The 110356-nt window shown below is 64.0% G+C and carries 123 protein-coding genes, 1 tRNA gene, 5 pseudogenes and 1 riboswitch (1 of these 130 only partly in view); of the genes and pseudogenes, 81 read left to right on the forward strand and 48 right to left on the reverse strand.

What is annotated here, in order from left to right:
• The first annotated feature begins 189 nt into the window (after positions 1–189).
• Positions 190–897, forward strand: a complete 708-nt coding sequence (locus MESAU_RS15385; RefSeq protein WP_015316959.1) for a glutathione S-transferase family protein — start codon at positions 190–192, stop codon at positions 895–897.
• Positions 898–1235: 338 nt separating this feature from the next.
• Complete coding sequence (locus MESAU_RS15390) at positions 1236–2738, forward strand: helicase HerA domain-containing protein (protein ID WP_015316960.1); 1503 nt, start codon at positions 1236–1238, stop codon at positions 2736–2738.
• Positions 2739–3032: 294 nt separating this feature from the next.
• Here MESAU_RS15390 and MESAU_RS15395 read toward each other — a convergent pair whose 3' ends face one another.
• Positions 3033–3311: an usg protein gene (locus MESAU_RS15395; RefSeq protein WP_015316961.1), complete on the reverse strand. Its 279-nt coding sequence runs from the start codon at positions 3309–3311 to the stop codon at positions 3033–3035.
• Positions 3312–3702: 391 nt separating this feature from the next.
• Here MESAU_RS15395 and MESAU_RS15405 point away from each other — a divergent pair, with 391 nt between their 5' ends.
• The 7 genes and pseudogenes from MESAU_RS15405 to MESAU_RS15435 all read left to right on the forward strand — a co-directional run bounded on the left by MESAU_RS15405 (position 3703) and on the right by MESAU_RS15435 (position 8503).
• Complete coding sequence (locus MESAU_RS15405) at positions 3703–4017, forward strand: co-chaperone GroES (protein ID WP_015316962.1); 315 nt, start codon at positions 3703–3705, stop codon at positions 4015–4017.
• Between the two features lie 59 nt (positions 4018–4076).
• A complete protein-coding gene (groL, locus tag MESAU_RS15410; protein WP_015316963.1) occupies positions 4077–5708 on the forward strand; it encodes a chaperonin GroEL in 1632 nt (543 codons plus the stop codon).
• A gap of 61 nt (positions 5709–5769) precedes the next feature.
• On the forward strand, positions 5770–5994 hold the full coding sequence (locus tag MESAU_RS15415) for a hypothetical protein (protein WP_015316964.1): 225 nt from the start codon (positions 5770–5772) through the stop codon (positions 5992–5994).
• A 117-nt stretch (positions 5995–6111) separates the two neighbouring features.
• Entirely contained in the window at positions 6112–6420 is a 309-nt protein-coding gene (locus tag MESAU_RS15420; RefSeq protein WP_015316965.1) for a DUF982 domain-containing protein, read from the forward strand.
• 105 nt (positions 6421–6525) lie between these two features.
• Positions 6526–7127 (forward strand): annotated as a pseudogene (locus tag MESAU_RS15425) (cupin domain-containing protein).
• Positions 7128–7900: 773 nt separating this feature from the next.
• Positions 7901–8125, forward strand: a complete 225-nt coding sequence (locus tag MESAU_RS30235; RefSeq protein WP_015316967.1) for a hypothetical protein — start codon at positions 7901–7903, stop codon at positions 8123–8125.
• A 69-nt stretch (positions 8126–8194) separates the two neighbouring features.
• Entirely contained in the window at positions 8195–8503 is a 309-nt protein-coding gene (locus tag MESAU_RS15435; RefSeq protein ID WP_015316968.1) for a DUF1236 domain-containing protein, read from the forward strand.
• Positions 8504–8619: 116 nt separating this feature from the next.
• Here the strand turns inward: MESAU_RS15435 and MESAU_RS32230 are convergent, their stop codons facing one another.
• From MESAU_RS32230 to MESAU_RS15480, 10 genes are all read right to left on the reverse strand, one after another.
• The gene (locus MESAU_RS32230; RefSeq protein ID WP_280739561.1) at positions 8620–8985 is read right to left on the reverse strand and encodes a nucleoside hydrolase; all 366 of its coding nucleotides are present in this window, start codon (positions 8983–8985) and stop codon (positions 8620–8622) included.
• Positions 8928–9593 carry a nucleoside hydrolase gene (locus tag MESAU_RS15440; protein WP_280739562.1) on the reverse strand — a complete coding sequence of 222 codons (666 nt, stop codon included), beginning with the start codon at positions 9591–9593 and terminating at the stop codon, positions 8928–8930. The genes MESAU_RS32230 and MESAU_RS15440 overlap by 58 nt, the downstream gene beginning before the upstream one ends.
• A 58-nt stretch (positions 9594–9651) precedes the next feature.
• Positions 9652–10650, reverse strand: coding sequence for an ABC transporter permease (locus MESAU_RS15445; protein ID WP_015316969.1), 999 nt, complete (start codon positions 10648–10650; stop codon positions 9652–9654).
• Positions 10651–10726: 76 nt separating this feature from the next.
• Positions 10727–11701: an ABC transporter permease gene (locus tag MESAU_RS15450; RefSeq protein WP_015316970.1), complete on the reverse strand. Its 975-nt coding sequence runs from the start codon at positions 11699–11701 to the stop codon at positions 10727–10729.
• Entirely contained in the window at positions 11698–13245 is a 1548-nt protein-coding gene (locus tag MESAU_RS15455) for a sugar ABC transporter ATP-binding protein (protein WP_015316971.1), read from the reverse strand. The genes MESAU_RS15450 and MESAU_RS15455 overlap by 4 nt, the downstream gene beginning before the upstream one ends.
• Before the next feature lie 210 nt (positions 13246–13455).
• Complete coding sequence (locus MESAU_RS15460) at positions 13456–14490, reverse strand: ABC transporter substrate-binding protein (protein WP_015316972.1); 1035 nt, start codon at positions 14488–14490, stop codon at positions 13456–13458.
• 89 nt (positions 14491–14579) lie between these two features.
• On the reverse strand, positions 14580–15494 hold the full coding sequence (locus MESAU_RS15465; RefSeq protein WP_015316973.1) for a sugar phosphate isomerase/epimerase family protein: 915 nt from the start codon (positions 15492–15494) through the stop codon (positions 14580–14582).
• 35 nt (positions 15495–15529) lie between these two features.
• Positions 15530–17062: a mannitol dehydrogenase family protein gene (locus MESAU_RS15470; RefSeq protein ID WP_015316974.1), complete on the reverse strand. Its 1533-nt coding sequence runs from the start codon at positions 17060–17062 to the stop codon at positions 15530–15532.
• Entirely contained in the window at positions 17059–17841 is a 783-nt protein-coding gene (locus tag MESAU_RS15475; RefSeq protein ID WP_015316975.1) for an SDR family oxidoreductase, read from the reverse strand. Before MESAU_RS15475 ends, MESAU_RS15470 begins: the two co-directional genes overlap by 4 nt.
• A gap of 78 nt (positions 17842–17919) precedes the next feature.
• Positions 17920–18813, reverse strand: a complete 894-nt coding sequence (locus tag MESAU_RS15480) for a MurR/RpiR family transcriptional regulator (protein WP_015316976.1) — start codon at positions 18811–18813, stop codon at positions 17920–17922.
• 197 nt (positions 18814–19010) lie between these two features.
• Between MESAU_RS15480 and MESAU_RS15485 the strand changes: the two genes are divergently transcribed.
• Positions 19011–20198 carry a Gfo/Idh/MocA family protein gene (locus MESAU_RS15485; protein WP_015316977.1) on the forward strand — a complete coding sequence of 396 codons (1188 nt, stop codon included), beginning with the start codon at positions 19011–19013 and terminating at the stop codon, positions 20196–20198.
• Positions 20199–20243: 45 nt separating this feature from the next.
• Here MESAU_RS15485 and MESAU_RS15490 read toward each other — a convergent pair whose 3' ends face one another.
• A complete protein-coding gene (locus MESAU_RS15490; protein WP_015316978.1) occupies positions 20244–20708 on the reverse strand; it encodes an NUDIX hydrolase in 465 nt (154 codons plus the stop codon).
• A 182-nt stretch (positions 20709–20890) separates the two neighbouring features.
• Here MESAU_RS15490 and MESAU_RS15495 point away from each other — a divergent pair, with 182 nt between their 5' ends.
• Complete coding sequence (locus MESAU_RS15495; RefSeq protein ID WP_015316979.1) at positions 20891–21424, forward strand: sterol desaturase family protein; 534 nt, start codon at positions 20891–20893, stop codon at positions 21422–21424.
• Between the two features lie 80 nt (positions 21425–21504).
• Here the strand turns inward: MESAU_RS15495 and MESAU_RS15500 are convergent, their stop codons facing one another.
• From MESAU_RS15500 to MESAU_RS15510, 3 genes are all read right to left on the reverse strand, one after another.
• Entirely contained in the window at positions 21505–21888 is a 384-nt protein-coding gene (locus MESAU_RS15500) for a YkvA family protein (protein WP_015316980.1), read from the reverse strand.
• Positions 21889–21985: 97 nt separating this feature from the next.
• A complete protein-coding gene (gene dinB / locus MESAU_RS15505) occupies positions 21986–23233 on the reverse strand; it encodes a DNA polymerase IV (RefSeq protein WP_015316981.1) in 1248 nt (415 codons plus the stop codon).
• Between the two features lie 158 nt (positions 23234–23391).
• Positions 23392–23808, reverse strand: coding sequence for a winged helix-turn-helix transcriptional regulator (locus MESAU_RS15510; protein WP_015316982.1), 417 nt, complete (start codon positions 23806–23808; stop codon positions 23392–23394).
• 110 nt (positions 23809–23918) lie between these two features.
• Between MESAU_RS15510 and MESAU_RS15515 the strand changes: the two genes are divergently transcribed.
• The 6 genes from MESAU_RS15515 (at position 23919) to MESAU_RS15540 (ending at position 28998) form a co-directional block, all read left to right on the forward strand.
• Entirely contained in the window at positions 23919–24797 is an 879-nt protein-coding gene (locus MESAU_RS15515; protein WP_015316983.1) for an NmrA family NAD(P)-binding protein, read from the forward strand.
• A gap of 37 nt (positions 24798–24834) precedes the next feature.
• Complete coding sequence (locus tag MESAU_RS15520) at positions 24835–25422, forward strand: dihydrofolate reductase family protein (protein WP_015316984.1); 588 nt, start codon at positions 24835–24837, stop codon at positions 25420–25422.
• 123 nt (positions 25423–25545) lie between these two features.
• Positions 25546–26427 carry an SDR family oxidoreductase gene (locus tag MESAU_RS15525; RefSeq protein ID WP_015316985.1) on the forward strand — a complete coding sequence of 294 codons (882 nt, stop codon included), beginning with the start codon at positions 25546–25548 and terminating at the stop codon, positions 26425–26427.
• A gap of 104 nt (positions 26428–26531) precedes the next feature.
• Positions 26532–27470 (forward strand): alpha/beta hydrolase, encoded by a 939-nt coding sequence (locus MESAU_RS15530; protein ID WP_015316986.1) that lies wholly within the window; start codon positions 26532–26534, stop codon positions 27468–27470.
• A 2-nt stretch (positions 27471–27472) separates the two neighbouring features.
• On the forward strand, positions 27473–28003 hold the full coding sequence (locus MESAU_RS15535) for a dihydrofolate reductase family protein (protein ID WP_015316987.1): 531 nt from the start codon (positions 27473–27475) through the stop codon (positions 28001–28003).
• Positions 28000–28998 (forward strand): sigma-70 family RNA polymerase sigma factor, encoded by a 999-nt coding sequence (locus MESAU_RS15540; RefSeq protein WP_015316988.1) that lies wholly within the window; start codon positions 28000–28002, stop codon positions 28996–28998. Before MESAU_RS15535 ends, MESAU_RS15540 begins: the two co-directional genes overlap by 4 nt.
• Here MESAU_RS15540 and MESAU_RS15545 read toward each other — a convergent pair.
• Both MESAU_RS15545 and MESAU_RS15550 read right to left on the reverse strand, forming a co-directional pair.
• The gene (locus MESAU_RS15545; RefSeq protein WP_015316989.1) at positions 28967–29728 is read right to left on the reverse strand and encodes an alpha/beta fold hydrolase; all 762 of its coding nucleotides are present in this window, start codon (positions 29726–29728) and stop codon (positions 28967–28969) included. The genes MESAU_RS15540 and MESAU_RS15545 overlap by 32 nt on opposite strands.
• A 116-nt stretch (positions 29729–29844) precedes the next feature.
• Positions 29845–30759 (reverse strand): alpha/beta fold hydrolase, encoded by a 915-nt coding sequence (locus MESAU_RS15550; protein WP_015316990.1) that lies wholly within the window; start codon positions 30757–30759, stop codon positions 29845–29847.
• Positions 30760–30879: 120 nt separating this feature from the next.
• Between MESAU_RS15550 and MESAU_RS15555 the strand changes: the two genes are divergently transcribed.
• Positions 30880–31812, forward strand: coding sequence for a LysR family transcriptional regulator (locus MESAU_RS15555; protein WP_015316991.1), 933 nt, complete (start codon positions 30880–30882; stop codon positions 31810–31812).
• Here the strand turns inward: MESAU_RS15555 and MESAU_RS15560 are convergent.
• From MESAU_RS15560 to MESAU_RS15580, 5 genes are all read right to left on the reverse strand, one after another.
• The gene (locus tag MESAU_RS15560; RefSeq protein ID WP_015316992.1) at positions 31790–32533 is read right to left on the reverse strand and encodes a 2OG-Fe(II) oxygenase; all 744 of its coding nucleotides are present in this window, start codon (positions 32531–32533) and stop codon (positions 31790–31792) included. The two genes, MESAU_RS15555 and MESAU_RS15560, sit on opposite strands and share 23 nt — an antisense overlap.
• On the reverse strand, positions 32530–33078 hold the full coding sequence (locus MESAU_RS15565; RefSeq protein WP_015316993.1) for a methylated-DNA--[protein]-cysteine S-methyltransferase: 549 nt from the start codon (positions 33076–33078) through the stop codon (positions 32530–32532). The genes MESAU_RS15560 and MESAU_RS15565 overlap by 4 nt, the downstream gene beginning before the upstream one ends.
• 122 nt (positions 33079–33200) lie before the next feature.
• Positions 33201–33419 (reverse strand): hypothetical protein, encoded by a 219-nt coding sequence (locus tag MESAU_RS15570; RefSeq protein ID WP_224526894.1) that lies wholly within the window; start codon positions 33417–33419, stop codon positions 33201–33203.
• A 14-nt stretch (positions 33420–33433) separates the two neighbouring features.
• Positions 33434–34549, reverse strand: coding sequence for a bifunctional DNA-binding transcriptional regulator/O6-methylguanine-DNA methyltransferase Ada (gene ada / locus MESAU_RS15575; protein WP_041163407.1), 1116 nt, complete (start codon positions 34547–34549; stop codon positions 33434–33436).
• 133 nt (positions 34550–34682) lie between these two features.
• Positions 34683–35375 (reverse strand): winged helix-turn-helix transcriptional regulator, encoded by a 693-nt coding sequence (locus MESAU_RS15580; protein ID WP_015316996.1) that lies wholly within the window; start codon positions 35373–35375, stop codon positions 34683–34685.
• 176 nt (positions 35376–35551) lie between these two features.
• Here MESAU_RS15580 and MESAU_RS15585 point away from each other — a divergent pair, with 176 nt between their 5' ends.
• Positions 35552–35878 (forward strand): DUF1330 domain-containing protein, encoded by a 327-nt coding sequence (locus tag MESAU_RS15585; RefSeq protein ID WP_015316997.1) that lies wholly within the window; start codon positions 35552–35554, stop codon positions 35876–35878.
• A gap of 127 nt (positions 35879–36005) precedes the next feature.
• On the forward strand, positions 36006–36536 hold the full coding sequence (locus MESAU_RS15590; protein WP_015316998.1) for a hypothetical protein: 531 nt from the start codon (positions 36006–36008) through the stop codon (positions 36534–36536).
• A 61-nt stretch (positions 36537–36597) separates the two neighbouring features.
• Here MESAU_RS15590 and MESAU_RS15595 read toward each other — a convergent pair whose 3' ends face one another.
• A complete protein-coding gene (locus MESAU_RS15595; protein ID WP_015316999.1) occupies positions 36598–37047 on the reverse strand; it encodes an ester cyclase in 450 nt (149 codons plus the stop codon).
• Between the two features lie 229 nt (positions 37048–37276).
• On the opposite strand from MESAU_RS15595, the gene MESAU_RS15600 reads away from it, so the two are divergent.
• A complete protein-coding gene (locus tag MESAU_RS15600; protein ID WP_015317000.1) occupies positions 37277–39382 on the forward strand; it encodes an EAL domain-containing protein in 2106 nt (701 codons plus the stop codon).
• Between the two features lie 96 nt (positions 39383–39478).
• Here the strand turns inward: MESAU_RS15600 and MESAU_RS15605 are convergent, their stop codons facing one another.
• Positions 39479–39673: a hypothetical protein gene (locus tag MESAU_RS15605; RefSeq protein WP_023774040.1), complete on the reverse strand. Its 195-nt coding sequence runs from the start codon at positions 39671–39673 to the stop codon at positions 39479–39481.
• Positions 39674–39874: 201 nt separating this feature from the next.
• On the opposite strand from MESAU_RS15605, the gene MESAU_RS15610 reads away from it, so the two are divergent.
• The 3 genes from MESAU_RS15610 (at position 39875) to MESAU_RS15620 (ending at position 42643) form a co-directional block, all read left to right on the forward strand.
• Positions 39875–40600, forward strand: a complete 726-nt coding sequence (locus tag MESAU_RS15610; protein WP_015317001.1) for a 3-keto-5-aminohexanoate cleavage protein — start codon at positions 39875–39877, stop codon at positions 40598–40600.
• 126 nt (positions 40601–40726) lie between these two features.
• On the forward strand, positions 40727–41290 hold the full coding sequence (locus MESAU_RS15615) for a cytochrome b (RefSeq protein ID WP_015317002.1): 564 nt from the start codon (positions 40727–40729) through the stop codon (positions 41288–41290).
• A 204-nt stretch (positions 41291–41494) separates the two neighbouring features.
• The gene (locus MESAU_RS15620) at positions 41495–42643 is read left to right on the forward strand and encodes a Fic family protein (protein WP_015317003.1); all 1149 of its coding nucleotides are present in this window, start codon (positions 41495–41497) and stop codon (positions 42641–42643) included.
• A gap of 66 nt (positions 42644–42709) precedes the next feature.
• On the opposite strand, the gene MESAU_RS15625 is transcribed toward MESAU_RS15620, so the two are convergent.
• The 3 genes from MESAU_RS15625 to MESAU_RS15635 all read right to left on the reverse strand — a co-directional run bounded on the left by MESAU_RS15625 (position 42710) and on the right by MESAU_RS15635 (position 46706).
• Positions 42710–43813, reverse strand: coding sequence for a serine hydrolase domain-containing protein (locus tag MESAU_RS15625; protein WP_015317004.1), 1104 nt, complete (start codon positions 43811–43813; stop codon positions 42710–42712).
• Between the two features lie 87 nt (positions 43814–43900).
• Complete coding sequence (locus MESAU_RS15630; RefSeq protein ID WP_015317005.1) at positions 43901–45529, reverse strand: ABC transporter substrate-binding protein; 1629 nt, start codon at positions 45527–45529, stop codon at positions 43901–43903.
• Positions 45530–45572: 43 nt separating this feature from the next.
• Positions 45573–46706, reverse strand: coding sequence for an NAD(P)/FAD-dependent oxidoreductase (locus MESAU_RS15635; protein ID WP_015317006.1), 1134 nt, complete (start codon positions 46704–46706; stop codon positions 45573–45575).
• A gap of 131 nt (positions 46707–46837) precedes the next feature.
• On the opposite strand from MESAU_RS15635, the gene MESAU_RS15640 reads away from it, so the two are divergent.
• The 3 genes and pseudogenes from MESAU_RS15640 to MESAU_RS15650 all read left to right on the forward strand — a co-directional run.
• On the forward strand, positions 46838–47455 hold the full coding sequence (locus tag MESAU_RS15640; protein ID WP_015317007.1) for a helix-turn-helix domain-containing protein: 618 nt from the start codon (positions 46838–46840) through the stop codon (positions 47453–47455).
• A 122-nt stretch (positions 47456–47577) separates the two neighbouring features.
• A complete protein-coding gene (locus MESAU_RS15645) occupies positions 47578–48282 on the forward strand; it encodes an SDR family oxidoreductase (protein WP_015317008.1) in 705 nt (234 codons plus the stop codon).
• 184 nt (positions 48283–48466) lie between these two features.
• Positions 48467–48751 (forward strand): annotated as a pseudogene (locus tag MESAU_RS15650) (GIY-YIG nuclease family protein); the annotation flags it as partial.
• Positions 48752–48942: 191 nt separating this feature from the next.
• Here MESAU_RS15650 and MESAU_RS15655 read toward each other — a convergent pair.
• The gene (locus tag MESAU_RS15655; protein WP_015317010.1) at positions 48943–50211 is read right to left on the reverse strand and encodes a cytochrome-c peroxidase; all 1269 of its coding nucleotides are present in this window, start codon (positions 50209–50211) and stop codon (positions 48943–48945) included.
• 223 nt (positions 50212–50434) lie between these two features.
• Between MESAU_RS15655 and MESAU_RS15660 the strand changes: the two genes are divergently transcribed.
• Positions 50435–51970, forward strand: a complete 1536-nt coding sequence (locus MESAU_RS15660) for an acid phosphatase (RefSeq protein ID WP_015317011.1) — start codon at positions 50435–50437, stop codon at positions 51968–51970.
• A 52-nt stretch (positions 51971–52022) separates the two neighbouring features.
• On the opposite strand, the gene MESAU_RS15665 is transcribed toward MESAU_RS15660, so the two are convergent.
• The gene (locus MESAU_RS15665) at positions 52023–52619 is read right to left on the reverse strand and encodes a DUF922 domain-containing Zn-dependent protease (RefSeq protein WP_041163408.1); all 597 of its coding nucleotides are present in this window, start codon (positions 52617–52619) and stop codon (positions 52023–52025) included.
• 106 nt (positions 52620–52725) lie between these two features.
• On the opposite strand from MESAU_RS15665, the gene MESAU_RS15670 reads away from it, so the two are divergent.
• The 3 genes from MESAU_RS15670 (at position 52726) to MESAU_RS15680 (ending at position 55124) form a co-directional block, all read left to right on the forward strand.
• Positions 52726–53220 (forward strand): hypothetical protein, encoded by a 495-nt coding sequence (locus tag MESAU_RS15670; protein ID WP_015317013.1) that lies wholly within the window; start codon positions 52726–52728, stop codon positions 53218–53220.
• 98 nt (positions 53221–53318) lie between these two features.
• Positions 53319–53777 (forward strand): GNAT family N-acetyltransferase, encoded by a 459-nt coding sequence (locus MESAU_RS15675; protein WP_015317014.1) that lies wholly within the window; start codon positions 53319–53321, stop codon positions 53775–53777.
• 177 nt (positions 53778–53954) lie between these two features.
• The gene (locus MESAU_RS15680) at positions 53955–55124 is read left to right on the forward strand and encodes an aminotransferase-like domain-containing protein (RefSeq protein WP_174361995.1); all 1170 of its coding nucleotides are present in this window, start codon (positions 53955–53957) and stop codon (positions 55122–55124) included.
• A 92-nt stretch (positions 55125–55216) separates the two neighbouring features.
• On the opposite strand, the gene MESAU_RS15685 is transcribed toward MESAU_RS15680, so the two are convergent.
• Positions 55217–55471 carry a hypothetical protein gene (locus tag MESAU_RS15685; protein ID WP_224683893.1) on the reverse strand — a complete coding sequence of 85 codons (255 nt, stop codon included), beginning with the start codon at positions 55469–55471 and terminating at the stop codon, positions 55217–55219.
• A 155-nt stretch (positions 55472–55626) separates the two neighbouring features.
• Between MESAU_RS15685 and MESAU_RS15690 the strand changes: the two genes are divergently transcribed.
• From MESAU_RS15690 to MESAU_RS15730, 9 genes and pseudogenes are all read left to right on the forward strand, one after another.
• Complete coding sequence (locus MESAU_RS15690) at positions 55627–56055, forward strand: VOC family protein (RefSeq protein ID WP_015317017.1); 429 nt, start codon at positions 55627–55629, stop codon at positions 56053–56055.
• A 226-nt stretch (positions 56056–56281) separates the two neighbouring features.
• The gene (locus tag MESAU_RS15695; protein WP_041163409.1) at positions 56282–57241 is read left to right on the forward strand and encodes an AraC family transcriptional regulator; all 960 of its coding nucleotides are present in this window, start codon (positions 56282–56284) and stop codon (positions 57239–57241) included.
• 349 nt (positions 57242–57590) lie between these two features.
• Complete coding sequence (locus MESAU_RS15700) at positions 57591–58238, forward strand: outer membrane protein (protein ID WP_157163655.1); 648 nt, start codon at positions 57591–57593, stop codon at positions 58236–58238.
• A gap of 228 nt (positions 58239–58466) precedes the next feature.
• Positions 58467–59183: an outer membrane protein gene (locus tag MESAU_RS15705; protein WP_015317020.1), complete on the forward strand. Its 717-nt coding sequence runs from the start codon at positions 58467–58469 to the stop codon at positions 59181–59183.
• A 47-nt stretch (positions 59184–59230) separates the two neighbouring features.
• Entirely contained in the window at positions 59231–60055 is an 825-nt protein-coding gene (locus tag MESAU_RS15710; RefSeq protein ID WP_015317021.1) for an outer membrane beta-barrel protein, read from the forward strand.
• A gap of 509 nt (positions 60056–60564) precedes the next feature.
• A complete protein-coding gene (locus MESAU_RS15715) occupies positions 60565–61023 on the forward strand; it encodes a hypothetical protein (RefSeq protein ID WP_224642243.1) in 459 nt (152 codons plus the stop codon).
• Positions 61024–61105: 82 nt separating this feature from the next.
• Positions 61106–61722: pseudogene (locus tag MESAU_RS15720) on the forward strand (C39 family peptidase).
• 22 nt (positions 61723–61744) lie between these two features.
• Complete coding sequence (locus MESAU_RS15725) at positions 61745–62824, forward strand: D-alanine--D-alanine ligase family protein (protein ID WP_015317023.1); 1080 nt, start codon at positions 61745–61747, stop codon at positions 62822–62824.
• 122 nt (positions 62825–62946) lie between these two features.
• A complete protein-coding gene (locus MESAU_RS15730; protein ID WP_015317024.1) occupies positions 62947–64929 on the forward strand; it encodes an AI-2E family transporter in 1983 nt (660 codons plus the stop codon).
• 320 nt (positions 64930–65249) lie between these two features.
• On the opposite strand, the gene MESAU_RS15735 is transcribed toward MESAU_RS15730, so the two are convergent.
• Complete coding sequence (locus MESAU_RS15735; RefSeq protein ID WP_015317025.1) at positions 65250–65558, reverse strand: hypothetical protein; 309 nt, start codon at positions 65556–65558, stop codon at positions 65250–65252.
• Between the two features lie 265 nt (positions 65559–65823).
• Here MESAU_RS15735 and MESAU_RS15740 point away from each other — a divergent pair, with 265 nt between their 5' ends.
• A complete protein-coding gene (locus tag MESAU_RS15740) occupies positions 65824–66066 on the forward strand; it encodes a hypothetical protein (protein WP_015317026.1) in 243 nt (80 codons plus the stop codon).
• Positions 66067–66159: 93 nt separating this feature from the next.
• Positions 66160–67236, forward strand: a complete 1077-nt coding sequence (locus MESAU_RS15745) for a sensor histidine kinase (protein WP_041163410.1) — start codon at positions 66160–66162, stop codon at positions 67234–67236.
• Between the two features lie 27 nt (positions 67237–67263).
• On the opposite strand, the gene MESAU_RS15750 is transcribed toward MESAU_RS15745, so the two are convergent.
• The 7 genes from MESAU_RS15750 to MESAU_RS15785 all read right to left on the reverse strand — a co-directional run bounded on the left by MESAU_RS15750 (position 67264) and on the right by MESAU_RS15785 (position 70636).
• On the reverse strand, positions 67264–67530 hold the full coding sequence (locus MESAU_RS15750; RefSeq protein WP_015317028.1) for a DUF982 domain-containing protein: 267 nt from the start codon (positions 67528–67530) through the stop codon (positions 67264–67266).
• A gap of 109 nt (positions 67531–67639) precedes the next feature.
• Positions 67640–67846, reverse strand: a complete 207-nt coding sequence (locus MESAU_RS15755) for a hypothetical protein (RefSeq protein WP_015317029.1) — start codon at positions 67844–67846, stop codon at positions 67640–67642.
• A gap of 142 nt (positions 67847–67988) precedes the next feature.
• Positions 67989–68279: a hypothetical protein gene (locus tag MESAU_RS15760; RefSeq protein WP_015317030.1), complete on the reverse strand. Its 291-nt coding sequence runs from the start codon at positions 68277–68279 to the stop codon at positions 67989–67991.
• A 208-nt stretch (positions 68280–68487) separates the two neighbouring features.
• Positions 68488–68733 carry a hypothetical protein gene (locus MESAU_RS31240; RefSeq protein WP_015317031.1) on the reverse strand — a complete coding sequence of 82 codons (246 nt, stop codon included), beginning with the start codon at positions 68731–68733 and terminating at the stop codon, positions 68488–68490.
• A 204-nt stretch (positions 68734–68937) separates the two neighbouring features.
• Positions 68938–69011: transfer RNA gene (locus MESAU_RS15770), tRNA-Gln, on the reverse strand.
• Between the two features lie 35 nt (positions 69012–69046).
• On the reverse strand, positions 69047–69343 hold the full coding sequence (locus MESAU_RS15775; protein WP_015317032.1) for a hypothetical protein: 297 nt from the start codon (positions 69341–69343) through the stop codon (positions 69047–69049).
• 384 nt (positions 69344–69727) lie between these two features.
• Positions 69728–70636, reverse strand: a complete 909-nt coding sequence (locus MESAU_RS15785) for an alpha/beta fold hydrolase (RefSeq protein ID WP_015317033.1) — start codon at positions 70634–70636, stop codon at positions 69728–69730.
• 271 nt (positions 70637–70907) lie between these two features.
• Between MESAU_RS15785 and MESAU_RS15790 the strand changes: the two genes are divergently transcribed.
• Positions 70908–71204 carry a hypothetical protein gene (locus MESAU_RS15790; protein WP_015317034.1) on the forward strand — a complete coding sequence of 99 codons (297 nt, stop codon included), beginning with the start codon at positions 70908–70910 and terminating at the stop codon, positions 71202–71204.
• A gap of 92 nt (positions 71205–71296) precedes the next feature.
• Positions 71297–71431, forward strand: coding sequence for a hypothetical protein (locus MESAU_RS32235; RefSeq protein ID WP_015317035.1), 135 nt, complete (start codon positions 71297–71299; stop codon positions 71429–71431).
• 67 nt (positions 71432–71498) lie between these two features.
• Here MESAU_RS32235 and MESAU_RS15795 read toward each other — a convergent pair whose 3' ends face one another.
• The 4 genes from MESAU_RS15795 to MESAU_RS15810 form a co-directional block, all read right to left on the reverse strand.
• The gene (locus MESAU_RS15795; protein ID WP_015317036.1) at positions 71499–71744 is read right to left on the reverse strand and encodes a DUF982 domain-containing protein; all 246 of its coding nucleotides are present in this window, start codon (positions 71742–71744) and stop codon (positions 71499–71501) included.
• 23 nt (positions 71745–71767) lie between these two features.
• Positions 71768–72040 carry a DUF982 domain-containing protein gene (locus MESAU_RS15800; protein WP_245262876.1) on the reverse strand — a complete coding sequence of 91 codons (273 nt, stop codon included), beginning with the start codon at positions 72038–72040 and terminating at the stop codon, positions 71768–71770.
• A gap of 74 nt (positions 72041–72114) precedes the next feature.
• Positions 72115–72558: a GFA family protein gene (locus MESAU_RS15805; RefSeq protein WP_015317038.1), complete on the reverse strand. Its 444-nt coding sequence runs from the start codon at positions 72556–72558 to the stop codon at positions 72115–72117.
• A 247-nt stretch (positions 72559–72805) separates the two neighbouring features.
• The gene (locus tag MESAU_RS15810) at positions 72806–72985 is read right to left on the reverse strand and encodes a DUF3606 domain-containing protein (RefSeq protein ID WP_015317039.1); all 180 of its coding nucleotides are present in this window, start codon (positions 72983–72985) and stop codon (positions 72806–72808) included.
• Between the two features lie 605 nt (positions 72986–73590).
• Here MESAU_RS15810 and MESAU_RS15815 point away from each other — a divergent pair.
• Entirely contained in the window at positions 73591–74019 is a 429-nt protein-coding gene (locus tag MESAU_RS15815; RefSeq protein ID WP_015317040.1) for a DoxX family protein, read from the forward strand.
• A gap of 48 nt (positions 74020–74067) precedes the next feature.
• Here the strand turns inward: MESAU_RS15815 and MESAU_RS15820 are convergent, their stop codons facing one another.
• The gene (locus MESAU_RS15820) at positions 74068–74373 is read right to left on the reverse strand and encodes a hypothetical protein (protein ID WP_015317041.1); all 306 of its coding nucleotides are present in this window, start codon (positions 74371–74373) and stop codon (positions 74068–74070) included.
• Positions 74374–74471: 98 nt separating this feature from the next.
• Positions 74472–74741, reverse strand: a complete 270-nt coding sequence (locus MESAU_RS15825) for a hypothetical protein (RefSeq protein WP_015317042.1) — start codon at positions 74739–74741, stop codon at positions 74472–74474.
• 307 nt (positions 74742–75048) lie between these two features.
• Between MESAU_RS15825 and MESAU_RS15830 the strand changes: the two genes are divergently transcribed.
• Positions 75049–75423 (forward strand): hypothetical protein, encoded by a 375-nt coding sequence (locus tag MESAU_RS15830; protein ID WP_015317043.1) that lies wholly within the window; start codon positions 75049–75051, stop codon positions 75421–75423.
• A complete protein-coding gene (locus tag MESAU_RS15835; RefSeq protein ID WP_051041295.1) occupies positions 75416–75745 on the forward strand; it encodes a hypothetical protein in 330 nt (109 codons plus the stop codon). The genes MESAU_RS15830 and MESAU_RS15835 overlap by 8 nt, the downstream gene beginning before the upstream one ends.
• A gap of 158 nt (positions 75746–75903) precedes the next feature.
• Here the strand turns inward: MESAU_RS15835 and MESAU_RS15840 are convergent, their stop codons facing one another.
• On the reverse strand, positions 75904–76611 hold the full coding sequence (locus MESAU_RS15840) for a hypothetical protein (protein ID WP_015317045.1): 708 nt from the start codon (positions 76609–76611) through the stop codon (positions 75904–75906).
• Positions 76612–76809: 198 nt separating this feature from the next.
• Between MESAU_RS15840 and MESAU_RS15845 the strand changes: the two genes are divergently transcribed.
• The 3 genes from MESAU_RS15845 (at position 76810) to MESAU_RS15855 (ending at position 80436) form a co-directional block, all read left to right on the forward strand.
• Entirely contained in the window at positions 76810–78357 is a 1548-nt protein-coding gene (locus tag MESAU_RS15845; protein ID WP_015317046.1) for a glycosyltransferase family 39 protein, read from the forward strand.
• Positions 78358–78524: 167 nt separating this feature from the next.
• Positions 78525–79043: a peptide-methionine (S)-S-oxide reductase MsrA gene (msrA, locus tag MESAU_RS15850; protein WP_015317047.1), complete on the forward strand. Its 519-nt coding sequence runs from the start codon at positions 78525–78527 to the stop codon at positions 79041–79043.
• 340 nt (positions 79044–79383) lie between these two features.
• Positions 79384–80436, forward strand: a complete 1053-nt coding sequence (locus MESAU_RS15855; RefSeq protein ID WP_041163414.1) for a formyltransferase family protein — start codon at positions 79384–79386, stop codon at positions 80434–80436.
• Between the two features lie 58 nt (positions 80437–80494).
• On the opposite strand, the gene MESAU_RS15860 is transcribed toward MESAU_RS15855, so the two are convergent.
• Positions 80495–80803 (reverse strand): hypothetical protein, encoded by a 309-nt coding sequence (locus tag MESAU_RS15860; protein ID WP_015317049.1) that lies wholly within the window; start codon positions 80801–80803, stop codon positions 80495–80497.
• 275 nt (positions 80804–81078) lie between these two features.
• Positions 81079–81192, forward strand: a riboswitch (TPP riboswitch).
• On the opposite strand from MESAU_RS15860, the gene MESAU_RS15865 reads away from it, so the two are divergent.
• The 17 genes and pseudogenes from MESAU_RS15865 (at position 81183) to MESAU_RS15935 (ending at position 94707) form a co-directional block, all read left to right on the forward strand.
• Complete coding sequence (locus MESAU_RS15865) at positions 81183–81791, forward strand: YkoF family thiamine/hydroxymethylpyrimidine-binding protein (RefSeq protein WP_015317050.1); 609 nt, start codon at positions 81183–81185, stop codon at positions 81789–81791. It overlaps the preceding riboswitch by 10 nt.
• Positions 81792–81918: 127 nt before the next feature.
• Positions 81919–82617, forward strand: coding sequence for an ABC transporter permease (locus MESAU_RS15870; RefSeq protein ID WP_411961396.1), 699 nt, complete (start codon positions 81919–81921; stop codon positions 82615–82617).
• Positions 82614–83381: an ABC transporter ATP-binding protein gene (locus MESAU_RS15875; protein ID WP_015317052.1), complete on the forward strand. Its 768-nt coding sequence runs from the start codon at positions 82614–82616 to the stop codon at positions 83379–83381. The genes MESAU_RS15870 and MESAU_RS15875 overlap by 4 nt, the downstream gene beginning before the upstream one ends.
• Positions 83374–84390: an ABC transporter substrate-binding protein gene (locus MESAU_RS15880; RefSeq protein WP_015317053.1), complete on the forward strand. Its 1017-nt coding sequence runs from the start codon at positions 83374–83376 to the stop codon at positions 84388–84390. Before MESAU_RS15875 ends, MESAU_RS15880 begins: the two co-directional genes overlap by 8 nt.
• Before the next feature lie 252 nt (positions 84391–84642).
• Positions 84643–85281, forward strand: a complete 639-nt coding sequence (locus MESAU_RS15885; RefSeq protein ID WP_224587972.1) for a methyltransferase family protein — start codon at positions 84643–84645, stop codon at positions 85279–85281.
• 405 nt (positions 85282–85686) lie between these two features.
• Positions 85687–86331, forward strand: coding sequence for a hypothetical protein (locus MESAU_RS15890; RefSeq protein ID WP_015317055.1), 645 nt, complete (start codon positions 85687–85689; stop codon positions 86329–86331).
• 230 nt (positions 86332–86561) lie between these two features.
• Positions 86562–86726, forward strand: a complete 165-nt coding sequence (locus MESAU_RS30245) for a DUF3309 family protein (RefSeq protein WP_023769518.1) — start codon at positions 86562–86564, stop codon at positions 86724–86726.
• Between the two features lie 231 nt (positions 86727–86957).
• Positions 86958–87132: pseudogene (locus MESAU_RS32300) on the forward strand (ABC transporter permease); the annotation flags it as partial.
• A 57-nt stretch (positions 87133–87189) separates the two neighbouring features.
• Positions 87190–87306 (forward strand): annotated as a pseudogene (locus tag MESAU_RS32305) (spermidine/putrescine ABC transporter ATP-binding protein); the annotation flags it as partial.
• Positions 87307–87383: 77 nt separating this feature from the next.
• Positions 87384–88634: an aconitase X gene (locus tag MESAU_RS15900; RefSeq protein WP_015317058.1), complete on the forward strand. Its 1251-nt coding sequence runs from the start codon at positions 87384–87386 to the stop codon at positions 88632–88634.
• The gene (locus MESAU_RS15905) at positions 88631–89071 is read left to right on the forward strand and encodes an aconitase X swivel domain-containing protein (RefSeq protein ID WP_015317059.1); all 441 of its coding nucleotides are present in this window, start codon (positions 88631–88633) and stop codon (positions 89069–89071) included. The genes MESAU_RS15900 and MESAU_RS15905 overlap by 4 nt, the downstream gene beginning before the upstream one ends.
• Before the next feature lie 246 nt (positions 89072–89317).
• Entirely contained in the window at positions 89318–89914 is a 597-nt protein-coding gene (locus tag MESAU_RS15910; protein WP_015317060.1) for a thioredoxin family protein, read from the forward strand.
• Between the two features lie 34 nt (positions 89915–89948).
• On the forward strand, positions 89949–91574 hold the full coding sequence (locus MESAU_RS15915; protein WP_015317061.1) for an FAD-dependent oxidoreductase: 1626 nt from the start codon (positions 89949–89951) through the stop codon (positions 91572–91574).
• On the forward strand, positions 91571–91897 hold the full coding sequence (locus MESAU_RS15920) for a 4Fe-4S dicluster domain-containing protein (protein ID WP_015317062.1): 327 nt from the start codon (positions 91571–91573) through the stop codon (positions 91895–91897). Before MESAU_RS15915 ends, MESAU_RS15920 begins: the two co-directional genes overlap by 4 nt.
• A gap of 13 nt (positions 91898–91910) precedes the next feature.
• Positions 91911–92747 carry an ABC transporter ATP-binding protein gene (locus MESAU_RS15925; RefSeq protein ID WP_015317063.1) on the forward strand — a complete coding sequence of 279 codons (837 nt, stop codon included), beginning with the start codon at positions 91911–91913 and terminating at the stop codon, positions 92745–92747.
• A gap of 12 nt (positions 92748–92759) precedes the next feature.
• The gene (locus MESAU_RS15930) at positions 92760–93656 is read left to right on the forward strand and encodes an ABC transporter permease (RefSeq protein WP_015317064.1); all 897 of its coding nucleotides are present in this window, start codon (positions 92760–92762) and stop codon (positions 93654–93656) included.
• A 31-nt stretch (positions 93657–93687) separates the two neighbouring features.
• Positions 93688–94707: an aliphatic sulfonate ABC transporter substrate-binding protein gene (locus MESAU_RS15935; RefSeq protein WP_015317065.1), complete on the forward strand. Its 1020-nt coding sequence runs from the start codon at positions 93688–93690 to the stop codon at positions 94705–94707.
• 56 nt (positions 94708–94763) lie between these two features.
• Here the strand turns inward: MESAU_RS15935 and MESAU_RS15940 are convergent, their stop codons facing one another.
• On the reverse strand, positions 94764–95792 hold the full coding sequence (locus tag MESAU_RS15940) for a LacI family DNA-binding transcriptional regulator (RefSeq protein ID WP_015317066.1): 1029 nt from the start codon (positions 95790–95792) through the stop codon (positions 94764–94766).
• Positions 95793–96147: 355 nt separating this feature from the next.
• Between MESAU_RS15940 and MESAU_RS15945 the strand changes: the two genes are divergently transcribed.
• From MESAU_RS15945 to MESAU_RS16010, 14 genes are all read left to right on the forward strand, one after another.
• Positions 96148–97761, forward strand: coding sequence for an extracellular solute-binding protein (locus MESAU_RS15945; protein WP_015317067.1), 1614 nt, complete (start codon positions 96148–96150; stop codon positions 97759–97761).
• A 73-nt stretch (positions 97762–97834) separates the two neighbouring features.
• Positions 97835–98695, forward strand: coding sequence for a carbohydrate ABC transporter permease (locus MESAU_RS15950; protein ID WP_015317068.1), 861 nt, complete (start codon positions 97835–97837; stop codon positions 98693–98695).
• Positions 98692–99651 (forward strand): carbohydrate ABC transporter permease, encoded by a 960-nt coding sequence (locus MESAU_RS15955; RefSeq protein ID WP_015317069.1) that lies wholly within the window; start codon positions 98692–98694, stop codon positions 99649–99651. The genes MESAU_RS15950 and MESAU_RS15955 overlap by 4 nt, the downstream gene beginning before the upstream one ends.
• Complete coding sequence (locus tag MESAU_RS15960; RefSeq protein WP_015317070.1) at positions 99648–100739, forward strand: ABC transporter ATP-binding protein; 1092 nt, start codon at positions 99648–99650, stop codon at positions 100737–100739. The genes MESAU_RS15955 and MESAU_RS15960 overlap by 4 nt, the downstream gene beginning before the upstream one ends.
• A gap of 3 nt (positions 100740–100742) precedes the next feature.
• The gene (locus tag MESAU_RS15965; protein ID WP_015317071.1) at positions 100743–101825 is read left to right on the forward strand and encodes an ABC transporter ATP-binding protein; all 1083 of its coding nucleotides are present in this window, start codon (positions 100743–100745) and stop codon (positions 101823–101825) included.
• Positions 101826–101860: 35 nt separating this feature from the next.
• Positions 101861–102958, forward strand: coding sequence for a Gfo/Idh/MocA family protein (locus MESAU_RS15970; RefSeq protein WP_015317072.1), 1098 nt, complete (start codon positions 101861–101863; stop codon positions 102956–102958).
• A gap of 43 nt (positions 102959–103001) precedes the next feature.
• On the forward strand, positions 103002–103916 hold the full coding sequence (locus MESAU_RS15975) for a sugar phosphate isomerase/epimerase family protein (RefSeq protein WP_015317073.1): 915 nt from the start codon (positions 103002–103004) through the stop codon (positions 103914–103916).
• A gap of 55 nt (positions 103917–103971) precedes the next feature.
• Positions 103972–104916, forward strand: coding sequence for a sugar ABC transporter substrate-binding protein (locus MESAU_RS15980; RefSeq protein WP_015317074.1), 945 nt, complete (start codon positions 103972–103974; stop codon positions 104914–104916).
• A 44-nt stretch (positions 104917–104960) separates the two neighbouring features.
• Entirely contained in the window at positions 104961–105980 is a 1020-nt protein-coding gene (locus MESAU_RS15985) for an ABC transporter permease (protein WP_083883213.1), read from the forward strand.
• Positions 105981–105982: 2 nt separating this feature from the next.
• Positions 105983–106765: an ATP-binding cassette domain-containing protein gene (locus MESAU_RS15990; protein WP_015317076.1), complete on the forward strand. Its 783-nt coding sequence runs from the start codon at positions 105983–105985 to the stop codon at positions 106763–106765.
• A 10-nt stretch (positions 106766–106775) separates the two neighbouring features.
• Positions 106776–107957 carry an aldose 1-epimerase family protein gene (locus MESAU_RS15995; RefSeq protein WP_015317077.1) on the forward strand — a complete coding sequence of 394 codons (1182 nt, stop codon included), beginning with the start codon at positions 106776–106778 and terminating at the stop codon, positions 107955–107957.
• Positions 107958–108042: 85 nt separating this feature from the next.
• Positions 108043–109125, forward strand: coding sequence for a fatty acid desaturase family protein (locus MESAU_RS16000; RefSeq protein ID WP_041163800.1), 1083 nt, complete (start codon positions 108043–108045; stop codon positions 109123–109125).
• A 28-nt stretch (positions 109126–109153) separates the two neighbouring features.
• Entirely contained in the window at positions 109154–109465 is a 312-nt protein-coding gene (locus MESAU_RS16005) for a MocE family 2Fe-2S type ferredoxin (RefSeq protein ID WP_015317079.1), read from the forward strand.
• 60 nt (positions 109466–109525) lie between these two features.
• Positions 109526–110326 carry a 3-methyl-2-oxobutanoate hydroxymethyltransferase gene (locus MESAU_RS16010; RefSeq protein ID WP_015317080.1) on the forward strand — a complete coding sequence of 267 codons (801 nt, stop codon included), beginning with the start codon at positions 109526–109528 and terminating at the stop codon, positions 110324–110326.
• On the opposite strand, the gene MESAU_RS16015 is transcribed toward MESAU_RS16010, so the two are convergent.
• Positions 110291–110356 carry the 3' portion of an HAL/PAL/TAL family ammonia-lyase gene (locus MESAU_RS16015; RefSeq protein ID WP_015317081.1) on the reverse strand. The gene runs 1452 nt beyond the window's last position, so only the last 66 of its 1518 coding nucleotides appear in the window; the start codon falls outside the window, past its right edge — the gene reads right to left on this strand; its stop codon occupies positions 110291–110293. The genes MESAU_RS16010 and MESAU_RS16015 overlap by 36 nt on opposite strands.

Here is a 110356-nt window from a genome sequence, read left to right on the forward strand (position 1 = left end):
TCCTGCCTTGCTGTGGGATGAAGTGTCGCCTCGTCGTCGGAGACCGTCAACCCAAACTTTGCGCAACCCATCCTGTTTCGATAGGCTGCTCGTTCCGCCCGGCGCACGGGGAGTGGATGATTTGTCGGATTGCACCAGCCGCATCCGTCCTTGATCTGGCGACGGTCGCCGAGACAAGGAGAGGCATTCATGAGTGACGAAGTCGAGCCGATGCCGGCTGGGGTGGAAACAAAACTGTACTTCAGCCGCAACCCCAATCCGCGCCTGGGGGTCGCGGTGGCGCGTCATCTCGGGGCGAGGGTGACCTTCGAATTCGCGTCGCCGTTCGCGCCGGGGCAAGCGGAGCGATTCCGGCCCCTCAACCCCAACCTTTCCCTGCCCATACTGGTCTGGCTCGGCGGAAGCTTGTGGGAGGCCGACGCCATAGCCTGCCGGTTGTCGCGCGACATGGGGTCCGATTTCTGGCGCAGCGGCGACGATGAGCCCGAGATGATCCGCTGGCTGAGTTGGGGCAAGGAGAATTTCATGCGGGCCTGCGACATGGTGCATTTCGAGCGCGGCACCAAGCAGCGTTATCACATCGGGCCGATCGATCACCAACTGGTCGAGGATGGGCTGAAACTGTTTCACACGACGGCGGCGATCCTGGAGACCGCGCTTGCGGGCCGGCAATGGCTGGTCGGAGACGAAGTTTCTTATGCCGACTTCCGCATGGCGACCTTCCTGCCTTTCAACGATGTCGCGGGCCTGCCGCTCGGCGACTATCGACTGGTCGATCGCTGGTATCGGCGGCTTGAAGCGATCAACGCCTGGCGTGATCCCTTCGAGGGTCTGGACGCGCCGCGATTGCCGCCAGTCCCAGGACAGGTCGAGCCGCATGAGGCGCCGAGGCTGTAGTCGAAAGGGGTGGCGACCGGCGTATACGTTTGGAGAGAAACTTGAAAACGCCGGCCGCCATTTGGGGGCGTTGGGGTGCATCGCTTTGGGGGGCGATGCAGAGGCCAGGCTAAGCGGCTGGCCGGCCGCCGCAATCGAAACGCCGGCCCATGGTGAACAGGTGGTTACTATCCACAGGTCAGGGCCGCAATCCGGCAGGCCCGCCGGATTGCGGCCGTCCATCGCGGCCAGATCTTCATTGTCTCGGCTGTGCGCAACGCGAATCGCCGGCCATGCCACGCTCGACGGGCCGCGATCGGATTGCTAAGCCCGTCCGCGAAGGAGCTGATGAGTCTGGCATGACCGTTGCGATCGAGATGGGACACACGACAGCGGGCGCGCCGGCGAAACTCGATCTCGAGGAGTTGCTGGCGACCCGCCTTCTGGTGCAGGGCAATTCGGGGTCCGGCAAGTCGCACCTCTTGCGGCGCCTCTTGGAACAGAGCGCGCCTTGGGTGCAGCAGACCATCATTGATCCGGAAGGCGACTTCGTATCTCTGGGCGAACGCTACGGCCATCTGGTGATCGATGCCGAGGAGCATACCGAGCGCGGCCTGCAGGCGGCCGGCGAGCGGGCGCGCATCCACCGCGTCTCGACCGTGCTCAACCTCGAAGGCCTCGATGCCGAGAACCAGATGCGGCGCGCCGCCGCTTTCCTCGGCGGGCTGTTCGAGGTCGCGCGCGACCACTGGTACCCGATGCTGGTGGTGGTCGACGAAGCTCAGCTTTTCGCGCCGGCGGTGGCCGGCGAGGTGTCGGACGAGGCGCGCAAGCTTTCGCTCGGCGCCATGACCAACCTGATGTGCCGGGGCCGCAAGCGCGGGCTTGCCGGCATCATCGCCACGCAGCGGCTGGCCAAGCTCGCCAAGAACGTCGCGGCGGAAGCCTCCAATTTCCTGATGGGCCGCACCTTCCTCGATATCGATATGGCGCGCGCGGCCGATCTCCTGGGCATGGAGCGGCGGCAGGCGGAGGCCTTCCGCGATCTGGAGCGCGGCCAGTTCATGGCGCTGGGGCCGGCACTGTCGCGCCGGCCGCTCGGCCTGCGCATCGGCCCGACCGACACCAGCCCGCGCAACGGCACGCCCAAGCTGATGCCGCTGCCGGAGGCGGCGCTCGAGGATGCCCGCGCCATCATCCTGGCCGCCCCGCCGCCCGAGACGATGCGCGCGCCGCGCCGGGTGGCGTCGCCGGACCTGCTCGACCAGTTGATGGCAGCGAAGTCGGCTGCGCTGGAAATCCGCCCCGAACCGGCGGAGCCGCAAGTCAGCGCCGAGGATCTGGCGGAGCGGCGCGAGCGGGTGGACCGCGTGCTGCGCGCCATTCTTGCACAACCCGACGCGGGCTTCCGCGTGATCGGGGTGCTCTACCAGGAGTTTGTCGTGCGCTGCCGCATCGAGGGGCTCGCCTCGGTCGTGCCTGATCTGCCCGCCTTCCGCCGCATGTTGACGCGCGCCCGTGCCGGGCTGGGGGCCGAAGCCAGCGAGGACGATGTGTGGCGTGACGTCTCGGTGCGCGCTTCGCTGCTGCCCGAGGACATGCAAGGCGTGTTCATGATGATCGCGCGCGCGGCGAAGGAGGGCTGGCCGTGCCCGAGCGATGGCGCGATCGCCCGCGCCTACGGCTCGCATTCCATGCGCCGCGCCCGGCGGCTGCTCACCTATATCGAGGAGCAGGGCCTCATCGTCTGCCAGGTCGACGGCACGGGGAAGCGCACCGTGACGCTGGTCGAACTCGCCTGGGCAACGGCGCCCGGCGATCCCAATGCCGAGGGGGCGGAGCAGGGAAGCCTGGCTTTGTGAGGGCATCCAACGTGGCCGTGGCGGCACTGCGATCTCATCGACGAACGCTGATCCGCTGGTTCTCGATGGCGGACCTGGCGGCGGCCGGCATCGCCTCACTGGCCCTTGCGCGGTCCCCGGCAAGCGGCGCAAGGTAGCTGGTGCCGGGAACCCGCGGCTCGATCCTTGCCGGGCTCGGCGTGGCGCTGGTCAATCATCGTATCTGAAGCTTGCTCGCAGACGGCGGGTGCGAAGGCGATGGTGAGGTCGCTGGTCGGCTTCTGGTAAGGTCAGCACCGCGCGATGACGCCGCCCTTACTGGACCGTGATGACACCGTCGACCGCCCGCCATTCCGATGGGGTGATGAGCCGGTGGTGGGCGATGTGGACGGAGTGAAGCGGCCCGTCCAATTCGCGCTCCCAATAGGAGAGAAAGCCCTTGAGTTCGGGGAACTCCGGCGCCAGGTCGTAGTCCTGCCAGACATAAAGCTGCAGCAGGCTCCGATGGTCAGGCAGACGGTAATGGATTTGTGCGGTGGTCAGGCCATAGCCTTCCATCTGGAGGCGGAACTCCTTGCTGACGCTTGCGATCATTCGTGTCTCCTTTCGGCGGCAGCGGTGGCCGCAACGGCGAAAAAGTCTCTCGGCCCATCAATGTGCGCCGTCGGTAAACAACTCCTTCAGAGGGTGAGCGGTTCCGGCGCCGGCGATGGTACCGGCTCGGATAATTTTGCCGGATCTAGGCGTAAATTCAAGGGGCGGCTCCCGACGCAGAGCGAATAAGACCGCTATAACAGTGAGTTGGCACTCCGACGGCGTGAGTGCTAAAATTTTCTGGCCGGCCTCTTGAAACCGAAAAAAGGGAAAACTAGCTCGATATGCGCGCGCGATGCCTGACAAAGGGTCGCCGCATTCCGCATCGGCCCGAATTGCCGGTCCGGTGTGGAGGAAGCTGAAAACCTGTTTGTCCCAAGAGGAGAACGACATGGCGTTCCGTCCATTGCATGACCGTATCTTGGTCCGCCGCATCGAGGCCGAGGAAAAGACCTCCGGCGGCATCATCATTCCCGATACCGCCAAGGAAAAACCGCAGGAAGGCGAAGTCATCGCCGTCGGTCCCGGCGCGCGCGACGACAGCGGCAAACTGACCGAGCTGGATGTCAGGGTGGGTGACCGTATCCTTTTCGGCAAATGGTCCGGCACCGAGATCAAGCTCAATGGCGAGGATCTGCTCATCATGAAGGAAAGTGACGTGATGGGCGTGATCGAACAGACCGCGCAAGTGAAGAAGGCCGCCTGACGGCTTCTTAGAAAATCCACCAGTCAACGAATGCTGCCTAGAGATAGAGGAGTGATCCAATGGCTGCCAAAGAGGTAAAATTCCATACCGAAGCGCGCGAGAAGATGCTGCGCGGCGTCGATATCCTGGCCAATGCGGTGAAGGTGACGCTCGGTCCCAAGGGCCGCAACGTCGTCATCGACAAGTCGTTCGGTGCGCCGCGCATTACCAAGGATGGCGTCACCGTCGCCAAGGAAATCGAGCTTGAGGACAAGTTCGAGAACATGGGCGCGCAGATGGTGCGCGAAGTCGCCTCCAAGACCAATGACCTTGCTGGCGACGGCACCACCACCGCGACCGTGCTGGCCCAGGCCATCGTCAAGGAGGGCGCCAAGGCCGTTGCCTCGGGCATGAACCCGATGGACCTGAAGCGCGGCATCGACAAGGCGGTGGACGCCGTCGTCGCCGAGCTGAAGGCCAACGCCCGCAAGGTGACCCGCAACGACGAGATCGCGCAGGTCGGTACCATCTCCGCCAATGGCGACGCCGAGATCGGCCGCTTCCTCGCCGAAGCGATGGAGAAGGTCGGCAATGAAGGCGTCATTACGGTGGAGGAAGCCAAGACAGCCGAGACCGAGTTGGAAGTCGTCGAAGGCATGCAGTTCGACCGTGGCTATCTCTCGCCCTATTTCGTCACCAACCAGGACAAGATGCGCGTCGAACTTGACGAGCCCTACGTGCTGATCCACGAAAAGAAGCTCGCCAACCTGCAGGCGCTGCTTCCGGTGCTGGAAGCGGTGGTCCAGTCGGGCAAGCCGCTGCTGATCATCGCCGAGGATGTCGAGGGCGAGGCGCTGGCGACGCTGGTCGTCAACAAGCTGCGCGGCGGCCTCAAGGTCGCGGCCGTCAAGGCGCCGGGCTTCGGCGACCGCCGCAAGGCCATGCTGGAAGACATCGCGATCCTCACCGGCGGCACCGCGATCTCCGAGGATCTCGGCATCAAGCTCGAGAATGTGACGCTGGAGATGCTGGGCCGCGCCAAGAAGGTGGTGATCGAAAAGGAAAACACCACCATCGTCGACGGCGTCGGGCGCAAGGAAGAAATCCAGGGCCGCGTCGCGCAGATCAAGGCCCAGATCGAGGAGACCACCTCCGACTATGACCGCGAGAAGCTGCAGGAGCGGCTGGCCAAGCTTGCCGGTGGTGTCGCGGTGATCCGCGTCGGCGGCTCGACCGAGGTTGAGGTCAAGGAGCGCAAGGACCGCGTCGACGATGCCTTGCACGCGACCCGCGCGGCTGTCGAGGAAGGCGTGCTGCCCGGCGGCGGCGTCGCGCTGCTTCGGGCCGCCAAGGCGCTCGATGCTGTCCAGACGGACAATGCCGACCAGAAGACCGGTGTCGAGATCGTGCGCCGCGCCATCGAGACGCCGGTCCGCCAGATCGCGGAAAATGCCGGTGCTGAAGGCTCGATCATCGTCGGCAAGCTGCGCGAGAAGGGCGAATTCGGCTGGGGCTGGAACGCTCAGACCAACGAGTTCGGCGATCTCTATGGCCAGGGCGTGATCGACCCCGCCAAGGTGGTGCGCACCGCGCTGCAGGATGCCGCGTCGGTCGCCGGCCTGCTGGTGACCACCGAGGCAATGGTGGCCGAGAAGCCGAAGAAGGAAGCCGCCAGCCCGGCAATGCCGGCCGGCGCCGGCATGGACTTCTGAGGTCCGACCAGTCCGCCCGCTCCCTCGACAGGGAGCGGGCATCGGTTGAAGGGAGAGAGATATGGATGCGCTTGCTGACCTTGGGCCCGTGCCCGCGCCGACACATCAGGCAAAGGAGTTCCTGGCCTATGAAAGCGAATGCCGCGGTGCGTTGAAGCCGCTGCTGGCGGAACTGCTCGACAGGGCCGAAGCCGCCGGCTGGAAGCGGCGGACCGTTGCCGCGACGCTGATGTTCCTGGCCGCGCAACAGGTGTCGGAGGCGTCCGAGGCCTCGGCCGGCGGCTGAGCGCTGACATTCAGTCCCCTGAACCTTACGGGCAGTCCCATGAACCTTACGCGGCGGGCCGCGCCTTCCGGTGTTCGGCCCGCCGCGGGTCCGCACAATCGAGAGGAGGCACAAGCCATGAATCGCTGGCAGTTTGAAGAACCGGTGACCATTCTGGTCGGAATGGGCTTTCCGAGGAAGATCGAAAGCGTGATGGAAGCCTACGCGCTGTTGCAGGACTGGCCGGCCGCCAGCCGCAACGGCGCCCATGCCGTCGCCCTCAATGCCTGCAAGGCGGGCATCGCCGGTGAGATCGACCCGGAGACGGTGCGCGCGACGCTGGTCACCTTCGCACGCCGCAACGACATATTGCTGCCGGATATGGTTTCGCCGGCCGCTGCGATGGACAATGCGCTGCAGGCAGGGCGAGGCGGCAGGTCCGCCTGATCTTCAGCGATCCGCCTCGCGGCGGTGGCGGGCGCGAGCCCGCGGGGAACCAAGCGATGGCCATCGGGTTGAATCAGCGTTGGTTCCCCGAGGCGAGGCGACGTCATGAGCATCCTGCAAAGCATCAAGAAAGTGGCCGAACAGGTGACCGGTGCCGCAAGACCGGACAGCCGTCATGCGGCCGACCTTGTCAGGCCGCGCAAAGCGAACGAGTTCAGGTTTGGCGATGATGGCCTGGTGCCCAATCATCCGTCCTGGCCGCTGGTCGTCTATCGCGGCGCAGTGAGATTGCCGGAAGACTTCGATCCCGCGGCCGTGTTAGAGGCGCTTTTCTCGGCCAATGGCTGGGGAGACAGCTGGGCAACGGCATCTACGATTATGTTCACTACCATTCGCGCATCCACGAAGTGCTCGGCGTGGCGCGTGGCACGGCGAAGGTCCGGTTTGGCGGCAAGAAGGGCCGAACGCTGGCGCTGAAGGCCGGCGATGTCGCGGTTCTTCCGGCCGGCACGGGGCACCAGCGCATCTCCGCTTCGGACGACTTTCTCGTCGTTGGCGCCTATCCGCCGGCCGGTACCTATGACGAATGCACGACCACCGCCGACCACGCCAAGGCGGTGGTGACGATCCCCAAGGTCGGCCGTCCGCGCAAGGATCCCGTCTATGGAAGCAAGGGCCCGCTGCTGGCGGCGTGGAAGAAAGATTGAGTTCGCCGAAGGCGAAAGAGAGCAGGCCCTGCCTCGGAACGATCGACGGGCAGATCGAAGCATAGTTCATCACTCCGGTGGAACGCTCTCGGGCATTGGAGGTTGATAGCCGTCGAATGCTTTATCAACGGACTGGAAAACGGAGAGAGCCCGCCTTCGGTTGACGCCGGGGCGGGTTCTTTTTTGTCTGAGATTCTCGGGATTGATGGCGCGCGGGAACATGTCCGGCATGCCAGGCGCAATGGGAGCAAGCCTGGAGAAAGCAGGTGGTGAAGAGATTGCGCCTGCCTCGGAGCGGACAGACGACTGATATACCGTCTACATTCCGTAGGTGAGGGCAACATAGATCGCCGGGATAAGCGTCAGGCAGATCGCCATTCCCACGACAACGGCGATGGCCAAGCGCTCGGTTCGCCTGACAAGATCGACCATGTTGGCGTCCTCACTCAGACAGACGGGCGGGCCCGACGGGATTTCCGGGGCCTGAACATCATTGTCATTTGCGGGGCGATTGTCGTCGTGGATGCTCGGTCTCTGGGCTGATGTCACTGCTTGCCTCGCTCTCAGAATATCCGGCGGTCGAGCTGGATTCCGCGATGATGGATGATTGGCTGCGTTGCTCCGGCGCGAAACCCAACGTATCGGCAAGACATGGGTTGCCGCATACGACTTCAGTCTTGCCAATTCTTAGACCTAAGCCTTGCCCGGGAACGCAATGCAGCGGGAGCCGTTGGTGACCGGTGACAACTCAAAGAATAGGAGAGGAGAAAGTCATGGCTGACGGTCCAACTGTTGTTAATTCTGGAGGTGGTGGCGGCACTGCGGTCGCTATTGTTCTTGCGGTAATCGCTATCGTTGTCCTGCTGATATTTACCGGTGTCATCAACATCGGTGGCGGCGGCGGGAAGGACATCAACGTGAAGGTTGAGGCGCCAAAGGTGGAAGCTCCGGCCACTTCAGCGCCCGCGAAGCCCGCGGCACCTGCCAATGGTGGCTGATTGGCTGCGGCAGAGGCCAGAATAATTCTGGCCTCTGAAAATGTTTCTTGGTTCACAAAAGGACTTGTCATGAAAAGATATCTTGTCGGCGCTGTCGCGGCCCTCGCGCTTATGGCTGGAATTGGTGCTTCCTTCGCGGGAGACGTCGTAATTCTCAAGCCCGAGCAGCAGACGGTCGTCCGCGAATACATCCACAAGCAAAAACTCGCATCAGTCAGCCTGCTCGGCGTCGAACTCAACGTCGGCTCCGCTCTCCCTGACACTGTCGAGCTTCATACAATCGACGTCCCCGACGTCAGATACAAATACACTGTTGTCGGCGATCATGCGGTTCTGGTTGACCCCGATACACGCAGGGTCGTGCAGATCATCGAGTGATGCCGGTAGTTCGTCCCTGGCCAACGGGAGCGGCCCGCCGTGCCGCAAAAATGGCGCGGCGGGCTTTCTATACGGAGCCACTTAATCCCTGTGAACATCGCCGAAACCTTCACCCGTCAGGCCTTGGCGTGGGTTAACCGCTCGAGCGCATCGACGATCAGGCCGCAGAATTTCGGATGGTCGAGTTTCATCGCCACGGTATGGCGGAAGTCGACCTGCTCGCTCGCCGTGCCGCCAAAATGGTGCATCCCGCCCATCTTCTCGAAATTGCAGACCGTCATGCCCTTGGTCCACCGCCCGGCGATTTCGACGCGGATATCGGCCTTCTCGGTGGTGAAGACGGTCGGGTCGATCATGGCCGCGACGCAGCACGCGTCGTGGACGGCTGGATACTCGATCTGCAGGAGGCCGCCATGCGTGGTCGCTATGAACTCCCAGATATCGAGGATGAACTTGGCGATCGGGCCGCCGACGGCGCGCACCCTGTTTTGCAGGTCCGGAGTGGCAGCGCCTGGTGCGTGAGGTCGAGGCCCACCATGGTGACATCCCAATCGGCGCGGAACACGACGTCGGCGGCCTCCGGGTCGCCATAGACATTGAACTCCGCCGCTGGCGTGATGTTGCCGCGCGTGTAGGCTCCGCCCATCGCGACGACGCCCTTCACCCGCCCGATGATGCGTGGGTCCTTGCGAATGGCGAGCGCGATGTTGGTGTAGGGACCGACCGGCACCAGCGTGATGGTTTTCGGCTCGTGCGCCATGACCGTGTCGATGATGAAGTCGACGGCATGCCGCTTGTCGAGTTCGAACGAGGCGGGCGGCAGGACGGGGCCGTCGAGCCCGGTATCGCCATGGATTTCGACGGCCAGCACCTGCTCGCCGATGAGCGGGCCGGGTGAGCCCTTCGCCACCGGCACCTTGATGCCGTAGGCCGTGCATACGGCCAGAGCATTGCGCGTGGTGTTCTCGACATTGTGGTTTCCCGAAACCGTCGTGATGCCGAGAAGGTCGATATTCGGGTTTCCCGCCGCAAGCAGGATGGCGATGGCGTCGTCGTGCCCCGGATCGCAGTCCAGGATGATCTTTTCCATGACTTCGTCTCCCTTGTCGGCGGGGCGGCTGCCCCGTGCCAATAGTCCCGGCCCGCGCCTACTTGTCCTCGACAATGCGCAGATAGGCCGCGGTCACGAACAGGACGATCAACCCGAACAGGATGCGCCTTGCTCCCTCCGGCATCTGCAAAATCGTCAGCAGCGTCGTCAGCACCGTCAGGATCAGCGCGCCGATGATGGTGCCGGTGTAGCCGCCGCGGCCGCCGAAGATGGAAGTGCCGCCGATGACGGCGGCGGCGACCGATGGCAGCACCAGCGGTTCGGCGAGCGACAGCGATGGCGCCTTGATCAGGCCGATGTAGAGCAAGCCGGTGATGCCGGCGAGCACGCTGGAGGTGACGTAGAGCGCCGTGATGACCTGCCAGTATTGCACGCCCGACAGGCGCGTCGCGCGCTCATTATCGCCGACGGCGTAGAGCAGGCGGCCGAAGCCGGTGCGGGCGAGCGTGAAGACGATGAGAGCCGCCAACGGAACGAACAGCAGCAGCGCGTTGGGGAAGGCAAAGCCGAGTACGGGGGTGACGCCGGTCCCCAGCCAGGCGAGAAAGTCGGGGATCTTGGCACCGGACGCGATCACCGTGCGCTGGTAGACCTGCAGGCAGCCGGTGCCGATCAGGCTGGTGCCCAGCGTCATGATCAGCGGATGGACGCGGAAGACACCGACGCCGATGCCATTGACGAGGCCGATCAGCACCGCCGGCATCATCGCCAGGAGGAAGGCCACAGCCGGGTCCTGGCTGACGATCTGCGTTGCCATGATGAAGGCGCTCATCGTCGCCACCGTGCCGACCGAAAGGTCGATGCCGCCGGTCAGCATGGTCATGGTCTGGCAGCCGGCGAGGATCGCCAGCGGAATGGCAAATTTGATGGTGTTGGCGATCCAGCGCTCGTTGACGATGCCGGGGCGCAGGATCTGCAGGATCACCACCAGGATGACCAGCAGGATGATCAGCGGGATGAGGGGCCGGTCGGCCATGAAGCGTTTTATGCGGCGGCCGAAGGGGACCGGCCCGGGCGTGATCGCGGTGGTGCTCATGGGTTGGCTCCTGCTCGCGAGGAGGTGGGCTTGGTGGTGGCGTTCTGGAAGGATGGTGCTCTACGGCGAGTGAATTTCATGATTGCCGCCCTCGCATCGTGATGAAGGCGCCGAACATCACCACGGCGACCATGATCAGGCCTTCGATGATGGCGGTGACGTTGGGGTCGATGGCGAGCAAGGTGAGATCCGTGCGCACCAGCCGCAGCACGAAGACGGCGACGATGGGGCCGAGCAGGCCGCCCTTGCCGCCGCCGAGCGCCACGCCGCCCAGCACGACCGCGGCGACGCTGGCCAGCAGATAGGGGCCGGGGATCGGCGCGCCGATGCCCGTGCTCATGGTCAGCGCCAACCCGCCCATGGCCGCGAACAGGCCTGACAGCGCGTAGGCGATGACCCTGGTGCGGGCGACAGGCACGCCGCTGCGGAACGCCGCCAGTTCGCTGGAGCCGATGGCGTAGATGGAAAGGCCGAGGCGCGACCGTCGAAGCGGTATCCAGACGATGCAGAGGCAGACGATCAGCACCAGCAGCGCCTTGGGCAGCCACGCGTCGACGGCGTCGGGCAGGCCCGGGATCGGCACGGTGCCCGAGATCAGCGCCTTCAGCCATTCGGCCGCCGCGCCGCCCGGGGCGCCGAGCACCAGAAGGGCCGCGCCTTGCAGCACGAACAGCATGGCCAGCGTGACGACGATGTCCGGCACGCGGGTAACGACGATGAGCATCCCGTTGACGGCGCCCAGCACGAACCCCATGGCGAGCACGAAAGGCACCACGAACAGCGCGTATTCCTCGCTCGCGCCCGCCATCATCGAGGCGGCGGTGACGCTGGTCAACGCCATCATGGCGGCGACCGAGAGATCGATGCCGCCGGCGATGACGACGACCGTCTGCGCGGCGACGGCAAAGGCGTAGGGCAGTACGGCCCGCGCCAGCGAGCCGAAATCGCCGCTGCCATAGCCGGGCTGGATGATCTTGGTGGCGATGAACAGGATGACGAGGAGGGCGAACAGGCCTGTTACCCAGCCTTGCCGGCGCAGGAAATGGCTCATGGCGTTGCCTCCGGCGCATCGGAAGCATTCGCCGTGGGTGCGGCCAAAATACCGATATCCGCCTTGACGCCGCGCGGCAGGCCGTAGGCGGCGCGCATCAGCGTCGGCTCGTCGGCCTCCTCGACAGGGAAAATATCGACCAGGCGGCCGCCGAAGATGACGATGACGCGGTCGCAGACGCGCTGCACTTCTTCCAGTTCCGAGGTGTAGAACAGAACCGACTTGCCGTTGCCGGCGAGCTCGCGCAGCAGACGATAGATCTCCTGCTTGGTGCCGACATCGATGCCGCGCGTCGGGTCGAAACACAGGATGGTGCGCGCGTCGGCCGCGATCCAGCGGGCTATGGTGACCTTTTGCTGGTTGCCGCCGGACAGGCGCTGCACCTCGCCTTGCGCGCGGGTGTCGATCTGCAGGCGTTGGATGGCGCTCGCCACGGTGGCGCGCTCCTTGCGCATACGAATAGGCCCCCAGTTGCGCAGGGCGGCGCTGAAGGGGAGCGCAATGTTCTCGCGCACCGAGCGCTGCATGGCGAGCGCCTCGGAACGGTCGCCCGGCACATAGGCGATCCCCGATCGGATGGCGTCGATCGGGTGGGCGAATTTCACCGGGCTGCCGTCGACCTCGATCGTGCCGCCCGATGGTTTGATCGAGCCGGCAAGGGCGGCGAACAGTTCGTCCTGGCCCTGGCCTTCCAGCGCCACGACGCCGGCCACCTCGCCATCGCGGAGATCGAAGGAGACGTCGCTGAGCTTGGTCCCGACGCGCAGGTTTCGCACGGCGATGCGCGGGCGGGCAGGGGGGCGGGCCTCTTCGCTGGCGCCGCGGGCGGCGACATGGGTCTTGACGATGCGAGTGCCGAGCATCAGCTCGACGATCTTTTCCTCGACGCCCGGCACGATGTCGACGACGCCGACGGTCGCGCCGTCGCGCAGCACCGTGGCGCGGTCGCAAAGGGCCGAGATTTCGACGAAGCGGTGGGAGATGAAGATCACGGCGCGGCCGGCGTCGCCCTGCCGGCGCACCACTTCCAGCACCTTTTCGGCAAGGTTGGCGGGGAGTGCGGCCGTCATCTCGTCGAGCAGCAGCACGTCGGGCTCGACGGCCAGCGCGCGGGCCAGGTCGAGCACGCGCAGGATGGCGAGCGGGATGTCGCGCGCGGTGTCGCGCAGGTCGAGGTCAGGTATGCCGAGTTCGCGTACCCAGGCGCGGAACGGCTCGACCGGCGTGCCGGTCAGCCGCAGATTGGACAGCACATCGAGATCGGGGATCAGCGACGGCTCCTGGTAGACAGGCAGCAGCCCGGCCCGGCGCGCGGCGGCCGGCGAGCGTATGTCGCGCGCCTCGCCACGGATCAGGATGCGTCCGGCATTGGCTGATATCGCGCCGGTCAGGATCTTCACCAGCGTCGACTTGCCGGCGCCATTGGCACCCATCAGCGCATGCACCTCGCCCGGCAGCACGGAGAGCGACGCATCGCGGAGAGCCGCGACCGCGCCGTAGTTCTTGGCGACGCCTGACGCGTCGAGGAGGGGACTGGTGGTCAAATGATTTGGGTCTCGATTTGAAGCTCAAACAGTTTGCAGCGTCGGCGCCGCCCCTCACCTGCCTGCCGGCATCCTCTCCCCGTATAGAGACGGGGAGAGGGGGCTTGCCTTCCGGCGTTGCGGCCAGCTCCTCTCTCCCCGTTTTTACGGGGAGAGATGTCCGGCAGGACAGTGAGGGGCGGCGCCGACCATGGTCAGCAAAGCCGCTGCTTACTCGCCCGGGCCCTTGCAGGCCACGATCTGGTCCTTGGTATACGTCGTCCAGTCGGGGATCATGATCGAGACCGGCCATTCAGGGCTCAGCGACGGGTCGGCGGCGGCTTTCAGCTTGGCCTTGCCTTCCTCGGTGGCATTCTCCCACAGCTGCGGGTCGACCAGCACGGTCTGCTGGGCCGGCTTCTTGCCGTCGAGGATCTGCAGCGCCAGCGTCACGCCGGCACCACCGATCGAGCCGGGGTTGGTGACGGCGGCACCCACGAGGCCCTTGACCGAGCTCAGCTGGCCGACGAAGCCGGCATTGTCGGCGCCGACCACGGGCACCAGCGGCGCCTGCGATTCGACCAGCGCGTCGACGATGACGTTATCGATGCCCGACGTCCACACGCCGTTGAACGGCGTGCCGGTGGCCAGGAAAGACAGCATCTGCTGCTTGGCCTGGTCCTGCTGCCAGCCGGTGAAGACCTCCTGCGCCACCTTCACGTCGGGGAATTCGGCCAGTGCCTTCTTGAAGCCTTTGTCGCGATCGCTATCGGCCGAAGCGCCCGCCGCGCCGCGCATGTAAAACACCTCGCCCTTGCCGCCCATCTGCTGGAACAGCCATTTGGCGCCGAGATACGCATACTGCTCCTGATTGTTGGAAATGATGTAGGCCGACGGCTCGGTGACCGCCTGGTCGACGGCGACGACGACGATGCCGGCCTTGGTGGCTTCTTCCAGGCCGGCCTTGATGCCGGCCGGGTCGGCGGGGTTGACGACGATGGCGTCGACCTTGGCGCTGATCAGGTTGCGGATGTCTTCCAGCTGGCCGGCGGCATCGGTGTTGCGGTGGGCGATGTTGAGCTTGGTCACTTCGCCGGAGGCGAGCGCCTGCGCCTTCATGGCGCAAACCATTTCCTCGCGCCAGCCATTGCCCTGCACGGTGTTGGAAATGCCGATCGTGTATTTGCCGGCAGCGGACGACACGCCCACCGAGGCCAGCAGCGCCGCGCTGGCAAGCAGCGGGACCATGGTCAGATAGTTCTTCATTTCAGTCTTCCTCCACATTGTTTTTCAGTTCAGTTTTAACCTGTTGGGCCGCGCCACTCACAATCAGAGTCAAGTGGCTCGCTTTGCCGTTACTTGACGAAGGGACGCAGCACGTCGCGGGCGAGCAGAAAGCCCCGCTTCACCTGCTCGTCGCTGCCTTCAAATCGCCTGTCCTCGTGTTCGATGATGACCGATCCGTCATAACCGGCGCGGTAGAGGCCCGAGAAGAAGCCGCTCCAGTCGACATCGCCGAGCCCCGGCATGCGCGGCACCTGCCAGCCTATGCCCGCCGATAGAATTCCGCGCTCGTACAAACCATCATGATCAATCATCAGGTCCTTGGCGTGGACATGCAGCATATAGGGGCCGAATTCCCGGATGAAGCGGGCCTGGTCGATCATCTGCCAGACCAGATGCGAGGGGTCGAAATTCATGCCGACATCGCCGCCCCAGGCTTCGAGAATGCGACGCCAGACCTGCGGCGAATAGGCGATGTTGTGCCCGCCCGGCCATTCGTCATGGCTGAAGATCATCGGGCAGTTTTCGAAGGCGAGTTTTACCCCGTGGTCGCGCGCATGGGCAACGATTTCCGGCCAGACTTTCAGCGCGTCCTGCCAGTTGACGTCGACTGTCTTGGAGGCATCGCCGCCGCAGAAGGTGTTGACCAGGGGAACGCCCATGTTGGCGGCCAGGACGATGACCTTCTTCAGGTGGCCGATGACCGCGTCGCGATGGGCGGCATCCGGGTGCAGCGGGTTGGGGTAATAACCGAGGCCGGAGACCGTGAGGTTCTTTTCCGCCAGCGATGCAACGATTTCTTTCGCCCGCGAGGCCGAAGTGCCATCAGCATCGATATGGTTGGTGCCGGCATAGCGGCGGGTCGCGCCGGAGGTTTTCGGCCAGCAGGCGATTTCCAGTGCCTCGAAGCCGACAGAGCTTGCCCAGCCGGCGACCTCGCCAAGCGGCGTGTCCGCGAACGGTGCGGTGAGCAGTCCAAGTTTCATCATGCCTCCCCTGGCCGCGAACCCGCGATCGATGCCTATAATGCCGATTGTTTGGATCGCTTCAACCTCGCGACCTCATCTTGTTCGAGACTGTGACGGACTGCCGCCATCGGATCGCCCGAAAGCAGTTCGCCAAGCGCTGACGTGACGGCCTGCCGGAACGTCTCGTCCGCGGCAAGGCCCGGGTCGAATATCGTGTCGATGGCCAGGATGGCGGAAGCCAGCGCCCGCGCATCGTGGCCGGTTTCGTCCGCAATCGCGGCGACCTTGCCGGCATAGGGATCCGACACCGGCCAGCGCTTGCCGAAGCGCGCCGAGGCCAGGATCAGATAAGCCATCCAGCCGGCGACCGGCACCGACAGCAGGCCGATGCTGGCCCCCAGGTTCAGGCGGTCGCGGATCGGGTTGAGCAGGCGCTGCACGATTTTTTGCGAGCCGTCGGTGGCGATCTGGTGGTTGCGATGGCGGATCGCGGTGTTCTTCAACCGGCCAAGGCTCTGCTCGACATAAGCAGATGGATTCATACCAGCCACCGGCATCAGTGTCGGCAGGGTTTGCTCGACCAGCATGCGCCTGACAAAGACCGAAAGCAGCGGGTCGGCGATGGCATCCGACGTGTGTTCGAGGCCGGCCAGTACGCCGAGCGTGGCGAGTGTCGTCTGGGCGCCGTTGAGCACCCGCATCTTGAGATGCTCGAACGGGGTGACGTCGTCGACAAAGGTCGCGCCGGCCAGGTCCCAGCGCGGCATGCGGCCGGCGAACTTTTTCTCGATCACCCATTGCCGGAAGGGTTCGCCGACGGCGACGGCGGCGTCGCGATAGCCGAACCGTCGCTTGACGCTGTCGAGATCGTCCTGTGTCACCGCCGGAGCGATGCGGTCGACCATGGCCGAGGGAAAGGCGGCATTGGCCGCGATCCAGTCGGCCAGGCCATTGCCGCGCCGTTCGGCAAAGCTCCGCACGACATTTTCCAGGATGACGCCGTTGGTCGGAATGTTGTCGCAGGAGAGCAGCGTCAGCTTCGGGCCATGCGTGGCCCTACGTTGCTCCAGCGCCCGCGTGAGGATACCGGGCACGCTGCGGGGAGCTTCTGGGTTGGCGAGGTCGTGGACGATGTCGGGATGATCGAGGTCGAGCGCGCCAGTCGAGGGGACATGGCAATAGCCTTTTTCGGTCACCGTCATCGTCACCAGTTCGATATCGGCGGAGACGAGCACCTCGAGCGCCGGTGCGGCGCTGTCCTGGCTGTCGACCACCTTCACGATGCTGCCGATGACGCGTGCCTCGACATCATCGTTCTCGCGGATCAGCCTTGTGTAGAGGCCGTCTTGCCGGCCAAGTGTCTCGGCCAGGGCGGGCGGGCGAATGTTGATGCCGACGATGCCCCAGCGGTCGAACCGTCGCGAAAGCAGGTCGTCGGTGTATTCGGCCTGGTGACAGCGATGGAAGGCGCCGACGCCCAGATGCGCCATGCCTGGTGAGAGCACCGCGCGGTCGTATGACGGCTTTTGCACGGCTGCGGGGAGCCGCTCCAGCAGTCTGGGCCCGAGCCTTTCGATGGCGTTCACCGGTTCGCCCCGATCACCGACTGTTCCTGGTCGATCACCGCGCCGGTCATCGGCCCGGCCGCGTCGGAAAGCAGGAACACGGCGAGATTGGCGATATCGTCCGGCTTGAGCAGCCGACCGAAGGGCTGCGCGGCATTGGCGGCGTCGAGCCATCCCGGGCCATTGCCCAGCGTCTGCGCCTGCATGATGCGTTCGGCCGGCGTGTCGGTCCAGCCGACATTGATGCCGTTGACGCGGATGCGGTCGAAGCGGTGGGCGTTGGCGGCATTCTTGGTCAGCGTCGCCAGCGCGCCCTTGGTGGCGGAATAGACGGCGAGTTCCGGCGAGCCGCAATGGGCGTTTATCGAGAGGATGTTGACGATGGCGCCGCCGTGGCCACGCTTCTTCATGTCGGCGACCGCGGCCTGCATCAGGAAGAAGGGCGCACGCGCGTTGACGGCAAACAGCGCCGACCAGTCGTCCGGTGTCGCGTCGAGGAAGGAGGCGCGGTCGGTCAGGCCGGCGGCGTTGACCAGGCCGTCGATGCGGCCGAAGCGCTCGATGCAGGCCTGCGCCAAAAGGGCGGGAGTTTCCGTGTCTCCAAGGTCGGCGGCGACGAAGAGCGTCGGCGTACCCAGGGCCGACAGTTCCGCTGCCACGGCCTCGCCGCGCTTGCTGTCGCGCCCGGTGATCAGCAGGCCGGCAGCGCCGGAGCGCGCCAGCGTCTCGGCAATGGCACGGCCGATGCCTTGCGTCGACCCGGTGACCAGCGCCACCTTGCCTTCGAGCCTGATCTCCATTCCTCCTCCCGGAACAAAGTTTCTATTTATTGAAATATGGAATGTTGATTCCCGATAGTCAATTGTACCAGCGGCGCCTCATGTGCCGCGGCGCGCCGCGACGCCTTGGACCAGCGCCATGCCCACCGCCAGCGACGCCGCCAGCGAGCGGAAGCCGGCGAAGTCGGATTCCACCACTTCCAGCCAGCTGTCCGACAGCCGGATCAGCGGCGAGAAGGTGCTGTCGGTGATGGTGACGATGCGCGCCTTGCGCTCATGCGCGACGGCCACCAGGTCCGGCGTGATCGAATTGTAGGGGCTGAAGGACACCGCCAGCACGGCGTCGCGTGCGCCAATGCAGCCGACCTGATCGAGCGCGGTCGAGCCGACATTGTCGACCAGCACATTGCGCACGCCTTGCTGCGAAAGCGTCAGCGACAGATAGGTGGTGACGGGAAAGGCGCGCTTGGAGCCGATGACGTAGATCAGGTCCGCCTTGGCCAGTGTTGCCACCATCTTCTCGAAGCTTTCGATATCGAAGCCGCTTTCGATGCGGCCGAGCGAGGCCTGCGAGGCGCCAACCATGCCGCGCAGGAAATGCGTGGCGGCATTGGGCTCGGCCTCGGCGCGCTGCTCGCCGCGGCCTTCCGGCCACGATCCCTTGACGTGGTCCTTGAACAGGCCCTGGAAATCGGAAAAGCCGGAATAGCCGAAGATCTGGGCGAAGCGCACCAGCGTCGAGGGCTGCACGCCGGCCTGTGCCGCCACTTGGGCAATGGTGCCGAGCGCCACCTCGCTCGGGTGCTGCCACAGGAAGATCGCCACCTGGCGCAGGCGCTTGGGAAAATGCACGGTGCCGGAAGACAGCACCGCGCGCAACTCCTCATAGGTTCGCGGCTGTATATAGCCGAGTGCCGCCAGCGAACGGCCGCGTTTGCGCGTCGCTGCCTCGTCGGCACTGGATCGTCCGGATGGTTTTCTCTCCCCGCTCATGAATTCAGGCTAGCGCGATACGATCGTTTTACAATATGGATTTTGGAAATGGTGTTCGATGAGGATAGGGCGAGGCTCGGCGATTTCGTCATCCCAGGGCGAAGCAGCCGCGCAGATCCTGGGTCTACGCGCGTCGCTTCGCTCCTTGCTACGCCCTGGGATGACGACCCCGCTAGTGATCAGCCCGAGGAGAAAACATGGTCTACGCAACATCGGATGGATCGACGCGCCAGCGTCTGCGGGTCGGCATGGTCGGCGGCGGCCGCAATGCCTTCATCGGCGCCGTGCATCGGCTGGCCATGCGCCTCGACGACCAGATCGCGCTGGTTGCCGGCGCGCTGTCGTCCGACCCGGACAATGCCGCCGCCTCGGCCGCCGAGATCGGCATCGCGCCGGAGCGCAGCTATGCCGAGTACCGCGCCATGGCCAAAGCGGAGGCCGCGCGGCCGGATGGCATAGAGGCGGTCGTCATCGTCACGCCCAACCATCTGCACGCGCCGATCGCCACCGCCTTCCTCGAGGCCGGCATCGACGTGATCTGCGACAAACCGCTGTCGACGACGCTGGCGGACGCCGAGGCACTGGTTGCACTCGCGAAGGCGAAAAACCGCCGCTTCGTCGTCACGCTCAACAACACCGGCTACGCGATGGTGCGCCAGGCGCGCGAGATGGTGATGGCGGGCGAGCTTGGCCGGGTCGTGTCTGTGCATGGCGCCTACATCCAGGACTGGCTGACCAAGCCGATCGATGCCGACGGCCAGAAGCAGGCGGAATGGCGCACCGATCCGGCGAGGGCGGGGCAGTCGGCGGTGCTGGCCGATATCGGCGTGCATGCCTTCAACCTGGCAGGCTTCATTTCGGGCCGCGAGGCCGAGACGGTGTCGGCCGACCTGTTCACCGCGGTGCCCGGACGCCGGCTCGACGACAATGCCCATGTGCTGGTGCGCTGGACCGATGGCGCACGCGGCACGATCCTGGCCAGCCAGACGTCGCCCGGCCACTACAACGACCTCTCCGTGCGCATTTATGGCGACAGGGCCGGGCTCGAATGGTCGGGCGGCCGGCCGGAGGAACTGCGCTTTTCCAGATATGGCGAGGAAACCCGCACGCTGGTGCGCGGCGGCCATGGCTCGACGGAGGAATCCCGCCGCGTGTCGCGCATGCCGGCGGCGCATCCCGAAGGCTATATCGAGGCCTTCGCCAATTTCTACCGCGACGCCGCCGACATCATCCGAGCCCACCGCTCGGGCGGCGCGGTGGATCCCGCCCGCGCGGCGCGGGTGCCAGACGTGATCGACGGCGCGCGCGGCGTGAAGTTCGTCGCCGCCGCGGTGGAGTCGAACGCGGCTGGCGGGGCTTGGACCGCGGCCAGGTTTGCGGGATGAACAGCCGACCTCCGAGGGGAGATCGGCGGCTTTTGCCGTCGGCAACTATTCGATACCCAACTGTTCTGCCAAATCCGACAGCATAGGGCGCTGACCCTGCAGAATCTTCACCCCGGCCTCGGCCAAGGTGAACCAGCCGGCCCTGTCGACCTCCGGGAATTCCTTCATCGATCCCGACCGCGGCGGCCATTCCATGGTGAAGGTGTTGCTCTTGATGGCGGTCACATCGATGTCGGCCTCGACGGACCAAGCCATGACGATCTTGCCGCCCGGTTGCCGATAGTCGCCAAGGCGAGCGAAGGGGCCTTCGACCTTCATGCCGAGCTCTTCCTCGGTCTCGCGTCGTGCCGCCGCCAATTCGTCCTCGTCCTCGTCGATGAGGCCCTTCGGGATCGACCAGGCGCCATCGTCCTTCTTTGCCCAGAACGGGCCGCCGGGATGAACCAGCAGCACCCCGATACCGTCATCGCTCCGGCGATAGATCAGCAGACCCGCGCTGCGTTTTGCCATGTTTGCATGTCCGTTTGCGGCACCGGTGCGAAGCCGGCCGATTCTGAGATCATGGCTGCCGATCTTGCACCTGAAAATTGCGACGCTATGTCAGATGCATCCGCATTGCACCTCATACGCGAGTCCGGCAAACTGATAGCATCGTTTCTGGGGCGGCGTCGAAAATCAGGTGAGGCGTCCGAATGCAGCTGGGTCTGATCGGCTACTACAGCGACTTCGTGGTCTATCCCCTGGTGATCGCCATACTGGGGGTGGCCGGACTGATCGAGGCCGGAGAAGAAAGCGCGCCGGACTGGGTCGGCACGATGCTGATCTGCCTTGGCCTGTGGACGCTGATCGAATATGTGCTGCACCGTTTCGTGCTGCACCACGTCCCCTGGATCCGGGACCTGCACGACCGTCACCATGTCGAGGAGCGCAGTCCGGTGGGCACGCCCACCTGGCTCAGCCTGGGCGTGCACGCGCTGGTGGCGTTCCTGCCCGTCTGGACGGTCTCCGACTTCGCGACCGCCAGCGCGGTGAGTTGCGGGTTGATGCTGGGCTATCTCTGGTACATCAGCGTCCACCACATGATCCACCACTGGCATCCGGCTCATCCGAGCTATCTCTACACGCTCAAGCGCCGCCACGCGGTGCACCACCATATCGACGACAACGCCAATTTCGGCGTGACCTCGATATTCTGGGACCGGATTTTCGGCACCGCCAGGCTTTGACGTGGGGAATCTTTCGACCAGGCGACCAACTTCATTCGTGGTCTGCCGGGCGACGGGAAACGCCCAGCCTGAAATCCATATCAGGCCGAGCGATCTGGCCAGAATAGCCAGATGAGCGCGGCGGCCATCAAAACCCAAAGTCCGACAATGAATGCGAGACCGCCGCGGCTGGTCGGCCTCGATCGGCGAATGGCCTCCGCGCGAAACTCCGCCATCAGATCGGCGGGGATCAACTTCACCGCAAGCAGGATGCCAAGCGGCACGATGATCAGATCGTCCAGATATCCGAGTACGGGAATGAAATCGGGTATCAGATCGATGGGACTGAGCGCGTAGGCGGCGACCATGCCGGCGGCAAGCTTGGCGTACCAGGGAACGCGAGGATCGCGGGCGGCCAGCCACAGGGCCATCACATCGCGCTTGATGGCTCTCGCCCATTGCTTTGCCTTGTCGAGGACAGTCACCCGGCAACTCTCTTTGGGAGGCCCCGAACATCGGCGTCTCCGCTCCTTCCCTCGATCATTGCAGCGATGTCGACGATCCGCAAACTGACTCCTCCACTCAAAGCTCCTTTTCCGCCAGTTCCCTGAATGCGTCGGGCACCGAGCGGGCCGCCTCCAGCGCCACCGTACCGTAGCCGACCGCCTGTTTGCCGAAACGCTGGCGGATCTTGTCGATGGCGCGGTCGGCGCCGAAGCGCGCGAGGCCTTTTTGGCTGCCCGGGCGGCGCTTCTCGTCGGCGAGGCCGAGCGGCAGGTCGAGCTGCAGTTCGGCGCTCTCCTCCAGGTGCGAGACCGAGATCGCCAGCAGCGAGATCGTTTTCTCCCGGGGATGCTCGGCGAGCACGCCGCGCACCAAATCCCCTGCGATCTCGGCCAGCATGGCGGTCGCCGAGATTGGCTGTTCCAGCGTGATCGAGCGCGTGACGGCGCTGAGATCGGCAAAGCGCACGCGCACGGTTACCGTGCGGCCGGGGCGGTTCTTGGCGCGCAGCCGGCTGGCGACGCGATCGGCCAGATGCAGCAGTGTCGGCACGATCACTCGCGCCACGGCCGGCTTTTGCCCGAGCGCCGATTGCGCGCCGGCCGAGTGCGCCCGGCGCTTCGTCTGCAGCTTGCGCGGATCGCGGTTCCACGACAGCGCCGCGAGCTTTTCGCCGGCCGCGGGGCCTAGCAGCCGGGTCAGGGCGCCGCTGTGGGTCCGGGCCAGCTCGCCGATGGTCTCGACGCCGATCTCGGACAAGCGCGCCCTGGTTGCCGGGCCGACGCCCCACATCAGCGAGACCGGCAAATCGTGCAGAAAGGCAAGCTCGGTGCCGGGCTCGACCACCACCAGCCCGTCTGGCTTGGCGACTTGCGAGGCGATCTTGGCCAGATGCTTGGTGCGAGCCACGCCGATCGAGATCGGCAGGCCGAGTTCGGCCCGCACACGGCCGCGGATCGCCGTCGCGATTTCCCGCGGGGAGCCGAACAGATGCGTGCAGCCGGCGACATCAGCGAAGGCCTCGTCGATGGAGATGCGTTCGACCACCGGCGTGAAATCGTCGAGCACCTTGATCGCCGCGTCGCCCAGCCGCTGGTAGTGGCTGAAATTGCCGCCGACGAAGATCAATTGCGGGCAAAGCTCGCGCGCTTTGCGTCCAGGCATGCCGCCGCGCACGCCAAAGGCGCGCGCTTCGTAAGAGGCGGCGAGCACCACGCCGCCGCCAACCGCGATCGGCTTGCCGCGCAGCGACGGGTCGAGCAGTTGCTCGACCGAGGCATAGAAGGCGTCGAGATCGGCATGCAGGATGGTGGCCGTCGTTTCCATCCTGTTCCGCTCATCCGCGATTGCTGATAGACAGAAACATATAGTGAACAAACAGAGATCGTTGTCAATTGGGTCTTTGCTGCATCGTGTCCTTTGGGCGTAACCGAGGCGCGTAAAGTGCCTCCTTTTCCACAGGGCGGAGGAGGCAGCGCCACTTCCTAGACAACATGCTCCGCCCGCAGTGCCGCCTTCATCCGTTCCAGCGCCGGCTCGCCGCCGGCCGCCAGTTCGTCGGCGATGCGGGCGAGTTTGTCGTCGGATTTGCGGTGCTTGCTGCCCCAGGCGCCGAGCGTGGCTAGCACCGGCAGGAGATCGATGCCGGCTTCGGTCAGCCGATAGATCGCCTTCAGCCCATGGCTAGGGTCGTCGCTGCGGGTGAGGATGCCTTCGTCCTGCAGCGTCTGCAGCCGCTCGGCCAATGTGCGCGAGGAGATGCCTTCATCGGATTGCAGGAACTCGCGAAAATGCTTTTTGCCGGCGAAGACCAGGTCGCGGATGATGAGCAGCGTCCAGCGGTCGCCGAGCAATTCCAGCGACAGGCTGATCGGGCAGCCGGATCTTTCACGCGTCGACATCTCTACGGTTCCATTTTTAAATCACTTTACTATTGACATCGTTCTTTCCATCAGTCAAATGCTTCCAAAAGTAAATCGTTGGGCCGCAACTTGGCCAGCAGGAGGACGTCATGAGTCAGGCCGTCGGGAAAATCAGCTCACCAAGAACCGTCGTGGTCATCGGGGCCACCAACGAGGTTGGCAAGGCAGTCGCCCGGGTCCTGACCGGGCGGGGGCATATTGTGCGCGGCGTGGCGCGCAGCCTGGGTGTCGCGCTTGACTATAGCGACGCGCTCGCCTCCGCCTTTTCCGGTGCCGACAGCGCCTATGTAATGATTCCGTTCGACGTCACGGCGCCGGATCTTCATCGCTTCGAAGATGAAGTCAGCGAGCGGCTGGCGGCGGTGATCGCGAAGTCAGGCGTGCGCCGCGTCGTGCTGCTCAGCGGCCTCAACGCCCATCTCAGGATGGGAACTTCGCTCGGCGCCGCCTTGATGGAGGACCGGCTGGCGGCGCTCGGCCTCGACGAACTGGTGTTTTTGCGCGCCTCGTTCTTCATGGAGAACTTCGCCAAGGGCATGGGCTTTGTCCGGCAGGCCGCTTCCGGCATCTTCATGACGCCGTTCCGTGGCGATCTGCCGATGCCGTTGATTGCTGCCAGCGATCTCGGCCAGCGCGCCGCCGCCCTGCTGGACGCTACGCGTTTTCCAAGCGAGCGGATTATCGAATTGCATGGCGGCGGCTATTATACGTTCGAGCAGGCCACCACGATCCTGGGCAGCGCGATGGGGAGGCAGGTCACTTACAAGGCGGCTCCATTCACTGAGGCGCGCGCCGGGATGATCGCCAACGGTCTGTCACCGAGCTTTGCCGATGCGCTCGGCGAAACGGCGGCGAGTTTCAACAAGGGTGAACGCTGGGCACTTGAGGCACCGTCAATCCGCAACGCCACGCCGACCACTTTCGAGAGCTGGGCACAAGCCTTTGCCCGTTCGCAAAGCGCGGCGTGATCCTTCCTGCCTGGAATCCGGAAACGAGGAGAACCCCATGAAAAAGCTGATCCTTCAGATGCAGATGTCGGTCGACGGCTTTGTCGGTGCCAATGAGAACCACCCCTGGCAACTTTGGGGATGGGGCGACGACATCGGCTGGGACGAGGAACTGAAGCGTGATTTCAACGCGGTGTTTGCCGGCATCGACACCATCCTGCTCAGCCGCAAGATGGCTGAGGAAGGTTACCTCACCCATTGGGGCAACGCGGCGCGGAAATATCCGGCCGATCCGTTCTATGCCTTCGCCCAGCGTATCGTCGAAGCGCGCAAGGTGGTGCCGAGCGACAGGCTCGAGACCTCGCGATGGGAGCGCACGACGGTGGTGAGCGGCGACCTGCCGCGCGAGGTCAACGCATTGAAGGCGGGTGAGGGCGGCGACATGGCCGTCTTCGGCGGGGCGGGCTTTGCGTCGGCGCTGATCGCGGCCGGGGTGGTCGACGAGTTCCAGCTGTTCGTCAATCCGGCCGTGCTGGGCGCCGGCCGCCGCATCTTCGACCAAGGCGGGTTCCGAAACCTGCTTCTGCTCGGCTCGAAGGCTTATGCCTGCGGCATGGTGGTCAGCCGCTACGCGCCAGCGGGCTGATTACCGGCGTGCAGGCCGCACGCCGGTAAAAAGACGTTTGGCCGGAATCCTTTGCCCGCTTCTCTTCGTCTTCAAGGTGGGTCGCCGGAAGGGCGGCCGCATCAACGCTGAATGGAGAGACAGATGATCCTGGTGACAGGCGCCACCGGCCTGAACGGCAAGGCAATCGTGCGCGAGTTCGCGCGGCAGAAGCATCAAGTGAGGGCGCTGGTTCGCGATCTTAACCGGGCATCCGCGGCTGGGCTCGGCGGACTTGCCGGCGTCGAGCTGGTCGACGGCGACATGCGCCGGGCGGAGACGCTTGGCGCGGCTCTCGATGGTGTCGATCGCGTGCTGATGATTTCGACCGCCGCGCAAGACATGGTCGAGACGCAGTGCCGTTTTATCGACGCCTGCAAGCAGGCCGGCGTCGCGCATGTGGTGAAGTTTTCCGGTGCCGAATCCAACATCGGCTATGACGCGACGAAGTTCCGCTTCACGCGCATGCATGAGGAGGTCGAGCGTTATCTCGAAGGAGCCGGCATGGCGTGGACGCATCTGCGCCCCAGCCAGTTCATGCAGGTCTATCTGCGCGACGCGCCGACCATCGCCGCCGAGGGCGCCTTCTATCTGGCGCTTGGCGGCACCGAACTGTCGCCGGTCGATGTCGAGGACATCGCCAAGGTCGCCGTCCGGCTGCTGCGCGATGGCGGCCATGAAGGCGAGAGCCTCGACATGACCGGACCCGAGGCGCTGACGATGAGCGACATCGCGGCGCGGATTTCGCAGGCGATCGGCAAGCCGGTCCGCTACGTCGACATCAGCCCGCAGGACCGCCGGCGCAACCTGCTGGCCGCCGGCGTCCCCGCCGACTTCGCCGATGCGCTGGACGAGCAGTTGGCCGAGCGCCTGCGGCGGCCGAAATCGCGGGTGCATCTGGCCACCCACGAGATGTTCGGCGTGCGCGCAACGCCGTTCGTCGAATTCGCCCAACGCCACGCGGCAATGTTGCGGGGCGGGGCGTAGGCCGCCGAAAAAACGCGGGCCGGCACGTATCCTTTTTGCCTGCCCGTCCGTCTCTTGCCTGAAGGTCGCGCCGGACCGCGATCGGCCACCACGGAGAAACGGTCATGGCGAGCATGCAAAGTCAGGCAAACAGGAACCACTACGCCGCGCTCGCGGCCAATGCGGGCAAGTTGACCAGCCCGCAGGCGGTCATCGACTACAACGACGTCAATTGGACGGCGCTGACCGGCGAACCGGGCGGCGTCGATTATATCGAGGTCGATGCCGGCGGCGTGCCGGCGATGTGGATCGTGCCGAAGGGCGCCGACGAGCAGCGGGTGCTGTTTTACGCGCATGGCGGCGGCTTCATCGGCGGCTCGATCTACACGCACCGCAAGCTGGTCGGTCATCTCGCCAAGGCCATCGGCTGCCGGGCGCTGCTCTACGACTATCCGCTGGCGCATCAAGCGAAGCATCCGGCCCAGATCGAGGCCGCGACATCGGCCTGGGACTGGCTCGTCGACCAAGGCTTCGACCCCAAGCGGATCGTGATCGCAGGCGACTCCTGCGGCGCGGTGCCGACCTATGGCGTCCTGCAGCGGCTGCGCGCGCAAAGGCGGCCGCTGCCGGTCGCCACGCTGATCATCTCCGGCTGGTTCGACATGGCGTTGACCGGCGCCAGCTACGAGACCAACCGCGACAAGGACCCGGCCTTCGCTAGGGAAGCCGTCGACTGGCTGGCGGCCAATTTCATCGGCGATGCCGATCGGCGCGATCCCGAAGTCAGCCCGCTCTACGCCGACCTCTCCGGCTTTCCGCCCGTCTTCCTGCAAGTCGGCGCCGACGAGACGCTGGTCGACGAAAGCCGGATGTTCGCCGAGCGGGCGAGGCAGGCGGGCGTCGAGACGCGGCTCGACGTCTTTGACGGCATGCTCCACTCCTTCCAGATGATGGCAGGGCGGGCGCCGGAGGCCGATGACGCCATTGCCCGCTTCGCCGCCTGGGTGCGGCCGAGACTGGGGCTGCCGGCTCCCGGTGAGAAGACCAGCGAAAAGGCGGCGTGAGCATGCGGCGGCTGATCGTGTCGAGTTTCGTCTCGCTGGATGGCGTCATCGAGGCGCCGATGACGTGGGCGTCGCCATTCTTCGTCGGAGAGAATGTGGACCATGCCTTGCGGGCGCTTTCGAACGTCGAGTTCTTCCTGCTTGGCCGCGCCACCTACGAGATGTTCTTCGCGCGCTGGCCCGGGACCAAGGGTCCGTACATGGACCGCATCAACGGCCTGAAGAAGCTGGTCGCCTCGACGACGCTGAAGACGGTGTCGTGGAATGCCGCGCTGATCGAGGGCGACGTCGCCGAGGCGCTCGCGGCGCTGAAACGCCAGCCGGGGGGCGACATCCTGAAATATGGCGTGTCGCAGCTCGACCGCACCTTGCTTTCCACTGGGCTGGTGGACGAGTATCATCTGTCGATCGTGCCGACATGGGTCGGGCAGGGCAAGCGCGCCTTCGACGACGTCGGGCCGATCGATCTCGAACTGGTCGACATCAACCGTTTTGCCAATGGCGTGGTGACCCTGACCTATGTGCCGCGATGAACCAGCAGATCCGCAAATCCCCCGACACGGCACGAGGCATGCGGGTCTGGCCTGAGCCCGACCGCGTGTTCGACCTGCGCTATGCCGCGTTCCTGGAGACGGTTTCGCATCTGCGCGCCAGGCTGCATCGCTATTGCGCCCGCATGACCGGCTCGGCGCTGGATGGCGAGGACATCATGCAGGAGGCGCTGTTCGAGGCCTATCGCAAGATCGAGCTGCTCGACGATGCGCAGGCGCTGCGGCCGTGGCTTTTCCGCATCGCGCATAACAGGTGCATCGATTTCATCCGCAATCGCCGCACGCGGCACGCGGCAGAGGCCTTCTATGCCGACGACGACGTGGTGCAGCCGGTCGAGCCGGCCGGTCCGGGCGCCGGCCGCGCCATCGAGCGGTTGGTGGTGCATCTGCCACCGAAGGAGCGCGCCTGCGTGCTGCTCAAGGATGTCTTCGACCATTCGCTGGAGGAGATCGCCGAGATGGTCGGCTCGACACCGGGCGGCGTCAAATCGGCGCTCAATCGCGGCCGCGCCAAGCTCGCCGCTCTACCCGCGCAACCGGCCGCGGCGCCGCCACACGATCCCGAACTGGAGCGGCTGCTTGATCGCTATATCGCGCTCTTCAACGCCAGGGACTGGGACGGCGTGCGGGCACTGACCAGCGCCGATGCACGCCTCCAGGTGTCGGACTGCTACAGCGGCTTGCTGTCGGGTTCGCCCTACTTCGTCGAATATGAGCGCAGCGAACTGCCCTGGCGCGTGCGGCCAGGCGCGTTCGAAGGGGAGATGGTGCTGGTCGTCGACAGGCAATATGGCGAGGTCTGGCGGCAGGCATATCTGGTCCGGATCGGCGCCACGGGCGGGGTGATCAAAAGCATCAGCGACTATTATTCCTGCCCGTGGATCCTGGAGATGGCAAACGCGGAGGGGATCTATCCTGGCCTCCTCGCCGGTATCGTTTCCCTGCCTACTTCACCGAGTCCACCGCCGCCAGGATAACATCGGCGACTTCGCGGGGCTTGGCGAGCATGGCGACGTGGCTGGTCGGCAACTCGGTGACCTTGGCGCCGATCGCCTTCGCCATCGCGGCCTCGGCCGCCGGCGGGATCATTCCGTCGTGCCTGGCGACGATGTACCAGCTCGGCTTTGTCTCATACGCGGCCGCGGTGAGCTTTTCGTCGAAGATACCGGAGAAGGCTGGTCCCTGGGTGGCGGCGATCACCCCGATTTCCGCCGGCGGCAGGTCCTGCGCGAAATATTTGGCGACACCCTCGGCGCTCAACCTGAGATAGCCGCCGCTGTCGGGTTGCAGCGCGCCTGCCCAGGGCGGCGGCGGCTGACCCTTGCCAAGCTCGTTGATCGACACGCCCTTTGGCGGCGCGAAGGCGGCGACGTAGACCAGCGCCTTGACCTTGTCGTTCACGCCGGCCTGGCTGATGACGACGCCGGCCCAGGAGTGACCGACGAGAATGACCGGACCCGGCTGGGCATCAATGACGCGCATGGTTGCGTCGACATCGGCGGCAAGCGAGCTCAACGGATTTTGCACAGCCACCACATTGAGCCCCTTGGCCTGCAGCAAGGGAATGACCTTGCTCCAGCTCGATCCGTCGGCGAACGCGCCGTGCACCAGGACGACCGTTTTCTTCGGGACATCGGCGGCTGACGCCGGTGCTGTCGCCGTCAGGAGAACGGCGGTTCCCAGAGCCAGGAAATGCGTTAACGGCATAGAATGTCTCCCATCGTCGCGATGGGCCGCACCCTTGCTGGGCGCGCTCCCGCTCGGCTTCATCGTTACAAAGGTCGGCCCTGGCTGAGCCCGCAGCGGTGGCTGAAGCGGTGCTGTTACCTGGCGAGGAAGTCTGTAATCAGCGTGACGGTGGCGTCCGGGTTTTCCTCCATGATCCAATGGCCCGATGCAGGCACGATGGCTCCGGTCACGTCACTGGCGACCAACCGCAAGATATCGGCCTGCGTCGTGCCGGCCGATTTTTCCGCACCCGCCGCGAGCACTGGCATGGTCAGCTTGCCGCCCGTGGTGAGCATCGCCTGATTGTCGATCGCATCCTGGTCGAATGCCTTGAACTGCTCGAAGGCGTCGTGCATGGCATGTGGCCGGGCGTAAAGCTTGGCGTAGTGGACGCGCGTCGCCTCGTCGATCTTCTTGGGATCGGCCGACAATTCGTTGTAGAAGCGGTCGAGGTAGATGCGCTCGCGGCCCGCCACCAGCCGTTCCATGTCGGGGCCGCGGAAGTTGAAATGCCACAGCAGCGGGCTCTGCTTGATCTTGTCCCAGTCGCCTATGCCCGGCAGCGGCGCGTCGATGACAACCCATTTGGTGATGCGCTTCGGATACTGCGCGGCCAGCGCATAGCCGACCATGTTGCCGATGTCATGGGTGACCAGGTCGGCCTTGTCGATCTTCAGCGCGTCCATCACGCCGGCGATGTCGACGGCTTGGTTCTTCTTCGTGTAGCCGTCGTCGGGATGCGCCGAAAGGCCCATGCCGCGCAGGTCCGGCACGATCACGGTGTGGTCCTTCATCAACGCTATCGCAGCCGGCGCCCACATGTCGCCGGTGTCGGCGAAACCATGCAGCAGCACGACCGCCGGCCCTTGCCCGCCGACACGAACGTTCAGGCTGGTGCCGTTGGTCTCGATCGTCTGCGTCTTGAAGCCGGCCGGAAACGCGACAACGCGCGCGCAGGCCGGAACACTCATGGCCAGCAGACCAAGGACGACAACCAACGGACGAAACATGCTGCACTCTCCGAGCTTTTGTTCTGTGATCGCGGTATCGCGACCTGCACAATTATGGCACCATGTCCTTGATTTCGTTAGGTGGCTGTCGCCTGATGGTGAATTTGGGAAAGCCGAACAATGCTGAAGCTCGAATCGGCCGCCGCGTTTGTCGCCGTAGCGGAATCCGGTTCGATCAGCGAAGCGGCCAGGCGCATGAGCCTGTCGAAATCCGTCATCAGCGAGCGACTGTCGGAACTGGAGCGCGGCCTCGGCACAAAGCTGCTGGACCGCACCACCCGCAAACTCTCCATCACCGAGGCGGGACGAGGTTTTTACGAGCGCGCCAAGCGCATCATGCAGGAGGTGGCCGATGCCCGCGCTGAAATCGCCGAGCGCCGCGGTGAACTCGCCGGGCCGCTCAGGATATCGGCGCCGACCAGTTTCGGCATCCTCCATCTCGGCCCGGCGCTATATGGCTTCCTGGCCAAGCACCCGGGAATTGAACTGACGCTCGATCTCGAGGATCGTTTCGTCAGCATGGTGGCCGATGGCTACGATGCCATTGTGCGTCATGGGCCGGTCGTCGAAGATGGACCTGTCATCGTCAAGAAGCTGGCTTCCAGCCGTCGCTTCCTGGTGGCCTCGCCGGATTATACCGAGCAATTCGGGTTGCCCGTGACCACCGATGACTTGAAGCGCCACAAGGGTATCATCTATTCCATCCGAGGTGCCGCCGACTGGCGGTTCAAGATTTCGCGGCGGCTGGTGACGATCCGCCCGGAAACCGCGCTGCGCGTCAACAATGGGATTTTGATGCGCGACGCCGCGCTTGCCGGCCTGGGCCTGGCGCTGCTCCCCGCCTACTTCATCCGCACCGAGATCGCCGACAAGCGATTGACGGTCGTCGATGTGGGTGCGGAGCCTGAAGGAGCCACCATCTATATCGCTTGTCCCGAGGATCGGCGCGGATCCGCCAAACTGCGCGCACTTACCGCATGGCTGCGCAACGCTTTCGGCGATCCGCCCTATTGGGAGCATGAGCCGGCGCTCACTTCGCATCGTGAAAAATGATGCCGACCGTGTGGCGCATGCCGGAGCGCAGGCGGCTGACGCCGTGGCGCAGGTTGACGCGGTAATTGCCCTTCGTGCCCTGCACCGGCCGGTTGTGGACCGCGAAAGCCACCGCATCGCCCTGGCGCAAGGGCACCACTTCGACCCGGCTCTGCATGCGCGGCCGCTGTTCGGTCAGGGCGAATTCCCCGCCGGTGAAATCCTCGCCCGGTTCGGAAAGCAGGATCGCCACCTGCAGCGGGAAGGCAAGGTCGCCATAGAGGTCCTGGTGCAGGCAGTTGAAGTCGCCGGGCACATATTTCAGCAAAAGCGGCGTCGGCCTGACCTGGCCCGCGGCATGGCACTGGTCGAGAAACGCGCCATGCGTGGCGGGGTAGCGCATGGCGATCCCCATGCGCTCGTTCCAGCGGTTGGCGACCGCGGCCAGCCTGGGATAGAGCGCGCCGCGCAGGCCGCCGACCAGATCGGGCAAGGGATAGCGGAAATAACGGTATTCGCCCTTGCCGAAACCGTGCCTGGCCATGTGGATGTGGCTGCGGAAATGCTGCTCCTGGGGATAGAGGCCGGCGAGTTGCCGGCACTCATCGGCCGAGAGCAGCTTTTCCATCACCGCGCAGCCGAAGCTGTCGAGCTCGGTGGCGAGCGCCTGCCAGTCATAGGCGGCGATGCGTGTCTCGGCGGCTGCGACCAGCGATGGCGCGACCCTGGCGTCGGCGTTCATATCGCGGCCTCCCTTTCCAGCAAGGCGCGCTTGCGCTCGATGCCCCAGCGGTAGCCGGACAGCGAGCCGTCGGCGCGCAACACCCGGTGGCAAGGAATGCCTAGCGCGACGGCGTTGGCGGCACAGGCCGTCGCCACGGCGCGGGCGCCATCCGGCATGCCGAGGCGCCGGGCAAGGGCGGTGTAAGTGACGGTGGCACCGCATGGGATGGCGCGCAGCGCCTCCCACACGCGCTGCTGGAAGGGCGTGCCGTGGCGCATGTCGAGCGGCAGGTCAAGACCGGCGCCGGGCGTTTCGATGAAGCGCGCTATCGCCGCGAGATCATCGCGCAGGCCGGCCGCGTCTTCGAGCAGCACCCTGCCGGGGAAGCGGTTGGCGAGGTCCTGCCGCAACGTGTCGGCGTCGGAGCCGATGAGGATGGCGCAGACGCCGATGGGGCCGCGCGCCGCCAGGATGTTTCCAAGCGCGGACTGGCCGATGGCGTAGCTGATGGTGTCAAGGACGCTGGTGGTTGTCGCCTGCATATCGGTCTGAATGTGGTTCATTGCCTTCACTCCTGTCTATGCCTTGACCCTAACGAACTGGCCGGTGCCGCTCACTCCGATGCTTGCTTTCAAATTCAATCCAGGGGGCTGAACGGCGAAAGCAAGTGCGGTTTTGGACCGCCTCAAGCGACACGGGTGACGCCGACCTCGTCCAGCAAAAAAACTTCGCCTGATATCAGCCGCAGCTCGAACTCGCCGGTCGTCGTGCGGCTCCACTCGGCCTTGCCATCCTCGACAAGCGTGCCGATGACGGCCAACACCAGCGCCTTCGCGTCCTCCAGGCTGACGGCAGCGCCGTTGGCGACCTGACCGTTCGCACCGGTGGTGGAAGAACTGGCCATCGCGCGCATTGCCGTCAGGCCCGCGAGGACCGCGAGGCATTCTCCGCAGCATCGCCGGCCTCGCGGTCGAGCAGCGCGCGTTTGCGCTCGGCGCCCCAGGCATAGCCCGACAGGGCGCCATCCTTCCTGATCACACGGTGGCAAGGGATGGCGACCGCGAGGGCGTTGGCGGCACAGGCGGCGGCGACGGCGCGGGTTGCGTTCGGCGCGCCGATACGGCCGGCGATCTCGGCATAGGAAACCGTGCGGCCAGCCCGGATGTCCCGCAAGGCCTGCCAGACGCGCTGCTGGAACGCGGTGCCGCGCACGTCGAGCGGCAGGTCGAGACCGAGCGCCGGCGCCTCGACGAGGCCAACGACGCGGGCCACCAGCGCCTCGTAGTCGCTGTCGCCACCGACCAGCCGCGCCTTGGGGAAACGGTCCTGCAGGTCGCGCACCAGCGCGTCGGGGTCCTGGCCGAGCAGGATCGAGGCGACGCCTTTCCGGCTCGATGCGACCAGGATGGTGCCGAGCGAGGTTTCGCCGACGGCGAAGCGGATCTCTTCGTTGGCGCCGCCGGCGCGATAGCGCGTCGGCGTCATGCCGAGCATGCCGGTCGATTTCTCATAGAAGCGCCCGCTCGAATTGAAGCCCGCATCGTAGATCGCCGATGTCACGCTGACGCCGTCTTCCAGGCCCTGGCGGACCCGGGCGGCACGCCGGGCCGCTGCATAATCCTTCGGCGTCAGCCCGGTGACCGCCTTGAAAACGCGGTGGAAATAGCCGGGGCTGCGGCCGGCGGCATCGGCCAGTTCGATCAGCGACGGTTCAACCTCGCTCTGCCCGATCCTGCGGCAGGCGTCGGCGATCATCGCGGCGTTGGCGGCCTCGAGCGAAGGGCCTTCCGGATTGCAGCGCCGGCATGGGCGAAAGCCTGTCGCCCTCGCCGCCTGTAAAGTGTCGTGCAACTGGACATTGGCTGGGTTGGCGCGCCGCGACGGACAGGAGGGCCGGCAATAAACCCCCGTCGTCGCCACCGAATACCAGAATGCGCCGTCGGCCGACTTGTCGCGGGCGACAATGCGCGCCCAGCGTGGATCGTCGGCCAGCAGCGGCGCGGGTTGCAGATGTTTGGCCAGAGCGATGAACATGGCTGGCATTGAAGCCGCCAGAAGCCAGCCCCGCCACCCGTTTCCTGCCAACTGTCAGGAGGCGCACGCGTGATTGGAACCGGGATGTTGCATGTGAGCGCAGCCGAGACGCCTGCACAGACGGGACCGGCTGCTACGCCGCGCGTTTGGGTTCCACCGCGAACGGGCTGAGCCCCAGCCAGGCCTGCATCTTCCTGCCGATGGACTGGTCGCCGGTCAGGACGACCTTCGGGCCGGCCTTCTCGACGGTGAGCACTCCCATCCAGATCGCCGTCATCGTGTGCAGGTCGGTCGAGACATAGAGGTCGACGTCGAAGCCCGGATCATACCAGCACAGATCGACTTCGCCGTGCTTTTCGACGATCAGCCACCAGGAGCGTTTGGAGGCGGGGAGTTCCTGATACAGAAATTGTATCACCGTTCGTCCTTCCGGCAGCGGCGAGGGGTTCAAATTGCGCCGCATGTCCCACATCAGCAGCGACGGATCGAGGTTCTTGAGGGACAGGCGGGACTCGACCCATTTCTGCCCCCAGAAGCCCATCGCCTCGACGACCGGGCGCAAATCGCGGCCGGCTTCCGTCAGCCGATAGTCGAAAATTCCTTTTTCTCCCGGGACCTCCTTGCGCTCGACGATCCCCGCCAGCTCGAGCTCCTTAAGCCGTTGCGACAGAAGGGTCGGCGACATTTTGGGCACGCCGCGGCGCAAGTCGTTGAAACGGGTCGAACCGGCCACAAGCTCACGCATCAGCACCATCGTCCAGCGGGTGCACAGCACCTCGGCGGCCATCGATAGCGGGCAGAACTGTTTGTATCCGTGCTGGGTCATGACCGTGCCTCTCCCTAGAACCTGCGGGCAACATTAGTCCTTCGTGATCGAAGCGGCGAGTACAGAAACTGTACCGGCCTAGTACAGATCGCGGACTGGTCGGCTCGGGTCCCGCCATGCGAGCCCTCTGGACGGTTGCACGGGATATCCCTGTGCGCCGCAACCAGGAGACGACAATGACTGCTTACGTTATCGCCGACATCAAGATGAAGGACCCGAAATGGGTGCCGGCCTATGCCGCCTCGGTGCACGACCTCGTCCACAAGCATGGCGGCAAATATCTGTCGCGCAGCGGCAATGTGAAGACGCTCGAAGGCAAGCCGCTCGACACCACGCTGATCGCCCTGATGGCGTTCCCGTCGGAAGCAGCGGCGCGCGCCTTCACCACCGATCCGGCCTACGCGCCCTTCGTTTCGGCCCGCCAGGGCGGCAGCGACAGCCGTTTCCAGCTGATCGACGACACCGATCTGGCCGGAACGATCCCGTATCTGCCGAAGGGATGATCTCTCCCGGCATTCCTTGCACCGTATCCGGGATCACCAAGCAACAACAGCCACGGCGCTTGCCTGCCGGGCCTCCGTATTTTCGGCGGCCGGCCCGCTGTGCTTTTTCAAGAAGAATGGAACAAACATGATACGCGATTTTCGCAACGGGCTTTTCGTGGCAGGGGCCATTCTGGCCGCCTGCACCACCTTTGCCCAGGCGCATCAGGAGGCGGCTGAAACCACGTCCGGTGCCAATCCGCTGGCCGAAAAGGTGCGGGCCGCCAACAGCCGGTTTCTCGATGTCAACGCCGCGACGGCGGAAGGCTATGCGCCCATTCCCTGCGCCAGCGGCATCACCGGCGGCGCCATGGGCATCCACTATGTCAATGGCGGGTACCTGAAGGACGACAAGATCGACATCGCCCGTCCCGAAGCGGTGATGTACGAGCCGATGACCGACGGCACCCTGACGCTGGTGGCGGTCGAATACATCACCTCGAAGGGGCCGGCGTCGCTCGAGGGACAGCTGTTCAACTTCAACAGCGCGCCCAACCGCTATGGCCTGGGTGAGTTCTACGAACTGCATGTCTGGGCCTGGAAAGGCAACCCGACCGGCACGTTCGCCGACATGAACCCGAAAGTGTCGTGCGAACACGCGATGGCGCCGAGCCAGTAAGCGGCATAGCCAGGCGGCGGCAATGCCGCCTGGCCCCCACCTCGGTTCTGCGTGAGATTTCTCAGGCGGGCTTGATGAGGCCGAGCTGGGTAAGGGCGGTGACGCCGTCGTCGAGACCGATTTCCTCGACGATCCTGCCGTCGATCACCTTGAGCACCGTGGTGCCGGTGAAGCGCATCGTGCGGCCGGTGGCGGCGGGCAGCGAACCGATGAGAAAATCGCCGAAGGCCGGGCCGGTATGCGTGCCGCCGCCCTCCCATTGGCCGACGACATAGTCGCCCTCGGCGATGAGATCGGCGGTGGCGCAGAAGTTGAGATCCGGGAAGGCTGCGCGAAAATCGGTCATGAAGGCCTTGATGTCGTCGCGCCCGCGGCGCGGCTCGTGCAGCGAGTATTTGAGCAGCATATCGGGGGCCGCGACGGCGTCGACGACGGAGAGGTCGCAGGTTTCACCCCAGAAGTCGGTGAACCATCTGACGACGACGGCCTTGTTGTCTTCCTGCTTGGTCATTGGGAGGTCCTTTTCCTGTCTTGCTTCGTGATCACCGGACTGGCTGGTGAACACGGCCATCCCTATGACCAATCGAGGCGCGCCAAACTCCGGTTCTTGCCCGCCAATCGAAAGGCCGATGCCAAGACTGTCGCTAGGAGCGTGGACATCCCCTCTTCCGCCGCCCGGTAACGGTTTCTTTTCTGGTTTTGCCGCAGATTGCCGCGGGTGGAGCGGGCAAAACGGACGAATGGCGGGTCAGGATAAGAAAAGTCGTAGCGGAGCGTTCTGGGCCAAGGCCCTGGAGCGCGCCCATCTTGGCGTCTGGGACTGGGATCTCAGCACCGGCGACTGCTTCTATTCGGCGACCTGGGCCCGGATGCTGGGTTACGAGGACGGCGAACTCGCCAATACCAGTGACCTGTGGCTGCAGCTTACCCATCCCGACGACCGGGAACGGGCGCAGGCCAGCGGCGACCGCCACATTGCCGGGCTGACCGACGCCATCGAGACCGAACTCAGGCTCAAGCACAAGCAGGGCCACTGGGTTTGGGTGCTCGACCGAGGCGGCATCGTCGAGAGCGACGCCGACGGGAAGCCGCTCAGGCTGATGGGCGTGCAGACCGACATCTCCAAGCAGAAGGCGGCCGAAGCCGCGCTCGAACAGGTCAATATCCGCTTTCGCCTGGCGCTTGCCGCCAGCGGCACCGGCATCTGGCACTACGACATCGCTACCAACAAGAGCTATTGGGACGCGCGCACAAGAGAGATATTCGGCCTCGTCGCAGTGACCGACGAGGTGACGGCCGATCTCTGGCACAGCTACCTGCATCCCGACGATAAGGACGCCGCCGAACGCGCCCACAGGGTGCCATTGGGAACCGACGGCGTCATCGCCGCGCAGTACCGCATTATCAAGCGCGACGGCCAGATCCGCCATGTCGAATCGCTGCTGCGCTTCATCGCCGCCGCCGGTGCCACCGGCCAGGTGCTGGGGACCGTGCGCGACATCACCGAGGACAAGCTGCGCGAACAGGAGCTTGCCTTCGCCGCCCGCCACGACGCGCTGACCGGCCTTTGGAACCGCGCCGCCTTCGACCGTCTGCTCGCCCACCATATCGCCACGGCCGTGCCGCTGGCGGTGTTCTATGTCGACCTCGACTACTTCAAGGCCCTCAACGATTTCGCCGGCCATGCCGCAGGCGATCTGGCGCTGAAGAGCGTCGCGGCGGGTATCGGCCGCTGCCTGCCGCCATCGGCGCATGCGGCGCGGCTCGGCGGCGACGAGTTCGCCCTGATGGTGCCCGATTGCGACGCCGTGCAAGCCGAAGGTCTGGCCGGCGCCATCCTGGCGGCCGTGCGCGACGCCGATCTCGGCCTCGCCGCGACGTCGCGCCGGTTGGCGGCCAGCATCGGCATCACCGTCGTCCGCGACCGTGCCACCACGGTTGCCGACGCGCTGGCCTGCGCCGACGATGCCTGCTACGCGGCCAAGGCCGCCGGGCGCGATCGCTTCGCGCTGTTTTCGACCGATGCCGTCTCCGGTTCGGTCGGCCTCAATGCGGCGCGGCTCGCCGCCGACACGGTCGACGCCATGGATGACGGCAGGCTGAAATTGTTCGGCCAGCAGATCCACCGGCTGGGCAGGCCCTGGGAAGAGAGCCGCCATGTCGAGGTGCTGGCGCGGCTTGCCGGACAGGGCGGCCGGCTGATCCCGCCCGGCGAGTTCATTCCGGCGGCGGAGCGCTTCGGCGTTGCCGCGCGGCTCGACCGCTGGATCATCCGCACCGCCCTGTCTCGGCACGGCGCGGCGATGAAATCCGGCGCGATCACGCTCGGCTTCAACCTGTCGGCGCAGACGCTGAGCGACCCAGGACTGTGGGACTTTGTCGACCGGGTCATCGAGGAGACCGGGGCGCCGCATTCCGGCATCGGCTTCGAGATCACCGAAACCGCCGCCGTCACCAATTTCGACGCCGCCGAGGCATTCGTGCGCAAGGCGCGCGAGCGGCGCTGCCGCGTCAGCCTCGACGATTTCGGCGCCGGCATGAGTTCGTTCGAATATCTCAGGCGCTTTCCGGTCGACGCCATCAAGATCGACGGCTCCTTCATCGAGCACGTCACCGAAAGCCGCTTCGACCGCGAGATCGTGCTGGCCATCACCAGCATTGCCCGCAGCCTCGGCTGCGCCGTGGTGGGCGAGAAGATCGAGCGGCAGGACACGGTAGCCATGCTGGCCGACATGGGCGTCGAGTTCGGTCAGGGTTTTCTGCTGCACCGGCCCGAACCGCTGGAGCGGGTCGTGGCGCACTCGGCGCGAATGGCCGGTGCCGCGTCGAGACGCAAGGCGTCCTGAGAGATCAAATGCATGTCGCTCCAAAAGCGGCCCGGAGCGACATGCGTGAAGACGAAGATTTGATCCGCGCGGGCTGAACAACGCCACGCGTGCTGTTCAGCCGAGTCGGCGTGCCGACGCTCGCGGAAATTCCAGCACCCCGGGTTCCGGTTTCCTGTGTTGTGCTTCCGCTACCATCTCGATCAACAGGTCGAGGGCCTCGCATGTGGCGCGGCTCGTCTCGTCATTGCCGCGCAGATAGTGGTAGGCGCGTTCGAGATGGAGACGGGCGGCTGAAAAATCGCTGGTCAATGGTTCCCTCCATGATCCCGCCCTGATGGATATTGGCCTGCCTGGCGCAAGGTGGGGTAAATATCCACAGGCGCCTTTTATTCAAATGCCGGCGAACGCCGTGCTGCTGGCGGCGCCATCGTGTCAGGAGTGACGGCCCTGCCGGCTTTGCGCGGTTTGGCGGCTTGTCTAGACTGCGCTCTTTTGCCCGAGGTGAAATCGATGATCGTCCAAGCCTGCATCAACGGCGCGCGTTCGCGCGATTTCCATCCCAGGCTGCCGCTGACGGCAAAGGCAATGGCCGGCGATGCGGCTTCCTGCGTCGCCGCCGGTGCCGCCGAACTGCACATCCATCCGCGCGGCGCCGACGGGCGCGAAAGCCTGGCGGCGGCGGATGCGACGGTCCTTGCCGTGCGCCAGGCCTGTCCGGGCACATTGATCGGCGTGTCGACCGGCGCCTGGATCGAGAACGATGTGGCGCGCACCCGCGCGGCGATCGCCGCCTGGCGGGAACTGCCCGACTATGCCTCGGTCAATCTTTCAGAAACCGACGCGCCCGCCGTGATGGAGTTGTTGCGCAAGCAGGGCGTCGGCATCGAGGCGGGGCTGGCCACGACGGAAGATGCCGAGCGCTTCGTGACGCTCGCCGATCACGGCCGCGTACTGCGCATCCTGATCGAGATCGACATACCGGACCTGCCTGCAGCCCTCGACGAGGCGCACGGCATCGCCGCCATTCTCGAACGCGCAGGCGTGCGGCGGCAGATCCTGCTGCACGGCGTCGACGGCACGGTCTGGCCGTTCGTGGACCTTGCGCGGCAAAAGCGCTGGTCGACACGGGTCGGGCTGGAGGACGGCAAGACACTCGCCGATGGAACGGTGGCGAGGGACAATGCCGAGATCGTGGCCGCGGCCGCCGCGAATTTCCACTCCACGAGTATGAGCTGAACCTTGTCGGGCCGCGCGCCGGCGAACTCGGCGATGCCATTCGCTCGGGCAAGGCGATTGAGGAACAGCTGAAATAAGGCCACATTCGCGGGCGAGGAGAGATGTCCAACGTTTCGGAGCTCTCGCATGTCATTGTCCGGCACGACAACCCGCTATGGGCGCCTCGCCCAGGCATTTCATTGGCTGACGGCATTGCTGGTGCTCATTGCCTTCCTGGTCTCGGCGGGCGGTCCGCCGGAGCGGGTCTATTCAGCGGCCAGGGCGTCGACGCTGCTGCTGCACGAGTCGCTCGGCTTCACCGTTTTCTGCTTGCTGGTCGTTCGCCTGATCTGGCGCCGGTTCGACCGCATTCCCGATGCCCCGGCCATGCCGTCCTGGATGGAGGTCGCCTCGAAGGCAACGCATTGGGCGCTTTATGCGCTGCTGTTCGCCGTTCCGGCGACAGCCATGGTCGGCGCCTTGTTCGGCGGCCACCCGGTCACTGTCTATGGGCTGGGAGCTATCGGTCCGTTTTCCGGCAGCTGGGGCGCGCCGCTGGCGGAGATTCACGGCACGCTCGGCGACGTCATGATGTGGATCGCCGGCCTGCACGCGGCCGCCGCCATCTTCCACCATTTCTTCCTTCGCGACCGGGTGCTGAGCCAGATGCTGCCGGGCCTGCCCGATCCATCGTCGCGGCAGGGCGGCTGAACGCGGTCAGTCGAGAATGATGCGGATCGCCCGATCGACGACCGGGTGCAGGCCGCTGGGCCGTCGAAGCCGCAATACGGAAGTTTCTGAAATAGCCGAATCCTTATTTCAGAAACCTGGTGAGAAATTGAAATAGCTTTTGGAAGTTGGTCGAATCTGACATAACGATTTTCTTATTGTAGAAATCGTGGACGTTTCTGAAATATGGATTTGTCGTCTTACAAGGCGGGGCAGTACGAAAAGCGGTTGGAACATCGCAGCTTCGTGCCGACCTCGATCAATCATCCCTGGATCGTCTCCGACCCGAACATCATAGAGGTGCTTGGCCGCGCCGATCGAGCATTGGGTGAATTGAATGCGTTCGCACAACTCGTTCCCGACATCGATTTTTTCATCAGCATGTACGTTGCGAAGGAAGCAACCCAGTCCAGCCGGATCGAAGGCACCCACACCAATATCGAGGACGCTTTCAAGCAGATCGAAGATTTGTCTCCTGAGGCACGCGACGACTGGGAGGAGGTGCAGAACTATATCCAAGCGATCAATAGCGCCATTACCAGCCTGGAGCGCCTGCCTTTCTCCAACAGGCTACTGAAGGAAACTCACGCCATCCTCATGCAGGGGGTGCGCGGCGACACCAAGCAACCCGGCGAATTTCGAACCAGTCAGAACTGGATTGGCGTGAGTCTAAGAAACGCGGTCTTCGTGCCCCCGCATCACGAGCATGTTCCCGAGCTCATGAGCGATATGGAAAAATTCATCCATGCCGACAGCCTGCGCGTACCGCCACTCATCCGCATTGCGATCGCCCACTATCAATTCGAAACCATCCATCCGTTCCTGGATGGCAACGGGCGGCTGGGCCGCCTGATGATTTCGCTTTACCTCGCCTCGCAGGGGCTTCTTGTCAAACCCGCGCTCTATCTGTCCGACTATTTCGAGCGCAACAAGACAGCGTATATCGATCACCTCATGGCCGTACGCGAGGGCAACCATATGCGCGACTGGCTGATTTTCTTTCTCCACGGAGTTGAAGAGACAGCGCGTGCGTCTGCTGACGTGTTCCGCAAAATTCTGGTGCTTAAAGAGCGGATAGAACGGGAAACGCTGCCGCGCTTCAGCCATCGCCGTCAAGGAAACGCGCAACAACTTGTAAGACATCTCTACAGGCAACCATTGGTCGACGTGAAGGGTGTCACCATTCTGTTGGACACGACGACAAACACGGCTACGTCATTGATTGCCGATCTCATAAGCCACGGCGTTCTAATCGAAGTCACCGGCCAAAGACGCAATCGGTTTTTCGTGTTCGAACGATACCTCCAGCTCTTCGAGAGGCGCAGAGATGGCTGACGTCCGCGCATAGATCGCGTGAGGCCCTCTGACGGCAGCAGTTCGATTTCCTACCCCTCCCTAAGATCACAGCCGCAAGATTGTCGCGATCGCTTGATCCACCACCGGATGCATGCCGCTCGCCTGGAAGGAGAGGCGATTGCCGGAGCCGACATTGCTGGTCATGGCGATGGTGAGGTCCGTCTCGGGATCGTGCAGCATGACGGCGACATAGCCCGGAATGCTGCCCTGGTGCCCGTAGAAGGCGCGGTCCGCATAGGTGCTCTGGAACATGCCCGCGCCCGTCTCGCGCATGCGGGTGCCGGGGAAACTCGCCGGCACGCGGTGTTCGAACATCTCGGCGAAGACCGGCGGCGACAACAGTCCGCCGGAGAACAGGCCGCGCATGAAGCCCACCATGTCTGACGGCGTCGACACCATGTCGCCGCAGCCATAGGCGGCGCCGAAGGGGAAGGAGTCGGAGGAATCCTGCAGTTCATTGGAGTAGGGCAGCACGCCGTCCATTTGCCACATCTCGCCGCCCGAGGCGATGTCGGTGGGCGCGTTCGGCGCCCGCGGCGGCCGGTGGTAATAGCCGCGCACCATCGATTTATCGGGGAAGGCCTCGGTCGCCGGCGACCAGGTGTTGTTCAGGCCGAGTGGCTCAAGGACCGCGCTTCTGACATAGGCGCCCAGCTTCTGGCCGGTGACGGCCTCGATCACCATACCGGCCAGGACATAGCCGGTGTTGTTGTAGACGGCCGGTCCGCCCGGTGGCTTCTGTTTGTCGGAGGCGAAGGCGATGTCGACCAGCTGTTGCGGCGTCCATTGCCGGCTCGGGTCCATCGGAATGTAATATTCGAATTCCGGCAGGCCGCTGCGATGGTTGACCAGCTGGCGTACCGAAATGGTTTTGGCGCCAGGCAGGTCCGGGAACCAGGAGGCGATCGGCGCGCCGAGGTCGAGCTTGCCGGTCTCGGCGAGCTTGACCAGGGCCGCGGCGACGAAGGTCTTGGTGCAGCTGCCGATCTTGAACAGCTGGTCCGACGTGACGGGCGTGCCCAGCGCGCGATCGGCGAGGCCTGATGTGAGGGCGGTTGGTGTGGTGTCACCCCTGGCATAGGCGAGCGACGCACCCACCGCGCCATCGGCGATGTAGGTGGCGAGAAGAGCGTTCAGGTCTTTTGGCATGGTGGTCTCGCTTTTTGTGGATCGCGGGATCTTCGCAAAATCGGCCGCGTAGCGGCCGGATGAGGGGGGTACCCAGCGCGACAAGCCTCAGTCCGCGATATCGACGGCGGCGAAATTCTGCCGGCCGAAGGGGTCGAGCACGTAATTCAGCACGCTCTTGCGGATCGGGATCGCCACCATCGAATGGGCGATCGGCGCCACCGGCACCTCGGCCTTCAGGATGGCCTGCGCCTTTCCATAGATCGCGGCGCGCTCTTTCGGGTCGGCGGCAACGCGGCCCTCGTCGAGCAGCTTCTCGAAATCCTTGTCGCACCAGCGCGAGCGGTTGGAGCCACCCTTCACGCCGTCGCAGGAGAGCAGATAGCTCAGCATGTTGTCGGGATCGCCATTGTCGCTGCTGCCGCCGAGCAGGAAGGCGTCCTGTTCGCCCGCCGCGGTGCGCTTGAGGTATTCGCCCCATTCGAAGCTGACGATCTCCGATTGCACGCCGACCTTCGCCCAGTCGGCCTGGATCATCTCGGCCATGCGCTTGGCGTTGGGATTGTAGGGGCGCGACACCGGCATCGCCCACAGGCTGATCTTGAGGCCGCTTTCATGGCCCGCTTCCTTGAGCAGTTTCTTGGCGCCATCGGGATCGTACTCGATGCCGGCATCGGTGACGGCGCCGAGCTGCGCCGGCGGCACGACGCTGCCGGCCACCGTGCCGGCGCCGGCATAGACCGCATCGACGATCGCCTTGCGGTCGACGGCCTTGGCCAGTGCCGTGCGCACGCGCACGTCGCCCAGCGGCTGGTGCTCGACATTGAAGCCGAGAATGCCGATGTTCTGGCCCTTGAGATCGAGAACCGTGATGTCGGGATCGCTGCGCAGGTCGGCGACGGCACTTGGCGGCGGCGGGGCGGCGACCTGGCATTCATTGGCCTTGATGCGCTCGACGCGGGTGGTCGGCTCGGGCGTGACGGCGAAGACCAGCGTGTCGATCTTCGGCGCGCCGCGCCAGTAATCCTTGTTGGCGGCGTAGCGGACCTGGCTGTCGGGCACATAGGCCTCAAGCACGAACGGTCCGGTGCCGACCGGCATGCTGTCGATCAGCTCCGGCGTGCCGGCCGCGACCATCTTTTCGGTCTGCTCCAGCGACAGGATGGAGAGATAGTCGAGTGCCAGCCCGGCCAGGAATGTGACGTTGGGAGCCGTCAGCGTGAAGCGCACGGTGTAGTCGTCGACCTTGTCTATTCTGTCGATCAGCGTGCCCATGCCCAGCGCGTTGAAGTACTCGTAAGAGCCGCCGCCAAGCTTGTGATAGGGATTGTTGGCGTCGCGCTGGCGGTTGAAGGTGTAGAGCACGTCGTCCGCGTCGAAGTCGCGCGTGGGCGAAAAATGCTCGTTCGACTGAAACTTCACGCCGTGCCTGAGATGGAAAGTGTAGGCCTTGCCATCCGACGAGACATCCCAGCTTTCGGCGAGCGCCGGGCCGACCTCGGTGGTGCCCGGCTTGAACTCGACCAGCCGGTTGAAGATCGTCTTGGCGGCGGCGTCCATGGTGGAATCGGCGATGCCGATCGCCGGGTTGAAGGTCTCGGGATTGGCTTCCGAGCAATAGACCAGCGTCTTGGCGTAGGCCTGTCCGCCGAGAAGGACGGATGAGGCCAGAACGGACGTGGCCAGGAGGGACGTGGCCAGAAGGGACGGGGCAAGCACCGCGCGCAGAGATTTCATCGCAAACGCTCCTGATGACACTTCGGGGTTGAGGGAAGGAACTTCATGGCGTCGTCGCCGGGGTAAGGAAGCGATCGGGCGCCAGCGCCCCAGCGGTGACGCCGAGTGCGGTGACGTCGTCGGGCAGGGGCTCGCCGCGCATCAGCGCCGCGCTCAGCCTGGCCAGCGTCAGCGACACCTGAAAACCGTAGCCACCTTGGCCGCCGAGCCAGAAGAAGCCGGGCAGGCGCGGGTCGAAGCCGGCGACCGGCGTGCGGTCGGGAGCGAAGGTACGCAGGCCCGCCCACGGCGTCGACGGGCGGCCGATGCGCATAGACGTCGCCTGTTCGATGCGGTCGACGGCGATGGCGACGTCGATATCCTCGGGATACGCATCGCAAGGCTCGGAATCCGTCTCGTCGGCGAGCGAACCGATCAATCTGCCGGCATCGGGCTTGAAGTAGAACTGCTCGTGCAGGTCGACCACCAGCGGCCAGCCGGCGATGTCCAACCCGGCGGGCGGATCGAACAGGAAGGCGGTGCGCCGTTTCGGCTGGAAGCCGAGGCCCGGGAGTCTCACCATGCCGGCGACGACATCGACCCAGGCGCCGGCGGCGTTGACGATGATGTCAGCCGAGTAGACGCCGGCGCTTGTTTCAACCCTAAAAGCGCTGCCGTCGCGTGAGATGGCGCGGACCTCCTCGCCGGTGCGGATGGTGCCGCCGCCGGCTTTGAGCTTGGACGCGCAGGTCGCAAGCATCTTGTCCGTGTCGACATCCACCGCGTCCGGCTCATAGACGCCGCCGCATGTGGCTTGCTGGGCAATGACCGGAACCAGCGCGTGGAGCTCGGCCGCCGAGAGGCGGCGCACTGATGGCACCAGCGCCTGCAAATCACGAGCCAGCTTGTCGATGGCGGCATCGTCACCGGTCCATCCGACATGCAGCGCGCCACGCCGGTGGGCGACGAAACCGCCCTCGACGATTGCCTGCCGGCTGGCCAGCGTCAGCCCGCGCACGAGGCGGTTGCCGTAGGTCTCGGTGAACAGAGCGGCGGAGCGTCCGCTGGCGTGGTAGCCAAGATGCGGCTCGCGCTCGATGACGGTGACTTCGGCCCAGCCCGCCACCTCGGCGGCAAGCGAGAGGCCGGCAATGCCGCCGCCGATGACGACAATCTCTTGGAAGGACTTTGACTGCATTCATCAGTCGTAAAAATAATTTCGTATCCAGTCAATATTTAGCGTATAAGAAAATTTCGGTGTTGTTGATGGCTGCGGGGAGTTCGACTACCTAGGGTGGAGCGGCGCGATCCCGCGCCTTGGAGCTGGCAATGTCGGAGCAACCCAATCTCGGTGATTGTCTGCGGGCTTTGAGAAAAACCCATGGCTGGACCTTGCAGGAGGTCAGCGCGCTCACCGGCGTCGCGGTGTCGACGCTGTCCAAGGTCGAGAACGACCAGATGTCGCTGACCTACGACAAGCTGCTGCAGATCTGCGAGGGGCTCGGCATCCATGTGACGGAACTGCTCAGCGGCGACCGCAAGCAGCCGGCAGCGCGCACCCGCCGCTCGGTCACCTCGCAGTCCAACACGCTGCGCCAGCTGACCCGAAATTATGACTACCGGTATCTCGCCACCGACCTGGTGCGCAAGCGCATGGTGCCGATTCACGCCTATGCGCGCGCCCGCACGCCGCAAGAATTCGGCCCGCTGACCAGGCATGCCGGCGAGGAATTCCTGATCGTGCTCAAGGGCGAGATCGAACTGCATACCGACCAGTACGCGCCGGTGCGGCTGAAAGCGGGCGAGAGCGTCTACATCGATTCCACCATGGGCCACGCCTATCTATCGGTGGGCGAGGGCGACGCCGAGATGCTGTGCGTCTGCTCCGGCGACGAGCCCGACATGGAAGGCACGCTGCTGAGCGAGCTGGAGACGGTTGAAGGATAGGGCGCAGCTCACCGCGCAAGTTTTCTGCAGCTCGATTCAGGCTTTCTCGTTCGAACTGCGCGGCGAAACCGGCTATAGGACCGCTGAAACCGTAGCTCCCGCCAATCTGAAAAGGAAATCCGATGAGTGTAGAAAAGATAGCCGTCATCGTGGCCGGCGGCAGCGGCATGGGGGCGGCGGCGGCCAAACGGCTGGCGGCGGATGGTTTCAAGGTCGCCATCCTGTCCTCGTCCGGCAAGGGCGAGGCGCTGGCCAAGGAGCTTGGCGGGCTCGGCGTCACCGGCTCCAACCAGTCGAACGACGATCTGCAGCGGCTCGCCGACCTGACCCTGGAGCGCTATGGCCGCATCGACGTGCTGGTCAACAGCGGCGGCCATGGACCGCGCGCGCCGATCCTGGAGATCACGGACGAGCAGTGGCACACCGGCATGGACGTCTACCTGATGAACGTCATCCGGCCGGTGCGCATCGTGGCGCCGCAGATGGTCAAGCAGAAGGGCGGCGCCATCATCAACATCTCGACGGCCTGGGTAGCAGAACCGAACGCGATGTTCCCGACGTCGGCCGTGTTCCGCGCCGGCCTTGCCGCCTACACCAAGATTTTCGCCAACACCTACGCGGCCGACAATGTGCGCATGAACAACGTGCTGCCCGGCTGGATCGACAGCCTGCCCGCCACCGAAGAGCGCCGCGACAACGTGCCGATGCAGCGCTATGGCACATCAGAGGAGATCGCCGCGACGATCGCGTTTTTGGCGTCGGACGGGGCAGGGTATATTACCGGGCAGAATATCCGCGTGGATGGGGGTGTGATCCGGGCGCTGTGAGGGGCGGCTGGCGGCGATCCCATACCTCTCAGATTAGCCGAAGCCCTCCCTCCCTTCGTCATCCTAGGGCGTAGCAAGGAGCGAAGCGACGCCGCGCAGACCCTAGGATCCATGCCGCGACGTGGGCCGAAAAAATACGGCGAACGAGGATAGTCCCCGGACGGGTGGCGGTTACCGTCAACGCATGACCGGCTATGTTTACATGACAGCGAGCCAGAAGGGCGGCACCATCTACATCGGTGTCACCAACGATCTCGGTCGCCGCATGCCGGAGCACAAATCCGGCGAAGGTTCGCGCTTCACCAGGCGCTACGGTGTGCAGCGGTTGGTCTGGTACGAGGAACATTTCGACATTCGTGACGCCATTCAACGCGAGAAATCGCTGAAGCGCTGGTCGCGACAATGGAAGATCGAACTGATCGAGAAGACCAATCCGGAATGGTTCGAGCTGTTTCGCGGAACAGGTTGGTCGCGGTTTGATGGCGTTTCGTCGGAGGTTGGAGCCAGGTTCGGCACAGTTTTTACCCGTCGCAAGCGTCGCGGCATCCTAGGTTCTGCGCCGCGTCGCTTCGCTCCTTGCTCCGCCCTAGGATGACGAAGCGAGGGAGGGCTTCGGCTAATCCCCACGTCAACTAGCAACCCTTACGACGGCTTCCCAGTTCACTGCGACCGCTTCGCCACCTGATCCGCATCCGTCAGCGTCTGCAGAAACGCCACGATGTCGTCGATCTCGGCATCGTTGAGCGCCGGCTTGTCGCCGGGTTTCTTGCCGTCGAAGGGCGGGTCTTGATTCAGGTTCGACCAGTAAGCCTTTGGTAAATCGTCATATTTGTCGACGGTACCGTAAGCGTTTTTCGGGTACCAGCGGCCGGGGTCGGTGTCGCGACTGGCGTAGAAGGCCACCGCTTCGCGCAGCGTGTGGAAATATCCGTTGTGGAAGAAGCTCTTGCGCAGCGCCACGTTGCGCAGGCTCGGTGTCTTGAACAGGCCGCAATAGTCGGTGCGGCCACGGAAATCGGTGCGCAGGGGACCGCACAGGCCGAGATCGACATAGGCCGGGTCGGCGTTGGCCGGGATGGCCGGATTGCGCGGCACGGCGATGGCGATGAGGCCGAAATCGGTGAACTGCGGCGGCTCACCGTCATTGGCCGGTTCGCTGAGGTGGCAGGAGGCGCAATTGCCTTTCGCCTCGTCCTCGAACAGGGCGCGGCCATGCAGTTCCCGCGCCGATAGCGTCGCCTTGCCGGCGAGGAAGGCGTCGTAGCGGCTGGAATAGGGGTAGAAGTCGACCGCGCTCTGCTCGAATGTGCCGAGCGCCTCGGCGGCGGCGTCGAAGGCATCGCCCGGGCGGTCGAAGACATCGTTGCCGAAGGTTGCCTTGAACTCGTCGGCATAGGCTGACTTGCGCAAGGCGGCGGAGACGGCTGCTTCATCCTTGTTTGCCATCTCGAACGGCGAGAGCAGGGGGATTTTAGCCTGGTCCCCACCGTGATCGGCGCGGCCGTCCCAGGTCAGGCCGCCGGTCGGGCCATTGTCGACGCTCTCGTCGCCCTCGTCCTCGGAATCGTGGGAATGCTCGGTGAAGGCGGGCGCCGCCTCGAGGTAGCGCAGCGACGGCACCGCGCGCACGCCGGACTGGTCGAGGTTCGGGCCGCCCATTTCGACCGGTGTGGCCGAGGCCGGACCGAAGGCATGGCGCGGATCGTGGCAGGAGGAACAGGCCTGTTTTCCCGACGCCGAGAGCGCCGGGTCGAAGAACATCTTTCGCCCCAAGGCAGTCAGCGCCTCGGCGCGTGCGAAGGCTTGCGCACGCGACAGCGGACCGGGATGGACGCCGTCCGACCCCGCCGTATTCGCGGGCGCGGCAAAGCCAAAGGTCGAGATCGCGGCACTCGCGATCACCAGGCTTTTCCATCGTCTCGTCATCATGGGGCACGGTCCGCTTTGGCCCGGAAATAAGAACGCAGTGCAACGGATTGATGACCGGTCCCAGTGCTCACGAAACCGTGTTCGCCGCGGCGGCGGATGTCACAAAGGTGACAAGGCCTCCACGTTAGCTGCCTATGGTTCCCGCGCCGTAGCCCCATAGCCCATAGCCCATAGCCCATAGCCCTATAGCCCCATAGCCACAGTCAAGCCACGAGGTCTTCCCATGACGAGGCTCAAGTTCCTCACTTCCTTCTGTCTGGCCGGTTCGGCCTTGTTTCCCCTTGCGGCCGCCAATGCCGCCCCTCCCGGCTTCGACAAGATCGACACCGTCGTCGTCATCTATGCGGAGAACCGCAGCTTCGATAATCTTTATGGTGGCTTCCCCGGCGCCAATGGGCTGGCCAATGTCTCGGCCGACCAGGCGCGCCAGCTCGATCGCGATGGCAAGCCGCTGACCGAACTGCCCCCGGCCTGGGGTGGGCTGACCGGAAAGGGCGTCACGCCCGTGGTGACGGAGGCGCAGACCGCGCATCTGGCCAACGCCGCCTTCGCCATCGACGATCCCAAAGGCTTCAACGAAGGCACCAATGTCATCACCCACGATTTGTGGCACCGTTTCTACCAGGAGCAGATGCAGATCGACGGCGGCAAGAACGATAAATTCGTCGCCTGGGCCGATTCCGGCGGGCTGGTCATGGGCCATTATGACGGCTCGAGCCTGCCGATGTGGCAGGTGGCGAAGAAATATGTGCTGGCCGACAATTTCTTCCAGGGCGCCTTTGGCGGCTCCTTCCTCAACCATTTCCAGCTCGCCTGCGCCTGTACGCCGGTCTATCCGCATGCCGACACGAGTCCGATCAAGGGCCAGATCGCCGTGGTCGAGGCCGACGGAACGACCTTGAAGGTGGCCGACAATTCGCCGCCGTCGGCGATGGGCGGCGTGCCGAAATTCGTCAATGACGGCGCCATCACGCCCGATTTTTACGCCGTCAACACCATGCAGCCGCCCTATCAGCCGAGCGCCAACAAGCCTGCCGAGGGCGGCGACAAGGCGCTGGCCGATCCGGCCGCGCCCACCACGCTGCCGCCGCAGCACGACATCACCATCGGCGATCTCTTGTCGCTGAAGGGGGTCGACTGGGCCTGGTACGCCGGCGCCTGGCAGGCTACCCTCGACGGCAAGAACGCCACGCCGGTGCCGAACTTCCAGTTCCACCACCAGCCGTTCAACTATTTCGCCGCCTACGCGCCCGGCACGGCAGCGCGCACCGAGCATCTCAGGGATGGCGGCCTGGATGGCGCCGCGTTCATCAAGGCGATCGACGACGGCAAGCTGCCGCAGGTCGCCTTCTACAAGCCGCAGGGCAATCTCAACGAGCACTCAGGCTATGCCGACGTGACATCGGGCGATCGGCATCTGGCCGACCTCGTCGCGCATCTGGAGAAGAGCCCGCAATGGAGTCACATGCTGGTCGTCGTCACCTATGACGAGAATGGCGGCTTCTGGGATCACGTCGCGCCGCCCAAGGCCGACCGCTGGGGCCCGGGCAACCGCATCCCGGCCTTCATCGTCTCGCCCTATGCCAGGATGGGCACGGTCGACCACACGCAATACGATACGACGTCGATCCTGCGCTTCATCACCGCGCGCTACGATCTGCCGGTGCTGACGGGCATCGTCGCCCGCGACAAGGCGCTGGCCGCCAATGGCGAGCCGCCGATGGGGGATTTGTCAGCCGCGCTGGATCTGAGCCGATAGGGAGCGGGCGAAACGCCGATACGCCGCCGCGCCGCAGCGCGCGGTGGCCTTCTCAGCCGCCATTCACAAGCGCCAGAATGAGCTTTTGCAGATTGCCGCCCTGGCCGAGTTCGATGCGGTCGAAATCGCGGCTTGCCTGCCGCTGCGCCTGCGAAAGGGCGGACAGGCGTTTGGTCATCTCGACCCGGATCTTGCTGCATTTGGGATCGTCGGGAACGGTGAGGCCGACCGTCGCCGCCTCGATCTTGCGCGCCATGTCGACAATGGTCGCGCCATGCACCTTTTCGTGGGCGCTGACGCCTGCGAGGAAAACCTCCCAGTTCTTCTGGATGGCGGACGGCAGCGGCGAGGAGGGGCTTGGCAAGGTGTAGGTGATGATGAGCTTTGGCTTGGCCGAGACCAGCACGCAGGCTCCGGCACGCGGCTGATAATCCCTGGTCCAGGTCAGCTTGAAATTGGTGTGGGCGATGGCGCGGGTAATGCCGACATTCGGCCCGTTCTCGCCGATCGACCGGTAGAGCTCGAGCCCGGACTGGCCTGAAATGGCGTAGGTCTCGACCTTCTCGACAGGCTTCCACTCGGCATGCGCCGCAAGCGGGAAGGCCACCAGGGCGGCGGTCGGAAGATACAGGCGAACACAGGCTCTCAACACTGCTCTCTCCGAGGCGCGCGGCCCTGCCGTTCAGGCAACGCTATTCAACGGCTTTTCCTATATGCTGCCGGCGGGCGCTGCAAATGGCCCGGAGGGGGAAGTCATGAGAAGAAATCTCGTTGCCGCCGCTGCCCTGGCGGCGGTGCTTGGCGCGCAATCGGCCTTCGCGGCATCCTGCGGCGGCTGGAGCGCCAAGATGGAGGAAGACGAGGGCGGCAGCGTGCTGACCGCTTCGGTCTGCGGCGGGCCGAAGGGCGACGCCTATCTGATGCTCAATTGCTACGACAAACCGGTGCTGAGCTACGATTTGGGCGCCATGGGCCAACAACTGGAGCCGGGCATCAGCGGCGCTTTCGACTTCAAGGTCGACGGCAAGACGGTGACGAAGACCCTGCAGCTGGAGGCGATGTACAATTATTTCGTGGCCGATCTGGAGAAGGGGGACCCGCTGCTCGACCTATTGCGGTCCAAGGGGGACGTGTCGGTCAGCGCTGCCAAATATGGTTCGATCAGTTTTGCGCTGAAGGGTTCCAGTGGGGCAATCGGCAAGGTGCTGGCGCAGTGCGGCAAGGCCAAGCCGGCGGAGGACGGGGATTGAACCTCGAGAGGTTGCGCGCCCCTCGTTGTCCTACCGCCCATTGATCTCCATTCTATTAGCGGCTTGCCGCCAGTGCCGGGCGGCCGTATCTCACGTCCATGACCGACATCCAATTCCGCAAGGCGCAAGCCTCCGACCTGCCAGCCATCGTCGCCATGCTCGCCGACGATCCGCTGGGTGCCGCCCGCGAAGACGCCTCGTTGCCGTTGGCGCAGGGCTATATCGATGCCTTTGACGCCATCGATGCCGATCCCAATCAGCTGCTTGCCGTGGCCGTGGATGGCGCGGAGGTAATCGGCACCCTGCAGATCAGCTTCCTTGCCGGTATTTCGCGCAAGGGCGGCTGGCGCGGGCAGATCGAGGCGGTTCGCGTTGTCAGCGGCAGGCGCTCCGACGGCGTCGGCAAGAAGATGTTCGAATGGGCGATCGACGAGTGCCGGGCGCGGGGCTGCGGCCTTGTGCAGCTCACCACCGACAAGGGGCGAGCGGATGCGCACCGCTTCTATGAAGGGCTCGGCTTCAGTGCCAGCCATATTGGTTACAAGAAGAGCCTTTAGCGGAAACCCGCGCCGGTTCGGGCCTGGCGGTGACTGGCGTATAGCGGAAGCCCTTCAGGCACTATTCAAATCGCCTGGCAAAGCGGGTATAGGTCAGTCAGGTTGACCTATTGTAAAAAGCGTCCGGGGAGGCGTGTCGTGACCCTTTTGAACCTTTTGGCCTCGCGCTCATCGCGCATGAAGGCCTCCGAAATCCGCGAGCTGTTGAAGCTGCTCGACCAGCCCGACATCATCTCCTTCGCCGGCGGCATTCCCGATCCGTCGCTGTTTCCGGCGGACGCCATCCGCGATGCCTATGCCGACGTGCTCGGCGGCCCGGAAGCGGGGGCAGCACTGCAATACCAGGTTTCGGAAGGCTATCTGCCGCTGCGGCGCTGGCTCGCCGGGCAAATGGGCAAGCTCGGCGTGGCCTGCGACGAGGCCAACATCTTCATCACTTCCGGCTCGCAGCAGGCGCTGGATTACCTCGGCAAGCTGTTCCTGTCGCCAGGCGATACCGCGCTGGTGACATGGCCGACCTATCTCGGCGCGCTGCAGGCCTTCAACGCCTACGAGCCGCGCTACGACCGGCTGCGGCCCGAGGGCGGCAACATGACGCCCGATGCCTACCACACTGCCGCCGCCGCTCATGGCGGCAAGGTGAAATTCGCCTATCTGGTGCCCGATTTCGCCAACCCGACCGGCAACACGCTGGACCGAAAGCAGCGCGAGGCAGTGCTCGACCTTGCCGGCGAGCTCGACATCGCCGTCATCGAGGATGCCGCCTACCGGGCGCTGCGCTATGACGGCGAGGGTGTGCCGCCGATCCTGGCGCTCGACTGCATCAGGTCCGGCGGCATCGACAAGGCGCGCACGCTCTATTGCGGCTCGTTCTCGAAAATTCTGTCGCCGGGCATGCGTGTCGGCTGGGTTTGCGCTCCGCGCCGCGTGGTGGAAAGGCTGGTGCTGATGAAGCAGGCTTCGGACCTGCACAGCCCGTCCGTCAACCAGATGGTGATGCACCGCGTCGCCGAAGCCGTGTTCGACGGCCAGGTGGAAAAACTCATCGGCGCCTACCGCGAGCGCCGCGACGGCCTGCTTGGCGGGCTTGACGCCAACATGCCGGAGGGGGTGACCTGGAGCCGTCCGGAAGGCGGCATGTTCGTCTGGGTGACGCTGCCGGAGGGCACCGACGCCACGGACCTCCTGGCACGGTCGGTGAAGGAGGCGCGGGTCGCCTTCGTGCCGGGCAACGCCTTTTACGCCGACGGCACCGGGCGCAACACGCTGCGGCTGTCGTTCACGCTGGCCACCCGCAGCGCGGTGAGCGAGGGTATTCCCCGGCTGGCGGCGCTGCTCAAGGGGTAGAGCAAATTCCAGGAAAAGTGTGAAACGGTTTACCGGGACAAGCGCGCAGCACCTTCCCCAGGAATTGCGCAATAGCAAAGAGCGGCAGGCGCCTAAGCCGGCACGTTCACCAGCTGCTTGAGCTTCGCAAGCCTGGCGCGGGCGAGCTTGCGGATCGGCTTTTCGAAACCCTCTTCGCCGGCTTCGACGACGAAGACCAATGTCTTGAAGTCCAGCATGAACTCGTCGATGGCCCGCGTCGTCTGTTCGGACCTGTCCTTGAACCGGCGCAGCAATGCGTTCGCTTCCTCGATGGCATCGGCATTGGCGCCGTCGACCAGCGCTTCAAGCTTCTGAAAACAATCCAACCGAAAATTCTCCCGCCGCGCCTCCAAACTTGCCATCGGTGCAAAAGTTCCATCGGGCTCGAAAAATTGTCGCTGGTTGTCAGCAGAGGCTCGCGCCCCGCGTTGACGCCCTGCCAACCGCACCTAAATTCGAGGCCTTGCGAGGAGGCGCTTTCATGGAAACCCAGGAATTGCATCGCGGCCGGCTCATCGACCACCTCCAGCTCGTGGTCCGGGATCTCCCCGCCAGCCGGCGTTTCTACGAGGCGGTTTTCCAAGTCCTTGGTGTCCCGATCGGCGGCACCGGCGAGGATTATTTCTGGGCCGACGAATTGTTCATTTCCAGCGCCGACAGCCGGGCCGCGCTGGGAAAGCTGACCGGACGTCATCATCTGGCCTTCCAGGCCAGGGATCACGCCATGGTCGATGCCTTCTACAAGGCCGGGCTCGAAGCCGGCGGCACGGACAATGGCGCGCCTGGCGAGCGGTCCTATCATCCCGGCTATTATGCCGCCTTCCTGCTCGACCCGGACGGCAACAACATCGAGGCCGTCCACCACGGCCCGGCCAACCGCAGCGCCGCGTCGGTGAAGATCACGTTCTAGGAGCAATCGGTCGACCGCGTTGAGGCGAGGTGATTCCGATGCCGCATTTCCGGGGTATTTCGGAGACTCGGACGCCACACCGGCGAATCCGATCGGATTCTTGACCTGGGCGGCACTGAAATTGTCCTGCGGAGCATGGATGGCGCCGTCTCTGGACAAGAGGCAAATCGGTCCCATACGGTGCGGTTTCAGGGAAGACGCGTGCGCGGGAAAGGCCGGTTGCTCGTTGAAAAAGAACGTCTTCTCTTCGCTCGATCTGCCGTCGCATCTCGACGACCGCGCGCGCTTCGCGCTCTGGCAGGACATTCATGTCGCCGAGATCTGGTCGGTCGAATATGCCATCTCCGGCAATGTGCCGTTCCAGGCGGATATCGAAGCCACCGCCATCGGGCCGCTGGTGCTCGGGCGGATGGCCGGGACGATCAAGCATGCGAGCCGCAAGACGCGCAACATCGCCGACGACGGCCGCGACGGCTATCTGCTGCTGGTCAACGATGGCGACACCAGGCTGAGCGGTGTGCAGACCGGCCGCGACTACAGCATCGGCAGGGGCGAAGGCGCGCTGGTCTCGGCTTCGGAAGCGCTGGAAATGACCGGCGGCGACCGCAATGTCTGGACCAATGTCGTGGTGCCCCGCGAAATCATGGAAAATGCCTTCGCCCATGTCGAGGACCGCCTGGCGCTGACCATCGGCGTCGACAATGAAGCGCTCGACATGCTCAAGCGCTATTGCGGCTTCCTGGAAGCGGGGCCGGCATTGCTCTTGCCCGATCTTGTCGCCCATGCCACCGAAACGATCGTCGACCTGATCGGATTGGCGACGGGCGCCAAGGGCGAGATCGCCGAGCTGGCGGGCGTGCGAGGCCTGCGCGCGGCAAGGCTGCAAGCCATCCTGCAGACGATGCGGGACAATTTCGCCGATCCCGGCATCTCGGCCCAGCATATCGCCCAGCGTTTGCGGCTTTCCGCGCGCTACGTCCATGATCTCCTGCAGGAAACGGGCTCGAGTTTCGCCGAGCATATTCTCGAACTGCGTCTGCAGAGAGCCCACCGCATGCTGCGCGACCGGCGCAACGACCGCATGCGGGTCAGCGAGATCGCGCTGTTGAGCGGCTTTTCCGACGTCTCCTACTTCAATCGCTGTTTCCGCCGCCGCTTCGGCTCGACGCCGAACGCGGCCCGTTAGAGCGAATCATCGTCTCACAGAATCGATGGCCGCTCTAACTCCTTGTTTTCGCAATTCCGGGCGGAAGCGCGGCACCAAAGACAAGGACTCGAAGCGAGTCGGATCAGTTGTCTTCGAACCGATCGACTGATGCCGAACGGCCACACTGATCGGCCCGAGTGCCGCAGCGCTCTCCACGACAATTCCAATGCGGCTCAGCCCAAGACGCCGCCCGCGAACAATGCAAAACCTCGACGATACCCGGGTCGCCGCGGAGTATTTTCCACGGCCGGGGAAAGCAACATCATTGGGGTAGCAAACAGTGAAAACGATTCTTCTCGCCACCATCCTCGTGCTTGCGCCAGCCGGCATGGCGTCCGCGGCGGACGTCAACGAAACCTTGCCGGTTGCTGCCGGCTATGACTGGTCCGGCCTCTATGCCGGCGTTCACTTCGGTTACGTAGCCGGGAAATCCAATCTCTTCATCGGCGGCGCCGGCATTGGGGGCACCGACGTCAATGCTGCCTTCGATCCGGACGGTTTTATTGGTGGCATCCATATCGGCGTCAATCAGGAATTGGCGAACCGTTTCGTGCTCGGCGCCGAGGCTGACCTTGCCTACGGCAATGTCGATGCGGTGGGGACCTTCGCCGGTGCCGGCGCGTTGTTGTCGAGCGAACTCAAGTGGTCGGGTTCGGCCCGGCTGCGGGCCGGCTATGCGTTCGATCGGACGTTGCCTTATATCAGTGCCGGCGTGGCAGCGGCCAAGTATGAAATGAGTGTGGTCAGCAGTGGTCCCCTCGGTACAGTAACAATCCACGACGAAACCCATCTTGGCTGGACGGTTGGGGCCGGCGTCGAGCACGCTTTCACCGACAAATGGATCGCCCGCGTCGAATATCGCTATTCCGACTTTGGCAAAGAGGATCTCTCGGTGCCGATTTTTGGTCTTGGCACGGTTTCGAACATCGATCTCAAGACGCACGATTTACGCGTCGGCCTCAGCTATAAGTTCTGACACGCCGGTTCGAACAAAACCCTGGCGTCCGCGCCGGGGTTTTGCCTGCGCCGCGGCTGATGCTGAACGGCCACACCGGCCGGGCGGGGTGCGGCGGCGCGCTCCAAGACAATTCCGATGCTGTCCAGCCCAAGACGCCGCCGGCGATCAATGCAACACCGTAGCTTCGACTGACCGCCACTGACCATGTCGGTCGTGGTGCAGCATCCCGGGGACAGCAGACAAGCAATGAAAACGATTCTTCTCGCCACTGCCTTTCTTTTCGTTCCCGCCGGCATGGCGTTGGCCGCCGACCCCACCGAGACCTTGCCGGTCGCGGCCAGCTACAACTGGTCCGGCGGCTATTTCGGAGCACAGGCCGGATATGCCCGGAGCGACGCCAGGGTCGGACAGACTTTCGCGCCGGGCAGCTTCGACAATTACGGCTGGGGTTACAGCCCGTCCGGCGGTTTCGGCGGTGTGTTTGCCGGCTACAACAAGCAGTTCGACAGCGGATTGGTTGTTGGCGTCGAGGGAGACTACAGCTTTGCAAGCGTGAAAGACACGACGCTCTACCGGGCGCTCGGCGTCGACGACCCCGCCTTTGGTGGCGAGCTCGAGCTTGAGGCGGTAGGCACCGTGCGCCTCAGAGCCGGTTATGCGATCGATCGCTGGCTTCCTTTCGTCACCGGCGGCCTGGCGGTGGCAAGCTACAAACACACGACCACCAACATTCCGGGCGGTCCCTATGCCGACGTCCGAGATACCGTCGCGGGTTATACGCTGGGTGCGGGCGGCGAATACGCCGTCACCGACAATTGGGTGGTTCGGGGCGAATACAGGTTCGCCGATTTCGGCCGCCACACCTCCGTGCGCCACGCCTTCTCCAATGGCGCTCCCCTCAATCGGGATGCCATCGAACTGACGACACAGGATCTGCGGATCGGCGTGGCCTACAAATTCTGATCTCCACGGCCGGACGCTGGTCCGGAAATTCGCATTCGAGGGCTCTAATGCATCGCTTTTCAATCTTCGCCGCGTCGTCGCTGGTCGCCGCGACCTCCGCTTACGCCGCCGATACGCAGCAACCGCTGGCAGCGGAGACGGTGGTGACGCCGCATGTTTCGGGCTACGGCGAACTCTATCTCGGCGGGCTTCGCTTCGTCGGCGACGACTACACGACCCGGGCCGGCGGCGGCGCCGTGCGCGTCAACATTCCGTTTGCCGAGCGCTGGAATTTGCAGGGCGACCTGACCTACGACCGCATCTGGGGCCATTACGCCCCCCTGGATGACACGCGCGGTGCGGTCCATGGCTTCTACCGCGATTCCGACCGTTTCGCCGCCGGCATTTTCGCCGCCTACACATCTGTCGGCGAAAGCGGGGTGACCGTAAACAACTATGCGGTCGGCCCGGAAGCACAACTCTATTTCGGCAATCTGACCCTCTATGGCCAGGCCAGTGTCGGCCAGCTCACCATCAGCGACTTTCATGGCGACCAATGGGGTATACGCGCGGTGGCGCGCTACTTCGTCCGGAAGAATCTTCGCCTCGATGCGGAGCTCGACTTCAACCGAACCGACTACAACGGCACCAACGAAGACGTGGTCGGTGCCGCCGTGCAGGCCATGTACCGGTTCGACGAAACGCCATGGGCGGTGTTCGGACGCTATGAATTCGAGCGGAGGAAGTTCGAAACGTCTACGCAGGACACCAGGGCCAACAAGGTCGTCATCGGCCTGCGCGCCAGCTTCGGCAGCGATACGCTGTTCGACGAGGACCGCAACGGCGCGACCATGGACACCTATCGGGCCGCTTCGGTGATCAACACGAAGTGAGCCGGCGGCACGACTGGAAAGGCGCGGCCTGGCTTTTGCCTTCGACCTGCATGCCGAGCGGGTTATCGGACTGGTCGCACGGCCGATGCCGCCTTCGCGGCGCGTCCTGGAAAAACACGTTTTTCGCTTCGAAGGCGAGGTGACGCCGCACGGTGCGCCGACCGACCTCTTCGCTCTCGAAAGAAGGCGGGAAACAACCGGCACATCCGGTCAATGACAGGGCTGCCAGCCGCAAGCGGGCTTTCTCGCGCCGGCACCTTCGCAAGCGGCACGAGACAGTGGAGACTGGCGCCGATCAGCCTTGTTGAGCCGTGCCTTGCGTTGCCAGATTGGTGGCCGCGGTGCTAACCGGGAAATGGCTGACGGGAATCGACCTCAAAGCAATGCGCGAGGTCTTTCCCAATAACATCCCGAACAGACCATCTCTTGCCCACCGTGGAGAAACAATTTTTATGCAAAAACCAGCCAGGGCGATCCGTGTCGCCGCGCCGTTGCTTACGATTTTGGGCATGGCCACACCATTCATATTAACAATTTCTCATATATCTTCGGCGCAGGCTCAGGAGGAATATCTTCCGACCCAGAAGGACTTTGTCGGCAAATGGCAACTCAGCGGCGCGACCATCCGGCCGCCGCGCGACATGAAGGATGCGGCAACGCCGGAACAGGAAGCGGCCGCCAATGAGTTCCAGCAGACGGTGACCGCGTTTTACGGCGCGTTCGATTATCTGGAGATCACGGCGGACGGCCGCTACAATTTCCATCAGCCCGGTGACCCGGCATCAGGTTCCTGCATCTGGTGCGGAACCTGGTTCTTCAACAAGAGTTCGCTATGGCTGGAGCTGGACACGGCACCCCGGCTTGATATCTACGCCAAGGGCGGCGACATCCAGATGACCTATACCGCCGAACCCGACGAAAAATCGAAATACGCCTGGCTGGTTTTTGGCTGGACGAAGGTCGAGTAGACGCCGCGCGCCTCGACAGGTCCGAGCGGCTTTTCTCCAATCTTGTATGCTCGTATACGAGTTGAAGACCCGGGGAGTTCGCATGAGTCCATTGCCTGAAACCGTGCCGTTTTTCAGTCAGTGGGAGACGCCTGACATGACGCTGGCAGTGCTCGCCGACGGCGCGAAGCCGCGTTGCGGCGGGATCCGCTATGGCAGGGATCAGGCGCTGCCACGCTCGATGAATACACGGCCTGGGCCGCCAATGTCTGCGGCATGGCGTGTCTCAAGATGATCCTGGCGACGCGCGGCGAGATCGTGCCGACGATCGAACTGGCCAGGCGATGCACTCCATATGGCGGCTATGTCGTCAATGAAGGCTCGATCAAGGGGCTGATCTATGCGCCCTTCGTCACCTTCGTGAAGGCGGAATTCGGCCTCGATGCCGAGGTGATGACCGATGTCGCGACGGCTGACATTCCGTCGATCCTCGGCCGGTCGCGGTTCTTCATCGCTTCGGTCAGCAGTTCGATCCGCTGGCCCGAGCGCGAGCCGCCATCGAAGGGCGGACATTTGGTTCTGGTCACCGCCGCCTCGGATGAAGGGTTCCGCTTTCACAACCCATCCGGCCATACCAGTGCCACACAGGCCAACGCAGTGTTGGCGCCAGCCGCTTTCGACCGCTTCTTTGCCAATCGCGGCATTGCCGTCGCCATTTGATTTTGACAGTTGAGGGATTTCGATGACCGGAAAGATCAGGGTTGCGATCCTCTATGGCGGGCGCTCGGCCGAGCATGACGTGTCGCGGCTTTCGGCCGCCAATGTGCTGAAGGCGATCGACCGGACGCGCTACGAGGTGGTGCCGATCGCCATTTCCAGGGAGGGCAGATGGCTGCTGCAGCCGGCGTCCGAGGCCATCGGCGAAGGGGCGGGAGCTCCAGTGTCGCAGGATGGCATGGAGATAGCCCTGCTGCCCGGCGGCAAGGGCCGGCTGATCTCAGCGTCGCCTATGGGAACGCGGGCTGACCTGGCGCCGGTCGATGTCGTCTTCCCCGTGCTGCATGGGCCTTTCGGGGAGGACGGCTCGGTGCAGGGCTATGCGGAGGTTGCCGACGTCGCCTATGTCGGCAGCGGCATCCTCGCCTCGGCCGCCGCCATGGACAAGGATGTCGCCAAGCGGCTCATGCAAGGAGCCGGGCTTGCCGTCGCCCGCTCGGTCACCGTCCATCGTAACGACGTCGGGTCCTTCCAGGAGATCGCCGGGGCGCTGGGGCTGCCATTCTTCGCCAAGCCGGCGCGCCAGGGCTCGTCGTTCGGAGTGAGCAAGGTGAACGACAGGGATGGTTTCGATCAGGCCGTCGAAACGGCTTTCCGCTATGACGGCAAGGCGTTGATCGAGGAATTCGTCGAAGGCCGCGAGATCGAGTGCTCGGTGCTGCAACGGGCCGACGGCTCGCTCACGGTGTCGCTGCCCGGCGAGATCATCCCGGCCGGCAAGCACGGCTTCTACACCTATGAGGCCAAATATCTCGACGCCGACGGCGCGGTGGTCAAAGTGCCCGCCGATGTGCCGGCAGCGGTGATCGACCGGGCGAGGGAAATGGCTGGGCAAGCCTTCAAGGCGCTCGGCTGCGAGGCGATGGCGCGCGTCGATTTCTTCCTGCGCGCCGACGGCTCCCTGCTGGTCAACGAGGTCAACACGCTGCCCGGTTTCACCGACATATCGATGTACGCCAAGGCGCTGGCCGCGATCGGCATCGGCTACAGCGAGGTCATCGATATCTTGATCGAGCATGCGCTGGCGAGGCACGGCGCGCGCTGATCCGAGTCAGCGGCCGCCGCATCGGATAAACCGCCCTTTGGACGGCGTGTTTTTCCACCTCTGGCTAATGTTGCTGGCCGGCTCTATATGCCCGATCATGGGACTGGCAGGGGAGGCATGGAATGGCGGCCAATCGTCGAAACGGGATGGCGTCGCCCGCGCATGGCTTGGAGGATATTCTTTCGCCCGCCGCCCCGCACCCCCGAACGTCGTTGCCCAATGTAGCCACCATCGTCACCACGGTGGCGGCGTTGTATTTCGGGCGTGAGGTTTTCCTGCCGATAGCGATCGCGCTGTTGCTGACTTTCGCGCTCGCCCCCCTTGTGTCCGCGCTCAAACGGGCCGGTATTCCCCGGATTGCCGCCGTCATCGTCAGCGTATTGGGGGCTTTCGCCGCACTTGCCCTCTTCAGCTTCATCGTCGCCACGCAGGTCAGCGAACTGGCGCAAAACATCCCGGTCTACCAGGCCAACATCCTGACCAAGGTCCGCTCGCTCAAGGAGACTGGCGTTGGGGGAGGGATCATTGCCAGGTTGAGCAAGGTGGTCGAACGTGTCGGCCAGGAGATCGACAGGCAGGAGACGCCGCCGCCGGCCGCCGCCCCGGAAAAGCCGCGTGAACCGGTGCCGGTCGAGATCGTCTCGCGCGAAAGGCCTTTGGAGGTTCTGCAGAACATAGTCGGGCCGCTGATCAGCCCGCTCGGATCGGCCGGACTGATCATCGTCGTCGTCATCTTCATGCTGCTGGAGCGGGAGGATTTGCGCGACCGCTTCATCCGCCTTGTCGGGTATGGGGACCTTCACCGTACCACCGAGGCGCTTCAGGATGCCGGCAAGCGTGTTGGCCGGTACCTGCTGATGCAATTGGTCGTCAACATCGTGTACGCCGTACCAATCGCGGCCGGCCTGTGGATCCTGGGCATTCCGAATGCCTTGCTGTGGGGGCTGCTGGCCCTTGGCCTGCGTTTCGTTCCCTATATCGGCCCGGCGATCGGCATGCTGCTGCCGCTGTTCCTGGCGCTGGCCGTGGCGCCGGGCTGGTCGCTCGTGCTGTGGACAGCCGCCCTGTTCGTGGTGATGGAACTGATCACCGGCAATGTCGTGGAACCCTGGCTTTATGGCTCGCGAACCGGGCTGTCGTCCCTGGCCATCATCGTTGCGGCCATCTTCTGGACGTGGCTGTGGGGCCCGCTCGGGCTGGTTTTGTCAACGCCGCTCACCGTGTGCCTGGTGGTGCTGGGCAGGCACGTGCCGCAGTTTGAGTTCCTCGATGTCCTGTTTGGCAACGAGCCCGTGCTCGAACCTCATGCACGCCTCTACCAGCGTCTGCTGGCCGGTGACCCTGACGAAGCCACGGATCACGCCGAGGAGATGCTGGAAGAGAAATATCTGGTCGAGTTCTACGACAAGGTGGCCATTCCCGCCCTGCTGCTGGGCGAGCAGGACCGTGCGCGCGGTGTCATGGGCGACCAGCAAAGGCGTCAGGTGGCCGAGAGCGCCCTGGTGATGGTGGCAAACCTCGACGACAGCGCGCATGAGGAAGCAGAGGAAGAGGATGCCCCGCCGGCGGCCGAAGAGGAGCCGGATGACAAGGATCCTTCCCGCGAAGACGAGACCGAACTGCCCGACGGCACGGATCTGTCGGTGCTTTGCACAGGCGGGCGCGGTGAACTGGACGATGCCGCCGCCGCGATGCTGGCACAGGTGCTGGAAGTCCAGGGGACGACGGTGTCGAAGGCCGGCTTTGCCGATATGGAACCCGCCAACATCCGCCGTCTCGAGCTCGAAACCATCGATACCGTGGTGGTCGGCTTCCTGAACCGGGATTCCATCAAGCACGCCCGGTTTCTGGTTCGCCGGCTGAAGCGGGCGAAAGCGGCGTTGAGGGTGGGAATCGTATTCTGGTCGCAAGCCGCCAATGAGGACAAGGAAGAGGCCGAAAAGCTCGCCCGTGACATCAACGCGGATTTCGTGGCGCATGGCATGGTGGACGCAGTGGTCGGCGCGCTGTCGAACGAGCCGCCAATTGCCCTCAAGCTCGTCGCCAAACGCCGGATGCGGCGACAGCGCGCCACCTCCCGAAAGGCCTCGGCGGCCTCGACCTAGCCGTGGGTGCCGGTTGATCTCCGAGACTGGGTCGATCTCGGTCGTTCACATATTGGAAGCGACATCGCGGGAGGAGGGCGGCCTTGACTTGTGCGCCGGCCGGATCCTCGCGGCCGGGCGGGGGACGCGGGAAACGGGTTTGACTGGATTTCCAGCGGATGGCTTTTGCGCCTTGCGGCGCTGGAGCCAGCTCGACGACAGTTCGGCAAGCAGACTGCGCAGGGCCTTCACGACATCCTCCTCCGCTGGACGATGCGGTAATCTCCGAAGGCCGGACTGGTTCCATGGCGCATGGAGCCGGCGCACCTTGGCGCTTCTGGTTATTGCATCGAGCCTGATCGATGCAGACCGAGAGGGATCATCGAGCTCTCATCACGATTCTCGACGAATCCGGTTCCAGGCGGGGCCAATCCGTTGCCCAAAGCGTCGAATTCGATCGCAGCACCAACCAGTTGGGCAGCCTGCAGGACCAGATGTTCAATGTCCTCGAGGGCGACGTTCTCGGCCAGGTTCCTGGTCCTGATCCTTTCCGCCACCACCGACACGTTGATGATGCCCGCGGTCTTGAACGCTGCGCGGACGCTCGCATAGACGTCTTCACGCAGTCGCGTGGAATAATCGTATCGCATTGAAACCTCCCAAAGCGAGTTGGTTTCCTCAAGCTGGCAGGATGCGCCCCATGGCGGCGCATGGCAAGTTAAAAGTGAAAAAAGTGTGAAGAAAATCAGCTAGTTAGCATAGTTACACGAATGGGCAACCTGCGTTGGATGATCATCATTGGTACGACGCTGCATTCACCCACTGACCGCGCTTGACGCAGGATGCCGAAATTCCTAACTGTAAGTAGAATGAGACGGTTACTAACTCGCCTGATCTTTGCGCTTGGAGGCGCACATGGCTGACCTGGAACGCCCGGAACGACTGCAGATCATGTTGACCCAGGATGAACTGGCCGCACTGGAAAACTGGCGTTTCGACAAACGCATGCCCAGCCGCTCGGCGGCGGTACGCGAATTGCTGCGCCGTGGCCTTGCCTCCGATGGCTTCCTGACGGCCGAGGTGGGCGCCAAGTCGCAGGAATTCGGCGTGCTCCTGCCCAATGGCGACGGCAAGGCCCCGCCGGAACAGGCGGAGTAAAACTTTCGCGGTAAGCCTTCCATTCTCGCGCCGGCGATTGCCTTGATCCGTTTGCGCCTTATCTGATCGGGAAAGATGCAATTGCGGGTGGCGATGAACGACATCGATGGCAGCGACAGACAGGGGGCGACCGCCGACGCCCGGCTCGCGGCAATTGTCGATTCCTCCTTCGATGCCATCATCAGCAAGGACCTGAACAGCGTCATCCAAAGCTGGAACCAGGCGGCGGAACGCATGTTCGGCTACACCGCCGAGGAGGCGATCGGCCAATCCGTCCTCATGCTCATTCCCGATCACCTCAAGAGCGAGGAGACCGAGATCATCAGCAAGATTCGCAGCGGCGACCGCGTGGCGAGCTATGAGACGACGCGCAAGCGCAAGGACGGAGCGCTGATTTCGGTCTCACTGACGATTTCGCCGATCAAGAACGGCGATGGCGAAATCATCGGCGCCTCGAAAATCGCCCGCGATATCTCCGCCGCCAAGGAAAGCGAGCGCCGGATCAGGCTGCTGATGCGGGAGGTCAACCATCGGGTCAAGAACCAGTTCGCGGTCATCCTGTCGATGGTCAGGGAGACCAGCAAGCGTTCGAATGGTCCAGGCGAGTTCGAGGAATTGATCCGCGCCCGCATCATGGCACTGTCGCGGTCGCACGATCTGCTCGTCACCTCCGAGTGGGCGGGGGCGAGCCTGTTCGACCTTATCCAGGAACATCTCAAGCCCTTCGGCCTCGAGGAGCAGATCCTGCTCTCCGGCCCGGTCCTGACGCTGCAGTCGAACGCGGTGCAGAACCTCGGCATGGCCTTTCACGAACTGGGCACCAACTCATCAAAGTATGGCGCGCTGGGCAGCGAAGGCGGCCGGGTCGAGATTACCTGGACCATCGGCTCGGGAGCGCATGCTCCCGGCTCCGCTGGCGAACGGGAATTCCAGCTGACCTGGGAGGAAAACTGCGAACCGCATCCCGGCGACCGGCGCGATCAGACCACGCGCAAGGGGTTCGGCACTGTCGTGCTGCAGCGTGTGGCGCCGCAGTCGCTCGGTGGCTCCGCCATTCTGGAGCGGTCGCCCGGCCATCTCAAATGGCAGCTGAGCGCGCCGCTGGCCTCCATCATCGTGGCGCAGGCCGGCAGCGAGGCCGATGGTGTTTCGCCGGGTTTCGGCATCTAGGGCGATCCGCCGGTCTGGACGCCGCCCCTATTCCCTGTCGGGCTGCACCTGCTCGACCAGGATATGCGCCTCGCGCGCGGCCTCGACAAAGGCCTCCCTGGCGATTTCGGGGGGCAAGTCGCCGCTCATTGCCCTGCGGCAGGCGCGCAGCGCGGACTGATGTTTCAGGCTCCCGGCATCGCGCCAATGTGTCGTCAGGAGTTCGATCGCCTGTTGTGTGTTGGACAGGTTGCGGATGCCTCCGGCAACGCCTACCGAAACGACTACGGGCTTGGAGAACCATGCAGTTTGCATTGGAACCTAGACCATGTTTAGCCCGTGGAACGCGTTGGGCGGCATGAGGTTTCATCGCCGCCGATCACTGTAGCGTGAGCCTTTCGGGCATCTCCGCGCGAACCAATCCCTAGAGGATGCTGGTCGTCACTTCGACAATGATCGCGGCGCCTTCCAGTCCACCGTTGGGAACGTGCACGACGCGCGAGACCCGCAGATCCTGTGGGTTTCCGTCGACCGACAGGGACACGCTCTCGCCAATGCGCGGCACCGCCTGGAAAGTAACATTGGTGGCGTCGGGCCTGTTGTCGATGGATATGCGGCAATTGACGGTCATGGACTCTCTCCGGTGTCTGGCGGTGCCCCGGGTCGTCAACGCGGGGTCCATGAAATGGTTTCAGGAGGTCCGGTTCAAACACCTGCCGACGTCCGCGGGCGAAGTCATCAACCGCCTGGTAGGCCGGCGTCCGGCCTCTGATTCAGTCGTCGGCTCTCGGAACGAAATAGCTGGTGGTGACCGCATCGCCGCCGATTCCACGCGTGACTTGAACCGAGGCATAGCCTTCCGGGGCAATCGAGCCGGTCGCCATCCGGTCGACCCGCTTGCACCGGCCGACCATTTCGCCGCTCGGCCAGGGTGCCAATCTGATTTCAAGCGCCGCTTGGCACTCCGCCATCGATGAATAGACGACCGGGCGCGACTCCATGGGCCGACAGAGCGATGCGTTGCACGACAGCATGATCATCACCGCCGCGGTTGCCGGATCCATGAAACTCTCCTGTTGGCCGACAATGAACGTCCAACACGCCGCAAGGTTTCATGCTGACGGGAGGAAGTGACCCCAATCAGATGGTCCGATTGTCGAGAAGCTCAGGCGGGAACAGGCCAGGACCGAGATCTGACGGCGCACTCACGCCTTATCAAAGGCCCGGCGGCTTCGGTCTCCGCGCCTCTGGGCAGCCAGAATTCCGGGAACATCAAAGGCCAAACGAGGACATGGTCCAGGGGTTTTGGTACCCAAGGCGCGGCTTGGCATTCGCTGCGTCGGTCGGGGTCGATGTTGCTGTTCCGGTTGCTGTGCAGTCCAATTTTGCTGCCACCGCCGCCTTGATCGACAGACCAGCGCATGCGTTCGCGGCGGTAACGGTCGCCTTCTTTTCGTGTGCCGCAGCGACGTTTGAGCCGGCGAGGACAAGCGCCAGGCAAATGAAAACCATCTTCATTAGATCCCCCTATTTTAGCTTAAGCTAAATCAAAGTTAACGTAACGTTACCTGGCCGTCAATCGCGACGGAGGTCCAGGGAGGAAGCCACCTTCCTCCTGCCCGGATACCGGCCGGTTCCTGTCCCGGATCACGGCATCATTGATCGGAGAGGATCGGGAGCTACCCGACCTGGCTCCGGTTACATCATTGGCTTGCAGCTGCCTGGTTCCCGCTCATGGGCTCGAACCACGATTCACGCCTTCAAAGGGCGCTGTCCTACCATTAGACGAAGCGGGAAAGCCGGCACGTTATGGCGCCCAGGCAGCTTGCGGTCAATTCGGGAAATTGTTGACCGGCTCTTCGCAGCGATAGACCGGGCAGTCCCCGTCGCGGGACGGGACATAGGCCGACATCGGCACTTCAGGCCAGTCGCACTCGTTGCCGAACTGCCTGACATAGCGATCGTAAGTGTTGGGGCCAGTGGTCAGCACCACGGCGCGGTGGTTCTGGATCATGGTCCGGATCTGAGCGCAGCCCATGGAGCGGCTGTCGGGCCGGGCGTCGGCCAGACCGGTCGCCGCGAGCACGACGGCCATGGCCATCAACAGGGTCGGAACGCGAGCGGACATGATGGTTTCTCTTCGGTTTGACAGAATTGCGAACGCGGCTGGTCCGGATTCGCCGGGGAATGGCCGCATGCATTGTCGCACATAACCCCCTATCGTGTCCGTTGGTTCCGCGACGGGCCTTGCCGGGCGCGCGTTGGCGCGCCGCGCAACCAAATCGGGCGTCGCGCATTGCTGGGCATGGACGGCAGGAAACCTTACGAAACACCGCAATGGCGGCCCGGAAACGAGGGCCGCGAGGCGATGTGCTGTTCCTTCTGCGGCGGCCGCGACCATCGGTTCGAGGAATGTCCGCGAATGCCCGATCCTTTCCGGCCCGGCGAGCCCGAGGGCGAGGATATAGCGGAGGAACCAGCCGGTTGATCCGAGGTGCCCGGTGGCGGGTGGCTAACCGGCACCCGGCTTGAGCCCGCCGAAGAAATCGATCAGCGCACCTGCCGTTTGCGCGGGCGCTTCCTCCGGGAAGAAATGTCCGCCCGACATTGCGCGGCCGCGCACGTCGTCAGCCCAGTTCCGCCAGAGCGCCAACGGCCCACCTTCGCCGGCATACCATTGGGCGAGCGCGCCTTGCCCGCTCCACAAGGCCAGCACCGGGCAGGCGATGCGCCGGCCGGCGGCTTTGTCCGCCCGGTCGTGGTCGCGGTCCAGCGTTGCCGCGGCCCGATATTCCTCGCACATCGCGTGGAGGTGGGCGGGGTCGCGCAAAGCATCGACATAGGCCTGGCGGATGCCGGCTGGAAAGACATCGGGCGACGACCCCCAGCCACCCAACGCATTGTCGACGATGGCGTCGGCGGCGCCCGCCAGGATCTTTTCCGGCAAGGGTTCGGGCTGTGCCAGCAAGGACCACGGCCAGAAGCCGAGGGCCAGCCGCGCGTCGGCCCGGTCCCAGGCGTCGGCCGTGGGGACGATGTCGAGTACGGCGAGTTTTTCGATACGGTCGGGATGGTCGAGCGCCATGCGGTAGGCGACGCGCCCGCCGCGATCATGGCCGGCGACCATGAAGCTGGTAAAGCCGAGCCGGGCCATCATCGCCACCATCTCCGATGCCATGGCCCGCTTGGCATAGGGAGCATGATCGGCGCTCGAGGCCGGGCAGGCGCTGCGCCCATAGCCACGCAGGTCGGCGCAGATGACGGTGAAACGATCGGCAAGCAGCGGCGCAATATCGCGCCACATCAGATGGGTTTGCGGAAAGCCGTGCAGCAAAAGCACCGCCGGTCCGGCACCGGCGCGGCGCACGAAGATGCCGGCGTCCTCGATATCGACGTCGATAGGCTGGAAATGCTCGAACATGGCTGGCCTCCGGCACAGGCAACGGCTGGAGAACGGGATTGGTTGCGGCGCCTTCGCAAGCGCCGGCTTTTGCGCCGACCACGGCGATCCCGGAGGGAATCACGGTCCGCCGCCCCACGGGGAGGGCAACGGAAAAGCCGCCCCGGCCGCGACGGACCGGTCCCGCGCATAAGCCTCTTGCCCAATCCTTTGGGCCAACCTTTTGGGCCGGCGGGCGTTGTCCCCGTGAACGGAAGGCCGCCGTGGGGCGGCTTCAACGAAGGAGGCCGAGATGAAATCCCTCGTCATTGCGTCATGCGCCGCGATGCTGGCCCTGGCATTGCCGGCAGCGGCACAGACGGCCCAGCAGTCGCCGAACCAGCAGGCCGACAAATGCCGGGCACAAACGGATCAGGGCGGCAAGCAGCAGCCCGGCAACGGCGACCTGAGCGAGAAGCTCAATGATTGCGGTGGCGTGCTGAAACCGCCCCCCACAGGCGACCAGGGCATGGCCGCGCCGGCGCCCGATGAAGGCAAGACGCCGGTCATCAAGCCGGGCGAGGTGCCGCCCCAGCCGCCAAAGCAGTAGAGATCGTTCAGCAGCATTGTCATGACGGCGGAGGAACTTCGCGGATCAGGAAACGTTTCTGTGACAAAACCGGATCTGGAAAGGATGGAGCCGTGAGAGATGTTGCCAGTACCGCCGCGTTGCTTGCCTCTATTGCCATCGTCATCGTCCTGATGCTGACGGCGCCGAAGAGCTTCGGCTTCGAGGCCTCCCACCCGATCGTGGACGGCGATCTGCCAGTGGAATGACCGAAAGCGGTTCCGCAACAAGAAAGCAGGCGAGTTCGCCTGCTTTTCGTTTCCATGGTGCCTTGACTTACCTGACCAGAAGGCCGGCGTGATCGCAGAGCGCGGTGAAGGCTTCCTGCGCCTGTGCCGCGCCCTCATTGTTGGCCAGCGCCGACTCGATCTTTTCGCGCGCGGTCTGGTAGAAGGGGCCGCGCCTGGCTTGTGGCCAGTCGATCAGGATTTCACTGGCGTCCTGAAGCGTGGCCACCTCGCGGATCGTGTCCGAGCCATGAGGCTTGACCCGCAGCGGTGTCGACAGCATCAAACCGGCCATTTGTTTCTCCTGCTACTGGGTCCTCATTGCAGGATGCGCGCCTCGCGCGCGGCGTCGATCATCGCCCGCATCGCCTTTTCCGCCGGCGTCCAGCCGTCCAGCGCATCGCGGCAGCTGCGCAGTGCCGCGCGGTATTGACGGCCTTGTCCGGCCGGCCAGTCGCCAAGGCATTCCAGCCCCTCCCAGGCGCTGCGCACCACGCGCTCCCGCTCGGGGGCGAATTTCAGGCGGATCGGTCGGGGAAACATCTTGTCGTTCAACGGGTCGTCTCCATGATCATGCACATCGGCCGACATGCACCGAGGAAGCGCCGGATAACGTCGGCGTCAGGGGAGGGTTCCGAGCCCGGACGCAATTTTTAACCCTGATTTCAGTCGCGCGCCACGGCGTCCGACAAGGGCCTGGGCGCCGGCGGATCGACATCCTGTGCTTGCGGCCGGTCGTGCTCGAACTGCTCGGCGTCGGGCAAGGCATGCAGCCAGGTCTCGCGCCGGCCGGTCCACAATTCATATTGCGGTGCCAGATCCGTCGGTGCGACGTCGAGGCTGCCGAGCATCACCTCGGCCTCGTTGTCGTCGACCCAGGCGACGCGGCTGCCGCAGGTCGGGCAAAAGCTGCGTGTGCCGTAGCTGGCGACTTCGCCCGATGTCTCGAACGCATCGCGCGGCCAGATGGCAAAGGCCGAATAGACCGAACCACCCGCCTTGCGGCAATCCTTGCAATGGCAAAGGCCAACCCGCGACGGCTGGCCGTTGACGACGAAATGCACGCCACCGCACAGGCAACTGCCGGTCCTGCGTGTTGTGTCGGACATGGTTGCGCCCTCCGTTTCGCCAGCCTGGCTTTGCCTGCCATACGGGTGCTCCAGCCGTGGCCGGCTCCGTCAGTTTGGCATGCCGCGGGCCGGGCGGGACAGATGCTCGTCTGCCATTTCGTTGGCCAGGATGAGAAACCGGGAAAAAGACATCCTGTTCACCGTACCGCCGAGCCCGGTTGACGCGGCCCGCAGCATTCTTCAACGCCATGCCGGCGAATTGGTTGCCGCCTTGCGGCCGCTACTTCTATCCGCGGGCGGCCATGTGGTTGTCGAGCTTCTTGCGCGAGGGTCCGTAGCGCTTGATGATGGTCTGGGCCTCGCTCTGCGGAATGCCGTATTTGCGCGCGAAGGCCGCGACCTCGTAAGTTTCCTCGCTCGAGACCAGCTTGCGGTCTTGTTTGGTCTTGGATTTGTCGTCAGGCATGTCGGGCCTCACTTTCTGTAAGCCGCATGGTCGCGCGGACGCCTATATGTCGCGGTCACACATAACACGGATCGGCGATGCTGGTTCCATCGCGGAGCAATGCCAGTTCAGCCTAGGCCGATGAAGAGGTCGGGCCGGTGCTGTCGGTGTCGCTGCATTGGGCGCAGCGCGCGCTGGCGCCGGGACAGCCGCGGCGATGCGTACCGGCGGGGCAGCAAAGGCCGCTGGAACTCGTCCAGCGCGGGCATTGGAAAACCTGTCCGGTGCCGCCGCAGCCTTCGCACTCCAGAACCGGTGTCCGGACCAGATAGGACTTCGTCCCCAGCCTGACGCTTGCGCCCAAAACCCACCCACCCATATCGTGCACCAGACATAGCTGTGCATTAGCCCCGGCTAACAATATCACGATCAGGGTTACGGACAAGTTTCAGGATCATTAAGAATTTCTAAAGCTGTGCCTGCCGGTAAGCGGTCTTGCTTCTTCCTTCGAGCGGTGCGCTGCCATAGCATCGGGCGTCAAACCGGAACCGGTGAAAATTTTTGCCCGGCATGTCGGATCGGCACATGGCGGTGCGTCCTTGGGGCTGATGAAGCTGGAGAACACCATGTCGCCCCAAATCGTACAATCGCCGTGGCAGACCGCGGCCCTTCTCGTCGCCCGCCTGATCTTCGCCGCCGTCTTCCTGATGGCGGTGACCTTCAAGTTCATGGGCATGGAGGCCACGGCGGGCTATATCGCGGCCGCAGGCTTTCCGTTCCCGCTCTTCCTGGCATGGTGCGCGGCAATCCTGGAGGTGGCCCTGGTGCTGTGTTTCCTCAGCGGCGCCTTCTTCACCCAAGCCGCCCTGGTCGCCGCCGCCTATGTGCTGTTCCTTGCCTTTGCCTTCCACGGACCCAGCCACTGGGCCGGCAACCAGGCCGAGTTCGGTTTCTTCGTCGACCATTTTTCGTTCCTGGCCGGACTGCTGTTCGCGGCGGTCCACGGACCTGGAAGAATTCTGGCGCTGAACCTGGGATGGCCGGGCAGGGCGTAATGAGCATGCCGGGGGCAGGGCATGAGGAGCCCGCCAGGGGCAGGGATCTCACATCTGATCGTTGTAGGGCTCCTTCATCTGGCCGACCATGCGGGCCAGCTTCGAGAAAGACGGCATGTCGGCCTCCGGCTGGCACTGGTTGGCGAGTTCCAGCAGCCGGATCGGAAAATTGACGGCGTCGCGGTTCGACGCCGACATGCCGTCCGATCGCTCCTCGCCGGTTTCCGACGCCTCGGCCTTGCGAAGCGCGATGTCGATCTCCTCCGACGTCAGCACCCCCTTTTTGACCAGGACGTGGTTGATCGAGGCGACGGCCATCAGCAGGCCTTCGAGTTGCAGGTTGGCGACGTTCATGGATTTCTCCCTCCGTTGATCGCAGTGGAACGCATCAGCGGCGTTTCCGATCCGGCCGGCGTGCGGGAACCAGCGCGCCGATCGTGAGCGGTCAGGCGCTACTCCTGCGTCAGGCGCTCGCCATACTCGCGCCAAAGCGCCCTGACTTCCAGGCTGCCGAGGCGCGGGATCGAAGGGTCGCCGCAGTCTATGGCGACGGTGCCGATGTCGTAATTGGGGTAAGCGTTGGCGACGAAGCGGATCGCTTCGCCAAGCGAGTGCACCCGGATGACCGGATCGGCCTGGCCCTGGCCGGTGCTGCGCACACCGGAAACCGTGGCCGGAGCGTGCCGCATCCTGAAGACGGATGCCATGGCTGGTCTGTCCATCGTCCTCTCCCACAAGGCCGTGCGACGGGAATCATTCCATGAGCTGGCGCTGATGATTTCACAGGAGCCGGTTCATGAACAGCCGGATAAACGTCAGCCGCCGGGATCATGCCTCCCGGAGAAATATGAATTTTTTCCTATTTGGCATTGACCGGTGAGGGCAGCGATGCTATAAATCCATCCATGGTGCTGATTTGCGCCACCGACCCGCCGCCGAGGCGGGTTTTGTATTTCTGGTCCTTGGTCGGACTGCCTACTGGTGCGGTGGCGCCGTAGAGCGCTGCTTCCGCGAGATGCGAGAAATTCCATGCCCCGCTATGCCAGCATCATCACCGGCGATGACGGCCGCGAGATCGTCAGCGCCATCGGCGAATTCGAGGGCGCCGGCCCGGTGGCGCGCCTCGGCCGTGTCGAGGCGATTCCCGCCGGCGTGCTGATCGGCATGGTGCGCGATGCGGCCGGTGGCTTCTGCTTTCCGCAGGCCGGTATCGGCGCACAGCTCGTAGGTCTCGCGATGGCGCGGCTCAAGGCTGCAAGGCCTGTGGCGAGGCCCGCACAGGCCGCGAAGCCGAAGCGAGGAAAGGCCAGGAAGAAATCCGCCCGCTTGAAAAAGCGGGCCAGGCAGGCGCCGCCGAAGGCCGCCGCCGATGATGTCAATGTCGGGGCGCGGACCCATGACTGATGAAACCGGGCCGGCGCGCCGCAAGGCCAGGGCGGCAAGGCGCAAGCCCGCTGCCAGTCCGGTAGCCGCCAAGACGCCCCGGCCGAAGCGGACCAAGAAAACATTGGGCGACGATTTCCTGGCCGCCGTGCGGGCCGATTTTCTGGCGCATGGCGCCGGTGTCCTCGCCGAGGTGCGGACCGACAAGCCGGACCAGTATCTGAAGATCGTGCTGTCGGTGCTGCCCAGGGATTTTGATGTCGCCGTAAACCAGCTGGACGCCCTCTCGGATATTCTGTTCGAGGTGATCGTGCGGAAGTTCGGGCCAGCCCCGGAGGACTGACCGCCGGCCCTGCTTTGGGACCGGCACCTGAGGCCTCGATCGAACCAAAAGCCCGCCTTGGCTCACGCCGGGGCGGGCTTTCTTGCGTTTTCGGGCCGCTCATCGTTTCACGGATACGAGGCCCGGCTCCTCTTCGGCGCAAGGTCGGAAAACCGTACTCAGGCCAGGATGTTGACGGCGCGGGCCGCGACCAGCGCGATCGTGAGCAGCGAGATCATCGCCTCCGCCATCATCAAAAGCTTGGCGCGCTGGGAAAGGGGCAAGGTGTCGGTTGGTGAAAACGCCGTCGCATTGGTGAAGGCGAGGAAGAAATAATCAACGAAGCCAGGCAGCCAGTCGCGGACCTCGCGATCGTCCAGGGTCATTTGCGGAAACAGAAAATCGGCATGGGCGCGTTTGACCAGTCCGCAGGTCGGCGGCCCGCCGCGGTCGGTGCTCCAGAACCACAAGGCGAAAACGATGATGTTGGTGAGCCAGATATTGAGCGCGTCGACCAGCAGTGTCTGGCCGCTGCTGCCGGCATGTCCCGCCAGCAAAGCGCGCACCAGCAGCACCAGCGAGCCGCAGTTCATGACACTGACGACGCCGGTCATTACCAGGGCCGTTCTGCGGATCATGACGCGAAAACGGCCGACGAGATACCAGTGCTCTTCCTCGACCGCTTTCTGGGTGGCGACCTGCGTCCAGGCGGTGGCCACGGACAGGGGCACCAGCAGGGCGGCCTCCAGCGCCGGCGCCAGCCAGCGAGGGCCGAACGAAAGATCGTTGATGACCAGAAGCTGCAGGCAGATGATGACGAGGACAGCCGCGCGTGCCAGCCAGAAGTCGAGCGCGCGGTGATGGATGACGGCATGCTGGTGACGCATCGAATGTCCGGGATGCTGAAGTGGGATCAGGTGTGCGGGCTGTTTTGCCCGGGGAGGGCAATAGAATGCCGAGATTCCCGCTCAATCTTGGTATTGCAATGGCACCCAAGTATACTTTTTTGTAAGCTTTGACCTTGGGGCTATTCGGCAAACCGGGCGATGTGATTTAAGCGCGGCATGGCGGGAATTGACGACTCCATGGATCGTTGGGTGCCGGCAGCACTGCCTGCCGTGGGCCTGGACTCGTCATTGGTCTGGTCCGCGCTGCTTCGGCACCCTTGGGGTTTGCTGGCACTTTTGTGCCTGGTGCAGATCCTGTGCTGGACCCTGGTGCCAACACTCATCGATCCCGCACCGCCCGGCGACGTCGTGGAAGGCTTCATGTGGGGCCGCGAATGGGTGCTTTTGACCTACAAGCATCCGCAACTCCCCGGCTGGCTGCTCGAGACCAGTCATCTCCTGACCGGATCGTTCCGCTGGCCGCAATATCTGCTGGCCCAGCTGACGATCTCGGCCACTTTCGTCCTGGTCTGCCTGCTGGCTCGCGACACGCTCGGCCGCGACAAAGCGCTGGCCGCCGTGCTTTTGATGCCGTCGGTCTATTTCTTCGGCTGGCCGACGCCGCAATTCAATCACGACTATGCGCAGATGCCGTTCTGGGCGGCGATCTGCTGGTTGCTGTGGCGCGCCAGCCGCGGCGGCGGGCCGGGCTGGTGGCTGGCGCTCGGATTGGTGTCGGGCGTCGGGCTCTACGCCAAGTTCTCCACCGGCTTGCTGCTTGCCTTCGGCGGCCTCTGGCTGCTGTGCGACCCACGTGCGCGCAGCCGGCTGGCGACATCCTGGCCATGGCTTGGCCTGGCTGTGTTTCTCGCCGTCGCCGCCCCCCTTGCCATCGCACTCTACCGCATCGATTTCCTGCCTTTGACCTATTTCGCCGGCCGCGATGCATGGGTGAGCGAGCACCGGGCGCGGCTCTATTATATCGGCGTCCAGATGGCCGGCCTTTCCGGCTTTCTCCTCGTGTTGGCGCTATCAGGGCTGTTGCGGCGCTCACCAGCACCGCAAGTGCCGGTCGAGCGCGACACGCTCGTCTATCTCTGCTGGATGGGGCTTGGGCCGGCGGCGCTGATCATGGTGGTCTCGCTGTTCACCGGCACCGGCGAAGCCTGGGGCGCACCGATGTACAATCTTGTCGGCGTCGTCGCGCTCGCCTTTCTCGGTCACCGGCTCGGTGCCGTCGAGATGAGGAGGTTGGCGATCTGCGCCTTCATCTGCATCGTCGCCATGTCGGGCGCCTATGGGGCGATCCGATGGACGGACTGCAATGTGCGGGGACGCATGGACGCCGTCTGCTGGCCGGCGCGGCCGATCTCGGACGAGGCCGAGGCAATCTGGCACGCGGCGGCGCCGGGCCGGCTCGACATCGTCGGTGGCGACACCAATCTTGCCATGCTGGCTGGCCTCAACGCCTATGACAAGCCGTCTATCTTCACCGATCTCGATATGCGGTTCGCACCCTGGATCACGAGGCAGCGGTTGCGCGACCACGGCATGCTGATGGTCTGGTCGGGTCGTCACGTGCCGTCAAGATTTCTGGCGTGGGTGGACAATATCCCGGTCAAGACCGTTCTTTTCAACTGGTCGCGCGAGGCACCGCCGGTGGCGATCAGCTTTGCCGTCATTCCGCCCGGCACGCGATATCTGCCGGCTGCCGCCAGCAGCCGGACCCGGCATCCGCGCAGCTAGGGTGAGCGGCGTCGTGCGATCTCCCTATAATACAACCGGACGGCCGCTCGTCTGACTGGACGAAGCTGGCAACAATGCCCATTTATGCACTATCCAAGTTTGTGCCGCGCAATTCCCGACGGAGAGCCGCTACACTTCCCCGGAATTGCCTTTTGAGGAGACGTGACATGGCGACTTCGAGCGAACGTGCAGTGCTTGCCGGCGGCTGCTTCTGGGGCATGCAGGATTTGATCCGGCGCTTCCCGGGTGTCCTTGCCACGCGTGTCGGCTACAGTGGCGGCGACGTGCCGAACGCCACCTATCGCAATCATGGCGCGCATGCCGAAGCCATCGAGATCACCTTCGACCCGGCGAAAATCAGCTTTCGCCAGCTTCTGGAATTCTTCTTCCAGATACATGATCCGACGACGCGCAATCGCCAGGGAAACGATGTCGGCATGAGCTATCGCTCCGCAATCTACTACACCGATGAGGAGCAGAAGCGTGTGGCGGAGGACACCATCGCCGATGTCGACGCCTCCGGCCTGTGGCCCGGCAAGGTCGTCACCGAACTTGCGCCGGCCGGAGCGTTCTGGGAGGCCGAACCAGAGCACCAGGACTATCTCGAGAAATATCCCAACGGCTACACCTGCCATTTCGTCAGACCAGGCTGGAAGCTGCCGGTTCGTGAAAAGGCGGTTTCATAAGGCTCACCAGCCGTTTTGGCAGCAGGTTGGGTGTAAACGCTCGTCGATTGCCAAGGATCATACGCATTGGGGCTGTTAGCCGCCGTCCGGCGGTTGACAGTTCGCTGCGTTGCTGGCCAACTGCGTGGGTTGATTGATCATCGGGGATGAGCATGAAGAAGATCTACGAAAAGCCGGTGTTGGTGAAGCGGGAAAGACTCTCAAGTGTTGCGGCGGGACCGCTTTCTTCCAAGGCAGCCTGACCGGCCAGGCCGGCTTTCGGGCCTGGCTGGCCGAGTTGTAACGGTGATCGAATTGCTGGTGCGGGCAGGCTACGTCTTGCCCCGCTGGGCTTGAGAAGATGATTTCTTCCGAACCCGCGGCCTGCGCCGGGCAACTCAATGCAATTTTCATCCTGGATGTTTCTGCTTATACCGGGCCGCTGCTTTCCGGATGGATCGAGGCGGGAAACCGTGTTGGTGCGATCATCGTGCCTGGTTTTCAACGCCCATCCAGAGGCTTCAGCATTGGCAATTTTCGGCGCAGGCTGAGGCGCCGGCTTTTGCTCAGGCGCCATCTCGGCAACACGCCGGTAAAGCTGATCGAATTCCGCCGGCCTTACGACTGGAACGAGCTTGCCCGGCAATTGCCTGACATCGCCGCGGATGTGCTGATCTGCTTCGCTTTCCCGACCTTGATCCCGCAGCAGCTGCTCGACCTCTTTCCCAAGGGCGGGCTTAATTTTCATCCGGCGCTGCTGCCCAACTACCGGGGGCCGCATCCTCTCCATCGTCTTGTCGCGGATGGCCAGCATGCGGTCCATGGCGGCGTGACACTGCATAAGATGTCGGCCAATTTCGACGACGGCGACATCCTCGGACAAGTGCCGTTCACCGAAGCAGACTGGGCATCGCGGCGGGATATGGTGGACGGCGTGGCGAGCGCGATGCGCCGGTTGGTGCGTGAGGTGGCGCCAGGCTATTGCAAGAATCTGGTGTCGGGGATGCCGCAGCCAGCCGGTGATTTCGTCTGGGCTCGACTTGAGCGGGACCACATGGCGATTTCGTCCGACATGTCGATCGGGCACGTTGCCCGGATGTGGCACGTATTGGGCGCTAAACCCGGTATCTATCTGGATGTCGCCGGCCGCAAGGTCAGGCTGGCCTTCCAGGTCAGGCGACTGGGTCCGCCAACCGGAAAGGGTCCCGTAAGGCGGTGGGGGATGGTGGAGTTCGATCTTGCCAATGGCCGGGTTCGGCACCTCACCTACGGGCGCCTGCTCAAACGGCTGATGAAAATATACGCCTCATTCCCACGCCCCCGGGCCGGCAAACCGTACGCTGAATTAAGGGTCTTTGGCCGGGTGGGCAGTGAAGCGGCACCAGAGCCACAAGCGGGTAGTCGCGGACACTGAATCCCAATAATGGGAACCGTGGAAACTGCGTCCGCGGTTCCCATATCGCGATGGCAAACTACTTTCCGCAGTTGTTGTCGTTCACGGTCGGCGCGGTGGCGTTGCCATTGGCGTCCGTCTGTGCACCCTGCGGGTTGGTCGGGCAATTCTTGTCCGCATTGGAATTCAGGTCGCCCGGCGTGGTGGTCGTGCTGTTGGTCGCGCCCGGATCGATCGTACTGGGTGAAGCCGGGGTGCTTGGGTCCACAGTGACGGACTTGCCGCTACCGCCGGGCCCATCCGCGCCCGCTGCGCTATTGCTTTGTGCCATGGCGGATGTTGCAACGGCAATGGTGAAGGCCGAAGCCGCGAGGATTTTCATGAACATGATTTGTCTCCATTTTCTGTGAACTCGTCGCCGGGAACGGTGCACGGTTTCGCGGAAATCATGAACCGCTCAATCTCTTGTTTTGACACAATCCCGAACGGAAAATTGGTCCTGGAATCGCGTCCAGCGACTGGTGGGACAACCCCTCGGAATGGCGAAGGTTCCAGACAAATTTCCGCGCCGGCGATGTCCAATTGCCCTGGAGCTCGGGCAATGCTTTAGCGCGGCTTGCCAAAAAAACAGCTTTCCCAACCGTCCGAATGATGCTTTAACGCGCCTATCCACAGGGGTGCTCCGTACGGTCGGGGCTGAGACGGGGGCGGCAAGCCCACAGACCCTAGAAGCTGATCTGGGTAATACCAGCGGAGCGAGGCGGGCGATGTTTTCAGGCGCACAGGTTTCCCTATATCCAATGGCCGACGATTTCGTCGGCATCATTCTGGGCGCGCTCGGCGCGCTCGATCCGTACCGCGATAAGCTCAGGATCGAGACCGACGACATTTCGACCTTGCTGGTCGGGCCCCCCGAGGTGTTATTCCCTGCGCTGCGCGACCTTTTCGTGGCCGCGTCTGGCAGCGGCAGGCATTGCGTGCTGTCAGCCACCATTTCGCGTGGCTGCCCAGGCGAGCCGGATGACCCGATCTGCCGCTCCGACACGTTCGGCGGACCTGCCGGGCCACTCGGCCCGCGCAAGCAAGCCGCCATCACCGCAGTGCGCGGCGCGCCGGCCACTGGCCAGCCGGCGGCGGCGCAGTTCTCGCTCTATGTGATGGGCACTGACGACCACATGGACGAAATCTATGGCTGCATAGATTTCCTGAAGCAGTCCGGCGTCTACGATCGCTCCAAGAATTTCTGCACCAAGCTGCGCGGCGATGCCGGCGCGATCTTCTCGGCCCTCGATGAAGCCTTCTGCCGCTTCGGGCCCGGCGCCGGCCATGTAACCCTCGATGTCACGGTCTCGGCCAACAGTCCCACCGCCGTCTGAACCGCTCGTGGTCTCATCGTCATTCAACCCGCGTAACGTCGCGGGCTTCTTCGCAAAAACAGCGCCGGCCGTGATATCGATCGGTTTGGTGCTCGTGGCCTGGGAACTGTACGCAAACATTTCCGGCATGAAGCCGACGGTTCTGCCGGCGCCCTCGCGCGTCTTCGAACAGGCGATGCTCAATCGGGAAGCCTTGGTCGACAACGCCATTCCCACGGTCCGCGCCACGCTGATCGGTTTTGCCTGTTCGCTCAGTGCCGCCTTCGCCCTGTCGATGCTGGTCGACTTCTTCCAGCCTTTGCGGCGAGCGCTGTTTCCCATCTTCATAGTCAGCCAGACTTTGCCGCTGGTCGCCATCGCGCCATTGGTGGTGCTGTGGTTCGGCTTCGGGCTGGCGCCCAAGATCGTGCTGGTGGCGCTGGTCACCTTCTTCCCGATGCTGGTCGCGCTGGTACAGGGCTACGAGGCTACCGAGGTGGAGATCGGTCAGATGCTGCGTGCCATGGGAGCAGGGCGTTGGCGTGTCTTCATGCTGGCACGATTGCCTTCGGCGCTGCCTTATTTCTTCGCTGGCCTCAGGATATCCATCACCTATGCCGTCGTCGGCGCCATTTTCGCCGAATATGCAGGCGCGGCCAAAGGGCTGGGCATCTACATGCTCAACGCCAAGAACAATTTCCGTCCCGACCTGGTGCTCGCCGCCGTCTGCGTCAGCGCAGCGCTCACCCTTGTCCTGTTCGGGCTGACGATGCTGCTGCAGCGTCTTGCCATGCCCTGGGAACGAGCTGCTGGCAGGCAAGGCCCTGGAAAAGGTCCAGAAGCATGAGCCGGCTCGAATTGCGGCATGTTCGCAAGGCGTTTGGCGGGCTCGATGTGCTCGCCGACATTTCGCTTCGTGTCGATGCCGGCGAATTCGTCTCGATCCTTGGACCTTCGGGAGCCGGCAAGTCGACGCTGTTCCAGCTTCTGACCGGCGCCGAGCATGGCGAGGGTGAGATGTTCTTCGACGGCGTGCCGCTCGACGATCACGGCAGGCATTTCGCCTTCATGCCGCAGCGCGACGCGCTGATGCCGTGGCGGCGCATCCTCGACAACACCACGCTCGGACTCGAGGTGCAAGGCGTCAGCCGCAAGGCGGCACGGAAGCGTGTGGCTCCGCTGTTTGCCGAATTCGGCCTTGCCGGCTTCGAGTGGCACTTTCCAGCGCAGATCTCGGGCGGCATGCGCCAGCGCACGGCGCTTTTACGCACCGTGGTGCAGGAACGCGATATGTTGCTGCTCGACGAGCCGTTCGGCGCGCTCGACGCACTGACCCGTGCGGCCCTGCAGCGCTGGCTCGAACAGATGTGGCGGCACCACCACTGGACGGCGTTGCTGATCACTCATGACGTGCGCGAAGCCCTGTTCCTGTCCGACCGCATCTATGTGCTGTCCGCGCGGCCTGCCCGGGTCGTGCGCGAGATCAAGGTGCCGCTGCCGCGCCCGCGCGATTCCGCCAGCGCGGCCACGCGGCAGGCCGGGGCACTCGAGGCCGAGATTCTCGACATTTTGCTCAACCTCCAGCCATCCGAAGGACATGACCATGATTGACTTGACGCGCAGGCAAGCCCTGCTGCTCACCCTTGCCGGCAGCGTACCGCTGATCACCGGATCGAGCCGTTCCTTCGCGGCAACGCGGACGGTCACGGTCGCCCTCGACTGGACGGTCAACACCAACCACATCGGCCTGTTCGTCGCCCGCGATAAGGGATTTTATCGGGAAGCCGGCATCGAGGTCGACATCCTGCCGTACAGCGATACCGGTGCCGGCACGCTTGTCGCCAACCATGTCGCCGATTTCGGGATCAACGGCACCATCAGCCTGTTCACCCAGAAGACCGCGGGGGCCGATCTGAAGGGCGTCTATGCCGTCGTGCAGTCCGAGACAGGCCGGCTGGTGTTCAATGCCGCGCGCAGCGAAATCAAAAGCCCGAAAGATCTGGATGGCCTGACCTATGGCGGTTTCGGCAGCGCCTGGGAGACCGCGCTGATCTCGACCATCATCCGTCACGACGGCGGCAAGGGCGATTTCGAGACGGTGACGCTGGGCACTTCCGCCTACGAGGCGCTGGCCAACGGTTCGGTCGACTTCACGCTGGAAGTGTCGACCTGGGAGGGCGTCGAAGCCGAACTCAGGGGCGTTAAGCAGCGCAGTTTCGTCTATGCCGACCATGGCGTCCCCGATGAGCACACCACGCTTATCTCTTCGAGCGAAGCGTATCTCCAGGCGAACCCCGAATTGTCGTCATCCTTCATCCAGGCAACGCGGCGCGGTTACCAATTCGCCGTCGATCATCCAGGGGAGGCCGCCACGCTGCTGATAGCCGCCAACAAGGATGCCCTGACGAATCCGGCCTTGGTCCACGCCTCGCTGAAGGCACTGCTCGAGGGCAATTATCTACGCGGGCAAAATGGTGCCATCGGGACGTTGGACCCTGCCAAGATGGAAGCGATCGGCAACTACCTCTTCGCCGCCGGCATTCTGCGCGACGCCGACGGTAAGGTTCTGCCGCAGAGCCCGGATTTCGCCAGGTATTTCAGCAACGCATTTCTGGGGTAGCTGGCCAATCCCTTAAGGAGAGGATCAACTCGGGCGAAACCCATTCCTGGCGATCCTCGAAGCGGAGACAATCTGCACGGCCGTGCCTTGTGTCTCTTTCGGCGGCGCCGTCGCCGTTTCTGATGCCGATATGATCTTCTCGGTTAACCACACGGCAATGGTTGCGTGCAAAGGTCCCTCCGAGGGATGATCGGGGTTCTTGCCTTGCTTGCACCAAAAAGCGAAACGCTTCCGCGCGTCAACCAGGGCGGGATGATATCCGAAGCGCGCAAGCGCGAGATCCTGGCCGACTTGCGCGAAGGCTTCTTTCGCATTTGTGCGCTCGCATGCGCCGCGCTGTTTGTGTACCGGGGCGTGTATCACTTCGTGCAGGATCCCACCCGGTTCAATATCGCGCTCGTGGCGGTCTCCGAGACGCTCACCTTTACCTGGCTGCTGCTATCGCGGCGGCCGGTGACGCGTGACTGGAGCCCGCTTGCGGTAGTCGCTTCGGTGACCGCCAGTTTTGGTGTCGCCTTGATCACCATGGAACCGGGCATCCCCATCATCCCCATCTATGTCGCCGCGCCGCTGCAGTTCCTGGCACTGTGGTTCGTCATCTGGGGAAAGCTGTCGCTGGGTCGTTCCTTTGCCATCCTGCCCGCCAATCGCGGCGTGATGACCGGCGGCGCCTACCGCCTGGTGCGGCATCCGATCTATGCCGGTTACCTTACCGGCCATGTCCTTTACCTGCTGTCGGCCTTTTCCTTCTACAATCTCGCCGTCTATGCGGTTATCACCTATCTGCAGGTGTACCGCATTCTGCGCGAGGAGGCCTTGCTTGCCGCGGAACCGGAGTACCGCTCTTATATGGAGCGCGTGCGCTATAGGCTGTTTTACCGGATATTCTGAAGGCCAGACTGTCACGCGAGAGTGGCCGGTCCTGTTTGATCCAGAGTTGGCCAACAGGGCTCCTTAGCGGCTAGTGGTCCGGAACTGCTCCGCAGGTGAGGTGCTGTATCCTGGCTGTTCGGTAGCAAGCAGCCTGGCACCAAATCATCGGCTCTCCAACAGCTGGCTCTAAATCGTTTTTTCTCGTAAACTTCTCAAAATATAGACATTGCAAACGTCTGCCATTAGATATTTTCTACAAGTATATTATATTTTTATTATCATTACCGCTTTCTTGTTTCGACAGTTAATACCATGCCGCTCACATGTATAGCGTGAATTGAAACTCAAAACTCTCTTCGACGTAGTTGCCATCGCAATCGGCTGCATGCCGACTGCCTAGCGCAACGACAACAGGAGAGTGTTATGGCCTTTACCATCAAGACAGTCGCCAGTGTGTTGGCGGGTAGTGCAATAGTCTTGGTTCTGTCCGTGCCAGCAAACGCAGCAGGTCTTGGCGTCGGTGTCGGCGCCTCGGTTGGCGGTAGCGGCGGTGTCAATGCCGGTGTCGGCGCCTCGGTCGGCGGCGGTGGCGGCATCAATGCCGGCGTCGGTGCCTCGGTCGGCGGCAGCGGTGGCGTCAATGCCGGAGCCGGCGCCAATGTCGGCGGCTCGAGGGGCGTCAGCGCCGGGCTCGGCGCGTCGGTCGGCGGCAGCAATGGCGTCAATGCAGGAGCCGGCGCCAATATCGGTGGTTCGGGCGGCATCAACGCCGGGCTCGGTGCCAATGTTGGCGGAACGGGTGGCATCAATGCGGGGCTTGGCGCCAGTGTTGGCGGCGCCGGTGGCATTGGTGTCGGCGCGGGCATCGGCAACGGCACCAATCCCAGCAATCCGTCCAACCCGAACAACCCATCCAATCCCAATCACCCCAACGTTCCCGGTGTCGTGGCCCAGATGTCAAGCTCGCAGGTGACGCGCATGAAGAAGCGCTGCGTCGATGTCCTCAGCAGCGAAGGGACCTATGACCGCGACTTGCGGCAGCTCTGCCTGCTGATCGCACGCCGCTGAGGCTGAGGGAGGTTGCGGAACCAGCCGTAGGCCTGACCGCACTCTCCTGGCCTCCGGCCGGTTGGAAAGCCCGCCGTCCAGGCGGGCTTTCTGCGTTGCGGGCTGTGTGTTCCGTAGCCGCAATAGTCCAGCGGAACGCCAGCCCCTCTAAAACGTTCATACCTTGCGACATCCGAAATGGCGCGATGTTGAACCAGCGCGAAAGCGCGCATTCAGGAGCAGGGAAGGCCATGGGTCTCGGAACGATACTTATCATTATTCTAATCCTCGCGCTGCTCGGCGGCTTCAGCGGTCTGGGCGGTGGCCCGTTCTACGGAACCGGTTACTATGGCGGTGGCGGTCTCGGACTTGTGTTGATCATCGTCATCATCCTTGTCGTCCTGGGACGCATCTAGCCGGCTCCTCTTGTGTCGCCGGCGTCGCGGTCCCGTGAGCGAACCCGCGCCGGCGTGCACTGGAATGTGATGGAAGCAGGCCGGCTTGTGATCATGCGCCCCGCAGGACGGCTGTATGGTGATTGCGGTCCACACCCCCCGTGGAAACAAGAGGAGAGGGTCCCACCCCTTCATCCTCCTCCAAGGCCCGCCCCGGTTCCCGGAGCGGGCTTTCGTTCTTCTGCAAAGCGATTGCCTTCGGTCTTTCTGCCGCTCTCGGCCACGGTCTTTTTTCTCCGTCATGACCGACCTGCCGTTGACGGGAAAGCCGTGGGCGTTCACGCTGGGCAATTACGCCGCCTTCTTCTCGCAGAATCTCTATCTGACGCTGCTGCCGGCTTCGCTCCGCCTCGGCCTCGAGGTGACGGGCTATCGACGACTCGCTGATCGAAGCCGGGCGCTCGCTCGGCCTCGCGGCTGCGCCGGCCAGACGTTGAAAGTCATCGTCCAAAATACTGGCGCCGACAGGCTGGTGGAAGGTCAGGATGTGGTGCTGCGCTGGTCGCCGGAGAGCACAGTGCTGATTGCGGCGGCGGGCTGATCGTCGTTTCGGCTCTTGCCAGACCGCTGACAATGAGGAACGCATAGCCGGGCCCAAGTTAAGCCCGGAGCACCTTGATGACGTTTGACCTGACGGCCCGCGACCAATCCATGCTCGATGGCGAGCAAGGCCCAGCCGCGGCCGCCGCCATGAAAATCCTCGTCGCCTTCTCGAACGCGGTTGGGGCCGGCAGCCTGCTCGACATCTCAGGCGCTCATATCGATGGCTGTCTCTATCACGGCAAGGCAGGGCTCGATTTCGTCGAGCGGCTGGTCGAGGGAAGCGGACGTGTCCGAGTGCCGACGACGCTCAATGTCGGCTCGTTCGACCTTATCCATCCCGGCATGGTCAAGATGCCGGCGGCTGAAGAAATGCCGGCGCGGCGGTTGATGAAGGCGCATCTGGAACTTGGCTGCCAGGCCACATTCACCTGTGCCCCCTACCAGACGCGGTTCCGGCCTGAATTCGGCCAGCAGATCGCCTGGGGCGAGTCCAATGCCATCGTTTTCGCCAATTCGGTGATCGGCGCTCGCACCAACCGCTATGGCGATTTCATCGACCTGTGCTGTGCCATGACGGGTCGCGCACCGGGCTGGGGCCTGCATCTCAGCGAGAACCGGCGCGGCCGCATCCTGTTCGAGCTGGATGTTGCCGACGGGGAGCCGAGCGACAGCCTGTTCGTCGGCGTCGGGCTGATCATCGGGCAAGCCAGTGGGGACCGCATTCCTGTGATCGTCGGTCTGCCGCAACCGCGCGACGAGGACCAGTTGAAGGCGCTGGGCGCGGCGGCGGCAACGACCGGCGCGGTGGCGCTGTTCCATGCGGTCGCGGTCACGCCGGAAGCGCGGACGCTCGACGAGGCGTTCCATGGCCATGCGCCGGAAGAGACGATCCGCATCAGCCGCGCCGATATCGACCATGCGCTGGCCAGACTGTCTGGAGTGCCCGACGGCGCGCTGCTTTCAGCCGTGTCACTGGGCACGCCGCACTTTTCCCACCAGGAATGGATGCGCCTGTTGCCGCTGCTGCGTGCGGTGGCGCCGGGCAGGGGCATCCCGATCTATGTCAACACCGGCCGCGCGACGCTGACACGATTGCAGGAGGAGGGGGCATTGGCTGGCATGGAGGCGTTCGGCCTGGTCCCGGTCGCTGACACCTGCACCTATGTCACCTCGATTCTCGAGCGTCTCGACGGCGTGGTGATGACCAATTCCGGCAAATGGGCGCATTATGCGCCGGGCAATATCGGCGTGACCGTCGCCTTCGCCGAAATGAAGGATTGCATCCGCTCCGCCGCCGCAGGGCACGTCGTGCGGAGCGGCTCATGACGCGGTCGATTGAAGTGAAGGTCGTTGAAAGAGCCGGCACATTCCAACTGGCGGGTGCCGCCGAGGGCGAGGCGCTGGTGTTCTCGCAACCGCTCAGCTTCTGGGGCGGCATAGACGCCGAGACCGGCGATATAACGGATCGTTCGCACCCAGGCCTTGGCCAGAATGTCTCCGGCAAGATACTGGTCATGCCGAGCGGGCGAGGGTCCTCGTCTTCTTCCTCTGTCTTGGCCGAGGCAATCCGCAGGGGCACGGCGCCGGCCGGCATTCTTCTGGAACGGCCGGACCCGATCCTTGCCGTTGGCGCCATCGTCGCCGAGTTCCTCTACGCGATCAGCATGCCGCTGGTGGTTTGCGACATTGGGGGCATTGTTTCCGGCGAGCGGATCGCGATCGGTATCGGGGCAGATGGTGAGGCGGTCGTTCGCAAGGTCTAGGACCATGCGTTCCTGAAGCTGGCGCGGGAGCTGCAGATTGAAGTCGCCGCTGCCAGAGCCATGTTCCCTGGCCAAATCGCGTTTCTTCCAAGACAGCCTCATCTCGAACAAACGTGCCGGCGCGGCCTGAAACATTGGCACGATATTCTAAGCTGCCCGGTTGACCGCAGATGCGCCCTCAGGCGTATAATCCTACTAAGCTTATAGAATAAGTACCTGCATGAAACCGCTGCAACGGAGACATCGATGCCGCAAACCGAATCCAACCCGATCGAGCTGGGCACCAGGGCCGCCGATTTCCTGTTGGCCGACGCGCAAGGCGTGCTGCACAAGCTTGCCGATTTCGATGCCAAGCCGGCCCTGCTCGTCGCCTTCATTTCCAATCGGTGCCCCTTTGTCGTGGTGATCCGCGAGCAGCTTGCTGCATTCGCCAGGGACTATGCGCCGAAGGGCCTGCAGGTGCTAGCGATCAACGCCAACGACCATTTAGAGCATCCCGAGGAGACGCTCGCGCGGATAGGCGAGGAGTCCGAAAGGTTCGATTATTCCTTTCCCTATCTGAAGGATGCGTCGCAGCAAGTGGCCAAAGCCTATGGCGCGGCCTGTACGCCTGACTTCTTCCTGTTCGGCGCCGACCGGCGCCTTGCCTATCACGGCCAGTTCGACGATGCGCGGCCGGGCAACGGCAGGCCGGTGACTGGTGCTGATCTGCGCGCGGCCGTCGACACGGTGCTGGAGGGCGGCAGGCCCGCCGCAAGCCAAGTGCCGTCGATCGGCTGCAACATCAAATGGAGCGCCGGGAACGAGCCGCTGTGGTTCCCGGGTGCGGCCCGCGCCGCATAACGCCAGCCGCCTCACACTCCTTCGCCGAGCATCCATGCCCAAATCGCAAAAATCAGCTTCCGATGCCTTGCAGCTCCAGGTCGACGTGCTGGTGCTGGGCGGCGGCCCGTCCGCAGCCTGGGCAGCCGTCGCGGCCGCTGAAAGCGGCGCCAAGGTGGTGCTGGCCGACAAGGGCTATCTCGGCACCAGCGGCGCGACCGCGCCGTCGAACACCGGCACATGGTGCGTGCCCCCGGGCGACAACAGGCATGCGGTGGTCGAGCGGCGCTGGCAGCGCACGGGCGAGCTCGCGGACCAGCGCTGGATGCTGCGCTGCGTCGACACCGCCTACCGCAATTTGCTCAGGCTCTCGGAATGGGGTTATCCCTTCCCGAGCGAGGATGACGGCCGGCTCTACATCGCCAATCTGCGTGGGCCCGATTATATGCGCTTCATGCGCCGCCGGGTGCTGCTTGCCGGCGTGACCGTGCTCGACCACCATCCCGCGCTGGAACTCTTGTCCGACGGCGATGCCATCGTTGGTGCCGCCGGAGTCGCCAGGCAGGCCGGCCACGATTGGCGCGTCGAGGCGGGCGCGGTGGTCCTGGCCACCGGCGGCTGTGCCTTTCGCGAGCGCATCCTCGGCGGCACGGGGCTGACCGGCGACGGCTATCTGATGGCGGCCGAGGCCGGCGCCCGCCTGTCGGGCATGGAATTCACCGGCAAGTATACGTTGGCGCCTTATGGCTCCTCGCTCAACAAGGGATTGCCCTTCCGCTGGGCCTCGTTCCACCGCGAGGATGGTTCGCCGATCCTGGGCTCTACTGGCGAACCTTTGCGCAACGGCATCGGCGACCGCGAGGAGGAAGTGGCCCGCGCGCTGATCGACGGCCCGGTCCATGCGCGGCTGGACCAGGCCGAACCGGCGCTACAGGGCTGGCTGCGCCAGGGCCAGCCGAACTGCTTCGTGCCTTATGACCGTGCCGGCATCGACCCGTTCAGCGAGTTGTTCCGTATCACGCTGCGCGCCGAAGGCACGGTGCGCGGCACTGGCGGCATCGACATCGTGTCCGACGATTGCGCCACCGGCGTGCCCGGCCTCTACGCCGCCGGCGATGCGGCCAGCCGCGAGATCGTGACCGGCGCCGTGTCGGGCGGCGGCGCCGTGAATTCCTCCTGGGCGCTGGCCAGCGGCTGGTGGGCAGGCAAAGGGGCTTCGACCCACGCGAAGCGGCGTAGCGGCAAAGCGTTTCGGGGCGCCGCACAACCGCTCGGTCAGGCCGGTCTGCGTCCGGCGGCGGCGCCGCGTGCCGGTATCGCGGCAGGCGAGGTCATTGAGGCGGTGCGCAACGAGGTGACGCCGCTCGATAAGAACTTCTTCCGCGATGGTGGCCGCCTTGAGAAAAGCAGCGAGCGGCTGGAGAGCATCTGGCGCGACGTGCGTGACCATTTGCGGGGCGAGGGGGCCGACCGGATTCGCACGCGCGAAGCGGCGTCGATCGCCGCAGTCGGGCGCTGGTCGGTGGCCGCGGCATTGCACCGTACCGAAAGCCGCGGCATGCATCGCCGCGTCGACCTGCCGGGCAAGAATCCGGCACTGGCGCATCGCCTGATCGTCACCGGTGTCGACGAGTTCCGCATCGAAGGGGCGCCCGGGCGGCTGGCGGAGCTGGCGTCGTGATCGAGATCGTCTCGGCCACGCGCTGCATTGAGTGCGACATCTGCGTCAAGGTGTGCCCGACCAATGTCTTTGACGCGACTGAGCATGGCGCGCCCGTCATTGCTCGCCAGGACGACTGCCAGACCTGTTTCCTGTGCGAAATCTATTGTCCGACCGACGCTCTTTACGTGGCCGAGGCAGCCGAAGGGCCAACCGGCATCACCGAGGCAGAGGTCGAAGCGCGCCTTCTGTTCGGCTCCTATGCCCGCGCACTCGGCTGGACACGCGGCAAGGCCGGCGGCTCCGAATTCGACCCGACGCACCGCATCCGCGTGGCGCAATAGGAAGCGACAAGACATGAACCGCATCGTCGTCAACGACATCAGCAAGACCTTCCAGCTCAAACCAGGACAGTTCGTCACCGTCGAAGGCGAGGCGACCGATCGCGTCACCGTTCTCGACGGCGTCGATCTTGCCATCCGCAAGGGCGAGTTTGTCACGCTGGTCGGTCCGAGCGGCTCGGGCAAGTCGGTGCTGCTCGACATTATCGGCGGGCTGACGCGGGCGACCGGCGGCGACGTCCAACTCGACGGCAGGCGCATCACGCGTCCCGATCCCAAGACCGGCTACGTCTTCCAGCAATATGCGCTGTTTCCCTGGCGCACGGCGCTCGCCAATATCGAATATGCGCTGGAAGTGCGCGGCGTGGCGAAGACGGAGCGGACGGCGACGGCCAGGCACCTTTTGTCGCTGTTCGGGCTTGCCGGCTTCGAGGATCGTTTCCCCAACCAGCTTTCCGGCGGCATGCAGCAGCGCGTGGCGATCGCCCGCGCGCTCGCCAGCAATCCAGAAGTGCTGCTGATGGACGAACCCTTCGCCGCGCTCGACCAGCAGACGCGCGAACTGCTGCAGGGCGAGTTGTTGCGCATCTGGGGCAAGATCAAGACGACGGTCATTTTTGTCACCCACTCGATCGACGAGGCGATCTTCCTGGCCGATCGCGTGGTGGTGATGACGGCGCGGCCGGGCGCGGTGAAGGAGATCATCGATATCGACCTGCCGCGGCCGCGCGACGGCGACATCCGCGCCAGCACTGAATTCAACGCGTATCGCGCCCGCGTCTGGGACGTGCTGCGCGACGAGGTCAACAGGGCGCAGAAGGACTGGACGCTGTCGCCGGCCTTCGGCCATTGAGGAGTTAGAACCATGGCCTATCTGACCGAAAAGCTCGGCCCTGCCATCGGGTTTCGCGGCGAGGCCGCCGTAGCCGCAAAAATTCCTGCAATCAAGGCGCGTGGCGCAGCCCAAGAGGCCAAAGCCCGCAGGAAAGGAACGTATGGCGGCACCTTCGTCTATGGCCTGCCGCTGCTCGGCCTGTTCTTCCTTTTGTGGGAGATTGCGCCGCGGCTCGGCTGGCTGAACCGCATCTTCTTTCCACCGCTGAGCGAGGTGCTGCTTGCCTGGTGGGACCTGCTTGCCTCGGGTGTACTGGTCGAGCATATCGGCATCAGCCTGCAGCGCGCGGCCATCGGCTTCGCGCTCGGCGTGTTGGTGGCCATCCCGCTTGGCCTGCTCATGGGCCGCTACTCTCTGTTCGAGAAGGTCAGTGACCTTTTGGTGCAGACGCTACGCAACACCTCGCAATTCGCGCTGCTGCCGGTGTTCATCCTTTTGCTTGGCATCGGCGAGGAATCCAAGGTGGCCATCACCTTCTACTCCTCGGTGTTCTTTCTCCTCGTCAACACGATCAGCGGCGTGAAGTCGGTCGATCCGCTGCTCATCAAAGCGGCGCGCTCGATGGGCACGTCTGACTTCGACCTGTTCCGGAAAGTCATCCTGCCGGCCAGCATTCCCTCGATCGTCGCCGGTGCGCGGCTGGCGGTCAAATCCTCGCTGTTCGCGGTGATCGGCGCCGAGATGCTGGCGGCCAAATCCGGCCTCGGTTTCCTCATCCAGAACTCGCAACTGATGATGGAAACGGCCGACATGTATGCCGGCATCCTGACGCTCACCGTCATCGGCCTGACCGTCAACTACCTGCTCGTCTGGTTCGAGCGCTGGGCGACCGCCTGGAAGGGCCAGTCCGAGCCTTCGCTCATTTAAGCCATTCGCCCCAAGTAGGAAGGATTTTCCCATGTCCAGCATCGCATTCGATGGATTTCGCCGGCTGTTTCTGAAGGCCGCCCTTGTGGTGGTGATCGGCCTTGGCGGCATGCCTGCCTTCGCGCAGGACAAGCCCGGCGTCATCCGCATCGGCAGCACGGCGCCCGGGCACCTCAAATTCATCCTCGCCCAGAAGGATGGCTGGTGGGAGAAGGAATTCGCCAAGGACGGCATCAAGGTCGAACTGGTGACCTTCAACGGCGGCTCGGAGGCGACGACGGCCTTGGCCACCGGCGCCATCGAGTTCACCTATACCGGCAACAACCCGGCGCTGCGTGTCGCCGCGTCCGGCGCCGACGTCAAGCTGATCGGCCTGTCGAGCTATGTCAGGGCGGGCGGGTCCTCCATCGTCGTCAAGACCGATTCCCCCCTGAAGACGCTGCAGGACCTCAAGGGCAAGAAGGTCGCCTATCTCACAGGCACGGTGCGGCACTCCAATTTCAGCAAGGCGCTGAACAGTGTCGGCCTGACCACGAACGATGTCGAGGGTTTGAACCTCCCTTTCGAGGCGTCAGGCCCAGCCCTGTTGCGCGGCGATATCGATGCCATCGTCGAGACCGACTCGACGGCGGCCAAGCTCGTCGACTCCGGCGAGGCGCGTCTGCTCTACGACACCAGCACGCATCCGGAATGGAATGTGCCTAACGTCATTTCGGTCAACGGCGCCTTCGCGGCGAAATATCCCGATCTGGTCAAGCGGCTGCTCAAGGTCGACATCGAGATTTCGCGCTGGGCAGACGCCCATCCCGACGAGACGATCAAGACCTTTGTCGAGGCGACCAAATCGTCGGAGAAATCCGTGCGCAAAACCTATGCCGATGGCGCCTTCCACCAGGATCCGAAGCTCACCGATGATGCGATCGAAGCCTTGAAGGCCGAAGAAAAATTCATGGCCGGCGCCGGGCTCCTCAAGGGATCGATCGACTACGGCAAATGGGTCGACAAGAGCTTTGTCGAAGCCGCGTCCGCGGAAGTCGCCACAGTCCAGTAGACGGAAGGGTCGAGCCAGCGGGCGTCTCCGCACCGCGCCCGGCTCATCAGTACCGCTCAAATCTCCGGGATGTTCTCCTTGAAGATCACCTGCAGCCTCGGCTGGTGCAATTCATAGGGGAGGCCCCGGACGGCGTGGGTCAGGATGTTGAGCGCCTCGCGGGCTTCGACGCGCGGGTTCTGGTCGATGACGGCGTCGAGCGTGCCGTCGAGCAGCAGTTCCTTGGTGCCGTCCGTCGCCTCGTGGCCGAGGAAAACCATGGATTGCGCACGGCCGCGTTCCTTCAGCGCACGCGCTATGCCGGTGTTGCCGGCGCCGACATTGTAGATCGCGGCAAGGTCGGAGTGGCGTTCCAGAAGGGCTGACGCCTCCGAATAGGCCTTTTCGCGGTCGTCGAGCATTTCGCGCATCTCGACGATCTCCAGATGGGGGGATTCCTCGGTCAATATGTGCCGGAAGCCCATCTCGCGTTCCTCGTGGCCACGATAGGACAGCGAGCCTGCAAACAGTGCCACCTTGCCGGGGCGCCCCGGTCCCATGAAACGGTTGAGCAGATAGCCGGCCAGCCGCCCGGCGGCGCGGTTGTCGATGCCGATATAGGCAACCCTTGGCACATGCAGGATGTCGGAGGCGATGGTCACCACCTTGACGTCGTTGGCCGATAGCGAGCGGATCGCCTCGCGCACCGTCGGATGGTCGAGCGCGATGACACCGACGCCTTGCGTCTGGCCGCGCAAATCCTGCAGCAGGCGGGCGAGCCGGTCGGGATTGAAGCCCTCTATGGTGGCGATATGGACGTCGAGATCGGGGCGCGCCAGGGCTTGTGCCTCGATGTGGCGGTGCAGCATCTTGATGAAGGAATTGGTGCCGGCCGGCAGCGCGAAGTCGAGCCGGATGACCTCGCCGGGCACCGGCCTGGGCGGCGCCCCGTTCGGGCCTTCGGCGATGTAGCCGAGCCGCTGCGCCATTTCGAGCACGATCTCGCGTGTGCGCGCCCGCACGCCGGGGCGATTGTTGAGCACGCGGTCGACGGTGGCGGCGGAGACGCCGGCTTCCCGGGCTATGTCGGTCAGGGTGGAACGCACCGTCTCATCTCCTCAATGCATCAGGGATGACGCAGTGCCGGCTGGCGGCTGATTGCGCCCAACGCCCCGCGATCCGCGATTCTGATGGGAAATGATGTATCCGGCCTTGGCCGATGCGCAAGCCGCCAAGCTAAATCAACTCGTCCGGCATGATCGTGTCGGAAAGGGAGATCACATTTCCCATCAAATCGACGCATTCGGAGGGGTCTATGAACCTTGGTATGACGCATTTCCTCACTCTATGCGATGTTGTGATGTGTTTTGATTATTAATGATGTTGACAGCCTTCCGATCCTGCCGTCAATATCCCTCATGGGCTCGTGGAGGAAACATTGGGCCTGAGGGAGGAATTCCAATGTCTGATTTGATCCGCATCTCGCGGCGCCGGTTGCTGGCGTCCGGAGGAAAGGCGGCGGTGTTCGTGGCCGCCGCAGGTATCGCTCCGCAATTCATTCGTCCCGGCCGCGCCTTCGCGGCCGATGCGCTCGCACCTGGCATGATCGGCGGTCCGACGGGCTTCGATGGCGCCGAACGCTATCAATACGGTCCCGACACACCGGAGGGCCGCGCCATTGAGGCCGCCAAGGCTTTGAAGGGCGCCGGCAAGGCGCCGGCCAAGATCGTGCTTGGCCTGTCGGACGGCTCGATCGGCCAGCTCACCCAGTCTTTTCCGGCCGGGGCGCCGTCGATCAAGGAGCTGTGGGAAAAGGAAACCGGGATCCCGATCGAGATCGTCGGTCTGCCGAACGGCCAGGAATTCACCAAAACCATGCAGGACATCTCCACCAAGGGTGGGGCGTACGACATCTATTCGACCGAGTGGAATCGCCTTGGCGATCTCGCCGAGACCGGCGGCATCGCCAAGCTCGACGACTTCGTCGCCCAGTACAAACCCGAATGGGACGATCCCAAGACCGGCTATGTCGACGGCGCCAAGGGTGTATCGCTGCTCAACAAATATCGCGGCTCCAACTATGGGGTGTCGTTGGACGGCGACTTCCAGACCTGGGTCTACCGCACCGACCTGTTCGGTGACGAAGCCGAGAAGAAGGCCTTCAAGGACAAATACGGCTACGATCTGGCGCCGCCGAAAACCTGGAAGCAGCACGGCGATATCGCCGCCTTCTTCCAGCGTCCGGACAAGGGCCTGTTCGGCTCCACCGACCTGCGTAACCAGGGCTGGGGCTACACCAACTGGTATCAGCGCTATGTGTCGATGGCCTCGCCCAACCAGTTTCTGTTCGGCGATGACGGCAAGCCGCTGATCAATTCCGAGCATGGCATCGCCGCCACCAACGAATATGTCGAATCGCTGGTCCATCATTCGCCGGACGCGATCTCGTGGGGCTGGCCGGAGCAGTACGGCAATTTCGCCAAGGGCGGCGCGGCGATGACCTGTGCCTTCTCCAACCTGCCGAAATTCCTCGACAATGCCGGCAACAAGGACTCCAAGGTCACCGGCAAGATCGGCACGATGCTGCCGCCCGGCCGCGAGATCGACGGCAAACTGATCAGTCGCTCGGTATTGTGGTTCTCGCTGACCGGCATGGTCTCGTCGCAGTCGAAAAACCAGGAGGTCGCCTATCTCCTGCTGCAATGGCTTGGCTCGGCCCGCATCTATGCCTGGATGAGCGCCAACCCCGGCGGCTATCTCGATCCGTTCCGGCTTTCGGATTTTTCCGATCCGCTGGTGCGCCAGACCTACCACGCCTACCACATGGACGTGGTGCGCGAGACGGTCGCCCGCACGGTGCCGACCATCAACTATCCCGGCGCCACCGCCTTCCACAACGCGCTGGACGAAAACCTGATGGCTTCGCTGACCAAGGCCAAGACGTCGGAGCAGGCGATGGCCGACACGGAAGCCGAGTGGAAGAAGATCGCCCGGCGCATTGGCGAGGACAAATTGCTCGAAGCCATCAGGACCAACAAGGAGGCATGGCCGACCGTTCTCGATCCGATCAGCTGATCCATCTCCCTGGATCAAAGCCGGAGGGGAGGAGCATCCGCTCTTCCCCGGCGCCACCAGCAAAAGCAGCCAGATGAAGCGTTCCGTCCCCTTCGAGATATTCCGCTACGCCGCGATCCTCGCGGCGATGGCCGTCACGCTGGTGCCGATCCTGTGGATGGTGTCGATGGCCTTCAAGCCGATCGCCGAATGGTCGGCGACGGGAGCGGACCTGACATGGTGGCCGAAGAACCCGACGCTCAGCAATTTCCAGTTCGTGTTCGGCGAGTCCACCAACAATCTGATCGTCGCGCTCGACCGCACCGCGCTGAAGCCGATCCTATCGTCGCTTCTGTCGGCGGTATTCGGCACCGCGATCGCCATGTCGGCGGGCACCGCCGCCGCCTATGGCCTGTCGCGCTTCGGCTCCGGCCAGAACCTGCCGCTGGCGCTGATCCAGCTCAGGCTGTTTCCGCCGATGGCCGTCATGATCCCTGTGATGATCATGTGGGCCTTCCTGAATTTCACAGACAGCTGGTGGGGGCTGGCGCTGATCTACGGCATCGTCACGCTGCCGTTCGCTTTCTGGCTGATGAAGACCTTCTTCGACGACATGCCGCGCGAGATCGAGGAAGCCGCTTTGGTCGAGGGCTGCTCGCGGCTGCGCGTCTTCACCCGCATCACGCTGCCGATGATGCGCGCGCCGTTGGCGAGTGCTGCGCTCTTCGTCTTCATCCTCAACTGGTCGGACTATCTGATCGCGCTGCTTCTGACGACGCGCGAATGGGTGACGATCCCCGTCTACATGGCCTCGCTGTCCTCGTCGATGACCGGCCAGCTCTATGGCGCCAAGGCCGCACTCGGGCTGATCGCGGCGGTGCCGCCGGTCATCATGGGCATCGCCATCCAGCGCCATCTGGTGCGCGGGCTAACTTTCGGAGCGCTCAAGCAATGAGCGCGGTGGTTGCGACGATTTCGGAGGGTGAGATGGACGCGGCCCGCGCAAAGCCGGCGCTGCGCGACGAAGGCATGCGGTTGGGCTTTCGCCTGACCTTGCCGGCGCAGATCCTGGTGCTGTTCATCTCGGCCTTTCCACTCTTGATGCAGCTCTACATCAGCGTCACCGACTGGTCGCCACTCTCGGGCCTTGGCTGGTGGAACGCCTGGGAGATGTGGAACAGCTTCGCCAACTATACCGACCTTGCCGCCGACGCGCGCTTCTGGAGTGCGCTGAAGCGCACGGTCATCGTGATGGTCGTCTGCGTGCCGGCCGAGTTCCTGTTAGGCTTGGCGCTGGCGACGCTGTTCGCCGACGATTTTCCGGGCAAGCGTATCTTCTATTCGGTCCTCCTGATGCCGATGATGGTGGTGCCGGCGGTGGCCGGCTACATGTTCTTCATGCTGTTCCAGTCCGGCGGCCCGGTGAACGACATCCTGTCGGCAATCACGGGCACGCAAGTCACCATTGCCTGGCTGTCGGATCCGACACTGGCGCTGATCGCGGTGATGATCGCCGACATCTGGCAGTGGACGCCGCTGATGTTCCTGATCCTGCTGGCCGGCCTGGTCGGAGTGCCGGAGGACCAGATCAAGGCGGCAACGCTGCTCGGCGCCAATCCCTGGCAGCGCTTTACCACCATCGTGCTGCCGAAGATGAAGACGATCATCATCATCGCGCTGGCGATAAGGGTGATCGAGAACTTCAAGATCTTCGACACGCTGTACATCATGACCGGCGGCGGCCCCGGCGTCGCCACCGAAACGATCTCCGTCTACATCTACAAGGTCACCACGCAGGATCTGATCTGGGGCTATGTGGCGGCGATCGCGCTCGCCATTCTGGTCGTGCTCTCCATCGTCGCCGTGTTCGCCATGAAGCGCATGGCCCGGGCAAGGCAGGTGGCGGCATGAGCACGATCCAGCTCAAGCACCTCACCAAGACATTCGGCGACTTCACGGCGCTGAAGACCATGGACCTCGATATCGCCGATGGCGAGTTCATGGCTCTGCTGGGGCCTTCAGGCTGCGGCAAGTCGACGACGATGAACATGATTGCCGGGATGGAAGAGCCGACCAGCGGAAAGATCCTGTTTGGCGAGCGCGACATGGCCGGCGTGCCGATGGGCCGGCGCGGCGTTGGCTTCGTGTTCCAGAACTACGCGATCTTCACCCATATGACGGTGCGCCAGAACCTTGCCTACGGGCCAAGGATGCGTGGCGCCGCCACGGTCGAGATCGATCGTCGCGTCGGCACGATTGCCGAGCTGCTGCAACTGACGCCGCTGCTCGACCGCAAGGCCGACCGGCTGTCGGTCAACATACTGCAGCGCGTGGCGATCGGCCGCTCGGCAATCATGGAGCCGGCGATCTTCCTGCTCGACGAGCCGCTGTCCAATGTCGACGCCGCCTTCCGCGCGGTGATGCGCACCGAGCTGAAACAGCTGCAGCGCCAGTTCAAGCAGACCATGGTCTACGTCACGCACGACCAGCTGGAAGCCATGACCATGGCCGACCGTATCGCGGTCATGGACCACGGCGTGCTGCAGCAGGTCGGCACGCCGCTCGAGGTCTACAACAATCCGGCCAATGTCTTCGTCGCCCGCTTCATCGGCGCGCCGGGCATGAACCTGCTCAAGGGCCGACCTGCGGAGAGCGACCGGGGTCTGGTCGTCGATCTCGGGGCGCTGGGCATCACGCCGCCATTACCCGACGAGCTGGCGGCGGCCATGCGTGGCGCACGCGACGAGGTGCTCTACGGCTTTCGGCCGGAACAGGTGGCCCTGGCGGAGAATGGACGCGGGCTTGCCATGCCTGTCACTTTCGTCGAGCGCATCGGCGCGCGCACCATCGTTCACCTCGGCCAGGGCGACGGCGCCGTGAAAGCGGTCTTCGACAATGATGTCGGGCTGTCGATAGGGCAAACCGCGGTCGTCGCACCCGCGGCGTCGTCAGTGCGGGTCTTCGACGCCGTTAGCGGCCTTGCGATGAGAGCGGGTTGAGCCATGGCCGACATCGTCTTCCGCAATGTCACGAAACGCTACAGCACGATGCTCGCCGTCGACGACGCCTCGTTCACTGTCAACGACAACGAGTTCTTCTGCTTCTTCGGGCCGCCGCTGTCGGGCAAGTCGACAATCCTGCGCCTGGTGCTCGGGCTGGAGACGCCGGATGCCGGCGAAATCCTCATCGGCGGCAAGCCCGTCAACACGGTGTCGCCAGCAGAGCGCAATGTCGCCATGGTGTTCCAGAACTTGGCGCTGTTCCCGCATATGAGCGCGCTCGACAATGTCCGTTTCCCGCTGGTCGAGCGCCGGGTCGCCGAGGTCGATATCAAACGGCGCGTCGCCGATGTCGCGGCCAAGCTGCATATCGGCCATATCCTGCACAAGCCGCCGGCACTGCTTTCGGGCGGCGAGCGGCAGCGGGTGGCGATCGCCCGCGCCCTGGTGCGCGACCCCAACGCCTATCTGATGGACGATCCGATCTCGGCGCTCGACGCGCGGCTGCGCGAGGAAACGCGCGTCGAACTGAAGCGCATCCAGCGTGAGCTCGGCAAGACGCTGATCTATGTCACGCACGACCAGGAAGAGGCGATGTCGATCGCCGACCGCATGGCCATACTGGAAAGCGGAAGGATCCGGCAGATCGGCGCGCCGGCCGAGATCTATGATCGCCCGGCCAGCACCTACGTGGCGCGGCTGCTGGGGTCGCCTGTCATGAACATCCTCAAATCCGTTCAAGGCGAGGGCGGCATCGAGGGCGGCATCGAGGCCGCCGAAGGCGCGATCAGCATCGCCGATCGCACGGCTCCGGCCGACGCCGTCGAGATCGGGCTGAGGCCGGAGGATATCAAGGTCAGGCCCTGGAGCGACACCGAGAAGGAGAGCCCCGGCCGCCCGGCGCGGGTGTTCGAGGTCGAGCCGCTTGGCGGCTATACCGTGGTGACACTCGCCGCCGGGCAAGCGCGGCTGAAGGCTTTGCTGCGCGGCCAGCCTGACATCAGGCCCGACGCGATGGTGGCGATATCCTGCGAGCCGGCGCGCGTGCATTATTTCGGACAGGGCGGAGGCGCGTTGGCAAGATGAACGCGGCCGCAAGGACAGGATTTCGGGAGGAAGGCATGACAGGCAAGGGCTTCGAGCCGGATGTGAAGGTCCGCACGAAGGAATATCGGATCGGCTGCGTCGGCGCCGGCATGATCATGGCCGAATGCCATCTGGCCGCCTATAAGGACGCTGGCTTTCCGGTCGTGGCGATCGCCTCGCGTACCAAGGCGAATGCGCAAAAGGTCGCCGACCGTTGGGGTATCCCGACCGTCCACGACACCCCGGAACAGCTGATCGAGGATGCAGATGTCGAGATCATCGACCTCGCGTTTCCGCCGGACCAGCAGCCGGCGCTGATCCGCCATGCGTTGAAGCAGAACCACATCAAGGCGATCCTGGCTCAGAAGCCGCTGGCGCTGTCGGTCGAGGAAGCCGTCAAGTTGCGCGACGAGGCGGCGAAGGCCGGCAAGATACTCTCGGTCAACCAGAACATGCGCTACGACCAGTCGATGCGCGTGTTGAAGCAGCTCATCGACAGTGGCGCGCTCGGAGACATCGTCTTCGCGCAGATCGACATGCACGCCATTCCGCACTGGCAGACCTTCCTTCAGGGTTACGACCGGCTGACGCTTGCCAATATGAGCGTGCACCACCTTGACGTGCTGCGCTTCCTGTTCGGCGATCCCGATGAGATCACGACGCTGACGCGCAAGGATCCGCGCACGACATTCGACCATTCCGACGGCATCACCGTATCGACGCTGAAATTCCCGTCCGGCGTGCTGGCCGTGTCGCTGGAGGATGTGTGGTCCGGTCCGCGCCAGCAGGGCTACAAGGACGACCAGCACATCAACTGGCGCGTCGACGGCACCAAGGGCGTTGCCAAGGGCACGATCGGCTGGCCGACCGGTGCTGCTTCGACGCTGACCTATGCTTCGGCCGAAACGACCGGCGGCGAGTGGGTAACTCCAAGCTGGGAGACGATGTGGTTCCCGCATGCCTTCATCGGCGTCATGGAGCAGCTGCAGCACGCCGTGAAGACCGGTACGCCGCCGGCGCTCACCGTTGCCGACAACGTCAAGACCATGGCGCTGGTCGAAGCGGGCTATCGCTCGATGGCATCGGGTCGCACGGTCAAGCTTTCCGAAATCTCCACAAACGCAACTAACTGAAATCGCAGACAACTGAATCGCTTACAGGGAGGAATTCAAGATCATGATGCAGGCAGGTATTTTCACGGGCTATTTCCCGTACGGCCTCGAAGAGACGGCAAAGAAGATCCGCGGGCTCGGTTTCAACACGGTGCAACTCGACCTGCACTTCAGGGATGTCGACCTGTCGGCTGGGCAGATCACCAAGGACAAGGCCAGGAAGGTGCGCGACGTCTTCCGCGACCACAACCTGCCGGTCTGCTGCGTGTCGGGCTACACCAACATCATCCATCCCGACAAGGCGGAGCGCGACAAGCGCGTCGGTTATCTCAAGGAGATCATCCGCAATGCGCGCGAGTTCGGCAGCCCTTACGTGATCTCGGAGACCGGCACCTACAACACCGAATCCGACTGGGTGCATCACCCCAAGAACAAGACCGAGGAAGGTTTTGAGGAATGCCGCAAGGTCATCGCCGATCTTGCCCAGACGGCTTACGACCATGGCGCGGTCTTCCTGCTCGAAACCTATGTCAACAACGTCGTCGGCTCGGTCGAGGAGACGGTGAAGATGTTCGCGCAGGTCGACCATCCAGGCCTTGGCCTGCTGATGGACCCGACCAATTATTTCGAGACGCACAACATCGACCGGATGGATCAGATCCTGAACCAGGTGTTCGACACGCTGACCGACAAGATCAGAATAGCGCATGCCAAGGACGTCAAGCGTTCGGGCGATGACAAGTCGGAGAAGCACGCCGACATCGGCGATGCCGACGCGATGGAAAGCCATACGTTCCGCGGGGTTGGCGAAATCGAACTGCCGGCGCCCGGCCTTGGGTCGCTGAACTACGACCTCTACCTCCAGCGGCTGGCCGAAAAGCATCCGAACATCCCGGTGATCATCGAGCATCTGTCGGAAGACGACGTGCCGCGCGCAAAGACATTCCTCGACGGGAAATTCCGCGCGAACGGCCTGTGACGGCTAGCCGCGCCACCGGTGCATGGCGGCGCGGCTTCAAACAAGGGAGGAAAGAATGTTGAAATTCGCATTGAAATTGGCGGCCGCCGCGACAGTGCTCGCCGGCGTCGCCCTTGGCACGGCGGCGCAGGCGCAGGACGGCCAGAAGACCTTCTATCTCTTGTCGCATGGCGGTCCGTCGGATGCGTTCTGGATCGACTGGAACGCCGGTGCGACCAAGGCCTGCGACCAGCTCAAGGTAACCTGCAAGATTTCCTTCAGCGGCGGCGACATGGCGGCGCAGAAGGAAGCCTTCAACTCGGCGCTTGCCGCAAAGCCCGACGGCATCGCCACCACGTCGGCGCAGCCGGGCCTGTGGACGGAGGAGGTGAAAGCAGCCAAGGCGGCTGGCATCCCGATCGTGTTCTTCAACACCGACGATCCGGCGACAGGGCGGCAGGCCTATGTCGGCGCGGACCTGAAAGAAGCGGGTGTCATCTGGGCCAAATATCTGGTCGACCACAAGATGGTGAAGCAGGGCGACAAGGTTTTCCTGCCGGTCGAGGTTCCCGGCGCCAGTTACCAGCAGCTCGAGACCGAGGGCATCGCCAGCGTTTTCGATCCGTTGGGGATCAAATATGACGTGGTCGATTGCGGCACCGATCCGGCTGGCATCATCGCCAAGATGACCGACTACATGGTCGCCAACAATCCGCCGGCGATCATCGCGCTCGGCGATTCCGTTGCCGCCAGCGTCAAGCGCGTGTTCGATGGCGCCGGCGTGCCGGCGGGCAAGATCCCCGTCGTCGGCTGGGGCAATTCGAAGGAGACGGCACAAGCCGTCAAGGAGGGCTTCGTCAATGCCGCCGCCTGGCAATATCCCTCTGCGCAAGGCTTCATGCCGGTGGCGCTGCTCGGGCTTGCCGCGTCAGGCGAGCCGATCGGCTACGACATCCACACTTTCGGTCTCTACGACGCCTCCAGCGTCGACCCGATTCTGAAGCTTTACGACAAGAAATGAGAAAAACAGCGCCCGCCGGAAAAGCGGCGGGCGTCTTTTCAAGCATGGTTCAAGCAGTCATGACAATTGCCGCAGAAGACGAAGTGCCGGGGGTGAAAGGCAGATCGCGCCTGCTGCGCTCGCCGCAATTCTCCTCCTTCGTCATCCTCCTCATTTTGGTGGCGGTATTCGCGGTCGCCGACGCCAATTTCCTGTCGCCGCTCAACATCTCCAACATGATGGCGTTCCTGCCCGAGCTCGGCATCATCGCACTCGGCATGACGCTGCTTTTGACGGCAGGCGAATTCGATCTTTCCGTCGGCGCGGTGTTTGGGCTGGCGCCGGTGGTGGTGATGCTGCTGGTGCAAAATGGCGGGGTGGATATAGGTGTCGCGCTTCTGGCCGGGCTGCTGCTTTGTATCGCGATCGGCGCGATCAACGGGCTGATCGTCACCAAGATCGGCATCTCCTCCTTCCTGGTGACGCTGTCGATGTTGCTCGTCGTGCGCGGGGCAGCGCTTTACATTACGCAAGGCTTTCCGCTGAAATCCTGGGACCAGCCGGGCTTCTTCGTGACGCTGCTCGCCGGCAGCTTCAACATCGGCTCGTTCCGCTTCTACACCTCGCTGTGGTGGTTCATCGGCCTCTCGCTGTTTGCCATCTACATCCTGCGCTACGCCAAGCTCGGCAACTGGATCAGTGCCATCGGCTCCAATCGCAACGCGGCGGTGGCGCGCGGCGTGCCGGCCGATACGGTCAAGATATGGCTGTTCATCGCGACCTCGGTGCTGGCCGGCCTTGCCGGCATGATCAGCGCCTTTCGCATCTCGGCCGCCTCACCGGTGGCTGGCACCGGCTATGAGCTGGAAGTGATCGCCATGGTGGTGGTCGGCGGCACGGCGCTGACCGGCGGACGCGGCACCATCCTCGGCACCATCGTCGGCGCGCTGATGCTGCGCGCCATCCGCAACGGCATCGTACTGATCGGCGTGCCGGGGCTCGCCTACAACATCTTTGTCGGCCTCATCATCCTCGCCATGCTCATCCTGCACGCTTTGCTGCAGAAGAACGCCGCAAGGGGCTGACGATGGTGCAAGAAGTACTTCGGCTGCAGAAGCTGCAAAAGTCCTTCGGCAGCGTGCGCGCGCTGAAGAACGCATCGCTGACACTGCGGGAAGGCGAGGTGGTGGCTCTGCTGGGCGACAACGGCGCCGGAAAATCGACGCTGATCAAGGCGATCTCGGGTGTCTTCCCTGTCGATCGTGGCGACATCTTTGTACGCGGCGAAAAGGTTTCGATCCGCTCGACCCGGGATGCGATGGACCTCGGCATCGAGACCATCCATCAGGATACCTCACTGGCGCCCGATCTCAGCATCGCGCGCAATCTTTTCCTCGGCCGCGAGCCGGTCAATTTCGGCTGGCTCGGCGTGTTCGCGCCGCTCGATCTCGCGAAGCTGCGCAAAGCCGCTTCCGAACTCCTCAAGCGCGTCGGCATCTCGAAGAAACTCGACGCCGATGCGCTGGTCTCGACGCTGTCGGGCGGCGAGCGGCAGTCGATCGCCATCTCGCGCGCCATGCAGTTCGCCGCCAAGGTGATCATTCTCGACGAGCCGACCAACAATCTCGGCGTCGAGGAAACCCACGGTGTGCTGCGTTTCGTCAAGGAGGTACGCGACGCCGGCCATTCGGTGCTGCTCATCACCCACAACATCCACCATGTCTTCCAGGTCGCCGACCGCATCGTCGTGATGCGGCGCGGCGAGATCGTCGCCGAACAGACGGTCGCCGACACCGACCTCCTGACCGTGGAAAGCATCATCACCGGCGCCGACATGTCGGCCTTGCTCAAGGAGGCGAGGGCAAAGTGAAGGGCGTCGCATGGTAGAGCTTTACGGCAAGACGCTGTCGCGCCGGCAAGTGGCCGAGCGGTCAGGCCAGCTGTCGCAATTCGCGGGCGTGCGGCTGATGACGCTTGGCGACGGGTTGGAGCGCGGCATCCGCATGCTCGAATTCCGCACCGGCTCGGGCCTGCGCTTCACCGCGCTGGTCGACCGGGCGCTCGACATCGCCGATTGCGACTTCAAGGGCCAGGCGATCGGTTGGCATTCGCCGAGCGGCTTTCGCCATCCGGGCTTGCACGACTATGAAGGGGAAGCGGGGCTGGCCTGGGCGCGGTCCTTCTCGGGTCTGCTCGTCACCTGCGGCCTCGACCACATTCTGGGGCGGGAAGAAGTGCCGGCCGAGAGCTACAACTATCCGGGCAAGAAGACGGTGCTTCATTCGCTGCATGGTCGTGTCGGTACCATCCCGGCGCGGCTGACCGGCTATGGCGAGCGCTGGGAGGGTGACCGCTGCGTGCTGTGGGCAGAAGGCATCGTCCAGCAATCGGCTGTATTCGGCGAGGATCTGCATCTCACTCGCCGCATCGAGGCCGATGTCGGCGGCAACGAGATCCGGCTTTCGGACCGTGTCGTCAACCACGGCTTCAACCGCACCCCTCATATGTATTTCTACCATGTCAATGTCAGCCATCCCTTGCTGGACGAAGGCTCCCGTTATCTGGCGCCGATCCGCGACGTCGTCTGGGCCAGCCATGCCGGCGAGCGCTACGAGGCGCAGAGTGTCGGCTATCGCACGGCGCCGGCACCGCAACGGCACTTCAGGGAGCAGGTCTGGCAGCACGAAATGGCCGCCGACGCCCATGGCGAGGTTCCGGTGGCCGTCGTCAACGACCGGCTCGGTCTCGGCTTCGAAGTGGCGACCCGCAAGGACCAGTTGCCGTGTGCCTACCAATGGCAGAATTTCCAGGCCGGGCAGTACGCGCTGGGGATAGAGCCATCGACCCACCATGTGCTCGGCGATCTCGCCGCCCGCGAGCGCGGCGAGATGATCTGGCTGGAGCATGGCGAAAGCCGGGCCTATGACGCGGTGTTCCGCGTCCTCGACGGCAAGGAGGAAATCGCTGGCGCCGAAGCCAGGATCGCGGATATCGCCCGGCAGCCCGAGCAGGATTATCCTCAGCCTTCAGAAAATTTTCCAAGACTGGCCGGCAGGACATGAGCGCGACATTTATTCAAAGCAAGCCCTCCGGCCGGCGGACCGGATTGCCAGCGCTGCGCGACGATTGGAGGCCAATTTGACGACGATGGCGAAAAAGCGCGACTACAGCCTGGTCGGCGAAAGTACCAGAACGGCGATCGAGACCGGGCTTGCCTCGGCCGAGTGGTACCACACCGACGTGCCGCGCAAGGCGATGAAGGAACTGATGCAGCGTTCCGACGGCCCGGCGATCCGCGACACCATCATCTGGATCGTCGCGATCCTGGGTTCGGCCGTGGGTATCGTCTGGTTCTGGGGTTCGTGGTGGGTGGTGCCGTTCCTGTTCGTCTATGGCGTGCTCTACGGCTCGTCGAGCGACTCGCGCTGGCACGAGTGCGGCCACGGCACGGCTTTTCGCACGCGCTGGATGAACGATGTCGTCTACCACATCGCCTCGTTCATGCTGATGCGCAATCCCGTGCAATGGCGCTGGAGCCATGCCCGCCACCACACCGACACCATCATCGTCGGCCGCGACGCCGAGATCGCGGTCATGCGTCCGCCGGACCTGTTGAAGGCGGCGCTCGCCTTCACCGGCATTCTCGACTTTCGCTATTCGCTGCCGACGCTGGTGCGGCAGGCATTCGGCACGCTATCCGACGAAGAGAAGAGCTATATCCCCGAGATGGAACAGCATAAGGCCGTGGTCGCGGCCCGGTGGCATGTCGCGATCTATGTGGCGACGATCGCCCTCGCGATCGCGCTGAGGTCATGGATACCGCTGGTGCTGATCGGCCTGCCGCGCCTCTACGGCACCTGGCACATGGTCACGACCGGCCTGCTGCAGCATATCGGGCTCGCCGACAATGTCGTCGACCATCGGCTGAACACACGCACCGTCTACATGAACCCGATCAGCCGGTTCATCTACTGGAACATGAATTACCATGTGGAGCACCACATGTTCCCGATGGTGCCGTATCACGCGCTGCCCAGGCTGCATGAACTGATCAAGCACGATCTGCCGAAGCCCAATCCGTCGATGTGGCACGCCTACCGCGAGGTCTGGCCGGTCCTGCTCAGGCAGCTGAAATACGAGGATCATTACCTCAAGCGCGAACTGCCGCCGACGGCCAGGCCCTATCGCGGTGAGTTCCACGAGGTCGATATGTCGGCGGCGGCCGAGTAGCGATCGCGAATGTCCGCAGGAGATAGAGATGGCCGATTGGGTTGAAGCGTGCGCGGTGGACGATGTCGAGGAAGAGGATGTCATCCGCTTCGACCATGGTGGGCGGACCTTCGCGATCTATCGCTCTCCGGATGACGAGTTCTTCGCCACCGATGGTTTTTGCACGCATGAGAAGGCGCATCTGGCCGACGGGCTTGTCATGGACGACATCATCGAATGCCCCAAGCACAATGGCCGCTTCAACTACAAGACCGGCCAGGCCAAGGGCGCGCCGGTCTGCGTCAATCTCGCGACCTATTCGGTGAAGATCGAAGCTGGCAAGGTGATGATCCAGATCTGAAGCGCTGCATGATCAACCGATCCGGCACCGCGACGGCAAGCAATAGAGGGGAACGCTTTAATGAGCCGAAAGAGACCGACCGTCGCCGATTTGCGCGCCATGAAGGGCAAGCGTCAGCTGACCATGCTGCGCGTGCTCACCCTGGACGAGGCGGAAGCCGCCGAACGGGCAGGGGTCGACATCGTCTCGGTGCCGCCCGAACTGGTGCTCAACCCGCAATACCGCGATGCCGCGCCCAGCCTGTTCACTATGCCGGGCGACAATTTCTTCGAGATCGGCACCGCGGATGATTTCGTGCGCTGGGCCTTCCGGCTGTACAAGGCCGGCGCCGACGCGGTCTATTGCAGCGCGGGCTACGCCACCATCAAGCGGATGGCGGACGATGCCATTCCCGTCATCGGCCATGTTGGCCTCATTCCTTCCCGCGCGACCTGGACCGGCGGCTTCAAGGCGGTCGGCAAGTCCGCCGATACGGCGATGCAGGTGTTCGAAGCCGTCAAGCAACTGGAGGCTGCGGGCGCGATCGGCGCCGAAATAGAAGTTGTACCAGTCGAGGTGGCGAAGGCTATCTCGGAGCGCACCTCGCTGATCATGCTGTCGATGGGCGCGGGCACCGGCTGCGACGCGCAATATCTGTTCGCCGACGACATTCTTGGCCAGAACCGTGGCCACATGCCGCGCCACTCGAAGATCTACCGCAATTTCGCCGCCGAATACGATCGGCTGCAGGCGGAGCGGGTGGCGGCATTTTCCGAATATGTCGCCGACGTCAACAGCGGCGCCTATCCCGAGGACCGGCACATCGTGCACATGGAGCCGGCCGAGCTACGCCTGTTCCTCGACAAGGTCGGCCGGGGCTAGGACCGTTTGCCATTTGCCGCCGGCGAGCGC

The organism is Mesorhizobium australicum WSM2073 (assembly GCF_000230995.2).
Taxonomy (GTDB): Bacteria; Pseudomonadota; Alphaproteobacteria; order Rhizobiales; family Rhizobiaceae; genus Mesorhizobium; species Mesorhizobium australicum.

Coding starts and splice junctions, on each gene's coding strand:
- MESAU_RS15870 (WP_411961396.1), top strand. CDS start 81,919: ATGAAGCCGACGGTTCTGCCGGCGCCCTCGCGCGTCTTCGAACAGGCG.
- MESAU_RS15830 (WP_015317043.1), top strand. CDS start 75,049: ATGCCCCGCTATGCCAGCATCATCACCGGCGATGACGGCCGCGAGATC.
- MESAU_RS15740 (WP_015317026.1), top strand. CDS start 65,824: ATGGCTGACCTGGAACGCCCGGAACGACTGCAGATCATGTTGACCCAG.
- MESAU_RS30235 (WP_015316967.1), top strand. CDS start 7,901: ATGGCTGACGGTCCAACTGTTGTTAATTCTGGAGGTGGTGGCGGCACT.
- MESAU_RS15560 (WP_015316992.1), bottom strand. CDS start 32,533: ATGAACGCCGACGCCAGGGTCGCGCCATCGCTGGTCGCAGCCGCCGAG.
- MESAU_RS15960 (WP_015317070.1), top strand. CDS start 99,648: ATGAGCACGATCCAGCTCAAGCACCTCACCAAGACATTCGGCGACTTC.
- MESAU_RS15935 (WP_015317065.1), top strand. CDS start 93,688: ATGTCCAGCATCGCATTCGATGGATTTCGCCGGCTGTTTCTGAAGGCC.
- MESAU_RS15630 (WP_015317005.1), bottom strand. CDS start 45,529: ATGAAATCTCTGCGCGCGGTGCTTGCCCCGTCCCTTCTGGCCACGTCC.
- MESAU_RS15675 (WP_015317014.1), top strand. CDS start 53,319: ATGACCGACATCCAATTCCGCAAGGCGCAAGCCTCCGACCTGCCAGCC.
- MESAU_RS15755 (WP_015317029.1), bottom strand. CDS start 67,846: ATGACCGTCAATTGCCGCATATCCATCGACAACAGGCCCGACGCCACC.
- MESAU_RS15865 (WP_015317050.1), top strand. CDS start 81,183: ATGTTTTCAGGCGCACAGGTTTCCCTATATCCAATGGCCGACGATTTC.
- MESAU_RS15705 (WP_015317020.1), top strand. CDS start 58,467: ATGAAAACGATTCTTCTCGCCACTGCCTTTCTTTTCGTTCCCGCCGGC.
- MESAU_RS15610 (WP_015317001.1), top strand. CDS start 39,875: ATGATCGTCCAAGCCTGCATCAACGGCGCGCGTTCGCGCGATTTCCAT.
- MESAU_RS15915 (WP_015317061.1), top strand. CDS start 89,949: ATGCCCAAATCGCAAAAATCAGCTTCCGATGCCTTGCAGCTCCAGGTC.
- MESAU_RS15570 (WP_224526894.1), bottom strand. CDS start 33,419: ATGGCCAGTTCTTCCACCACCGGTGCGAACGGTCAGGTCGCCAACGGC.
- MESAU_RS15985 (WP_083883213.1), top strand. CDS start 104,961: ATGGTTCAAGCAGTCATGACAATTGCCGCAGAAGACGAAGTGCCGGGG.
- MESAU_RS15640 (WP_015317007.1), top strand. CDS start 46,838: ATGTCGGAGCAACCCAATCTCGGTGATTGTCTGCGGGCTTTGAGAAAA.
- MESAU_RS15990 (WP_015317076.1), top strand. CDS start 105,983: ATGGTGCAAGAAGTACTTCGGCTGCAGAAGCTGCAAAAGTCCTTCGGC.
- MESAU_RS16000 (WP_041163800.1), top strand. CDS start 108,043: ATGGCGAAAAAGCGCGACTACAGCCTGGTCGGCGAAAGTACCAGAACG.
- msrA (WP_015317047.1), top strand. CDS start 78,525: ATGGCGACTTCGAGCGAACGTGCAGTGCTTGCCGGCGGCTGCTTCTGG.
- MESAU_RS15790 (WP_015317034.1), top strand. CDS start 70,908: ATGAAATCCCTCGTCATTGCGTCATGCGCCGCGATGCTGGCCCTGGCA.
- MESAU_RS15710 (WP_015317021.1), top strand. CDS start 59,231: ATGCATCGCTTTTCAATCTTCGCCGCGTCGTCGCTGGTCGCCGCGACC.
- MESAU_RS15440 (WP_280739562.1), bottom strand. CDS start 9,593: ATGGAAAAGATCATCCTGGACTGCGATCCGGGGCACGACGACGCCATC.
- MESAU_RS15540 (WP_015316988.1), top strand. CDS start 28,000: ATGAACCAGCAGATCCGCAAATCCCCCGACACGGCACGAGGCATGCGG.
- MESAU_RS15900 (WP_015317058.1), top strand. CDS start 87,384: ATGACGTTTGACCTGACGGCCCGCGACCAATCCATGCTCGATGGCGAG.
- MESAU_RS15460 (WP_015316972.1), bottom strand. CDS start 14,490: ATGAAGAACTATCTGACCATGGTCCCGCTGCTTGCCAGCGCGGCGCTG.
- MESAU_RS15690 (WP_015317017.1), top strand. CDS start 55,627: ATGGAAACCCAGGAATTGCATCGCGGCCGGCTCATCGACCACCTCCAG.
- MESAU_RS15750 (WP_015317028.1), bottom strand. CDS start 67,530: ATGCAAACTGCATGGTTCTCCAAGCCCGTAGTCGTTTCGGTAGGCGTT.
- MESAU_RS15420 (WP_015316965.1), top strand. CDS start 6,112: ATGAATCGCTGGCAGTTTGAAGAACCGGTGACCATTCTGGTCGGAATG.
- MESAU_RS15515 (WP_015316983.1), top strand. CDS start 23,919: ATGAGTCAGGCCGTCGGGAAAATCAGCTCACCAAGAACCGTCGTGGTC.
- MESAU_RS15910 (WP_015317060.1), top strand. CDS start 89,318: ATGCCGCAAACCGAATCCAACCCGATCGAGCTGGGCACCAGGGCCGCC.
- MESAU_RS31240 (WP_015317031.1), bottom strand. CDS start 68,733: ATGAAGATGGTTTTCATTTGCCTGGCGCTTGTCCTCGCCGGCTCAAAC.
- MESAU_RS15395 (WP_015316961.1), bottom strand. CDS start 3,311: ATGATCGCAAGCGTCAGCAAGGAGTTCCGCCTCCAGATGGAAGGCTAT.
- MESAU_RS15485 (WP_015316977.1), top strand. CDS start 19,011: ATGGTCTACGCAACATCGGATGGATCGACGCGCCAGCGTCTGCGGGTC.
- MESAU_RS15820 (WP_015317041.1), bottom strand. CDS start 74,373: ATGAACGTCGCCAACCTGCAACTCGAAGGCCTGCTGATGGCCGTCGCC.
- MESAU_RS15475 (WP_015316975.1), bottom strand. CDS start 17,841: ATGGAGATCAGGCTCGAAGGCAAGGTGGCGCTGGTCACCGGGTCGACG.
- MESAU_RS15760 (WP_015317030.1), bottom strand. CDS start 68,279: ATGGATCCGGCAACCGCGGCGGTGATGATCATGCTGTCGTGCAACGCA.
- MESAU_RS15965 (WP_015317071.1), top strand. CDS start 100,743: ATGGCCGACATCGTCTTCCGCAATGTCACGAAACGCTACAGCACGATG.
- MESAU_RS15725 (WP_015317023.1), top strand. CDS start 61,745: ATGACCGGAAAGATCAGGGTTGCGATCCTCTATGGCGGGCGCTCGGCC.
- MESAU_RS15385 (WP_015316959.1), top strand. CDS start 190: ATGAGTGACGAAGTCGAGCCGATGCCGGCTGGGGTGGAAACAAAACTG.
- MESAU_RS15590 (WP_015316998.1), top strand. CDS start 36,006: ATGATACGCGATTTTCGCAACGGGCTTTTCGTGGCAGGGGCCATTCTG.
- MESAU_RS15490 (WP_015316978.1), bottom strand. CDS start 20,708: ATGGCAAAACGCAGCGCGGGTCTGCTGATCTATCGCCGGAGCGATGAC.
- MESAU_RS15655 (WP_015317010.1), bottom strand. CDS start 50,211: ATGATGACGAGACGATGGAAAAGCCTGGTGATCGCGAGTGCCGCGATC.
- MESAU_RS15580 (WP_015316996.1), bottom strand. CDS start 35,375: ATGACCCAGCACGGATACAAACAGTTCTGCCCGCTATCGATGGCCGCC.
- MESAU_RS15880 (WP_015317053.1), top strand. CDS start 83,374: ATGATTGACTTGACGCGCAGGCAAGCCCTGCTGCTCACCCTTGCCGGC.
- MESAU_RS15565 (WP_015316993.1), bottom strand. CDS start 33,078: ATGAACCACATTCAGACCGATATGCAGGCGACAACCACCAGCGTCCTT.
- MESAU_RS15795 (WP_015317036.1), bottom strand. CDS start 71,744: ATGGCCGGTTTGATGCTGTCGACACCGCTGCGGGTCAAGCCTCATGGC.
- MESAU_RS15645 (WP_015317008.1), top strand. CDS start 47,578: ATGAGTGTAGAAAAGATAGCCGTCATCGTGGCCGGCGGCAGCGGCATG.
- MESAU_RS15660 (WP_015317011.1), top strand. CDS start 50,435: ATGACGAGGCTCAAGTTCCTCACTTCCTTCTGTCTGGCCGGTTCGGCC.
- MESAU_RS15520 (WP_015316984.1), top strand. CDS start 24,835: ATGAAAAAGCTGATCCTTCAGATGCAGATGTCGGTCGACGGCTTTGTC.
- MESAU_RS15945 (WP_015317067.1), top strand. CDS start 96,148: ATGTCTGATTTGATCCGCATCTCGCGGCGCCGGTTGCTGGCGTCCGGA.
- MESAU_RS16005 (WP_015317079.1), top strand. CDS start 109,154: ATGGCCGATTGGGTTGAAGCGTGCGCGGTGGACGATGTCGAGGAAGAG.
- MESAU_RS15680 (WP_174361995.1), top strand. CDS start 53,955: ATGAAGGCCTCCGAAATCCGCGAGCTGTTGAAGCTGCTCGACCAGCCC.
- MESAU_RS15840 (WP_015317045.1), bottom strand. CDS start 76,611: ATGCGTCACCAGCATGCCGTCATCCATCACCGCGCGCTCGACTTCTGG.
- MESAU_RS15550 (WP_015316990.1), bottom strand. CDS start 30,759: ATGTTTCGTCCGTTGGTTGTCGTCCTTGGTCTGCTGGCCATGAGTGTT.
- MESAU_RS15535 (WP_015316987.1), top strand. CDS start 27,473: ATGCGGCGGCTGATCGTGTCGAGTTTCGTCTCGCTGGATGGCGTCATC.
- MESAU_RS15800 (WP_245262876.1), bottom strand. CDS start 72,040: ATGTCGGCCGATGTGCATGATCATGGAGACGACCCGTTGAACGACAAG.
- MESAU_RS15595 (WP_015316999.1), bottom strand. CDS start 37,047: ATGACCAAGCAGGAAGACAACAAGGCCGTCGTCGTCAGATGGTTCACC.
- MESAU_RS15670 (WP_015317013.1), top strand. CDS start 52,726: ATGAGAAGAAATCTCGTTGCCGCCGCTGCCCTGGCGGCGGTGCTTGGC.
- MESAU_RS15970 (WP_015317072.1), top strand. CDS start 101,861: ATGACAGGCAAGGGCTTCGAGCCGGATGTGAAGGTCCGCACGAAGGAA.
- MESAU_RS15555 (WP_015316991.1), top strand. CDS start 30,880: ATGCTGAAGCTCGAATCGGCCGCCGCGTTTGTCGCCGTAGCGGAATCC.
- MESAU_RS15445 (WP_015316969.1), bottom strand. CDS start 10,650: ATGAGCACCACCGCGATCACGCCCGGGCCGGTCCCCTTCGGCCGCCGC.
- MESAU_RS15600 (WP_015317000.1), top strand. CDS start 37,277: ATGGCGGGTCAGGATAAGAAAAGTCGTAGCGGAGCGTTCTGGGCCAAG.
- MESAU_RS15545 (WP_015316989.1), bottom strand. CDS start 29,728: ATGCCGTTAACGCATTTCCTGGCTCTGGGAACCGCCGTTCTCCTGACG.
- MESAU_RS15735 (WP_015317025.1), bottom strand. CDS start 65,558: ATGCGATACGATTATTCCACGCGACTGCGTGAAGACGTCTATGCGAGC.
- MESAU_RS15530 (WP_015316986.1), top strand. CDS start 26,532: ATGGCGAGCATGCAAAGTCAGGCAAACAGGAACCACTACGCCGCGCTC.
- MESAU_RS15860 (WP_015317049.1), bottom strand. CDS start 80,803: ATGTTCATGAAAATCCTCGCGGCTTCGGCCTTCACCATTGCCGTTGCA.
- MESAU_RS15930 (WP_015317064.1), top strand. CDS start 92,760: ATGGCCTATCTGACCGAAAAGCTCGGCCCTGCCATCGGGTTTCGCGGC.
- MESAU_RS15465 (WP_015316973.1), bottom strand. CDS start 15,494: ATGAAACTTGGACTGCTCACCGCACCGTTCGCGGACACGCCGCTTGGC.
- MESAU_RS15845 (WP_015317046.1), top strand. CDS start 76,810: ATGGATCGTTGGGTGCCGGCAGCACTGCCTGCCGTGGGCCTGGACTCG.
- MESAU_RS15810 (WP_015317039.1), bottom strand. CDS start 72,985: ATGCCTGACGACAAATCCAAGACCAAACAAGACCGCAAGCTGGTCTCG.
- MESAU_RS15825 (WP_015317042.1), bottom strand. CDS start 74,741: ATGGACAGACCAGCCATGGCATCCGTCTTCAGGATGCGGCACGCTCCG.
- MESAU_RS15730 (WP_015317024.1), top strand. CDS start 62,947: ATGGCGGCCAATCGTCGAAACGGGATGGCGTCGCCCGCGCATGGCTTG.
- MESAU_RS15805 (WP_015317038.1), bottom strand. CDS start 72,558: ATGTCCGACACAACACGCAGGACCGGCAGTTGCCTGTGCGGTGGCGTG.
- MESAU_RS15955 (WP_015317069.1), top strand. CDS start 98,692: ATGAGCGCGGTGGTTGCGACGATTTCGGAGGGTGAGATGGACGCGGCC.
- MESAU_RS15625 (WP_015317004.1), bottom strand. CDS start 43,813: ATGCCAAAAGACCTGAACGCTCTTCTCGCCACCTACATCGCCGATGGC.
- groL (WP_015316963.1), top strand. CDS start 4,077: ATGGCTGCCAAAGAGGTAAAATTCCATACCGAAGCGCGCGAGAAGATG.
- MESAU_RS15815 (WP_015317040.1), top strand. CDS start 73,591: ATGTCGCCCCAAATCGTACAATCGCCGTGGCAGACCGCGGCCCTTCTC.
- ada (WP_041163407.1), bottom strand. CDS start 34,549: ATGTTCATCGCTCTGGCCAAACATCTGCAACCCGCGCCGCTGCTGGCC.
- MESAU_RS15885 (WP_224587972.1), top strand. CDS start 84,643: ATGATATCCGAAGCGCGCAAGCGCGAGATCCTGGCCGACTTGCGCGAA.
- MESAU_RS15835 (WP_051041295.1), top strand. CDS start 75,416: ATGACTGATGAAACCGGGCCGGCGCGCCGCAAGGCCAGGGCGGCAAGG.
- MESAU_RS30245 (WP_023769518.1), top strand. CDS start 86,562: ATGGGTCTCGGAACGATACTTATCATTATTCTAATCCTCGCGCTGCTC.
- MESAU_RS15715 (WP_224642243.1), top strand. CDS start 60,565: ATGGCCACACCATTCATATTAACAATTTCTCATATATCTTCGGCGCAG.
- MESAU_RS15875 (WP_015317052.1), top strand. CDS start 82,614: ATGAGCCGGCTCGAATTGCGGCATGTTCGCAAGGCGTTTGGCGGGCTC.
- MESAU_RS15435 (WP_015316968.1), top strand. CDS start 8,195: ATGAAAAGATATCTTGTCGGCGCTGTCGCGGCCCTCGCGCTTATGGCT.
- MESAU_RS15495 (WP_015316979.1), top strand. CDS start 20,891: ATGCAGCTGGGTCTGATCGGCTACTACAGCGACTTCGTGGTCTATCCC.
- MESAU_RS15995 (WP_015317077.1), top strand. CDS start 106,776: ATGGTAGAGCTTTACGGCAAGACGCTGTCGCGCCGGCAAGTGGCCGAG.
- MESAU_RS15700 (WP_157163655.1), top strand. CDS start 57,591: ATGGCGTCCGCGGCGGACGTCAACGAAACCTTGCCGGTTGCTGCCGGC.
- MESAU_RS15745 (WP_041163410.1), top strand. CDS start 66,160: ATGAACGACATCGATGGCAGCGACAGACAGGGGGCGACCGCCGACGCC.
- MESAU_RS15615 (WP_015317002.1), top strand. CDS start 40,727: ATGTCATTGTCCGGCACGACAACCCGCTATGGGCGCCTCGCCCAGGCA.
- dinB (WP_015316981.1), bottom strand. CDS start 23,233: ATGGAAACGACGGCCACCATCCTGCATGCCGATCTCGACGCCTTCTAT.
- MESAU_RS15390 (WP_015316960.1), top strand. CDS start 1,236: ATGACCGTTGCGATCGAGATGGGACACACGACAGCGGGCGCGCCGGCG.
- MESAU_RS15525 (WP_015316985.1), top strand. CDS start 25,546: ATGATCCTGGTGACAGGCGCCACCGGCCTGAACGGCAAGGCAATCGTG.
- MESAU_RS15975 (WP_015317073.1), top strand. CDS start 103,002: ATGATGCAGGCAGGTATTTTCACGGGCTATTTCCCGTACGGCCTCGAA.
- MESAU_RS15635 (WP_015317006.1), bottom strand. CDS start 46,706: ATGCAGTCAAAGTCCTTCCAAGAGATTGTCGTCATCGGCGGCGGCATT.
- MESAU_RS15950 (WP_015317068.1), top strand. CDS start 97,835: ATGAAGCGTTCCGTCCCCTTCGAGATATTCCGCTACGCCGCGATCCTC.
- MESAU_RS15905 (WP_015317059.1), top strand. CDS start 88,631: ATGACGCGGTCGATTGAAGTGAAGGTCGTTGAAAGAGCCGGCACATTC.
- MESAU_RS15510 (WP_015316982.1), bottom strand. CDS start 23,808: ATGTCGACGCGTGAAAGATCCGGCTGCCCGATCAGCCTGTCGCTGGAA.
- MESAU_RS15405 (WP_015316962.1), top strand. CDS start 3,703: ATGGCGTTCCGTCCATTGCATGACCGTATCTTGGTCCGCCGCATCGAG.
- MESAU_RS15450 (WP_015316970.1), bottom strand. CDS start 11,701: ATGAGCCATTTCCTGCGCCGGCAAGGCTGGGTAACAGGCCTGTTCGCC.
- MESAU_RS15775 (WP_015317032.1), bottom strand. CDS start 69,343: ATGTCCGCTCGCGTTCCGACCCTGTTGATGGCCATGGCCGTCGTGCTC.
- MESAU_RS15855 (WP_041163414.1), top strand. CDS start 79,384: ATGATTTCTTCCGAACCCGCGGCCTGCGCCGGGCAACTCAATGCAATT.
- MESAU_RS15890 (WP_015317055.1), top strand. CDS start 85,687: ATGGCCTTTACCATCAAGACAGTCGCCAGTGTGTTGGCGGGTAGTGCA.
- MESAU_RS15480 (WP_015316976.1), bottom strand. CDS start 18,813: ATGAGCGGGGAGAGAAAACCATCCGGACGATCCAGTGCCGACGAGGCA.
- MESAU_RS15620 (WP_015317003.1), top strand. CDS start 41,495: ATGGATTTGTCGTCTTACAAGGCGGGGCAGTACGAAAAGCGGTTGGAA.
- MESAU_RS16010 (WP_015317080.1), top strand. CDS start 109,526: ATGAGCCGAAAGAGACCGACCGTCGCCGATTTGCGCGCCATGAAGGGC.
- MESAU_RS15415 (WP_015316964.1), top strand. CDS start 5,770: ATGGATGCGCTTGCTGACCTTGGGCCCGTGCCCGCGCCGACACATCAG.
- MESAU_RS15980 (WP_015317074.1), top strand. CDS start 103,972: ATGTTGAAATTCGCATTGAAATTGGCGGCCGCCGCGACAGTGCTCGCC.
- MESAU_RS15785 (WP_015317033.1), bottom strand. CDS start 70,636: ATGTTCGAGCATTTCCAGCCTATCGACGTCGATATCGAGGACGCCGGC.
- MESAU_RS15925 (WP_015317063.1), top strand. CDS start 91,911: ATGAACCGCATCGTCGTCAACGACATCAGCAAGACCTTCCAGCTCAAA.
- MESAU_RS15585 (WP_015316997.1), top strand. CDS start 35,552: ATGACTGCTTACGTTATCGCCGACATCAAGATGAAGGACCCGAAATGG.